This window comes from uncultured Gilvimarinus sp. (assembly GCF_963972205.1).
Taxonomy (GTDB): domain Bacteria; phylum Pseudomonadota; class Gammaproteobacteria; order Pseudomonadales; family Cellvibrionaceae; genus Gilvimarinus; species Gilvimarinus japonicus.
In genome coordinates this window covers 114,364-202,441 of sequence record NZ_CAXAUC010000006.1, presented here as the reverse complement: position 1 = coordinate 202,441, position 88,078 = coordinate 114,364, and the positions used below count along the sequence as shown (strand labels likewise).

Annotated in this window: 71 protein-coding genes; 43 read left to right on the top strand and 28 right to left on the bottom strand. The window is 50.8% G+C overall.

What is annotated here, in order from left to right:
• Positions 1–160 precede the first annotated feature (160 nt).
• The 6 genes from AACY82_RS11515 to dnaA form a co-directional block, all read right to left on the bottom strand.
• Complete coding sequence (locus AACY82_RS11515) at positions 161–946, bottom strand: DUF4824 family protein (RefSeq protein ID WP_339616961.1); 786 nt, start codon at positions 944–946, stop codon at positions 161–163.
• 29 nt (positions 947–975) lie between these two features.
• Positions 976–2,046, bottom strand: coding sequence for a DUF2157 domain-containing protein (locus tag AACY82_RS11510; RefSeq protein ID WP_339616960.1), 1,071 nt, complete (start codon positions 2,044–2,046; stop codon positions 976–978).
• 152 nt (positions 2,047–2,198) lie between these two features.
• Positions 2,199–4,619 (bottom strand): DNA topoisomerase (ATP-hydrolyzing) subunit B, encoded by a 2,421-nt coding sequence (gene gyrB, locus AACY82_RS11505; RefSeq protein ID WP_339616959.1) that lies wholly within the window; start codon positions 4,617–4,619, stop codon positions 2,199–2,201.
• A 62-nt stretch (positions 4,620–4,681) separates the two neighbouring features.
• Positions 4,682–5,770: a DNA replication/repair protein RecF gene (recF, locus tag AACY82_RS11500; protein ID WP_339616958.1), complete on the bottom strand. Its 1,089-nt coding sequence runs from the start codon at positions 5,768–5,770 to the stop codon at positions 4,682–4,684.
• A 36-nt stretch (positions 5,771–5,806) separates the two neighbouring features.
• Positions 5,807–6,913 carry a DNA polymerase III subunit beta gene (gene dnaN / locus AACY82_RS11495; RefSeq protein WP_339616957.1) on the bottom strand — a complete coding sequence of 369 codons (1,107 nt, stop codon included), beginning with the start codon at positions 6,911–6,913 and terminating at the stop codon, positions 5,807–5,809.
• A 102-nt stretch (positions 6,914–7,015) separates the two neighbouring features.
• A complete protein-coding gene (gene dnaA / locus AACY82_RS11490) occupies positions 7,016–8,446 on the bottom strand; it encodes a chromosomal replication initiator protein DnaA (protein ID WP_339616956.1) in 1,431 nt (476 codons plus the stop codon).
• 387 nt (positions 8,447–8,833) lie between these two features.
• Between dnaA and rpmH the strand changes: the two genes are divergently transcribed.
• From rpmH to AACY82_RS11460, 6 genes are all read left to right on the top strand, one after another.
• The gene (gene rpmH / locus AACY82_RS11485) at positions 8,834–8,968 is read left to right on the top strand and encodes a 50S ribosomal protein L34 (protein ID WP_339616955.1); all 135 of its coding nucleotides are present in this window, start codon (positions 8,834–8,836) and stop codon (positions 8,966–8,968) included.
• A 136-nt stretch (positions 8,969–9,104) separates the two neighbouring features.
• Entirely contained in the window at positions 9,105–9,494 is a 390-nt protein-coding gene (gene rnpA, locus AACY82_RS11480; RefSeq protein WP_339616954.1) for a ribonuclease P protein component, read from the top strand.
• Positions 9,491–9,742, top strand: coding sequence for a membrane protein insertion efficiency factor YidD (yidD, locus tag AACY82_RS11475; RefSeq protein ID WP_339616953.1), 252 nt, complete (start codon positions 9,491–9,493; stop codon positions 9,740–9,742). Before rnpA ends, yidD begins: the two co-directional genes overlap by 4 nt.
• A gap of 1 nt (position 9,743) precedes the next feature.
• Complete coding sequence (yidC, locus tag AACY82_RS11470; protein WP_339616967.1) at positions 9,744–11,408, top strand: membrane protein insertase YidC; 1,665 nt, start codon at positions 9,744–9,746, stop codon at positions 11,406–11,408.
• 2 nt (positions 11,409–11,410) lie between these two features.
• Positions 11,411–12,769, top strand: coding sequence for a tRNA uridine-5-carboxymethylaminomethyl(34) synthesis GTPase MnmE (gene mnmE, locus AACY82_RS11465; RefSeq protein WP_339616952.1), 1,359 nt, complete (start codon positions 11,411–11,413; stop codon positions 12,767–12,769).
• A gap of 65 nt (positions 12,770–12,834) precedes the next feature.
• Entirely contained in the window at positions 12,835–13,287 is a 453-nt protein-coding gene (locus AACY82_RS11460; protein WP_339616951.1) for a hypothetical protein, read from the top strand.
• 66 nt (positions 13,288–13,353) lie between these two features.
• Here the strand turns inward: AACY82_RS11460 and lepB are convergent, their stop codons facing one another.
• Together lepB and AACY82_RS11450 are read right to left on the bottom strand one after the other, a co-directional pair.
• Positions 13,354–13,983: a signal peptidase I gene (lepB, locus tag AACY82_RS11455; protein WP_339616950.1), complete on the bottom strand. Its 630-nt coding sequence runs from the start codon at positions 13,981–13,983 to the stop codon at positions 13,354–13,356.
• A gap of 153 nt (positions 13,984–14,136) precedes the next feature.
• A complete protein-coding gene (locus AACY82_RS11450; protein WP_339616949.1) occupies positions 14,137–14,991 on the bottom strand; it encodes a fructosamine kinase family protein in 855 nt (284 codons plus the stop codon).
• Between the two features lie 615 nt (positions 14,992–15,606).
• Here AACY82_RS11450 and mnmG point away from each other — a divergent pair.
• The 25 genes from mnmG to AACY82_RS11325 all read left to right on the top strand — a co-directional run bounded on the left by mnmG (position 15,607) and on the right by AACY82_RS11325 (position 49,807).
• Positions 15,607–17,502: a tRNA uridine-5-carboxymethylaminomethyl(34) synthesis enzyme MnmG gene (gene mnmG, locus AACY82_RS11445; protein ID WP_339616948.1), complete on the top strand. Its 1,896-nt coding sequence runs from the start codon at positions 15,607–15,609 to the stop codon at positions 17,500–17,502.
• The gene (rsmG, locus tag AACY82_RS11440) at positions 17,502–18,140 is read left to right on the top strand and encodes a 16S rRNA (guanine(527)-N(7))-methyltransferase RsmG (protein ID WP_339616947.1); all 639 of its coding nucleotides are present in this window, start codon (positions 17,502–17,504) and stop codon (positions 18,138–18,140) included. The genes mnmG and rsmG overlap by 1 nt, the downstream gene beginning before the upstream one ends.
• Before the next feature lie 87 nt (positions 18,141–18,227).
• Positions 18,228–19,040, top strand: coding sequence for a ParA family protein (locus tag AACY82_RS11435; protein WP_339616946.1), 813 nt, complete (start codon positions 18,228–18,230; stop codon positions 19,038–19,040).
• A 31-nt stretch (positions 19,041–19,071) separates the two neighbouring features.
• Positions 19,072–19,971 (top strand): ParB/RepB/Spo0J family partition protein, encoded by a 900-nt coding sequence (locus tag AACY82_RS11430; RefSeq protein ID WP_339616945.1) that lies wholly within the window; start codon positions 19,072–19,074, stop codon positions 19,969–19,971.
• Between the two features lie 831 nt (positions 19,972–20,802).
• On the top strand, positions 20,803–21,747 hold the full coding sequence (gene atpB / locus AACY82_RS11425) for a F0F1 ATP synthase subunit A (protein WP_339616944.1): 945 nt from the start codon (positions 20,803–20,805) through the stop codon (positions 21,745–21,747).
• 46 nt (positions 21,748–21,793) lie between these two features.
• Entirely contained in the window at positions 21,794–22,030 is a 237-nt protein-coding gene (gene atpE, locus AACY82_RS11420) for a F0F1 ATP synthase subunit C (RefSeq protein WP_020208604.1), read from the top strand.
• Between the two features lie 50 nt (positions 22,031–22,080).
• The gene (locus AACY82_RS11415) at positions 22,081–22,551 is read left to right on the top strand and encodes a F0F1 ATP synthase subunit B (RefSeq protein WP_339616943.1); all 471 of its coding nucleotides are present in this window, start codon (positions 22,081–22,083) and stop codon (positions 22,549–22,551) included.
• A 12-nt stretch (positions 22,552–22,563) separates the two neighbouring features.
• Entirely contained in the window at positions 22,564–23,100 is a 537-nt protein-coding gene (locus AACY82_RS11410) for a F0F1 ATP synthase subunit delta (protein ID WP_339616942.1), read from the top strand.
• Positions 23,101–23,116: 16 nt separating this feature from the next.
• A complete protein-coding gene (atpA, locus tag AACY82_RS11405) occupies positions 23,117–24,661 on the top strand; it encodes a F0F1 ATP synthase subunit alpha (protein WP_339616941.1) in 1,545 nt (514 codons plus the stop codon).
• 52 nt (positions 24,662–24,713) lie between these two features.
• The gene (atpG, locus tag AACY82_RS11400; RefSeq protein ID WP_339616940.1) at positions 24,714–25,577 is read left to right on the top strand and encodes a F0F1 ATP synthase subunit gamma; all 864 of its coding nucleotides are present in this window, start codon (positions 24,714–24,716) and stop codon (positions 25,575–25,577) included.
• 75 nt (positions 25,578–25,652) lie between these two features.
• Positions 25,653–27,032: a F0F1 ATP synthase subunit beta gene (atpD, locus tag AACY82_RS11395; RefSeq protein ID WP_339616939.1), complete on the top strand. Its 1,380-nt coding sequence runs from the start codon at positions 25,653–25,655 to the stop codon at positions 27,030–27,032.
• A gap of 45 nt (positions 27,033–27,077) precedes the next feature.
• Positions 27,078–27,503, top strand: a complete 426-nt coding sequence (locus AACY82_RS11390; protein ID WP_339616938.1) for a F0F1 ATP synthase subunit epsilon — start codon at positions 27,078–27,080, stop codon at positions 27,501–27,503.
• Positions 27,504–27,616: 113 nt separating this feature from the next.
• A complete protein-coding gene (gene glmU, locus AACY82_RS11385) occupies positions 27,617–28,987 on the top strand; it encodes a bifunctional UDP-N-acetylglucosamine diphosphorylase/glucosamine-1-phosphate N-acetyltransferase GlmU (RefSeq protein WP_339616937.1) in 1,371 nt (456 codons plus the stop codon).
• Positions 28,988–29,012: 25 nt separating this feature from the next.
• A complete protein-coding gene (locus AACY82_RS11380; RefSeq protein ID WP_339616936.1) occupies positions 29,013–29,837 on the top strand; it encodes an undecaprenyl-diphosphate phosphatase in 825 nt (274 codons plus the stop codon).
• A gap of 17 nt (positions 29,838–29,854) precedes the next feature.
• Complete coding sequence (locus AACY82_RS11375; RefSeq protein WP_339616935.1) at positions 29,855–32,671, top strand: insulinase family protein; 2,817 nt, start codon at positions 29,855–29,857, stop codon at positions 32,669–32,671.
• 149 nt (positions 32,672–32,820) lie between these two features.
• Positions 32,821–33,594: a DeoR family transcriptional regulator gene (locus AACY82_RS11370; protein ID WP_339616934.1), complete on the top strand. Its 774-nt coding sequence runs from the start codon at positions 32,821–32,823 to the stop codon at positions 33,592–33,594.
• Positions 33,595–33,609: 15 nt separating this feature from the next.
• Positions 33,610–35,439: a glutamine--fructose-6-phosphate transaminase (isomerizing) gene (gene glmS / locus AACY82_RS11365; protein WP_339616933.1), complete on the top strand. Its 1,830-nt coding sequence runs from the start codon at positions 33,610–33,612 to the stop codon at positions 35,437–35,439.
• 33 nt (positions 35,440–35,472) lie between these two features.
• Positions 35,473–36,768: a hypothetical protein gene (locus tag AACY82_RS11360; RefSeq protein ID WP_339616932.1), complete on the top strand. Its 1,296-nt coding sequence runs from the start codon at positions 35,473–35,475 to the stop codon at positions 36,766–36,768.
• Between the two features lie 17 nt (positions 36,769–36,785).
• The gene (locus AACY82_RS11355; protein WP_339616931.1) at positions 36,786–37,544 is read left to right on the top strand and encodes a TlyA family RNA methyltransferase; all 759 of its coding nucleotides are present in this window, start codon (positions 36,786–36,788) and stop codon (positions 37,542–37,544) included.
• Positions 37,545–37,568: 24 nt separating this feature from the next.
• Positions 37,569–38,159, top strand: coding sequence for a DUF4136 domain-containing protein (locus AACY82_RS11350; protein WP_339616930.1), 591 nt, complete (start codon positions 37,569–37,571; stop codon positions 38,157–38,159).
• A 102-nt stretch (positions 38,160–38,261) separates the two neighbouring features.
• Positions 38,262–44,114 (top strand): MBG domain-containing protein, encoded by a 5,853-nt coding sequence (locus AACY82_RS11345; RefSeq protein ID WP_339616929.1) that lies wholly within the window; start codon positions 38,262–38,264, stop codon positions 44,112–44,114.
• 99 nt (positions 44,115–44,213) lie between these two features.
• Complete coding sequence (locus tag AACY82_RS11340; protein WP_339616928.1) at positions 44,214–45,884, top strand: ShlB/FhaC/HecB family hemolysin secretion/activation protein; 1,671 nt, start codon at positions 44,214–44,216, stop codon at positions 45,882–45,884.
• Between the two features lie 355 nt (positions 45,885–46,239).
• The gene (locus tag AACY82_RS11335) at positions 46,240–47,775 is read left to right on the top strand and encodes a methyl-accepting chemotaxis protein (protein WP_339616927.1); all 1,536 of its coding nucleotides are present in this window, start codon (positions 46,240–46,242) and stop codon (positions 47,773–47,775) included.
• Between the two features lie 66 nt (positions 47,776–47,841).
• A complete protein-coding gene (locus tag AACY82_RS11330) occupies positions 47,842–48,132 on the top strand; it encodes a hypothetical protein (RefSeq protein ID WP_339616926.1) in 291 nt (96 codons plus the stop codon).
• 217 nt (positions 48,133–48,349) lie between these two features.
• Positions 48,350–49,807, top strand: coding sequence for a catalase (locus AACY82_RS11325; protein ID WP_339616925.1), 1,458 nt, complete (start codon positions 48,350–48,352; stop codon positions 49,805–49,807).
• A gap of 75 nt (positions 49,808–49,882) precedes the next feature.
• Here the strand turns inward: AACY82_RS11325 and AACY82_RS11320 are convergent, their stop codons facing one another.
• The 7 genes from AACY82_RS11320 to AACY82_RS11290 form a co-directional block, all read right to left on the bottom strand.
• Complete coding sequence (locus AACY82_RS11320) at positions 49,883–50,299, bottom strand: hypothetical protein (protein ID WP_339616924.1); 417 nt, start codon at positions 50,297–50,299, stop codon at positions 49,883–49,885.
• Between the two features lie 50 nt (positions 50,300–50,349).
• Positions 50,350–50,814, bottom strand: coding sequence for a hypothetical protein (locus AACY82_RS11315; protein ID WP_339616923.1), 465 nt, complete (start codon positions 50,812–50,814; stop codon positions 50,350–50,352).
• 177 nt (positions 50,815–50,991) lie between these two features.
• Positions 50,992–51,768 (bottom strand): polysaccharide deacetylase family protein, encoded by a 777-nt coding sequence (locus AACY82_RS11310; RefSeq protein WP_339616922.1) that lies wholly within the window; start codon positions 51,766–51,768, stop codon positions 50,992–50,994.
• Between the two features lie 54 nt (positions 51,769–51,822).
• Positions 51,823–52,128, bottom strand: coding sequence for a YkgJ family cysteine cluster protein (locus tag AACY82_RS11305; protein WP_339616921.1), 306 nt, complete (start codon positions 52,126–52,128; stop codon positions 51,823–51,825).
• Positions 52,129–52,229: 101 nt separating this feature from the next.
• Positions 52,230–52,649 carry a DUF4168 domain-containing protein gene (locus AACY82_RS11300; protein ID WP_339616920.1) on the bottom strand — a complete coding sequence of 140 codons (420 nt, stop codon included), beginning with the start codon at positions 52,647–52,649 and terminating at the stop codon, positions 52,230–52,232.
• Between the two features lie 469 nt (positions 52,650–53,118).
• Positions 53,119–54,645, bottom strand: a complete 1,527-nt coding sequence (locus AACY82_RS11295) for a DHA2 family efflux MFS transporter permease subunit (protein WP_339616919.1) — start codon at positions 54,643–54,645, stop codon at positions 53,119–53,121.
• Positions 54,646–54,730: 85 nt separating this feature from the next.
• Positions 54,731–55,816, bottom strand: a complete 1,086-nt coding sequence (locus AACY82_RS11290; RefSeq protein WP_339616918.1) for an HlyD family secretion protein — start codon at positions 55,814–55,816, stop codon at positions 54,731–54,733.
• A 116-nt stretch (positions 55,817–55,932) separates the two neighbouring features.
• Here AACY82_RS11290 and AACY82_RS11285 point away from each other — a divergent pair, with 116 nt between their 5' ends.
• The 3 genes from AACY82_RS11285 (at position 55,933) to AACY82_RS11275 (ending at position 59,605) form a co-directional block, all read left to right on the top strand.
• Positions 55,933–56,598 carry a TetR/AcrR family transcriptional regulator gene (locus AACY82_RS11285; protein ID WP_339616917.1) on the top strand — a complete coding sequence of 222 codons (666 nt, stop codon included), beginning with the start codon at positions 55,933–55,935 and terminating at the stop codon, positions 56,596–56,598.
• 477 nt (positions 56,599–57,075) lie between these two features.
• Complete coding sequence (locus AACY82_RS11280) at positions 57,076–58,380, top strand: DUF945 family protein (protein WP_339616916.1); 1,305 nt, start codon at positions 57,076–57,078, stop codon at positions 58,378–58,380.
• Positions 58,381–58,480: 100 nt separating this feature from the next.
• A complete protein-coding gene (locus tag AACY82_RS11275; protein WP_339616915.1) occupies positions 58,481–59,605 on the top strand; it encodes a hypothetical protein in 1,125 nt (374 codons plus the stop codon).
• 141 nt (positions 59,606–59,746) lie between these two features.
• Here AACY82_RS11275 and AACY82_RS11270 read toward each other — a convergent pair whose 3' ends face one another.
• From AACY82_RS11270 to AACY82_RS11240, 7 genes are all read right to left on the bottom strand, one after another.
• Entirely contained in the window at positions 59,747–59,959 is a 213-nt protein-coding gene (locus tag AACY82_RS11270; protein WP_339616914.1) for a hypothetical protein, read from the bottom strand.
• A 423-nt stretch (positions 59,960–60,382) separates the two neighbouring features.
• On the bottom strand, positions 60,383–61,531 hold the full coding sequence (locus AACY82_RS11265; protein WP_339616913.1) for a PepSY domain-containing protein: 1,149 nt from the start codon (positions 61,529–61,531) through the stop codon (positions 60,383–60,385).
• A gap of 15 nt (positions 61,532–61,546) precedes the next feature.
• Complete coding sequence (locus tag AACY82_RS11260; RefSeq protein WP_339616912.1) at positions 61,547–63,724, bottom strand: TonB-dependent receptor; 2,178 nt, start codon at positions 63,722–63,724, stop codon at positions 61,547–61,549.
• Positions 63,725–64,442: 718 nt separating this feature from the next.
• Positions 64,443–65,426: a Gfo/Idh/MocA family oxidoreductase gene (locus tag AACY82_RS11255; RefSeq protein ID WP_339616911.1), complete on the bottom strand. Its 984-nt coding sequence runs from the start codon at positions 65,424–65,426 to the stop codon at positions 64,443–64,445.
• Positions 65,427–65,629: 203 nt separating this feature from the next.
• The gene (locus AACY82_RS11250) at positions 65,630–68,410 is read right to left on the bottom strand and encodes a pitrilysin family protein (RefSeq protein WP_339616910.1); all 2,781 of its coding nucleotides are present in this window, start codon (positions 68,408–68,410) and stop codon (positions 65,630–65,632) included.
• 484 nt (positions 68,411–68,894) lie between these two features.
• Positions 68,895–69,938: a hypothetical protein gene (locus tag AACY82_RS11245; RefSeq protein ID WP_339616909.1), complete on the bottom strand. Its 1,044-nt coding sequence runs from the start codon at positions 69,936–69,938 to the stop codon at positions 68,895–68,897.
• A gap of 186 nt (positions 69,939–70,124) precedes the next feature.
• Complete coding sequence (locus AACY82_RS11240; protein ID WP_339616908.1) at positions 70,125–70,574, bottom strand: hypothetical protein; 450 nt, start codon at positions 70,572–70,574, stop codon at positions 70,125–70,127.
• Between the two features lie 479 nt (positions 70,575–71,053).
• Between AACY82_RS11240 and AACY82_RS11235 the strand changes: the two genes are divergently transcribed.
• From AACY82_RS11235 to AACY82_RS11225, 3 genes are read left to right on the top strand one after another with little or no spacing between them, the layout of a single operon-like run.
• On the top strand, positions 71,054–72,031 hold the full coding sequence (locus tag AACY82_RS11235; RefSeq protein WP_339616907.1) for a thymidylate synthase: 978 nt from the start codon (positions 71,054–71,056) through the stop codon (positions 72,029–72,031).
• A complete protein-coding gene (locus tag AACY82_RS11230; protein ID WP_339616906.1) occupies positions 72,021–72,827 on the top strand; it encodes a hypothetical protein in 807 nt (268 codons plus the stop codon). The genes AACY82_RS11235 and AACY82_RS11230 overlap by 11 nt, the downstream gene beginning before the upstream one ends.
• A complete protein-coding gene (locus AACY82_RS11225) occupies positions 72,827–73,762 on the top strand; it encodes a hypothetical protein (protein WP_339616905.1) in 936 nt (311 codons plus the stop codon). Before AACY82_RS11230 ends, AACY82_RS11225 begins: the two co-directional genes overlap by 1 nt.
• Before the next feature lie 14 nt (positions 73,763–73,776).
• Here AACY82_RS11225 and AACY82_RS11220 read toward each other — a convergent pair whose 3' ends face one another.
• The 6 genes from AACY82_RS11220 to AACY82_RS11195 all read right to left on the bottom strand — a co-directional run bounded on the left by AACY82_RS11220 (position 73,777) and on the right by AACY82_RS11195 (position 81,703).
• Positions 73,777–74,859: an ImmA/IrrE family metallo-endopeptidase gene (locus AACY82_RS11220; RefSeq protein WP_339616904.1), complete on the bottom strand. Its 1,083-nt coding sequence runs from the start codon at positions 74,857–74,859 to the stop codon at positions 73,777–73,779.
• A complete protein-coding gene (locus AACY82_RS11215; protein ID WP_339616903.1) occupies positions 74,846–75,115 on the bottom strand; it encodes a hypothetical protein in 270 nt (89 codons plus the stop codon). The genes AACY82_RS11220 and AACY82_RS11215 overlap by 14 nt, the downstream gene beginning before the upstream one ends.
• A 393-nt stretch (positions 75,116–75,508) precedes the next feature.
• Complete coding sequence (locus AACY82_RS11210) at positions 75,509–75,856, bottom strand: hypothetical protein (protein WP_339616902.1); 348 nt, start codon at positions 75,854–75,856, stop codon at positions 75,509–75,511.
• 535 nt (positions 75,857–76,391) lie between these two features.
• Complete coding sequence (locus AACY82_RS11205) at positions 76,392–77,975, bottom strand: hypothetical protein (RefSeq protein ID WP_339616901.1); 1,584 nt, start codon at positions 77,973–77,975, stop codon at positions 76,392–76,394.
• A gap of 16 nt (positions 77,976–77,991) precedes the next feature.
• Positions 77,992–80,484 (bottom strand): LamG domain-containing protein, encoded by a 2,493-nt coding sequence (locus AACY82_RS11200; protein ID WP_339616900.1) that lies wholly within the window; start codon positions 80,482–80,484, stop codon positions 77,992–77,994.
• A 1-nt stretch (position 80,485) separates the two neighbouring features.
• Positions 80,486–81,703, bottom strand: a complete 1,218-nt coding sequence (locus tag AACY82_RS11195) for a hypothetical protein (protein ID WP_339616899.1) — start codon at positions 81,701–81,703, stop codon at positions 80,486–80,488.
• Between the two features lie 277 nt (positions 81,704–81,980).
• Between AACY82_RS11195 and AACY82_RS11190 the strand changes: the two genes are divergently transcribed.
• The 6 genes from AACY82_RS11190 to AACY82_RS11165 are packed head-to-tail and all read left to right on the top strand — an operon-like array spanning position 81,981 to position 87,957.
• Positions 81,981–84,665, top strand: coding sequence for a hypothetical protein (locus AACY82_RS11190; protein ID WP_339616898.1), 2,685 nt, complete (start codon positions 81,981–81,983; stop codon positions 84,663–84,665).
• Complete coding sequence (locus AACY82_RS11185) at positions 84,665–85,447, top strand: SH3 domain-containing protein (RefSeq protein ID WP_339616897.1); 783 nt, start codon at positions 84,665–84,667, stop codon at positions 85,445–85,447. The genes AACY82_RS11190 and AACY82_RS11185 overlap by 1 nt, the downstream gene beginning before the upstream one ends.
• Before the next feature lie 11 nt (positions 85,448–85,458).
• Positions 85,459–86,070: an outer membrane beta-barrel domain-containing protein gene (locus AACY82_RS11180; protein ID WP_339616896.1), complete on the top strand. Its 612-nt coding sequence runs from the start codon at positions 85,459–85,461 to the stop codon at positions 86,068–86,070.
• A 57-nt stretch (positions 86,071–86,127) separates the two neighbouring features.
• Positions 86,128–86,601, top strand: a complete 474-nt coding sequence (locus tag AACY82_RS11175) for a TlpA disulfide reductase family protein (protein WP_339616966.1) — start codon at positions 86,128–86,130, stop codon at positions 86,599–86,601.
• Positions 86,598–86,822 carry a DUF4266 domain-containing protein gene (locus tag AACY82_RS11170; protein ID WP_339616895.1) on the top strand — a complete coding sequence of 75 codons (225 nt, stop codon included), beginning with the start codon at positions 86,598–86,600 and terminating at the stop codon, positions 86,820–86,822. The genes AACY82_RS11175 and AACY82_RS11170 overlap by 4 nt, the downstream gene beginning before the upstream one ends.
• Positions 86,809–87,957 carry a DUF3570 domain-containing protein gene (locus AACY82_RS11165; RefSeq protein ID WP_339616894.1) on the top strand — a complete coding sequence of 383 codons (1,149 nt, stop codon included), beginning with the start codon at positions 86,809–86,811 and terminating at the stop codon, positions 87,955–87,957. Before AACY82_RS11170 ends, AACY82_RS11165 begins: the two co-directional genes overlap by 14 nt.
• Positions 87,958–88,078 lie beyond the last annotated feature (121 nt).

Here is an 88,078-nt window from a genome sequence, read left to right as displayed (position 1 = left end):
TACGATAAATTATACTCGCTTAACGATGTGTCCAGTATTAGTGGTAGGGATCATAAGTCTAGCAAAAAGCTTTAAAATAACGCCGACAAAAAGTTCACCCGAACGCCTGGCGAAACATTAAGCCAAGTCGAGTCACCCGCAATGCGGGTGACTCACAAACCTAGTTACATTGATCGGTGCAGCGCCCCATTTTGGTAATCCACCGGTTGCCATTGCCACCAACTTTTACTTCCGCCCAAAAGCGCGGCTTTTGTACTTTATCGTTATATTGACGCACAGCTCTCAAACCGTCAGTAACAGCACGCTCTGAAGCCGGCACATAAAGCTTTGTTATATTTCTCGGCCTCACCTGTACAGTCGCTTTACGGCAAGATCGAGTGGGCCTAATACTCACGGGAAGTATTAGTGTCGGTGATTCAAAGTTTTTAGCACTTTGCTGTAATAGCGCTTTATCAAAGGAAGCATCTACCGCAATTAACCTTGAGCCACTGTGTACAACCCATTGATAGTTTTTCTCTGCCACGCCAAGTCTTTTGACATTCTCTTCTGAATTATTCTCATCTACCATTTGTTCGTGCTTAACGACATTGGCTTTATACTGCTGTTTAAGCGTCTGGTAAGCTGGACCATTAAGCTCCAACAACACCCAACCTGCTTTTTCTTCTCCGCTAATAAACACTGGTTTGTCATCTTTACAGGTAGCCGGGGAGAATCCAGTTCGTGTGTAAGACGCCTGAGGCAGCTTCACCTCGTAGCTGTATGAGTGGTAGTTGTTGCTATCGACAAGATTCCCCTGCCAGCGTAAAGATAGCTCAACCACACTCTCCGAACGGCTCGCCCTATTGGGTAAACGCAATTCTTGCTCTTGCAAAACAAGGGTAGTGGGCTGGAGCCAAAACCGGTTGTAAACCACGCCCAACAAAACAAAAGCGTTTACCAACACCACTAAAGTACCGGCGATTATGACTAAACGCTTCATAGGGCTACCTCCTGCTGCGCGGTACGACGCAAACGAGAAAACACTACTAACGCTAACACTGCCGTTAGACCAATCAGTAAAAAGAATATCGATTTAGGCAGCCAATCCCACCACCAATCGAAAAACTTGGTGAATAAAAATAACGCAAAGAATACATTGCCCGTTGCCATAACCGCCTGCCAGCCATTGCGGATAGCCAGCCAAATTACTGCGCCGCTTACACCAAAACCAACCACCTGGTATAAGCCCTCAACCATAGCGGATGATGCCGATAAATAGCTTGACTGCCCCCAATTAGATAACACTAGCACGGCGACAAAAAATCCAACTAAAGATAAAACACGGTAAATATTGGCAAAACCACTGTACCGCACTTGGGAGATAACACTGGGCAGCCAAAACATTACACAAGTGGGCAACAAGAAGTTCTCGGGATGATCCCCAAGACTCAACCAATAGCCGCCACTCCAGGTTGCTGTTTGCGCCCCAATAAATGCAAACACACACAGTAGCGCAACAGCTAATAACAATTTAATATTCAGCGCATAAGCCAGTAACGCGGCATACGCGGAAAATAAAGCTAGGGCAAGCGACGAGGCCGGTAAGTTAAAGAGAGTGCCCAACAGGGAAACATCAATCACAAAACAGGCAAAGCTAATTAACGCGGTAAGCTTGGCAAAATAAAGCGCTGTATCAATCCGTGCAATCCAGTAGGTGATGAGCAAGGTTAGCAAAGGCGCAGCTACTAAAACCGACACTTGAGCGAGCGTGGGTAGATAACCCCAATACTGATAAAAGAAAAAGAACACGCTGGCCGCCAGCGCCCAAGCCCCTAAAAATGACACCACTTGCATCCCCAGGGATAACTGCCGCGCACTGTGTGACAGATCCACGTCGTGCTGCTCACTAAGGGATTTAAGCGTTAGATTGTGAAAGCTCGCCACTGACTGAGCTTGCTCGGTATCAAGTTGTAGAACGCCTTGTTGTTCTAACTGTTGTAACTCTCGCCGAAAGGCTAAGATCTGCTCCTTGCGCCCTTCAGCCACCGCGCGGTTGTCGCTGTGCATACACCCTTCCCTGTTATTAACGGCGATCGCTGGATTCGGCCGATTTATACACCATGGATTATGTTAAATAGAGTTTTGGCTCTTTATCGTAAACCTTAAAATAATACAAAAAAGGCCCTAACGGGCCTTTTACTTAACAACAGCACGCTCGGTTACACATCCAGGTTAGCAACCGCTAATGCGTTAGACTCGATGAACTCCCGGCGTGGTTCAACATGATCCCCCATTAGCGTGGTAAATATCTGATCGGCACCGATGGCATCGGCGATATTTACTTTGAGCATACGACGAGTCTCGGGGTTCATGGTGGTGTCCCACAGTTGCTCTGGGTTCATCTCGCCCAAACCTTTATAGCGCTGGATAGAGTAACCACGGGTGGCCTCTTTCATAAGCCACTCTAGCGCCTCTTGGAAGGTTTCTACTTCATAGGTTTTCTCGCCACGTTGTACGTAAGCACCCTCTTCAATCAGACTTTCGAGCTTTTCACCTAAGGCGACAATTGAGCGGTATTCACCGGAGGCAAAAAACTCATGATTAAAGGGGTACTCGGCGGCCACACCATGTTCGATGATCTCGATATGAGGCAGAAATAGGTGGCGCTCATCGTCTTCACGCACGCTGATTTCATAACGATCGCTGCCGGCACGGTGGGAGTTAACAAAGTGACTCGCTAGCTGAGCACACCAATCTTCCATATGCGCCTGATCACCTAGCTGGTCGCTATTCAGTGAAGGCATGTAGATCATCTGCTCTAAAACGTCATTGGGGTATAAACGCGATAGACGCTCGATGGTATCCATAACCATGCGAAACTCGCTTACCAGCGCTTCTAATGCCTCGCCACTTACACCAGGGGCGTTGGCGTTTACGTGTAAACTAGCGTTTTCCAGCGCCGCCTGGGTCAAAAACGCCGTGCGGGCGGCCTCGTCTTTAAGGTATTGCTCTTGCTTACCCTTAGCGATTTTATACAGCGGTGGCTGCGCAATATAAACGTGCCCACGCTCAATCAGCTCGCGCATTTGGCGAAAGAAAAAGGTCAGCAGCAAGGTGCGGATGTGCGAGCCATCCACATCCGCATCCGTCATGATAATAATACTGTGATAACGCAGCTTTTCGGGGTCAAACTCGCTTTTGCCAATGCCGCAGCCCAGCGCGGTAATCAATGTACCAACCTCTGCCGATGACAACATTTTGTCAAACCGAGCTTTTTCGACGTTTAGAATCTTACCCTTGAGGGGCAAAATTGCCTGTGTTTTACGGGCGCGCCCCTGTTTTGCCGAGCCACCCGCCGAGTCACCCTCCACTAGGTACAGTTCAGATAATGCCGGGTCTTTCTCTTGGCAGTCCGCCAACTTACCCGGCAAGCCTGCGATATCCAGCGCGCCTTTGCGGCGAGTCATCTCTCGGGCCTTACGGGCGGCCTCACGGGCGCGGGCGGCATCAATCATCTTGCCCACAATAGCCTTCGCCTCTTGAGGGCTCTCCAGCAAGAAGTCGGTAAAGTTCTGCGTCATCTCTTGCTCTACAGCGGTTTTTACCTCGGAGGAAACCAGCTTATCTTTGGTCTGAGACGAGAACTTTGGATCGGGTACTTTTACCGAGATGATCGCGGTTAGACCTTCGCGGGCGTCGTCGCCGGTGGTGCTAACCTTAGCCTTTTGAGCCAGGCCTTCACGCTCAATATAGGTATTCATGCTGCGCGTTAAGGCAGCACGAAAGCCCGCCAAGTGGGTGCCACCGTCCCTTTGCGGGATATTGTTTGTGTAGCAAAACAGATTCTCTTGAAACGAGTCGTTCCACTGCAGTGCCACCTCTACCGCAATACCATCATCGCGAGTGGTATTAAAGTGTACAACTTTATTGATAGGGGTTTTATTAACGTTTAGATGCTCCACAAACGCCCGTAAACCACCTTCATATTCATAGGTTTCTTCTTTGCCACTGCGCTCATCTTTTAAAACAATGCGTACGCCAGAGTTCAAAAACGATAACTCGCGCAAGCGCTTAGCCAGCAGTTCAAAGTGAAACTCGATATTGGTAAAGGTTTCAGCCGAGGGTTTAAAATGGATCTCAGTGCCCGTGCTACTGGTATCCCCCACGACTTCTAACGGCTCTTGAGGCACACCGTGACTGTAGGTTTGCTCGTGAACCTTGCCGCCGCGGCGAATAGTAAGCTTTAACTCGGCCGATAACGCGTTTACTACCGATACACCCACCCCATGTAGACCACCGGACACTTTATAGGTGTTGTCATCAAATTTACCACCGGCGTGCAATACCGTAAGGATAACCTCCGCAGCGGATACCCCCTCTTCGTGCATTTCCGTAGGAATGCCGCGGCCATTATCTGAGACCGAGATAGATTCATCCGGGTGAATCACAACGTTGATTTCGGAGCAATGCCCTGCCAGCGCCTCATCGATCGAGTTATCCACCACTTCAAATACCATGTGATGCAGGCCGGTGCCGTCATCGGTATCACCAATGTACATGCCTGGGCGCTTGCGAACGGCATCCAGCCCCTTAAGGACTTTAATACTGGACGAATCGTAATTAGGGATATCGTCTGACATAGGTCTTACACTCCGAATTTATTCGTTTAGCCAGCGCTATACCTGCGCAAGCTGCATTATACCTACTCTACAATCTTACCTTGTTCCACGTGGAACAGCTTAATCTCACGATCTGGCTTTTGATGCCACGGTTGAAGCAATGCTTCTTGCTCCACGCCGGTAATAAATACCTGAGTCTCTAGCTTGTGCAGCCAATCAACCAGCAGCTGTCGGTGCTCTTCGTCTAGCTCTGCCGGCAGATCATCCACTAAATAAATACAGCGGCGGTCAGTTAACTTAGCGAACACCACACCCTGGGTAATCTTCATCGCACAAACAAGCAGCTTTTGCTGCCCGCGTGACAGGACATCGGCGGCAGCATGGCCCTTGATTCGAATTCGAATGTCGCAACGGTGAACCCCCGAACCGGTAAAGCCCAAACGGGAATCCCGCTCTAAAGCCTCAGACAACACCTCAGCATAGCCTTTGTCTTTTTCCCAGCCGCGATATAAGCTCAGGGTCAAACCTTCCGCCATAACGAACTCATCAATTAGCTGGTGAAACACCTCGCTAAATGCTTCAAAGGCTCGCAAACGCATACTTGCCATCCGCTCACTAACGGCAACAAGCTCTCGCTCCCAGACCTGCAGTTCTGAACCCTCTATTCTATCACGCCGTAGGATACTATTCCGTTGTTTTAGACAGCGCTGTGCGGCTTTCCAGGTGCTAAAGAAGCCTGGTTCCACGTGGAACACCAACCAATCCAAAAACTGCCGCCTAACGCTAGGACTACCCTCCAACAACAGAAACGCATCCGCATTGATTACCTGTAATGGCAGTAAGCCGGCGAGTTCCGCTAGCGAGCCTACTGCCTGGCCGTGAGCTTTGAAGGTCGCATCACCACTGCGCGAGCGAGAAACACCAATAGGAACATCGCCACCACTATCGTCAACGCGACCAAATACCGTCATCGCTGGGTGGTGCTCATTAATCAGAGCTTTAAATTTGTGGCCGCGAAACGAACGACCTAAAGACAATACGTGGATGGCCTCAAGAATGGAGGTTTTACCTGAGCCATTTTTACCAAAGATAAGATTAACATCTGGCGAGGGCTCAATATCGACCGACAGTAAATTACGGAGGTTTTGAACAATCAGCCGACTAAGGGACATAAAAAGAGAGGGGTGTTTTTAAACTACAATGCGCCCTTACAGGCGCATTGGCATAACCACGTAGAGTGAATCACCATCATCAACAGGTTCTTCAAGAAGCGCACTACTGTTGGCATCAGACAAGGTAATCTTAATGGTGTCACTATCAATCACGTTGGCTACATCCGTCAGATAACTGACATTAAAACCTACCTCTAGCGAGCTACCGCTGTAATCCACCGTGAGCTGCTCTTCCGCTTCTTCTTGCTCTGGGTTATTGGCAACAATCGTCAGCTGACCGTCCTCTAGCAATAACCGTACACCGCGGTACTTCTCATTGGAAAGGATCGCTGTGCGAGAAAATGCTTGTTTTAGCTCATTGCGTGAACCAAATACAATTTTATCACCGCCTCGAGGCAATACTCGCTCGTAATCTGGAAATTTACCATCCACCAATTTCGAGGTAAAAGTGTAGTCTTCTGAGGTAACACGAACGTGGTTGGCACTTAGGGTGATATCCACTAAATCATCCACTTCGCCCATTAAGCGCGACAATTCCAACACCCCTTTACGGGGTAAGATCGACTGTATGGTATCCGCAGTATTAACTCCAAGCGTGCGGGTACACATTGCCATGCGGTGACCATCGGTCGCCACAACCCGCAACTGATCTTGTTTTACCTCCCACAACATACCGTTTAGGTAATAGCGTACGTCTTGCTGCGCCATGGCAAAGGCGGTGCGCTCAATCAAGCGTTTTAACTCCCGCTGCTGGCAACTAAACTGCAAATCGCTGGGGCCATCTTCAACATTGGGAAAGTCGGTGGCGGGCAGGGTCGACAAAGTAAACCGGCTGCGGCCACTTTTTAAAAGTACCCGCCCTTCTTCTTCGTGCAGCTCGATATTCGCGTCATCTGGCAACGAGCGGACAATATCCACAAACTTACGCGCCGGCACTGTAATCTCTCCATCGACACCGGGGCTTTCAAGCTCGACACGGCCGACAATTTCTACCTCAAGGTCGGTACCTGTCAGCGACAAACGGCTTCCTTCTAGTACCAGCAATACATTTGACAGTACCGGCAGCGTCTGGCGACGCTCTACCACACCAGATACCAATTGCAGGGGTTTTAGTAAGGCCTCGCGGGATACGACAAGTTTCATGTGCAGGTCTCTTCGTCTGGTCCATTTTACTGAATGTCTGGCGACGCGGTTGTTAATTTAACCGGGCCACTCCTTGGGTTCGCTCGTTTTTGCTCCAACGTTTTAGGTCGTTAATGAGCGCAACAGATTTTTTAAATCTTCGCGAATATCCGCGTCTTCTTCTTCTAGTTCTTTAATTTTGCGACAAGCGTGCAACACCGTGGTGTGATCGCGACCGCCAAACGCATCGCCAATTTCTGGCAAACTATGATTGGTCAATTGCTTCGCCAAAGCCATTGCCACCTGGCGCGGCCGCGCTACCGAGCGCGAGCGACGCTTAGAGAGCATATCGCCAATTTTAATTTTGTAGTACTCACCCACCACGCGCTGGATATTCTCGATACTGACTTGTTTATCCTGCAGCGCAAGCAGATCTTTTAGTGCTTCTCGCACCAACTCAACATCGATCGACCGCCCAGTGAAGTGAGCACTCGCTATCACGCGCTTAAGCGCACCCTCTAGCTCTCTTACGTTCGAGCGAATTCTTTGCGCAATAAAAAAGGCCGCATCATGGGGTAAATCTACCGCCACCTGTGCCGCTTTTTTCATTAAGATTGCCACCCGCATTTCAAGCTCTGGTGGCTCGACCGCTACCGTTAAACCCCAACCAAAGCGAGACTTTAAACGCTCCTCAAGACCATTAATCTCTTTAGGGTAACGGTCACAAGTCAGAATAATCTGTTGCCCACCTTCTAACAAGGAGTTAAAGGTATGAAAGAACTCCTCTTGTGAGCGCTCCTTGCCGGCAAAGAATTGAATATCATCAATAAGCAAAGCATCAACCGAACGGTAGTACCGTTTAAAATCGTTGATGGCATTAAGCTGTAATGCCTTTACCATATCAGCGACAAAGCGCTCAGAGTGCAAATAGATAACCTTGGCGTTAGGATTTTTGTTAATCAGCGCGTTACCCACCGCTTGCATCAAGTGGGTTTTACCAAGCCCAACCCCGCCATATATAAACAGAGGGTTGTAGGCCCCGCCCGGGTTCTCTGATACCTGCCTGGCCGCAGCCAACCCCAACTGATTCGACTTACCTTCGACAAAGCTATTAAAAGAGAAGCCCCGATTAAGGTTGTCTTTATGCTTTAACCCTCCCTCTACATTGGCCGCAGGTTCTGGCGCTGCCTTAGGCGGAGGTGGCGGTGGTTCCGAGCGAGAAACCGAAGGGCGCGCCGGTGGCTCTGGCCGCTCGCGCGCAGAAAAGCTGCTATTGCTTGATGAACTCGCGGGACGCATCGCGGCGCGCGCGCCGACGCTGACCTCAATCGCAAACTCGGGGCCATCCTGATAATGTTTGGCAAGCTCGGTAATACGCGCTAAAAATTTCTCACACACCCAATCGCAAACAAAACGATTGGGCGCCAATAAGCGCAGTCGGTCAGCATCCGCCTCTTCGTCTATCTTAAGTGGGCGTATCCAGGTATTAAACTGCTGCGAGGGAAGCTCCTCACGCAAACTGGACACACAATAATTCCACACCGAATGCGGCAAAACACAACCCCCAACAACTGAATTTATTCTAAATAAGCGAAAGCCGAGTAGTGTACCGCCCACACCCAAAGTTATCCACACCCCTTATGGATTATTTTTACCAGTAACAGAAAATGTTTTTTTATCCCCAGTAGATGATTGATAAAAAAAGCAAAAAAACCTTTGACCCCTTTAGCGAGAACACCCTCGTAGCCCCCACCAACCTGTGGATAAACCTGTTAACAAACTATTTGTAAGCTGCCCACAAGCTCTGCAAACTTACAAATGAACATAAAACAGGCGATTTGACCGAATAACAATTGATTTAACCGGTGGTTTTATATAAAATCGCGCCTCTTTTCGCACCCAGTGTGAGTATTTGAACAAGGTAATCGGTAGGTTAGCCCCATGAAAAGAACATTTCAGCCCAGCGTATTAAAGCGCGCGCGCACCCACGGTTTCCGCGCTCGTATGGCCACCAAAAACGGTCGTGCCGTATTGGCCCGCCGTCGTGCCAAAGGCCGCAACAGCTTAGCTGTTTAAGCTTTTAGCAACGCGTGTGACCGCAAAGGGCACCGCTATAAGTCTTTGTAAGAGTTCTATTTATCTTGCAAAAACTTATAGCGGTGCCCTTTGCTGTTTGTGCCTATCTACTTATTACCGCTTGAGGCAATAACCTGTGAGCAGCTACGCTTTCCCCAAAGCCCTGCGACTTCTGAAGTCCACCGACTTTCAGGTGGTGTTTGCCAATGCCCCTTTTCGCGCCTCGCAGCAACACCTATTAATACTATCCCGAGCAAATGGCCTAGATCACGCACGCCTTGGTTTAATTATCGCTAAAAAGAACATTCGTCTAGCCGTAAACCGCAACTACGTTAAACGCCGGATTCGCGAAAGTTTTCGTATGCACCAGCAACAATTGCAGGGCTTAGATGTTATTGTACTGGCTCGCCGAGGGCTGGATGAATGCGACGGCAGCAGCATCGAGAAAATGCTGAGCAAACAGTGGCAACGAATCGCCCGCAAACGAGATCAAGCGGCGGCACAACCGCAGGACGATACCCCGTGAGCTGGTTAGCGATTAAGCTAATTCACGCTTACCGCTACCTATTAAGCCCTTGGGTAGGCAATCAGTGCCGCTTTTATCCCACCTGCTCGCATTACAGCGAAGAGGCTATTAATCGGTTTGGGTTTATTAAAGGGGTTTATCTAACCCTACTCCGCCTTTTAAAATGCCACCCTTGGCACCCCGGTGGTTTTGATCCAATACCAGACAACAACCTAACTCAATCGCAGACTACAAATGGCAAAGATTAAGATGGATTGGCAAAAGAACTTGTTACTGGCGGCTATGGCCGCCGTCGTCATTATGCTGATAATGCGTTGGGACGACTATCAACAATCACTCGTTCCCACCGAGCCCGTAGCTGCGACCAGCGCCAATGCTGACAGCTCTATTCCTACAGGCGTCAGCGATAACACAGGTGATGTTCCAAGCCTAACGCCACCTAAAGGTGACGCTGTTAGCGAGCAACCGGTGGCTAGCCAACAAGCCATCAGTGTTGTCACCGACTCCCTAGAGGTGAGTATCGACACCCGTGGCGGTGATATCACCCGAGTGGCACTGCCCCGCCACTACGCCCACATCGACACACCTAACCAGCCTTTTGTGTTAATCCACAGCACCGCTGGCCACACTTATACAGTGCAGAGCGGTTTGGTCGGTAAAAACGGTACCGATAGCGCCAAAGGACGCCCCACATTTACCACCGCCGCCACTCAATATGAGCTACAAGAAGGTCAAGACAGTTTAGAAGTCGACCTAACGCTCACGCAAAACGATGTCACTATCACTAAGCGCTTTACCTTTCACCGGGGTGAATACCGTGTCGATGTCGATTACTTAATAGACAACAACAGTGCTGCCCCTTGGCAGGCAAGTTTATACGGCCAAATTAAACGCGATAGCCACGAACCCAACTCTGATACCGGGATCGGGATGAAGCCATTTGTGGGGGCCGCGCTGACCACCAACGATGAGCGTTATAAAAAGTTTGATTTTGATGACCTGCAAGATAAAACTTTTACCACACAAATCCAGGGTGGTTGGGTATCGATGGTACAGCACTACTTTATTAGCGCCTGGATACCTAACGCCGAGTCGCAAAACAACTTCTTTTTGCGTCAGCAAGGGAACAACGATTTATACCTAATGGGCTTTACCAGCGAAGCGGTAACCGTAGCGGCACAAAGCCAAGGTGAAATCCACTCGGAGTTTTATGCGGGCCCTAAAAACACCACCAAGCTTGAAGAGATTTCCACCTACTTAGACCTAACTGTCGATTACGGTTGGCTCTGGTGGTTAGCCAAGCCCCTGTTCGCGGTTTTGGACTATATACACGGAATAATCGGTAATTGGGGTTTAGCAATTATTGCCGTGACAATTATAATTAAAGCATTCTTCTTTAAGCTAAGCGCCACCAGTTACCGGTCTATGGCTCGGATGCGCAAGCTTGCCCCTAAAATGAAGGAGCTAAAAGAGCGTTACGGTGACGACCGACAAAAAATGTCGCAAGAGACCATGAAGCTCTACAAAACCGAAAAAGTGAACCCTTTGGGTGGCTGCTTACCCATGCTGGTACAGATGCCGGTATTCCTTTCACTTTACTGGGTACTGATGGAGTCGGTCGAGTTACGTCACACGCCGTTTTTGTGGATACCGGACCTTTCGGTTAAAGATCCCATCTTTGTATTGCCCTTATTAATGGGCTTTACCATGTGGCTCACCATGCGCTTGAGCCCGACACCGCCCGATCCAATGCAAGCCAAGATCATGCAGTTTATGCCTGTGGTATTTACCGCTATGTTCCTCTGGTTCCCCGCAGGCTTGGTACTTTACTGGGTAACCAACAACACTCTGTCGTTCTTGCAACAAATGTACATCACCAAACAGATCGAAAAAGAGGACACGGTTAAAAGCTAACCATGCACACCAGTAACGACACTATTGCCGCCATCGCCACTGCCCCGGGGCGCGGCGGTGTCGGTATTGTCCGGGTCTCCGGGCCGGGTGCAGCAAAAATAGCCAGCGCCCTAACCGGCCATACCCTGTCCCCTCGACACGCGCATTACCTGCCCTTTATCGACGCCCAAAAACGCGAGATAGACCAAGGCATTGCCCTCTACTTCCCAGGGCCCCATTCCTTTACCGGTGAAGACGTTTTAGAGCTGCAAGGCCACGGTGGGCCAGTGGTTATGGGCTTGCTGCTGGAGGCTGTAAAACACCACGGCGCGCGGATGGCCAGGCCCGGAGAATTTTCTGAGCGCGCTTTTTTAAACGACAAGCTCGATCTTGCCCAGGCCGAAGCCATCGCCGACCTAATTGAAGCAAGCTCTGAGCAAGCCGCACGCAACGCCCTAAGCTCGCTGCAAGGCGTCTTCTCAGATCAGGTTCACGCCCTGGTTGAATCGCTCATCGCGCTGCGTATCTACGTTGAGGCCGCGATCGACTTCCCCGAAGAAGAGATCGATTTTCTCAGCGACGGCAAAGTCCACGCCGACCTAAACACTATTGTCGCCGAGCTTGATGCGCTGATTATCAGGGCGCGCCAAGGGCAACTGGTGCGTGACGGTATGCGCGTGGTGATCGCCGGTAAGCCCAATGCCGGTAAGTCGAGCTTGCTAAACGCTTTAGTCGAGCGCGAGAGCGCCATCGTCACCGAGATTGCCGGCACCACCCGCGACGTCCTCAAAGAGCATATTCATATCGACGGTATGCCGTTGCATATTATCGACACCGCAGGCCTGCGCGACGCCTCCGATGCGGTAGAAAAAATCGGTATCGAGCGGGCCTGGGCCGAGATTAATCAAGCCGATCGCATTATTTTGTTAATCGATGCGCAAGAAGCGTTGGATCACCCCGACTGGCAACCCGAGAACGTCTGGCCAGAGTTTACCGACCGGCTGCAACACTCCAATAAAGTCAGTGTGGTGTACAACAAAGTCGATTTAATAGATGAAGCACAACTGCCACAAAACTCAGTGCGTATCAGTGCCAAAACCGGCATAGGGATCGATCACCTAAAAGCCCACTTAAAGTCCTGTATGGGCTACCAAAGCACCACCGAAGGCACCTTTACGGCCAGACAGCGCCACTTAGACGCACTGGCCGCCGCCGCTAGCTGCCTAACCCAAGGCGCTGAGCAGCTCACCTTACACGCCGCCGGCGAGTTACTGGCCGAGGATTTACGCGAGGCGCAAAATCAACTGTCTGAAATCACCGGTGAGTTCACACCGGATGACCTACTAGGTAGAATTTTCTCTAGCTTTTGCATCGGCAAGTAACGCTTCTAATTCGCGTACTATTCACCACAACTTAATAAAACCTCTAACCACTCAAGGATGACTTTATGAAACACCACTCCCTGTTAACTTCGACCCTTTTATGCGCCGGCCTACTGGTTGGCTGTGGCGGCACAACGCCGGTAAAACCCGACATCGACGACCCGAGAGAGTGCGCACAAAACTTTTCATACACAGGAAGCTTTTTATCTGGCCGTACCTATAAAACCTACGCTCATATTAAGGGGGTAGAACAAAAAGCCGCGATGAGCCGTGTGGCCCAATTTACGGCTAATGACGGCTGGAACATTAACTCTGTCGATAAAGAATTGGGGATTATCAGCGCTTCGCAGACCGTGAGCTACGGTGACGGAAAAACAGCCCCGCTGAATATAAGCTTTTTACAAAACACTGATGATTTAAAGCTTTCATTAAGCTACTCCACCTCTGGCGGTGTTAGCTCGCCACTCGACGCAATTGTGGATCACTTTTGCAAAACGGTAGAAGCCGCATCGAACTAGTGTAAACAGGGTTAACGGGCAAGTGACCGCTAAAAGTGTGGTCACTTCACCGTGAGACTCACAAAGTTAATCCACTGCCAAGGCTAACCGCTCGGCAAACTGCGGTGAAAACGACAAACCGATCCTGACGACCTTTCCCACCACCTGAGATTGATCCACAAAGCCCCAATAACGAGAGTCGTAGCTGTTGTTGCGATGATCCCCCATCACAAAATACTGCCCCTCAGGCACTCGTATTTCGCCTTCAATAGTCGGCAAACCACGAGAGCCGCTGATCTTGATTTTATGGGGCTTAATCCCGCTCGACTCTTGTAACAGATTGTCTGACAGCGCCGTTTGCTGGAGCTTTTTGCCATTTATCCACAGGTCTCGTCCCTGAATGCGCAGTCGATCCCCTGGCACACCGACAACGCGTTTTACCAGGCACTGATCGGTATGAGACGGATAAAAGGTAATAATATCCCCGCGTTGTGGCTCGCCGATACTGAACAGCCGGCTAGAGGTAAAAGGTACCGAGGGACCATAACTCAACTTACTCACCACCAGCACATCACCGGGGGTTATGGTGGGCTCCATCGAGCCCGAAGGTACGTAGTTCCAATCGGCCACGGCGGTACGAAATACCGTCATAGCCAGTAACATTAACAACAGCGAGGCGTAGTTTTTAATGGTTTTACGAAGACGGTTGCAGCGCATAGTAAGGTCCTTGTCAGTGTGAACAACAAGCTTTTAGGCGCCTATGCACATGGTTGGTTCAATCTTAATACAGCCTTAACGTTTGCCCCTAACGTGCTCAATCGCTTACTGCTCTTATTGGAAGCGCATAAAAAGCAAACCGTTACGCAACCTTTACCCCTGTAAACTTTTTATCGCCGAGTGCACCGAGCCCAGATAGCTACTGCCGAATAAATTTAGATGATTTAACAAGTGATACAAATTATAGAGCGATTCACGCGCTTGCCACCGCGCAGGCAGTGGCCACACCTCTTTATAACTGCGATAAAACTCGTGACCAAACCCGCCAAACACCAACGTAAATGCCAAGTCTGCTTCGCGATCACCGTAGTAACTGGCGGGGTCAAATAACACCGGTCGACCGTCCGTTAGGTAACCCTTGTTGCCCCCCCACAAATCACCGTGTAATAAAGAGGCAGGCGGGTTGTGCTCGAGCAATAAATTGTCACTCAGCACCTTGAGTCGCGGAGCGTCTATCCCCAAATTAAAACCGGCACGCTCGGCCATTAGCACTTGAGGGGCCAACCGGCAATCCCACCAAAACTGGGCCCAGTTAGAGTGCCAACCATTGCGCTGCAGGGTCCGTCCTATATAGTTGTTGTATCCCAAACCGTACTGATCGCTCGTTGACTGGTGCAAATGGGCTAGCTGGCGCCCCAGCGCTTGCTCGTCCCCGCTAGCACTTAACGCTACGTGCTGTAAGACCAAAACCCCCACGTTATTCAGCCTGGCAAACCCCACAACCTTCGGGGTTATAGCACTCGCACTCGTCATTAAATTTAGGTTGCTTGCCTCACACGCAAGCAACTCAGACTCTTTATTAAGCTTAATAAAATAGCGGGTTCCATCGCTACTTTTAACCTCTACACACTCATTAATGTCACCACCGGCAACGCTTATCGGCGCATCCGCCGATAACGACAAGCCAAAATGCTCGCTAATCGCGGTAAATAACGCAGTATTTATCACCCCTAACACCTTTTTTTAAAAAAATTGTGAGTAAGACATTACCATTTACACACGCCATTAAAGGCAATTTTAACGTCAACCAGTGAGTTATCCATCACGATTGGATAAAGTTACCCACAGTTGCGAGGCCGGCAAAAAGCTAACTTACGAGTGTTATCCACATTTGTTCACAGGTTTATCCCATAACTGATTGTTTTTACGATGCTTTTGATTGTTTTTTCATCATTAACTGGGAAAACCCTGTGTAGCAATCAGGAAAAAGCTGGAGAGCGATTTGGGGATAACTCGAAGAATCCTATTTCGGTGGATAAGTCGCTGTTTCATACCCAGCTTAATAACGCTGTTTTGTCAGTTTATCAGCAGTGGTTAACGGTGGTTGTTATTGCTTTAGCCCTTTGATTTATATAGAGAATTTTAGGTTTTCCACTGATTTCTCTGTGCCTAATTATTACTATAACTTTAATCCTTTATACATATATCTATATATAAATAACTATTTAATTAATTTAATAACTTAAATATCTTTCGCTTAAAGATTGAACATGTTTTGTACAACCGAGCTAAGCACTCTATAATGCTCGCCCTTTTTCACATACGGCAGCCAAGAGGCCTTTGATGAACTTTCCTGAGCGTTTTGACGTTATTGTTGTCGGCGGTGGTCACGCTGGCACTGAAGCTTGTCTTGCTTCAGCGCGAATGGGATGTCGCACCCTGTTGTTGACGCACAACATCGAAACTCTGGGGCAGATGTCGTGCAATCCGGCTATTGGTGGGATTGGCAAAAGTCACCTAGTGAAAGAAATTGATGCGTTGGGTGGGGCAATGGCCCTAGCTACAGATGCCGGTGGTATTCAGTTTCGGGTACTCAATGCTCGCAAAGGCCCCGCTGTCCGCGCGACTCGCGCGCAAGCCGACCGCGTGTTGTACAAAGCCGCGATTCGGCAAACCCTGGAAAACCAACCTAATTTATGGATTTTTCAGCAAGGCGTCGATGACCTGATTGTAGAGCAAGACCAAGTTCGTGGCGCTGTGACCCAGATGGGCCTGAAGTTTTTTGCCGATCAGGTAGTACTAACCACTGGGACGTTTTTGGGCGGATTAATCCACATTGGAATGCAAAACCACAGTGGTGGGCGCGCTGGCGATCCGCCGGCGCAAGCGTTATCGCAACGTTTGCGCGAGTATCCACTTCGTGTCGACCGGCTAAAGACCGGTACGCCGCCGCGCATCGACGCTAAAACGGTCGATTTTAGCGAGTTGCAAGAACAGTGGGGAGATGAGCCGCGGCCGGTAATGTCGGTGCGCGGCAATCGCGACATGCAGCCCAAGCAGGTATGCTGTTGGATTACCCACACCAATGAGAAAACCCACGAGATTATTCGCGGCGGCTTAGATCGCTCGCCGATGTATTCCGGGGTGATCGAAGGTATCGGGCCCCGCTACTGCCCGTCGATTGAAGATAAAATTCATCGCTTTGCCGACAAGCCCAGTCATCAGATATTTATCGAACCCGAGGGGCTGACAACTCACGAGCTCTACCCCAACGGGATCTCCACCAGCTTGCCATTTGATGTGCAAATGAATCTGGTGCGCTCAATTAAGGGCTTTGAAAACGCCCATATCATGCGCCCCGGTTACGCCATCGAATACGACTATTTTAATCCACAGGACTTAAAATACTCGCTGGAGACCAAAGTGATTGGCGGTTTGTATTTTGCCGGCCAAATTAACGGCACGACCGGCTACGAAGAAGCCGGGGCCCAAGGGCTATTGGCCGGGTTAAACGCCGCGCGCCGCGCCCGCGAGCAAGAGGCTTGGTGCCCGCGCCGCGATGAGGCTTACGTCGGGGTGTTGGTGGATGACTTAATTACCATGGGCACCCGCGAGCCCTATCGCATGTTTACCAGCCGCGCCGAATACCGTCTGCTGCTGCGCGAAGATAACGCCGATATGCGTTTAACCGAGACCGGCCGAGAGCTGGGCTTGATCGATGACGACCACTGGAAAGCATTTTGCGATAAGCGCGAAGCGGTAACGCTTGAGCGCCAGCGTCTGAAAGATACCTGGGTGCAAGCGGGCTCCGATGCGGCGCAACAGCTAGAGGGCAAAGTGCGCTCTAACCTCACCCGCGAGTACAGCTTGTTTGATTTGCTCAAGCGCCCCGAACTGAACTATGGCGATATTGCCGGGCTCGCGGGGAACGTCGAGGTGGCCGAGGCGGTGGCTGAGCAGATCGAAATTGACGCTAAATACTCGGGTTACATCAGCCGCCAGCAAGAAGAAATCGACCGTTTGCGCGCCCACGAGAATACCCGGTTTCCGGACGAGTTTGATTTTACTGCGGTGGAGGGGTTGTCCAACGAGGTTAAGCAAAAGCTCAGCGATGCGCGACCTGAAACTCTGGCCCGGGCCCAACGCATTCCCGGGGTGACGCCAGCGGCGGTGTCACTGCTGTTGGTTTATCTAAAAAAACGCGGCTTACTCAAGCGCGAGCAAGCTAAGGCGAGTTAATGGCAAGTCGTGAGCAACACCGGCGCCAGTTGTGTGCCGGTATTAAGACCTTGGGGTTGGCACTGGAAGATTCAAAGGTCGAGCAATTGCTGGATTATATTACCGAGTTTGCCAAGTGGAATCGCGCCTATAATTTATCGGCGGTGCGCAATATTGACGATATGATTGTGCGGCATTTGCTGGACTCTTTGGCCGTTGTGCCGCATGTTGCCGGTCAGCGGATTATTGATGTGGGAACCGGCGGTGGCTTACCAGGCATCCCTTTGGCAATTTGTTACCCTGAGCGGCAATTCACCTTGCTCGACAGCAATGGCAAAAAAACCCGGTTTATTTTTCACGTTAAAACCTTGCTTGGGTTGCATAACGTGACGGTGGAGAATGGCCGGGTTGAGGCCTTGGAGCCTACTCAGTTGTTTGATGGCGTGATTAGTCGTGCGTTTGCCAGCTTGGCGGATATGACTGGCTGGTGCCAACACTTGCTAGCGGCCGGTGGAAAGTTTTACGCCATGAAGGGCCAGTTTCCCAAGGGGGAGTTGGCCGAGATTGCCGATCGCTACCAGCTTGTTGAGCGTATCGACTTGCGGGTACCGGGCGAAGCGGGCGAGCGCCACTTGCTGATACTCGATCGCGCGGTTTAAATCGCGCACTCGGCTTGCCCGCACGCGGCAACTGCCACACAATAAGCGCCTCGCCAAATCAAAAGGCTAAATCAAAAGGATAACGACTTGACTAAGATCTACGCTGTTGCCAATCAAAAAGGTGGAGTGGGTAAAACCACCACCTGCGTGAATCTGGCCGCCTCGCTGGTCGCTACCAAAAAACGCGTGTTGTTGGTAGATCTCGACCCGCAGGGCAATGCCACTATGGGCAGCGGTGTGGATAAGTCGGCGCTAGAGCTAACCATTTACGACGTCTTGACCGATCGCGCGGCTATCGCCGAGTGCTTGGTGTTGTCGGACTCAGGCAATTTTCAGGTGCTGCCAGCCAACGGCGATTTAACGGCCGCCGAAGTCGAAATGCTGTCCCTGCCCAACAAAGAGCGTCGGCTCGATAAAGCGCTCTCCGGTGTGATGGGCCAGTTTGATTATATCTTAATCGACTGTCCGCCATCGTTGAACATGCTGACACTTAACGCGTTAGCCGCTTGTCATGGCGTGATTATCCCTATGCAGTGTGAGTACTACGCGCTAGAGGGGCTGTCGGCGTTGGTGGGTACCATCAACCAAATACACGACGTGCTGAACCCTGCGTTAAAAATCGAAGGAATTTTGCGCACCATGTACGACCCGCGCAATAGTTTAACCAACGATGTCTCGGCGCAATTACATCAACACTTTGGCGACCGAGTGTATCGCACCTGCATTCCGCGTAATGTGCGCTTGGCAGAGGCGCCCAGCTATGGGCAGCCGGTGATGGTGTACGATCGACAATCCAAAGGCGCTATTTCTTACCTCGCGCTGGCAGGTGAAATTATTCGACGCAATGAGCTCTCTGCAGCGGCAAGCGACGATTCTCTTAACTCTTCGGTGACGCAATAAGCATCGCTCAGTGGTAATACGGGTTTGACCTATGGCAGGAAAACGAAAAGGTTTGGGCAAGGGACTGGATGCTCTGTTGGGCGCAGGCGTGACAATTCCACCCGCTGACGCTGATGAGATAACCACCGATGAGGTTCGCGAGGCACTTGATGGCAAGTTAATGCGTTTGCCAGTCGAGCTAATTTCCCGGGGCAAGTATCAGCCACGCCGCGATATGCACCCAGAAGCGCTCGAAGAGTTAGCCGATTCTATCCGCGCTCAGGGTGTTATGCAGCCCATCGTGGTGCGGCTAATTGGCGAAGACAAATACGAAATTATTGCCGGCGAGCGCCGTTGGCGCGCTACCCAGTTGGCCGGGCTAGATAAAATACCGGCGGTGGTACGCGATGTACCCGACGAAGCCGCCATCGCCATGGCGCTGATTGAAAATATCCAGCGCGAAGATCTTAACCCTATCGAAGAGGCCATGGCCCTCAAGCGTTTGCAGGATGAGTTTGAGTTAACCCATCAAGAGGTGGCGCAAGCGGTGGGTAAGTCTCGCACTACTGTGACCAATCTACTGCGGCTGATTGCGCTCGATGATGACGTTAAAAAACTCTTGGAGCATGGCGATTTAGAAATGGGCCACGCTCGCGCCATACTCTCGCTTGAACCCGAGCAGCAGCGCGAAGTGGCTCGGCAGATTGTCGGCAAAGGTTTAACTGTGCGTCAGGCCGAAGCGCTGGTGCGCAAAATCCAAGAGCAAAAAAATCAAGATTCTGGCGTGGCTCCTGTGGTGGTGTCGGCCGATATCACCCGGCTGCAAAACCAGTTATCCGAAACTTTAGGTGCGGGAGTGGCCATTCAGCACGGCGCTAAGGGCAAGGGTAAGCTGGTGATTAGTTATAACAACCTCGATGAGCTCGATGGTATTTTGGCTCATATCAAATAGCCAGTAACGGTTCGTGGCGTTTTTTTAAGTTATCTAGGTTATTTGTACACCTTAACTTTTTGTTAATACCCTGCTAGGCTTTGCCCTCGATTTTGTGGGTTATCCACAGGTATTGGTCTGACCAGTTAAGTAGTGTTAACGCTTGTTTGCCGCTATTCGCCCAAATTCAGGGCATAACAGTGTTAAATGGGCGAGAATGGTTCAGTTACTGTTGAAAGGCTTGTAACAAACCCCCTATAATGCGGCGGCTTTGCGGCTGATCTGTAAGTTGCCGTAAAGCTACTAACGGCGAAAATCGACCAATGCCTGTTACTTATTCACTAAGCAAAGCAGTAACAAGGCACTAAAAGAGAGAATCGATGCCTAGGGCACGCCGTCAAATATCGGCTGTTATTGCCACACTCCCAGTGTTTAAAAGGCTGGTGGTGTTATGGCTGATACTGATGGCTATAAGCGGAGCCGTATTTAGCTGGCATTCGCTGTGGGGGATTTCTTTACTTTGGGGATTTTCCGTGTGTCTGCTGCCGGCAATCGTATTTGCCAGGTTTGCTGGGCAGGTTCGTGGCGCACGGGACATAAGCCAGAGTGTCCATCGGTTTTACAGCGCAGAGTCAGCCAAACTAATACTAACCGCCGCATTATTTGCGGTGGTGTTTACCCGGGATGTGCCAATTAGCATGCCGGTTTTTTTATGCGCGTTTGTGACAGCACAAATAGCGCAGCTGATAGTGATTGCGGCGAGTGTTCGCCAGCGCAATACCCAGTCAAAGACTGGTTAGTACATACGATTTACGACAAATACGCTTTACTACAAAAGTTGAGAGATAGCAGATGGCAGCGGACGGTAACGCACCTACGACCACCGAATATATCCAGCACCACTTGACCAACTGGACCTACGGTAAATTACCTGCCGGTACCTATTGCGACGGCAAAAGTGTGCAAGAGACAACCGGCTGGGCGGTGGCTCACTGCCCCGAAGAAATGTCGGCCATGGGTTTTAACGCCATTCACCTGGACTCTATGCTGTGGTCGATTGGACTTGGGGTTATCTTTTTAGCGCTGTTTCGCTGGTGCGCTAAAAAAGCTCACTCTGGTGTACCTACAGGTATGCTCAACTTTGTTGAAGCTATCATTGAGTTCATTGATAAAAGCGTAAAAGACGCTTTTCAGTATCGCAGCCGTTTTGTCGCGCCCCTGGCTCTGACGATATTTGTCTGGATATTTATGATGAACCTCATGGATTTGGTGCCGGTAGACTGGATACCTCAGCTGGCGGCGTGGATCGCAGGTGACTCACACTTTTACTTCAAGATTGTACCTACCACCGATCCAAACGTGACGTTGGGTATGGGCTTTACCGTGTTTTTCTTAATGATTGCGTTCAGCATCAGGGAAAAAGGCCTTATCGGCTTTGTTAAAGAGCTGACCTTTCACCCATTTCACCCCCCTACTAAAGGCTTGGGTTTGATTATTGCCCCGGTGATTATTCTTATTAACTTTGCGCTTGAGACGGTAACTTTGCTGGCTCGCCCCATTTCACTGGGCTTGCGGTTGTTCGGTAACCTCTATGCCGGTGAAATGATCTTTATTCTGATCGCCACCATGTTTGGTGCTGGTTTGATTCTTGGCCTATTTGCCGGCGTGCTGCAATTGGGCTGGGCACTGTTCCATATTATTGTGATTACCCTTCAGGCGTTTGTGTTTATGGTGCTAACCATTGTCTATATGGCAATGGCGTTTCATAACGACGATGAAGACCAGTTTACGCATTAATTTTTTTCACTTTACTTTTTATATTTAAAAATCGAGGAGATATACCATGGGTTTAGCACTGATTGCTGTTGCGCTGTTGATTGGCTTGGGCGCACTGGGTACTGCTATCGGCTTTGCTATTTTGGGCGGTAAGTTGTTGGAAGGTTCTGCCCGTCAGCCAGAGTTGGCTCCAATGTTACAAGGCAAAATGTTCTTGATTGCTGGTCTGCTTGATGCGGTACCAATGATTGGTGTGGGTATTGCCATGTACATTCTGTTCGTTACCGTACCGGGCTTGGCGTAAGTCAACGCTGTTATTAACGCACAGAAACTTCCCATAACAGAGGTGTCGGCGTGAACCTTAATTTAACCATCATTGGACAGTCCATAACGTTCATTGTCTTCGTGCTTATTTGCATGAAGTATATATGGCCTTTTATTACTGCGGCCATGGCTGAGCGTCAAAAGAAAATTGCCGATGGTCTGGCCGCGGCAGATCGTGCAACAAAAGATCTAGAGCTGGCTCAGGACAAAGCAAAGCAGGCACTGCGTGACGCTAAGACTGAAGCTGCCAGCATTCTGGAATCTGCCAACAAGCGCGCGACTCAGATTGTGGAAGAAGCCAAAGAGCAGGCCCGCGACGAAGGTAGTCGTATCAAAGCCGCTGCCCAAGCTGAAGTGGAGCAAGAAGTGAATCGCGCGAAAGAGCAGCTGCGTTCACAAGTAGCAACACTGGCTTTTGCAGGTGCTGAGAAAGTGCTTGAGTCTTCCGTTGACCAGTCTGCGCACAAAGACATGATCGATAAACTGGCTGCCAGTTTGTAAGCGAGGTGAATTGTGGCTGAACTAATTACCCTCGCAAGACCCTATGCTAAGGCGGCGTTCGCGTTTGCCCGTGATCATGGTGAGCTTGCGAGTTGGGCAACACAACTAAAGACCCTGGCTATTGTTAGCGGTTACGACAAAGTAAAAAACGTCGTCTCCTCCCCTGCCCTGACACCAGAGCAGCAGGCAAATACTCTCATAGAGATTTGTGGTGAAGAGCTCGATGCCAAAGTTAAAAACTTTGTTGAGCTGTTGGCAGAAAACAAACGCTTGGCATTGTTGCCCGAGGTGTTCACCCTTTTTGATGCGCTGAAAACCGCTCAAGAGCAAGCTGTCAATGTAGAACTGACAACTGCCTTTGAATTGGATGATACCAGCCAGCAAAAACTAGCGGATGCTCTCAGTGCCAAACTGGCGCGCAAAGTTAAAGTCAGCACAGCGGTTGATTCCCAACTGCTCGCTGGCGTGGTTATCAAGGCGGGTGATTTAGTTATCGACGGCTCCATGCGCGGTCGGTTAGAGAAACTCGCCAAAGCAATCAATTCGTAGGATTGAGGAAAAAAGCATGCAGCAGCTGAATCCATCCGAGATTAGCGAGATTATTAAGCAGCGCATCGAGAAGCTCGATGTGTCTTCCGAGTCCAGCAACCAGGGCACGGTAGTATCTGTATCTGACGGTATTGTTCGTATTAACGGCCTAATGGACGTGATGTACGGTGAAATGATCGAGTTTGAAGGCGGCGTCTACGGTATGGCGCTTAACCTCGAGCAAGACTCGGTAGGCGCGGTTATTTTGGGCGACTACTTCACCATTGCCGAAGGCCAAACTTGTAAATGTACCGGCCGTATTTTGGAAGTACCGGTAGGCCCCGAGTTAGAAGGTCGAGTAGTCGATGCTTTGGGTAACCCTATCGATGGCAAAGGTCCTATCGATGCGAAAGAAACCGACGCAATTGAAAAAGTTGCCCCCGGTGTTATTTGGCGTCAATCGGTAGATCAGCCCGTACAAATCGGTCTGAAAGCCGTCGATGCCATGGTACCGATCGGTCGCGGTCAGCGTGAGCTGATTATTGGTGATCGTCAGATTGGTAAATCTGCTATCGCCGTCGATGCCATTATTAACCAGAAAGACTCTGGTATTAAATGTATCTATGTTGCCATTGGTCAAAAAGCGTCTTCTATTGCCGCCGTTGTGCGCAAATTAGAAGAGCACGGCGCAATGGAGCACACCGTTGTAGTTGCCGCAACAGCGTCTGATCCCGCCTCTATGCAGTTTTTGGCACCGTTTGCCGGCTGTACTATTGGTGAGTACTACCGTGATCGCGGTGAAGATGCTCTGATTATTTACGATGACCTGACCAAGCAAGCTTGGGCTTATCGTCAAATCTCATTGTTGCTACGTCGTCCCCCAGGTCGTGAAGCTTACCCTGGTGACGTTTTCTACTTGCACTCGCGTCTGCTAGAGCGCGCAGCTCGGGTAAACCCAGAGTACGTAGAAAAACAAACCAACGGTGCCGTAAAAGGCAAAACCGGTTCTTTGACCGCCCTGCCTATTATTGAAACCCAAGGTGGTGACGTATCGGCGTTTGTACCAACCAACGTTATCTCGATTACCGACGGTCAGATCTTCTTGGAAGCTGACATGTTCAACTCGGGCATTCGCCCGGCAATGAACGCCGGTGTTTCGGTATCTCGTGTGGGTGGCTCGGCTCAGTCTAAAATCATCAAAAAGCTCTCCGGTGGTATTCGTACCGCGCTGGCTCAGTATCGCGAACTGGCGGCATTTGCCCAGTTTGCCTCTGACTTGGATGAAGCCACTAAAGCTCAGCTAGAGCACGGTGAGCGCGTCACCGAGCTGATGAAGCAGAAGCAATACTCACCCATGAGCATTTCGCAAATGGGCTTGGTTCTGTACTGTGCAAACGAAGGTTACTTAAAAGACGTCGAAACCAAGAAAGTGTTGGATTTTGAATCGGCCTTACTTGCCTACGCGGCATCTGAGCACGGTGAGTTGATGGATGGCATCAACAAGTCGGGCGACTGGAACGGCGATTTGGAAGCACAATTTAAAGCCTTGGTTGAGAAATTTAAGTCTAGCCAAACCTGGTAAGTTGGAGGTGCGCATAGCGCACCTTCTTTGAAGATATCTTGAGGGCCGAGTAATGGCAGGCGCAAAAGAAATTCGTACACAGATTTCGAGCATCAAGAGTACGCAAAAAATTACTAGCGCGATGGAAATGGTCGCCGCCAGTAAAATGCGTAAAGCTCAAGAGCGCATGCAGGTAGGTAAGCCTTATACCTCACGGATGCGTTCGGTGATCGGGCACTTGGCTAATGCCAACCCTGAGTACAAGCACACCTTTATGGAACAGCGCGAGATTAAACGCGTTGGTTTTATTGTGGTGTCTACTGATCGCGGTTTGTGTGGTGGTTTGAACACTAATATGTTCAAAGCCGCTTTACAGTCTATGCGTGGTTACAGTGAACAAGGCTGCAGCGTTGACCTCTGTTTAATTGGCGCTAAAGCGAGTGCTTTTTTTAACCGTTTTGGTGGCAATATTCTCGCCAGCACGCGAGATATTGGCGAGTCTCCTGCGGTTGCTGACTTAATCGGCAGCGTTAAGGTGATGTTAGATTCATACGCTGACAACCAACTCGATAAACTTTACTTGGTAAGCAATGAGTTTGTTAATGCGATGACTCAAAGCCCCACAGTGACACAGTTGTTGCCACTGCAGCCAAATGAAGACGAAGCGTTTCAACACCACTGGGATTACTTGTACGAGCCGGATGCTGAAGAGCTACTGGAAGGCTTATTGACTCGTTACATTGAGTCGCAAGTGTATCAAGCAGTGGTAGAAAATAGCGCGTGTGAGCAAGCGGCCCGTATGATTGCTATGAAGAGCGCCACCGATAACGCTGGCGATATGATCGACGATCTGCAACTTGTGTATAACAAGGCGCGTCAAGCGGCGATTACTCAAGAGCTTTCAGAAATTGTGGGTGGAGCTGCCGCTGTTTCTTGATAACAGACGGCCTTACACAAAAAGAATTTTAGCTTAAATCTTCAGGCGTTAGCCTGGAATAAAGAGGAACCGGAAATGAGTAGCGGACGTATCGTACAGATTATCGGCGCTGTAATTGACGTGGAATTCCCACGCGATGAAGTGCCACAAATATATGATGCACTGACCATCACCGAAAAAAACCTGACCTTGGAAGTACAGCAGCAATTAGGTGACGGTGTGGTACGCACCATTGCACTGGGCTCCTCTGAAGGTTTACGTCGTGGCTTAAGTGTCGATAACACCAAAGACGCGATTAGAGTCCCGGTAGGTAAAGAAACCCTGGGTCGTATTATGAATGTGTTGGGTGAGCCTATCGATGAGGTTGGCCCAATCGGCGAGCAAGAGCGGATGAAAATTCACCGCGAAGCGCCGGCCTATGCTGATCTGGCTGCCTCTAACGAGTTGTTAGAAACCGGTATTAAAGTTATCGACTTGGTTTGTCCTTTCGCCAAGGGTGGTAAAGTTGGTTTGTTTGGTGGTGCCGGTGTTGGTAAAACCGTAAACATGATGGAGCTGATCAACAACATCGCAAAAGAGCACAGTGGTTTGTCTGTGTTTGCCGGTGTGGGTGAGCGTACTCGTGAAGGTAACGACTTTTACTACGAGATGAAAGAGTCCAATGTTTTGGACAAAGTTGCCATGGTTTACGGCCAGATGAACGAGCCACCGGGTAACCGTTTGCGCGTTGCACTGACCGGTCTGACAATGGCCGAGAAATTCCGTGACGAAGGCAAAGACGTACTCTTTTTCGTCGATAACATTTACCGTTATACCCTTGCGGGTACCGAAGTATCAGCCCTGTTGGGTCGTATGCCATCGGCGGTGGGTTATCAGCCAACACTGGCGGAAGAGATGGGTGTACTGCAAGAGCGTATTACCTCGACTAAGACAGGTTCTATTACCTCTATTCAGGCCGTTTACGTACCTGCGGATGACTTGACTGACCCGTCGCCAGCAACCACCTTTGCTCACTTGGACTCAACCGTAACCCTGAGCCGTGACATTGCCTCTAAAGGTATTTACCCAGCGGTTGATCCACTGGATTCTACCTCGCGTCAGCTCGACCCATTAATTATTGGTCAAGAGCACTATGACGTAGCCCGTGGCGTACAGATGGTACTGCAGCGTTACAAAGAGCTGAAAGACATCATCGCTATTTTGGGGATGGACGAGCTCTCGGAAGAAGATAAGCAATCGGTCGCCCGTGCTCGTAAGATCGAGCGTTTCTTGTCGCAGCCTTTCCATGTTGCCGAAGTATTTACCGGTTCGCCCGGTACTTACGTATCACTGAAAGAAACCATCCGTGGTTTCCAAGGTATCTTGAGCGGCGATTACGATCACCTGCCCGAGCAGGCGTTCTACATGGTCGGCACGATCGACGAAGCGATCGAAAAAGCCGAAAAAATGAAGTAAATGGGCCGCGGCTTCGGCCGCCCCTTCAAGCTTAAGAGGCAGATTATGGCAATGACTATACATTGCGATATTGTCAGTGCAGAGAGTGAGATTTTCTCCGGTCTGGTTGAACTGGTTGTTTTAACAGGTTCACTGGGGGATCTCGGCATTACGTATGGTCACGCTCCATTACTGACAGGTCTTGCACCAGGTCCGGTTCGCCTGAAAAAGCAAGGCGGCGAAGAAGAAGTGTATTACGTTTCCGGTGGTTTTTTAGAGGTTCAACCAAACCTTGTCACTGTATTGGCAGACACCGCACTGCGTGCTACCGATATGGATGAAGCGGCCGCTGAAAACGCCAAAAAAGAAGCAGCTGCTAAGCTGTTGAGTCAATCGAGCGAGATAGATTACTCAAAAGCGGCGATCCAACTGGCTGAAGCCTCGGCGCAATTGCGGGCACTTCAAGCGATTCGTCGCAACACACGCAAATAGCCTGAACTTTTTCAGTGTTAGATTGTTAAAAGGGTAGCTTTGGCTACCCTTTTTTGTTTGTATTGCGCTTTTAGGCGTCGCTACCGATAGGCGAATACAACGGAGACTCAAAGATGCTGGATGTCGTTATTCTTGCCGCGGGAAAAGGCACCCGCATGAACTCAAACCGTCCTAAGGTTCTGCATTCGATAGCGGGCAAACCGATGCTGCATCACGTTATTGACAGCGTGGATGCCTTGAACGCCAACGCCATACAAAAGTTGGTTGTGGTGGGGCACGGTGCCGAGCAAGTGATAACGTCTGTGGCGGACCGAGACTGTCAATGTGTTACCCAAACGGAGCAGCTAGGTACCGGTCATGCGGTTATGCAAGCGTTGCCGGCGCTACGGCCCGATGCGCTAGTACTTATTCTTTACGCGGATGTTCCCCTCATCAGCGCTGACTCTTTGCAAGCGCTAATGGCGTCAGCGGTCGATGGCGCGATGGGGTTGATGACGGTTGAGTTGCCTAACCCAAGTGGTTACGGGCGAATATTACGCAACGATGGCGGAGATGTCCTGGCCATTGTCGAAGAGAAAGACGCTACACCCGAGCAAAAAACCATCACTGAAGTAAACACCGGTATTATGGCTGTCCCCGCTGCCAAGCTAACCGAGTGGTTGCCAGAACTATCTAACGACAACGCTCAAGGCGAGTACTATTTAACCGATATTATTGCTAAAGCTCGTGCCGATGGTACGGCGATTAACGTTTATCAATCGCCCTCTGTAGAAGAGGTAGAAGGTGTCAATAACCGCCGCCAACAGGCCAAGCTTGAACGACTGTATCAACAGCGTCAGGCAGAAGCTTTATTGGATCGCGGTGTGTATCTGGCTGACCCCGGCCGCTTTGATTGTCGCGGTACATTAGTTGCCGGTCGCGATGTCGAAATTGATATAAACGTTATTATTGAAGGTTCGGTTGAACTGGGTGATAACGTTAAGATTGGCGCCAATTGTCACATCAAAGATTCCGCTATTGCCAGTAATACTGAGATTAAAGCGAATAGTGTGCTGGAAAGCGCGGTGGTTGCCGATGCTTGTGTTATTGGACCGTTTGCGCGCTTGCGACCTGGTACGATATTGCACAGCGGCGCTAAAGTAGGAAATTTTGTCGAGGTTAAAAAAGCTGTTATTGGTGAAGGCAGCAAGGTAAATCACTTAAGTTATATTGGCGATTGTGAAATGGGCGCCCGGGTCAACGTTGGCGCTGGCACCATTACCTGTAATTACGATGGAATCAACAAATTTAAAACCGCCATCGGTGATGACGTATTCGTGGGCTCCAACAGCGCTTTAGTGGCGCCTGTAACCTTGGGCAATAGCGCAACAGTTGGAGCTGGCAGTGTCGTTACTCACGATGTAAAAGCCAATGAACTTACAGTCGCCCGTGCGCGTCAGCGCGCCATTGCTGGGTGGCAGCGCCCGGTAAAACTGCCTAAATAGGCGCAACCTATGTGCGAGATACTCTGTGCAATGGATTGAAGTTGTTGTACTGGCGTTAATACAGGGGCTAACCGAGTTTCTGCCGGTTTCGAGCAGCGCCCACCTGTTGTTAGTGCCACTTTTTACCGACTGGCCAGATCAGGGGTTAGTGTTTGATATCGCGGTACACTTTGGCAGTTTGCTCGCGGTTATTTTCTATTTTCGCCGTGACCTAGCGGCACTCATTCGCGGTTGGCTTGGTTCATTGTTGGGGCGGGGGATCAATCCAGAGGCACGGCTAGCGTGGGCAATTATTTGGGCGACTATCCCTGTAGGCATCGTTGGTTTATTAATCAAAGACGTTGTCGAAACCTCCATGCGTAGCGGTTATTTTATGGGCTACAGCTTGATAGGTTTTGGTTTGCTCTTAGGGTACGCCGACTGGCGTTACACTCGTAAGTACTCAAACGATACCGCGGCTAATAACACAGATGAGTATCATCTTAGTAAAACTCAGATTATTGTCATTGGTTTATCTCAGGCATTGGCTTTAATACCTGGTACGTCACGCTCAGGTATAACCATAACAGCGGCATTGTTAATGGGGGTTAATCGAGAAGCCAGCGCACGGTTTTCATTTTTATTAAGTATCCCAGTCATCGTATTGGCCGCCGGGCTGCAAACGGTTGATGTGATGATGCAACCCATGCCTATTCCTTGGTTTCAGCTTTTAGTGGCAACGGCTCTCAGTGCGCTTAGTGCGTATATTTGCATACGGCTATTTCTGGCTGTGATACGTCGTATTGGTATGCAGCCATTTGTGTTCTATCGCATCGTTTTAGGTGCGTACCTTCTGTACAGTTTTTATTGATCGAGAGGATGCGATATATGAACGGATTGCGAGTGATTCAATACTTAACCACGTTGGTTTTTCTCATGGCTGCAACAGCCTGTACTACCTCGGTAGAGGCGCCAGCGGGCTCTGAACTTGAAACCTTGGCCAAGAGTCCGAACGACCAACGAGAATACAGCACCTTTACTCTGGCCAACGATTTACAGGTAGTGCTTATTTCCGACCCAACGTTAGAGGTATCAGGTGCTTCGTTAAGCGTGGGCGTGGGCAGTTATGAAAACCCAGAGGAGTTTCCGGGTTTAGCGCACTACCTCGAGCATATGCTATTTTTAGGCACAGAGAAGTACCCCGAGGCCAATAGTTTTCAAACTTACGTACAAGAAAATGGAGGCTTCTCTAACGCCTATACCGCGACGGATCACACCAACTTCTTTTTTCAAATTGGTGAAGGTGCTTTCGATCAAGCGCTCGATCGCTACAGCGACTATTTTAAATCCCCTACTTTCGATAAAACCTACAGCGACAAAGAGCGCAATGCAGTCAACAGTGAATGGTCTATGGGTAAGTCTGATGACGCTCGTATAATAAATCGTTTGCGTGGTGTTACCGCCAATCCGGAGCACCCGGCACAACGTATGTCGGTGGGTAACTTAACGACTTTGGTCGATCAAGGAGATACCTCGCTTTATAGTGCCATGAAAGATTTCTACCAGCGTTATTATTCGTCAAATAATATGAAGTTGGTGTTATTTGGTAAACAAAAATCCGCAACATTGCAAGCTTTAGCCGAGCAGCACTTCTCGGCTATTGCTAATAAAAATATCCAGCCGCCAGTCGTTTCTGTCACAGGGCTAACCGACTTGCAATCGGGCGAACATATCTACTATCAGCCGCAAAAACCCACCCGGCAAATGGTGATCGAGTTTCCCTTAAAAAATAACTCTAGCCAGTGGCGAGTTAAACCTAATCGGTATGTTGCTAATTTACTTAGCTCAGAAGAGCCTGGAACGGCTGCAGAAGTGTTACGAAAAAAGGGTTGGATTGATAACTTCACCGTCTCCGATAGACCTGACTATTACGGTAAAGATGGCATTTTTAGCATTAATATTGGTTTGACTGAAAAAGGCATTGCTCACCAAGATGAAATTATTGCGACGGTCTTTAAGTACCTTGATTTAATTCGAACCTCTGGTGTTGATTCTGTTTATTATCAAGAATACAAGGCGATGCTAGCGAAACAATATGAGGACTTACAGGTTCCCAACCCTTTGAATCAAGCTGTGCATTTTTCACAGGTGTTATTTACCTTGCCAGCGCAACACCTAAACGATGCTTTTTATACATACCAGCAGTTTGATGCAAAAGCCGTTAAAGCGGTATTAGCTCAGCTGACTCCGCAACGGGCACGAGTTTGGCATATTAGCCCAGAGGCAGAAGTCGATACCAAAATCCCCTACTACGAGGGACAGTACCGAGTACAAAAATTTGATCCAGCCGAGTTAGACCGTTGGCAGACGCTTGGCCAAACCACAGAGTTACAGCTGCCGGCCGAAAATGACTTGTTTAGCACCGATAAAGCGCAAGTAGTTGACGCCAGTATTATGCAGCCGCGACAAGTGGTTGATCAGCCAGGTATTGAGGCGTGGTTGGTGCACAGTGAGTACCATCAGTCAGAGCACGGTTATCTGCAAGTTATGTTTAATACCGATCTACCGCTAAAAAGCGCAAAAAATAATGTGATGAGCGATTTGGTGAATCGAATTTTTGCGCTGCAAACAACTGCATTGCGCGATAAAGCAGGTCGTGCCGGTATTGGTATGGGTATCGAACGCCCGAAAAATAATCACGCTTTAACGTTATCTGGATACAGTGAGAAACATCCGCTGCTCTATCAGCGTTTGTTACAACGTTGGGTAAATATGGCGTTTAATGAGCAAGAGTTTACGATTGCCAAACAGGGATTTAGTGATTGGCTTGATGGCCGTGCGAAAGAAGAGCCCAGCCGCCAGTTATTTACCGAGTTAAACCGCTTGATGGTTGACCCTAGTTGGACGGACCAAGCATTAGCTAATGCGTTAGAAGAGATTACCTTAGAGGATATTAAGCAGTATCAGAACGATTTAGTGAGCGACAATCGTGTGCGAATTTTTGCTTTTGGCAATTACAATAAAGCCAACGTTAAAGAGTTTGCCAGTATTACTCAAGCAACCATGCCAAATACTTGGCAACAGCAAGGTCGTTATTTTGCCCCTGTAACAAAACCAGTGATCGGTGAGCATACCAACTACCGGGGTGATATTGCCAAAACCGACAATGGTTTACTGCAAGCTTATTACTCGGATGACACCAGCCTAGATGTTGCCGCTCAGTTGTTTTTACTAAACTCGATTTTTCAGCAGGCCTTTTACAACCAGTTGCGCACGGAAGAGCAAGTGGGTTATGTGGTGGGTAGCAGTATTGACCGGATTGGCGATTACTGGGGTTTTATTCTCTATGCACAAACCACCAATACCGAGTTGGCCGATTTGAGTGATCGTTTTAACCAGTTTGTGGCAGATTACTGGCCCGAGCTGCAAGCGTTAGATAATGCGGTACTAGAGCAGTTGCGTGCCACTGTGATTGCCCAAATTAATCAGCCCCCCGGTAACTTTTACGAAGAGTACCCTAAGTACCTAAATGACTTTTATCGCGGTAACGACAAATTTGACACCCGTGCCCGCTTGATCAAAGCCATCAAAAACACCACCAAAGCGGGGGTAGTCGCGCGTTACAAAGCGTTAATGCTAGAGCAAAATGCCTATCGGGTGGATGTTGAGCTGCAGGGAACACAAGCTGCGCAACCCGCCGACTGATAAGCAATCAATCTAGACGGACACCTAGCAGCTGTACAAAAGCCGCTAGGTGTTAATTGGTTGGTACGCACCCAAACCGGGTTTACATTGCCGAAAAACTTTCGACCTGATACAATTTCTTTCGTTTCGAAACTTAAAGTATTGTATTTATGGCCAAACGCAACACCCAGTGGCGTCGGCGAACGATTCTTGACCTGTTGGCTGATGTCGGTGAGGTGACGGTCGATGCCTTAGCTGAGCAGTTCCAGACCTCAGAAGTGACCATCCGCAAAGACCTGACGGCGCTCGAGAGCAACGGATTGTTGTTGCGCCGTTACGGGGGCGCGGTACCCCTGCCGCAAGATTTGCTGCGCGATGCCGCCGTTAATGTCTCCTCTCCTTTAAAACACCAAATAGCGCGGGCCGCAGCGGCTAAAATTCGCGACCATAATCGCATTATTATCGATAGTGGCCACACCACGGCGGCGCTCTTGCCAGAACTATCGGCGCGCCGTGGTTTGGTGGTGATGACCAACTCCCTCTCTATTGCCAACGCCCTGTTGGAGCTGGAAAACGAACCAACGCTACTGATGACCGGCGGTACTTGGGATGCCCGCTCGGAGTCCTTTCAGGGGCAGCTCGCCGAGCAGGTATTGGGCGCCTACGATTTTGATCAATTGTTTATTGGCGCCGATGGTTTGGATGTTGAACGAGGTTCGACCACCTTTAACGAGCTATACAGTTTAAGCCGGGTTATGGCCAAGCTGGCGCGCGAGGTGATCGTTATGGCCGAGTCAGAGAAGCTGGGGCGGCGCATTCATAATTTAGAGTTACCGTGGCAGGCAATTACAAGCCTGGTAACGGATTCCAATATTTCCGCTGCCCAGCGCAGTGCGATAGAGGCGCATGGTGTCGAGGTTATCGTCGCCGCTGCCGTTCAATAACACTTAGGAGTTTGTATGTGTGGAATAGTGGGCGCTGTTGCCCAGCGCGATGTTGCCGATATTTTGCTTGAAGGATTGCGCCGCTTAGAGTATCGCGGCTACGACTCGGCGGGTTTGGCGGTAATACGCGAGGCGAACAACCTAGTGCGTTTGCGCCGTGTCGGCAAAGTGCAGGCGCTGAGCGATGCAATGATTGACCCGCTACCCGGCGGCACCGGCATCGCCCATACCCGCTGGGCCACTCATGGCGAACCCAACGAGCGCAATGCTCACCCGCATATTAGCCACGATGAAATCGCCGTAGTGCACAATGGCATTATCGAAAATCACGAGCAGCTGCGCGTTCAGCTACAACAGGCCGGCTACGTTTTTGAGTCGGAAACCGATACCGAAGTGATCGTGCATTTAATTCACGCCAGCTTAAAAGAAACAGATTCTCTGGTAACCGCGGTCAAAACGGCTGTTAGTCAACTGCGTGGTGCCTATGGCGCCGTTGTGGTCGATAGCCGTCAGCCGGACCGCATGGTGGTGGCTCGCTCTGGTAGCCCGCTGGTGATCGGTTTGGGCATTGGCGAAAATTTTGTTGCTTCTGACTCATTGGCGTTGCTGCCGGTTACCCGCCAGTTTATTTACTTAGAAGAAGGCGATGTGGCCGAGATCACCCGTACCGAAGTGGTCATTGAAGATGCCAGCGGTAAAGTGGTTGATCGACCGGCACAAGAATCTAGCGCCAGCTACGATGCCGGCAACAAGGGTGAATATCGCCACTTTATGTTAAAGGAAATATACGATCAGCCCCAGGCCGTAAGAAACGCGCTTGAGTCGCGTTTGGCCGATGACCACGTGCTGGAGCAATCGTTTGGCGCCCAAGCGTCGGAGATTTTTGCCAACGTAAAGCACGTACAAATTGTCGCCTGCGGTACTAGCTATCACTCGGCTATGGTGGCGCGTTATTGGATGGAGTCTTTAGCAAATATTGCCTGCTCGGTGGAGATCGCCTCGGAGTATCGCTACCGCAAACCTATCGTGCCCGAGGGCAGCTTGTTGGTGACTATCTCGCAATCGGGTGAAACCGCCGATACCTTGGCAGCTCTGCGTATGGCTCGCCACAGTGGTTATTTGGCAACGCTAGCTATTTGCAATGTGGGGGCATCGTCGCTGGTGCGCGAATCTGACTTGGCCTTCATGACCCGCGCTGGGGTCGAGATAGGTGTGGCCTCGACCAAAGCTTTTACCACTCAGTTAGTTGGTTTGGCGCTGTTGGTATTGGTTATTGGCCAACACCAAAACCTTAATGCACTTTTGTTAGAAGAAATGATCGCAGCGTTAAAATCATTGCCCGAGCAGCTTGAGCAAACACTGCTGTTAGCCGGCGAGATTGAAAAACTCGCCGAGGAGTTTGCCGATAAGCAGCACACTTTGTTCTTGGGCCGGGGCGATCAGTATCCTATCGCGATGGAGGGCGCGTTAAAGCTTAAAGAGATCTCTTATATTCACGCCGAGGCCTACGCCGCTGGTGAGCTAAAACACGGGCCGCTGGCGCTGATTGATGAAGATATGCCGATTGTGGTAGTGGCCCCCAATAATGAGCTGCTAGAAAAACTAAAATCTAATGTCGAAGAGGTGCGTGCCCGGGGCGGCTTGTTGTATGTATTTGCCGATCGGGATGCACGGTTTATCTCCGACGATACGATGCGGGTAATTAATCTTCCGCATACCCACCCGTGGATGGCACCGATTGTCTACACCCTACCCTTACAGTTACTATCGTATTATGTTGCTATTATCAAAGGCACAGATGTCGATCAACCGCGAAACTTAGCAAAATCGGTAACGGTTGAATAACCCAGATTAACAGCCTCGTTTTCAGGAGCAGGGATGAAGAAAATTCTAATAGGGATACCCGCCGCACTGGTGGTGTTTGTGGTGGCGAGCAAGTTGTACTACACCCACCAGCTGGATAAAGGTGTGCAAGAAGCCGCCACATCGTTAAAGATGGTAGGGGTAGAGCTTGATTATAAAAATGCCGAAGTGACTTTGGGCGGCGATATCAAGGTTGAGGGCATCTTTCTTCAACACCCTGCCAGCTACCTATCGGTCAGTATTGATAAGGTTGCAATCACCACTGGTAGTATATTCTCGGTACACGAGGTGCTTAATGATTTACAGCATCAGTTTGTTCCCGATGAGCTAGGGTTGGAGTTTGAAGGTGTTCGTTTACCCATTACGTTAATCAGTGACAACGCTAAAGATCCACTAGACTTACCGCGCATTGGTATTCCCAGTTGCGGTGGTGGTAGCGCCATTGCCAGCAACGAGTGGATTGATGTTGGCTACAGCAATATTGACCTAAAAGTCGCCAGTTTTAGCTATGACATTATTGGTGGGGGGCAACAGATTAACATTCGGTTTACCAACGAGGTGACGGATATGTATCGCGCAGAGTTAAACACCGAAGTTTCTTTGGGGGCAAGCTCGCGCTCAATGTCGGCGATAGCGTCCTCTCTAAGTAACGCGACATTTTTGAATTTTACCCTTGATTACCATGATCGAGGCTTGAATCAGAAAATATCATCCTATTGCCAAACTCAGTCAGAGCTGCAACAAGATCAGCTGCTTAGCCTGCAAACTCAAGATTGGCAAGATGCCTGGCGGTTACAAGGTCTAGAGGCCGGCCCTAAAATGCTGGAGCTATATCAAACCTTTTTGCAAAGCGCGGACTCTGTGACTATTAAAGCGGATGCCATTGGCTCTGTCAGTGCCACAGATTTTGCGATAGACAGCCCTTTTGCTATATTCAATCACTTTGCCTTGAGTGCTCAGGTAAATAATCGGGCGTCGGTTGATTTAGATATTAAAAAACTGCCTCTAGATCAAGCCCAGAGCTGGAAGGCCGAGTATATAGCGGCAAAAACACCGGTTGCAGACAAAGAGATTGAAATCAATCTGCACCGCGATAAAAAGATTTATATCGACCTCGATAATTTATCCCGCCATGTTAACCAAGATCTATTTGTAGAAACCAAAAGTGGTAAAACCATCAATGGGCAACTACTCGCGCTGGGCGAAGATGACATACAGTTTCAGGTTACTATTGGCGGTGGATACATCGTCAGGCCTATAGAGTATCGAGAAATTAGTCGTGTTTATCGTATCACCAAGAGCAAGCAATAACAGGAATATAACGCCCTATGGCTAGGCTTGACCAAGAGCTGGTAAATCAAAATCTCGTCGCAACCCGTTCGTTGGCGCAACAGCTAATTAAAGCCGGCAGTGTTGAGGTGTATTTGAGTGGTCATTGGGTACTGCAAACAAAACCAAGTTTTCAGTGCAGTGGCAAGCAAACGATTCGGCTGCTAGATACCGACGCGACTCAGTATGTATCGCGCGGTGGGCTTAAGTTAGCAGGTGCACTGCATCACTGTAAGTTAGATATCAGTGGCCTTGTCGCCCTCGATGTTGGACAATCCACCGGGGGCTTTAGTGATTGTTTGCTACAGTCGGGTGTAGCCAAAGTTGTTGGTGTAGATGTTGGCCGCGACCAACTGGTTGAAAAAATAAAAAATGATGCTCGGGTGGCCTATTATGAAGGCATCAACGCACGCGAGTTACCGGCTGATATGTTATTGCACCACACCGACGCTGGATTTGACTTGGCCGTTATGGATGTGTCATTTATCTCGCAAACGCTTATCGCGCCTGAGTTAGTGCCTTTGCTTAAACCCGGCGGCCACTTATTGTGTTTGGTTAAACCTCAGTTTGAAGTGGGCAAAAGTGGTATTGGCAAAAAAGGTATTGTGCGCGATGAGTCGCTTTACCCCGATGTGCAGCAGCGGATAACCGCTTTGTACGAATCTCTCGGCTGTCGGGTCCACGACTATTTTAACAGCGCGATTACCGGTGGTGATGGTAACCGTGAGTTCTTTATCTGGGCGCAAAAAATGCACTAGCCCGCTAATAAAAGGATGTAAAGGATGACCCTCTATACCTTACCCGCACTCAAACTCAATGCCTGCCGCCGGTTTACCGTTTTAGGTTTAAGCGCGGTATTTGTATCACTTATCGCCTGCACCACCACTACCACAGAGTCACTTACACCTCGTTACACCAGCTCGTTGGTCAGTGTGCGCGAGCCCGGCTTTGTTTTTGCTCAGGGCGATAGCTACAACTGGTTGGGTGAGGTTGAAGTGGTGGCAAATGCCGAGCACAAGATTAAAGAATCAACCATAGCGCATATCCACGAAACGCTGGAGCGCGACTTGGCCGCTAGAGGCTACCGCAAGGTGCCGACGGGAGCCGACCACCTTATCGCCGCAACGATTATTGCCGGCGATGCCGTTAGCGAGTTGGATTTGATCAAACGCTACGATATCTCTCCGTCGTTAGCTCAGCAAACCGATTACGAGGCCGGTACTTTAGTGTTGCGGGTAATTAGCCCGGTAACGCTGCGCACACACTGGCGCGCGGCTATGGAGCTGTTTACTGACCCTACTGAGAGCGATGCTGAACGCATAATAAAGGTGGATAAAGCCGTCGATGCGTTTGTGCGTCAGCTTGCGGAATAAACTACATTGTCTTTAGGTTAGACAACTCATTACAATGGTAGTCAGTGTGAACTACGTCACAGGCGAGCTTGCACTGCCACCTAATTATGCCCGAGGAAAATCATGAACCACATATTACCGCTGATATGGAACCCAGCCACCCAGAGCTATTGCCCCGCCCCCACGGCGGCGCGCAATACACGCAAAGGATCTGGCCGTAGGCTAGCGCTAGCGCTGGCCGTAGCTACCGCTACCAGTGGTGCCTACGCCGGGCCTACGGGCGGGGTGGTGATTGATGGCGACGCCAATATCGATATTCGTGGCAAGCTCACCGATATTTTGCAAAACACCCAGAACACCACCATCGTCTGGGACAACTTTGACATTAACGCCGATGAAATCGTTAATTTTATTCAGCCCAATGACACGTCCATCGCGTTAAACCGCGTATTCAGCGCCGACGGCACCCAGATCAACGGCCAGCTTAACGCCAACGGCCGGGTGTTTGTGTTGGACGCCAACGGTGTCCTGTTTGGCCAGGATGCCAGTGTTAATGTCGGCTCGTTGGTCGCCTCGACCCTCGATGTCTCGCATAACGATTACACCAACTTTAGTTTTAGCGGCAACGGTAACCCCGCTGCCGTTACCAACCTCGGCCATATTAGTGTGGCGGACTCGGGCGCCGTCGCGCTGCTGGGCGGTCAAGTCAGCAACCGCGGCGTGATTCAGGCCAAGCTTGGCAGCGTAGCGCTGGCGGCGGGCAACAAAATCACCCTCGATTTTGCCGGTGATGGCTTGCTGAATGTGCAAGTTGACGAGGCCGCGCTAGACGCGCTGGCCGAAAACCACGGCTTAATTCAAGCGAACGGCGGCCGAGTACTTATGACGGCCCACGCCAGCGATGCCCTGCTGCAAACCGTGGTTAACAACACCGGCGTGATTGAAGCGCAAACACTGCAAGAGCAAGATGGCAAAATTATGCTGCTGGGCGGCTTTAATGGTGGCACGGTCAGCGTCTCTGGCAAGCTCGATGCCTCGGCCCCCGACGGCGGCGACGGCGGCTTTATCGAAACTTCCGGTAACATCGTTAAAGTAGCGGCTAGCGCAACGCTTGATGCCTCAAGCGCCAATGGCGAGGCCGGTACCTGGTTGCTCGATCCCACCGATTTAGAAATCAGCTACAACCCAATGGGCGCTAACGATGACGTTAGCCATGTGCACACCCAAGCCCTGCAAAACTCGCTAGAGGGCGGTAGCGATGTCACCTTGCAAACCGTCAATACCGGTAGCGGCAATGGCGACATCAGCATCCTCGATCCTATTATTTGGTCGACGGCCAATACCCTAAACTTGGATGCCGACGGCGGCATTACCTTTAGCGACTATGTCCAAGCGCCGGGCGGCGGCCTAAACCTTACGGCACTGGGCGACATCACCACCGGCCTCGAGGGCCATATCAATGTTGCGGCCTTTACCCTAGAGTCTGGCGACTTTAGTCAAATAAGCGCCAATTTGCCGGTGTTTAGCGCCGACGATTTCACCCTTAACGGTGGCACCTTTACCCGCGCGGCCGGCGGTAACGGCAGCGGTTCACCTTTGCTATTGCAAGACGCTTATGGCTTGCAAGGCCTAGCGACGACACCGGGTTTTAATGCGACGCTGGTCAACGATATCGATTTATCGGGCATCAGTAACTTCACCCCGATTGGCACCGATGCGGCCCCCTACGAGGGCAGCTTTGATGGTGCTGGGCATTTTGTCGATAACCTCAGCATTAATAGCGGTGATTATAATGTCGGCTTGTTTGGTTTTGTGGGCACTAGTGGCTCGATTACTGCTGTTGGTCTACACGAGGCTAACGTCGTCGGAGGCGCCGATACCGGCGTGTTGGTGGGGCAAAATCAAGGCAGTGTCAGTGCCAGCTTTACCACAGGCAGCGTAACAGCGGATGACAGTGTTGGTGGGTTGGTGGGTTGGAACACCAACGGTGGGAGCGTCTCCAGCTCTTATTCAACGGCGACAGTGTCTGGCACCGGTGGTGCTGCCCGTGCGGGCGGCCTTGTGGGTTACAACGGCGACACCACCGGTGACGCTTCCTTTATTAGCGATAGTTGGGCCTCGGGTGCCGTGACAGGCGGTGTCGGTAATGTAGGTGGTTTACTGGGGCTAAACAATACCACAGGCGATATCAGTAATAGTTACTTTGACGCCGACACTACCAGCCAAATTGTCGCGATTGGCGCGGACACGGGTGCATCATCGGGCAATGCGGCGGTTTCTGGTAATGGTGGCCTCAACCCCTCAGCATTTGCCGAAGGCTCGTACGCCGCGCTCGATTTTAGCAACGACTGGTTTATCGCCGAGGGCTCCTCACGCCCTATGCTGCGCGCCTTTTTAGACGGCGGCAATATCTCTAACTTGTATCAGTTGCAAGGCATGGCCGCCGATTTAGCCGGTAGCTATACCTTGCTAAACGATATCGACGCTTCGGCCTCGGCCGACAGTGTGGCCGCTGGTAATGGCGGCAACTTTAGCGATGTTTGGGGCGGTCACGGCTTTGCACCGGTGGGCACGGCGAGTGACAAGTTTACCGGCACACTAGATGGTGCAGGGTTTGTGGTAAACGGGCTCACCATCAACCGGCCTAACCAAAACTATGTTGGCCTGCTGGGTTGGACAGACTCATCTAGGGTACAAGATCTAGGCCTAACTGGCGTAGATATTATTGGGCAACACTATGTTGGCGGTTTGGTTGGCTATAATGGTGGCAGCGGCAACGACAGCATTAGCACCAGCTACGCCACTGGCGCTGTGGAAGGGGGTTTCGATGTCGGCGGTTTGGTGGGCTATAGCGACGATAACATCGACAGCAGCTACGCCACCGTCACGGTAAGTGGTACTGATTATGTCGGCGGTTTGGTGGGCTGTAATAACGGCAGTATTGCCACAAGCTACGCCACCGGCACGGTAAATGGCTCTAATGATGTCGGTGGTTTGGTGGGTTACAACTACACTAATATTACCACCAGCTATGCCACGGGTGCGGTGTCGGGTAGCTCTTCTGTCGGTGGTTTGGTGGGTAATAATGTCGGTAGCGTTACCTCCAGCTACTGGGACACGTTTACCACCGGTCAACCAAGTTCTGACGGTGGAACCTCCGTGAGCGGCGATTGGAACAATAGTCCCGATGCTTACAACTCGGGCACTTACACTGGCTTTGACTTTACCTCGTCAGGTGATTGGTTTATAGCCGAAGGCTCCTCCCGCCCAATGCTGCGCGCCTTTTTAAGTGGCGGCGGCGAGATCCACAACCTCTACGACCTACAAGGCATGGCCGCCAACATGGGGGGCAGCTATACCCTGATGGACGATATCGATGCTTCGGCCACAGCAGATAGTGTCGCAGCTGGTAATAGTGGTGATTACTCCGATGTATGGGGCGGGCGCGGTTTTGCGCCGGTGGCTAATGCTTCCAATGCTTTTCAGGGGAGTCTCGATGGTCAAAATCACGTCATTAATCAGTTGAACTCTAATCGACCTGATCAGTTTAGCGTTGGTTTAATTAGTATTCTCGATAGCACTGGGCAAATAGAAAATATTGGCCTTGTTGACGCTACTATTACGGGCGATAACGTAGTCGGTGGATTGGTGGGCTGGAGCTATGGCGGCAGTATTGAACGCAGCTATGTGACTGGGACCGTTACTGGAGATAACCGAGTGGGGGGCCTGGTGGGTGATAATAACGCCGATATCAGCGACAGTTATTCCACCGCAGGTGTGAGTGGTACGAGTGACAATATTGGCGGGCTGGTAGGGCTTCATAATTCAGGCACAATTAGCACCAGCTATACCACTGGTATAGTAACCGGAGCCAGTAATTCTGGCGGCTTAGTGGGTTGGAACGCCGGCGGCGGAAACATTACCACGAGCTTCTGGAACAGCACTAACGCCGACGGTATTGGCCTTAATGATGGCAACATAGATGCCGCCAGTACGGGCCTAACGTTAACCGAATTTACCCAGCTAACTAGTTTTGCCAGTTGGGGCGCGGATATAGACGCCGAGGGTGGCACAGGTAGCACCTGGCGCATCTACGAGGGCAACAGTGCGCCGCTGCTGCGCTCGTTCTTAACCGAGATCGAAGTCACTGCCTACGATGACCACCAAGTCTACGATGGTGGCGAATACGACGGCCTACACGATATTAACGGCACCACCGGCGCGGGCGTGCGTTACGGTGATAACTACGCCGAGTTTATCGCCGCCTTTGGCGAAGATGGCACACCCTATAGTTCGGATGACGTGAACAGTGCCGACTTAGAGTACACCGGCGACTCGCAGGGCGCGGTTGATGCTGGCACCTACGACTTAACCCCGTCCGAGCTGTGGTCGAATCAAGCCGGCTACGACATCGTGATGACCGACGGCACCCTCACCATCGAACAACTCGCCGTGAGAGTCACGGTTACCATTGACGATGCCAGCAAAATTTATGGCGAAGCCGACCCTAGCTTTAGTTGGGATGTAACCAATGGCAGCTTGGCCAGCGGCGATACCTTAACCGGCAGCTTGTCCCGTGAGGCAGGCGAAGATGTTGGTAACTACGCTATTACCGGCAATATTACCGGTGATTTAACCAGCGGTAACTACGACGTCACGTTAGTGGATGGTGTATTTACCATTACTCCGCGCGCCATTACCGTCGATATTGCCGATTTGGCCAAGGTTTATGGTAACGACGACCCGAACTTTACCTGGGCTATTACCGGTGGCAGTTTGGCTGAAGGCGATGAGCTATCGGGCACCCTGAGCCGCGTTGCCGGTGAAGATGTGGGCGGTTACGCTATTACCGGTACGTTGGAGGGCGACCTTGCGTCTAACAATTACACGGTAACTGTCGATGATGGCATGCTAACCATTACCCCTCGGCCGCTGGTTATCAGTGCCGACGACCTGGCAAAAATATACGGTGAAGAAGACCCCGAGCTAACCTGGAGTCAGGGTGGCACCGTGGTCGATGGCGACACCTTAATGGTCAGCCTGAGCCGCACCGAGGGTCAGGATGTGGGTTACTACACCATCACTCCAGAGGTAACCGGTGACGTAACGGGCGATAATTACAATCTGAGCGTTAATAGCGGCGCGCTGCAAGTAACGCCCGCCGCACTAACCGTAACCGCCGATGATATTGAGGCCTACTGGAACCTGCTGCCACCGTTTACCGCTAGCTTAGACGGCCTAACCAACGGCGATACCGAGCAAGATGTATTTGGTAACTCGCTGGTGGTAACGTCCGATTTAGAGCTGCCGATTCCGGGTGAATACACCCTAACACCCGTGGCGACACTGGCCAGCAATAACTACAACGTCACCTTTACCGACGGCGTTCTCACCCTGCTGAGCTCTAACCCCGGCAATGGCTACGGCGATGGTTTAACCAGTACTCAGCTGCCGGCCCGCGAAGCACTGGGTCGCGACGACCGCGCCAACATTTTTGAAGGCCGTGCCCTGCTTGATGGCAAGTTGGATGAGATCTCTTTAGGCGTGTACCAAGACGGTGTGCGCTTGCCGGATGAGCTACTGACCAATATCGGACTGCTGATGCCGCGCGCTGTGCTGTTTGGTATTAACAGCGACAAGGTCGACGACATCTACGTTGAGATGTTGCAAAACTTTGTGGCCAAGCTGGATCGCTACCCCGAGTTTAATTTGCTGATTGAAGGGCACACCTCGAATACCGGCCCGCGCTTGTTAAACGAAAAGCTTGCCCGCAAGCGCGCCATGGCAGTGTATAACTTGCTGGTTGAGTTGGGTGTTGATCCGGCGCGGTTGGGCACCAAAGGCTTTAGCTGGTTGCGACCTGTCGCCGACAACAGCACGCTGGCAGGCCGCGCGCTTAACCGTCGTACAGAAATTACGCCCGATCAGCCCAGTGCCGATCAGGACGCTAAAACTGACAGCGACGCAGATCAGTAACGACACACTATGACGGCGGCGTTTTAATGCTTTAGCTAGGGCGCCGCTGCAAACCCGAATTCAACCGCGTACAAAACGCGATGGAGAGGAACGCGTAACATGAAGTTACCCCCTGTTTTTAAACTGACGCCCCTAGCGGCTTTGCTTCCGGCCTTACTTTCAGGCGTGGCCTTTGCCCAAGTGGTGCCCGATGCCGGCACTTTTATTCGCGAGCTGGAAACCGAGCCCACGATGGAGCCCGAGCGCGATAATCTAGACGTACAATTGCCCGAGCAAACCCAGCCCGCTCCGGCCGAAGGCGGCCAAGCCGTACTGGTCGATGAGTTTGAAGTCACGGGTGCGGTGACTTTTACCGCCGCCGAGCTTAAAGCGTTAGTGGATGATTTGGCCGGACAAACCCTAACCCTGGCTGAGCTGCAAGAGGCCAGCAATCGTATTACCCGTTACTACCGAGAGCGCGGCTTCTTTTTAACCCGCGCCTATTTACCACAGCAGGATGTTAGCGATGGCGTGGTCACCATCGACGTGCTCGAAGGCCGCTTGGGCAAAGTGGATTTAAGCAACGGCTCCCACACCCGTGATTTTGTTCTCAAGCGTCCTTTCCGTTCGCTTGAACCCAACCAAATGCTCACCGCCGATGACTTAGAAACCCCGCTACTGCGTTTGTCTGACTTACCCGGTATCGATGTGGCTACTACCTTAGTACCCGGTGAAGAGGTCGGCACCAGCGACTTAAAAGTCGATGTCACCCAGGGGCCTTGGGTTAATGGCACCGTCGAGCTGGACAACTACGGCAATGAATCCATTGGTGAGTATCGCCTGGGTGCCAGCTTGCAGGTTAATAGCCCGTTGGGGTTGGGCGACCGGTTTGATATCCGCGCGCTGGGCTCCGATGAAGAGCAAGTATTTTTTCGGGCGCAATACCAAATGCCCGTGGGCCCTTGGGCCACCGAGCTAGGCGTCGCATACTCGGATATGGATTACACCTTGGGCGGTAACTTTGAAGAGTTAGACGCGACCGGTAATGCGCAAATTACCACCGCCTTTGCTCGCCAGTCGCTGATTCGTACCCGCAACGCCAACCTCAATGTGCAATTGCAGTACGACAGCAAAGAGCTCGAAGACAAAATTGGTGCTTTTGCCAGCAACAGCGATAAAGAGTCCGAACTGTACACCTTAACCGTCAGTGGCGACTGGCGCGACCAACTGCTGGGCGGAGGCGTCACTCAGGCGGCGTTGTCTTACAGCCGTGGCGAGCTGACCATCAACAGCTACTTAGACCAAGTGATCGACTCTGTCACCGCGCAAACCGCTGGCGATTTTGAGCGCTGGACACCGTCGCTTATGCGCTTGCAAAACCTTGGCGGTAACTGGAGTTTGCACGCGCAAATTCACGGCCAGTTTGCCGACAAAAACCTCGACTCGTCCGAGAAGTTTAGCTTGGGCGGTGCCTATGGTGTGCGCGCCTACGCTCAGGGCGAAGCCTCGGGTGATGAGGGTTATATTGCCAACCTCGAGGTGCGCTACGATCTCAACAGTCAGTGGCAAGTTTTTGCGCTGGCCGATCACGGTGAGGTGGATATCAATAAAAACACCTGGGAGGCCGTCACCGATAACGAGCGCAGCCTATCGGGTGCCGGTATTGGTGCGCGCTTTAACACTCCGCACTGGAGCGCCAGCGCCACTGCCTCCGCCCCCATTGGCAGCGAAGACATCAACGGCGATGACGACGATGTGCGCCTGTTTGCCCGGGTCGTGTGGAAGTTTTAAAGGCGTAACATCCGGTTGCGGGCAACGGAGTTGTCCGCAACCTTAATTATTGAGTCTTTATTCTTAACCCGCCAGCCTCTGCGCTTTAATAAAGCATATTTAATATAAAGATTCGCTCACTTTGGCCGATGACCTTTTACGGCCAAGGAGAATTGGCGTGATCTGTCAGGGTGTCCCGCTGGGATATAGACAAAACCAAGAAAAGGCAAAATTTTTATAGCAAATTACTTGATCGATTCCTTTATTCGTTCTCGGAATTTCGGGGTTGGCGCATTATACTACATGTAATGCTAGTGCCTTAGAGGCGCGTCACCCATAAAAATGAGCCAATAACGCTTAGCCAGTCGAGGGCATCGTGAAAAATTTATCGCTTAAATGGAAGATCCTGCTCAGTGTCACACTGACCTGTATCGCCGCCGTCTTAGTGACGACCTTCGTCACTGTACGCTCCGGTATCAGCACCGTTGAAGAAACCATCGTTAACGACACCCGCACCCTTGCCCAGGTATTGGGGGAAGCCAGCGTCGGGGCTATTACCTTTGATGACGATATGACCGTAAGTGCGTCACTTAATGCACTAAACGTTAGCCAGCGGGTATTAGGCGCTGTGGTTTACACCAAAGGCGAGCCCTTTGCCTGGTACTCCCGTGCCAGCGAGGGAAAAATGCCGGCGGGCTTGCCGTCACGGCCCAACGCGGCCGGGGTAATCGAGATTGAAAACGGCCTTATTATTACCGAAACCATCAAATCCGACGGTGGCAAAGTCGGTATGATCTCTTTTCAGGTGGATCTGGCTGAGCTAAACACGGTAGTAAGTTCGGCGATTAAAAGCGCGGTATGGGTTGTGATTGTCATCAGCGCCATCGCGGCCGCTTTAGCCTATTTAGTTCAAGCCAGCGTGGTTAAACCGGTTAATAATGTGGTGCGCGCACTGCGCGATATCTCCGAGGGTGAAGGCGACTTAACCCGCCGACTGCCGGTTGAAGGCACTGATGAAATCAGCGAGCTGGCAGCGTGCTTTAACCGCTTTGTCGAGCGCCTGCAGAGTATTATTGGCAATGTGGCTGAGACCGCGGCCGAAGTCGATGAGAGCGCCAATATCCTGTCGCAGCTGTCGCAAGAGAACGAGCGCTCGATTACCTCGCAGCAATCAGATATCCAACAAATTGTTACCGCGATCAAAGAAATGTCGAGCGTAGTGGCCGATGTGACCCAACGTGTTGCCGAAACCGCTGACAACTCGTTGCAAGCCGACAAAGTTGCCATGGGTGGTAAAGAGATCGTGCACGACACCATGAGCCAAATTCAGAGCTTGTCGACCGATATTAAAACCGCCTCTGAGGTGATTGATCGTCTGCGCCAAGAAACGGTTGCCATTGGCACCGTACTGGATGTGATTCGCGGCATCGCCGAGCAAACTAACTTGCTGGCCCTAAACGCCGCCATCGAGGCCGCTCGTGCCGGTGAGCAAGGCCGCGGCTTTGCGGTGGTCGCCGATGAGGTGCGCACCCTCGCCTCGCGCACGCAAAGCTCTACCACCGAAATTCAAGAGATGATCGAACGTCTGCAAACCGGCTCAGCCAAAGCGGTAGAGATGATGACAGCCGGTACCAGCCAAGCCGACGCCTCAGTGAGCCGCGCCAACGAGGCTACCGACTCACTGGAGGACATTACTAAGTACGTGGGTGAGATTCGTGACCGCACCAATCAGATAGCCGCCGCCTCTGAAGAGCAAAGTGCGGCGACGCAACAGATCGAAGTGAACATCGACAGCGTTTCGGGTGTAGCCATTAGCACCGCCGAAAGCTCCAGTCGTATTACCGCTAACAGCGCTAACTTGGCGCAGATGGCTAAGCAGATGTCTGAGTTGGTTGGCCGTTTTAAAATCTGACGTTAACGCCCGCTGAGCCGGGCGAAAATGTGTAAAGTACAAGAACCTGTAAAAGAGATCTGAACCATGAAAAAACTTTTACTTATTAGTTCACTGCTTGCAAGTTTAACTGTATCGGGCTTCAGCGCGGCGTGTAGCGAACCCGCCAAACCGAGCGCTTTTCCAGACCCGGCAACCGCTGTTACCGCACAAATGGTAAAATCTAATAACGAGGTAAAAGCCTACGTTAAAGCCATGGAGGAATACCTCAGTTGCTCGGGGATGTCGCGCGGTGATCAAAAGAAAGCCGTTAAAGACCTAGAGGACTACGCCGAGAGCTTTAACAAACTGATTCGCGAGTTCAAAGCGCGCGGGTAATTAATTTTTATCTTTTAACGCAGCAAAGGATCTGCTGCGTTTGCACCTGAATAATCGGCTGTTTATTGGTTCACCATGAGATTTACTTGGGTTTAATGCCTCGCCTCTACTATCTGCTGTAAAGTTCTTTTACTTGCCCCTCGCTCATAAAACTATACCTTGGAACAAAATATGCTCTATTTGTACGACTTAAACCGTGCAAGCAAGGAGCAAAACCATGAGCGACCCAAACAAGCCAAAACCTACCACGACTGATGCGGGCATTCCCGTCTCTAGTGATGAGCACTCACTTACCGTTGGGCCCAATGGCCCCATAGCGTTGCACGATCACTACTTGGTCGAGCAAATGGCAAATTTTAACCGCGAGCGCATCCCCGAGCGCCAGCCCCACGCCAAAGGCGGTGGTGCTTTTGGTCACTTCGAAGTTACAAACGATGTAAGCAAGTTTACAAAAGCTGCGCTGTTTCAGCCCGGTGTTAAAACCGACACCTTAGCTCGGTTTTCGACCGTCGCCGGTGAGCGCGGCAGTCCGGATACGTGGCGTGACCCTCGCGGCTTTGCCTTAAAGTTTTACACCAGTGAGGGCAACTACGACTTGGTGGGTAACAATACCCCGGTGTTTTTTATCCGCGACCCCATGAAATTTCAGCATTTTATTCGCTCGCAAAAACGCCGTGCCGATACCAACCTACGCGACCACGATATGCAGTGGGATTTCTGGACGTTATCGCCCGAATCCGCTCACCAAGTGACGTGGCTGATGGGGGATCGCGGTATTCCCAAAACCTGGCGTCATATGAACGGTTACTCGAGCCACACATACTTATGGGTTAACGCCCAGGGTGAGAAGTTTTGGGTTAAGTATCACTTTAAAACCGATCAAGGCATCGATTTTTTAACCCAAGACAACGCCGATGAGTTAGCCGGTAGTGATGGTGATTTTCACACCCGCGATTTATTTGAAGCGATTAGTCGGGGCGACCACCCCAGTTGGACCATGCACGTGCAGGTTATGCCCTTTGCCGAAGCAGAGACCTATCGCATTAACCCGTTTGATTTAACCAAAGTGTGGCCGCACAAAGATTACCCGTTAATTGAGGTGGGTAAATTTACCCTAAACCGCAATCCCACGGACTATCACACCGAGATCGAGCAAGCGGCGTTCGAGCCAAACAATTTAGTATCGGGTATTGGAATTAGCCCCGATAAAATGCTGTTGGGTCGTATGTTTGCCTACGCCGATGCGCACCGCCACCGCTTGGGTGTTAACTACAAACAAATACCGGTTAACACGCCGCGATCGCCCGTGCACAGCTACAGCAAAGACGGTCCGATGCGCGTACAAAACGTGAGTGATCCGGTATACGCCCCTAACAGCAAAGGCGGTCCCAGTGCTCAACCCGAGCAGTATCCGGCCGAACAAGCGTGGGGCGCTGAAGGTGACTTAGTGCGCAACGCTTATACCCTGCGCAAAGACGACGATGATTTTAGCCAGCCACGCGCCCTGATTAATGACGTTATGGATGACGCCGCGCGCGAGCGTTTAGTCAATAATGTTGTTGGGCATTTATTGGATGGCGTATCTGAGCCAGTACTTGAGCGAGCTTTTGAGTACTGGAAAAATATCGATAGCGATATTGGCCAGCGCATTGAGGCGGGGGTTAAAAAGGCGTAGTTTACAAGTAAGGTTGTCAGTCTAACCCAGTGATCACTGGGTTAGACTTGTAGCGCAATAAATTTATAATCTGTATTAATTCGGCACGGTAGCAGGTTTTTTAGCCTTATGTGCACGCCAAAAGCTAAGCCATAAAAAGACTAAGCTACCCAAAAACAAGCCAAAAAAAGTGGTGATAATTGCCGTCATCTCGAGCGAGGTGGGCGCTGTTGCAATAATTTTTTGTGCGCCGGGCCCTAATGTTTTTAAGGAACTAAGCTCCGTTAAAAATCCATTGCCCACTATTCCGTTTACTCTAAGAATATTCATTACAAACAGAGTAAAAGCAATGTAAAGCGCACTGACAATTACAGTGGCCAGAGCATTCAAATATCGCGCGCCCAAGTGTGATAACGCAATTAGGCCAAACGATACACTGGCCCAAAATTGCATGACCTCCCAAGTGCGGTTTAAATATTCACTAAAAAGGTAAATGATTTCGTATTCCGTCATGTGGGTGGGCTTCCTGTATTTTTATTGATTATAGTGAGAGTAAAGGTGGTTTACGCAAATAGCGATAACCCAAGCGCCGGCGTGCCGCCAGATTGTACGTTTATATAACTGGCAATACTGGTGGGTAGGTCTGCTGTAGTAGTTCGCTGGGGCTCGCTTTGTTGCCATGCTTCGGCGGCCGCCCGAATACTTGCCATGGTCTGGGGGCTAGAGGCAGCCGGGTAAGTTTGACCTTGCTCGGCTCCTGTTGGATGGCTGCGATAGCTTTGACCCTGTGAAGAACGGCCATCTTGCAAAAATCCAGGCTCAAAAGGGGCATCAGTAACGGGTAAAAATTCGCCGTTGGTTAGAATTGTATCAATAAAGTCCTGAACTTTATGTGACTGTTCGCCGTTGCCTTCATGCCGTGCATCAAGGTTATCGCGCTTTACTTGAGGTTCTCGGGCGATCCGCTCCAGCAGTGGCTGAGTTGTCCCCGTGGGCCTAAATTTAGCGCGCGCGTCGCTCAGCGACATTGAGTCGCTAGCGTATGCCTTCACGGGCGTTATTGAGCTAAAAAATGAGGCCGGTTGGATCATCGAGGTTCTAACGGGTTTGTATAGGGCTGTTGATTATAAAACAACCAATAGCTGGTGTCAGCTATTGGTTGTGTGGCTGTGCTTAGGTTGATCCACAAGCCCTCGGCCGGGCCGTTATCGCTCTAGCTGCGCTTTTGCATGCGTCATAATCGTCAAGTAAGTATCAGTCCAGTAGGTGTCTTTATTATCGCTTAGGTACTTTACCAGCGCCTCGTGGGCCTCGCTCGAAACCGCTAAGTGATCGCCATCAATGCCATGAAAAATGATGTTAATCAGCTGGTGCTGCTGCGCTGCTTGCTGCACATAGGCGATTAGCTCATCACCGGTTTGGCCGTTGGGTAATGCCAACGTAGCAAAGTTGTCTGGTAATTGCTCATTGTCGCCTTTAATGGCAACAAACAAGTCGCGCACCGCTGGAATATAGTTACCGTTACTGGTTTCTACATCGCCACAGGGTGGGGTAAAGGTGCGCTCGGTTTTGCCGTCAATCGCGTGTAACACGCCGTTGGCGACAACTATCTCATCGCGAACCTGCTCGACAACGCGTTTGTCCATATCGTTATAGGGCTTTACCCAGTCGTTGCCCTTGCTGCGTGAGCACGAGTGATAAATGGTGTGGTTGCCCAACTCGTGGCCGGCTTTAGCCGCTTCGCGCCACTCATCGACTCGCTCGGCCATCACCGGCGAGGCCACCATCATATAAAACGAGGCGCGCACTCCGTGACGATTGAGCGCCGGTATCGCATTGTCGAGCTGACTGTTTAGGGTGTCATCGTAGGATAGGCTTACCGCCGCTTCTTGTCCCTGTGGCCAGTGAAAGTCCTTAGCCAGTGCTGTATTAGTGGCAAACAAACTGAATGTTAGCGCTATGATGCGAGATGCTGTTGTCATTGGCGGCGTCCCTGTGACTTATTATGATATAAAATCGCGTAGCGTGATTTTATATCACATACCTTCGTCTCGCTCTACTAAGCATTCGTAAGAGCCCATCTCAAACTCGCGGCAAATCCAGGGGCGCTTGTCATAAATGGTGCACATCATGGTCTCTCGGTCGAGCGCTGAGCACCAACCGTCGTCTAAGCGACGCATTGTTTCGCCGCCCCACTCATCGACCGCGATATGTTTTTCGGGAACGCCAGTGTCTGTAATTAACATAACTTCTAGGCGGCAACAGCATGCCTTACAACTGGTGCAAGATACGTCGCTTTGGGGGAGGTGTGTAGCGCTAATAGTCACAGCATCATTATTCATGGCTGTGATTTTACGCGTTAAAACGATAATTAGCTTGCGAGTTGCTATTTAATGGCAGGTATCTGGTGGGAAACCGCGGGCAGCGCCCGCGGTGGCAGCATTTAACTATCGGCTGGTGCGCTAGTGCTGGCGTTGATCGCTGAAGAAATACGCTGGCGCAGTTGCTCGCTATCGTTAGCGGCCAGTGCGATTTGTTTGTATTCTTCAAGGGTCAAGCCAGTATCGGTAATGGCAGATTTCATCTCGGTTTGCGCTTCTTTTTGCAGCTTCTGAGATTTTTCCGGGCTGTCGGTCATAGCTTGCAGCTTGGTTGCGTACTCTTGGTTGAGAGTTTGTACCGCTACATAGGCCTCGACAAAATCACCCACTTGCTCATCGCTTACATCCATCTGTGGCGCCGTTTTTTCTGGCATGGCCGGAGTGGTCGGTGCCTGAGCACTTTGATCAGCGGCATAAGCACCAGTAGAAGCAATGCCGGCAGCAATAACAACACTTAATAGCGACTGTTTCACGAATTTCATAGTAAACTCCTAGTTACATAAAGTAATGATTAAAAACATACTGCGGTGACGAGGCATGAATCATGCCGATCTGCCAAACGATTGATTCTGTGGCACTACAGGCGTGTTTTGTTTGCTAGCTTGTAATATTTACCAAGCTGTAATTCGCTTTCGTAAAATATTCTTACGGTTTTAACGCTCAGTTAATAGTTGTGAGCAAACAAAAAAATAAGAAGTTTGAATTGAGTCACACTTAGCGGCTGAGTAGTTTGTCAAAACCAACAATGTATAAAACGACGCTTAGTGGACAAATGCGCTGGCGAGAAGTGCCAAGAAAATAAGTTTGTTATACCTGCCGCTGTTGTCAGCAAAGGTCAGCCTGCACTTTTGAATAAAGACTTATCAGGGGATTATAAATTTTATCACCAGCGGTTACATCGGTGCGCAACTCGCCGGTGCGGGGGATTAGCGTTTGCGGTGTGATGCGTTTTTAGTGATCGGGTTTGCGCATAAACAGCATAAGTGGCACGGCGCACAAATACAAAATACCTAACCACAAAAAGATATCGTTATAGGCCAGCACCTGGGCCTGGGTGCCGACTCGCTGGGCAATTTGTCCGATAGCGGCGGCGTGCGGGTCACTGGCGGCGCCGGTGACTTGTTGTTCAATCTGAAAAATCTGTTGCGTCACCACATCGCGGGTAGGGCTTATGGCGGGAATTATTTGGTTCCAGTGGTAGTCATTGCGAAAATCTAAAATAGTATCGATAGCGGCAAGCCCTACCGCGCCGCCTAAGTTTCGCATAACGTTAAATAGCCCTGCGCCATTGTTTACTTGCGAGACAGGCATCGTCCCCATGGCTATTCGGGCAGCGGTAATAATACACATCAGCAAGCCCATGCCGCGCACAATTTGTGGCCAAAAAAACTGATCGTAGCCCGCCTCGGCGCTCAGGCAGGCATTCATAATAGAGCCCGATCCTACGAGCAATAAGCCCACCGTTAAAATGTATCGGCCGTCTAGTTTATCCGATAAGCGGCCGGCAATAGGCGCCGTGCAGAACATGGCGGCGCCGGTAACAAACATAACCTCGCCAATTTGCAGGCTATTAAACTGCCGCACTATCCCTAAAAATAGTGGCATTAAGTAAACCAGTCCGTATAGAGCAAGGCCAATAATAAAACCAAAACCGGTACCAATGGCAAAGTTTCGGTCTTTAAAAACCCGTAAATCGACGATGGGAAAGTCGATAGTCAGTGTGCGCCGAAAAAATAAAACAGCACTGCAAAATGACAGTAGTGCCATGCTGGTAATAGCGTTGCTATTAAACCAATCGTCCCCGGGCCCCTCTTCTAAAACATATTCCAGCGGGCCCAAAAACAGCGCTAAATAGAGCAGACCGCGAAAATCAATTTTGCGAAATAAACTAAAATCGGGCTCATCAATACGCATAAAAAACCAGACGCCCGCGCTGGCGATAATACCCGGAATAATATTCATTAAAAACAGCCAGTGCCAACTAAGGTGCTGGGTAATGTAGCCCCCCAACGTGGGGCCGATAGACGGCGCAGTGGTGGCGATCATACCGATAACGGCCTGCACAGCTCCCATGACTCGCGTGGGAAACAATCTAAAGCCCAACGCGTAGGCAATCGGGATCATCGCACCGCCGACAAACCCTTGTATTGCGCGTAAAACAATCAGTTGGTCGATGGTTTGCGCCATGGCGCAGCCAATACTGGCCAGGGTAAATGACAGACATGAAATCACAAACGTTAGCCGAGTGGAGAGCCAGCGAGTCAGCATACCCGATAGCGGAATCATAATAAGTTCGGCGATCAGGTAAGCGGTTTGTATCCAGGATATTTCGTCGGGCGTGGCGGACACACCCGCTTGAATTTCATTGAGCGAACTGGCGACAATTTGGATATCCAAAATGGCCATAAACATGCCTAAAATGGCAGCCACAAAACCAATGCGCTGGCTTATGGGCGGCATTTCCCGAGTATCTGCCATAGTGTTTAATGCCTATTGCTGCGTTGATCAAAATAATAGGTTCGCTATAAAAAGGCAGCCCTATAAAGCGAAGCGTCGGTCTGCTTTATAGGGTGGTTGCCGTCTTTTCGCTGACTAAATATGAGTCTTGCTGTTGGAACGATTGGGTGTCCACGGCGGGAACAACCGATAAGCCTGGCCGCAGTAGCGCCATTTGATCGGCCGGCCCGGTGACTCGAATTCGCACCGGTACGCGCTGAACAATTTTATTAAAATTGCCAGTGGCATTGTCCCGGGGCAACAGGCTGAACTCACTGCCTGCGGCTGGTGCAATAGAGTCCACCACCCCGTTAAATGTTTGCTCGGGTAAGGCATCAACGGTAAAGGTGGCGGCTTGGCCGATACTCATATGGCCAATTTGGGTCTCTTTATAGTTGGCCAGTACATACACGTCAGGCAGCGGTATTAGATACAAAAGCACCTGTTGCGGCTGTGCGGTATTGCCTACCCGAGCGCCCAAGTTACCGATAATTCCATCGCGGGGGGCGACAATCGTTGTTTTTTGCAGTTGATGCTTTGCGAATCTAACCGCCGATTGGGCCGAGGTAATTTGCGCGTTAGCGCTCTGGCGCTTGGCTGCCAGTACCGCCAGCATTTGCTGGCCGGCCGCGTGCGCCGCCTGAGCTTGCGAGAGGCGGGCTTTGGCAACAGTTTCCGCCGCCTGATTGTTTTGCAGCTGTTGCTTAGAACCATACTCTTGTTTCGCCAGTGTCTCGGAGCGTTCAAGGTCTAGCCGAGTGCGCTCTAGCTCCGCCTCGGCGGCTTCGATATTGGCCGTTGTTTCATCGATGGTTTTGTGTTGTAACGTGGTTTGCTCGCGTACATCTGCCAGTGCTGCCTGCGCTACCGCAAGCTGCGCTTGGGCCTCGCTGAGCCGCGCCTGGTAATCATCGGGGTCAATTTGCAGTAGCAGTTGGCCGCGGCTAACCCGCTGATTTTCGTGCACGGCAACTGCGCTGATGCGCCCCGCAAGCTCCGGGCGCAGGGCTACCGAATCGGCTTTAATATAAGCGTTATCGGTGGTCTCGATAAACCGGTCATGCTGATACCAGTGATAGCCTTTAGTAGCGGCGATAATAGCCACAACAATGACCGCTGCCAGCAGCGTCATTTTTTTGGGGGAGGGTTTCATTTGTGAGCCTTTGAGCAAGATTACAAAGTGTAATGAATGTTACACTACAATCTAAGCCTGTCAAGATGGGTGATACTTAGTGGTACCATAAGCCTTCTAAATAAAGAGAGTGCTGAATGAGCGATAAAGTGAGCCCAGATACGCCTAAAGACGCCAGCTATGCCCCGCGCGAGCGCGGGTTACGGCGCCGAGACCGTATTCTCGATGCCGCCACCGAGGTGTTTTTGCAAAGTGGCTACGAGGCCGCAAGTTTACAGGAGATAGTCTCGCGGGCGGGAGGTTCGCTCGCCACCTTGTACCGGCTGTTTGGCAATAAAGAGGGCTTATTTCAGGCGATGGTAGAGCGCAAAAGCGCGCACTTACTGCAGCAGCTAGAGCAACCACGTATCACCGGCAAAGACGCGGCCGACGTGTTGTACGGTGTGGGGGTAAGCTTTTTGGAGTTGGCACTATCGGCCGACGCCCTGGCGCTACAGCGCCTGCTAATTGCCGAAGCCGGTCGCAACCCACGCTTGCGGGAGATCTACATGGCGATCGCCCCCGAGCGTAACCTGCGAGCCATCGCCGATTATCTAGAAGGTGAAGTCAGCGCGGGTAAATTGCAGTTGGACGATTGTTATCTCGCTGCGACACAGTTTATCGGCATGATTAAGGGCAACTACCATATGCGCCGGTTAATGGCCGAGGAGTTTACCCTGAGCTCGCAAGAGCGCGATACCGTGGTGCATCATGCAGTTGGGTTGTTTCTTAACGGATGTAGCTCGATGGCACCCAGTGTTTAAATCCAGAGGCTGTCACCCATAAGGCCTTTAACCTCATCGACACCCCAATGATTATTCAGGCCGCGTTACCCCAACACAAAAGAGCTTAACGGGCGGCGAGACTGAGCACCCATTTTACTCCTCGTCAGAGCTATGGCTGGTTTTAGGCGCCTGCCCTGCCCGTGCCACATGGTTGTTGCGGCTAACGTTCACCAGAGTCTACTGGCAAAGCGCAAATGTGATCCAGTTGGCAAAAATGCCAGCGTTTACACTGACAGATGTTCAGTGTGTCTCCCATGAAGTACTGGGCTTGCTATAATCCGCGCCAATGGACATGAACCACTGCAAGGAAGGCTAGGGAGCGCTGCGCTCAACCTACACGGTATTTTCTAAGACCCCTCGCTGTATCTACCCCCTGCAAACGGCTTCTTGGTTATTCACCAAAAGCGCCGGCATTGTCCGTTAGTCTCAGTAATCAATTATTTAAAAGGACATGTCATGAAAAAAATAGTGCTTGTATTGTTGGGGGCTTTTGCCTACGTGGGCCTGACCTACTATAGCGGCATCGTTGGAGAGCGCCATATCAAAAAGCAAGTAGCAATGGCGCAAAAACAGCATCCAATGCAAGGTGAGTTATCAGTCACTGATTATCACCGCGGTATTTTTAAAAGCACGTTTAAAATAAATTTTGATAATAACGGTGAACAGCTCCAAATCGATAGCCTAAGTCTGAACTCCGATGTAGAGGTGTTCCACGGACCGGTTATCTTTGCCGATGGCGTAAAGTTTGGTTGGTTTTATGCGCTCTCCGAGAACAATAAAATTCAATCCAGCAATAGCGATATTACACAAATGTTAACCAAGCTATTTCCGCAGGGCGTTGGCCATTTAAATATGCTGGGAACCTACGGCGGAAGTCTTGATTCAAGCTGGCACTCTGGGGCGCTTACCTATCAAGAAGACGACGTGTTCTTTGAAGTAGATGGAATTACTATAAATGGCAAAGGAACGTTTGGCTCTCAAGACGCTAAAGGCGATTTATATTTTGGCAAGACGCAGTTTACAAGCGATATGGCAGAGATAACAGCAACACCACTTGAAGGACAGTGGAAGTACACCATGACAGCTGAAGGTGTACCGATCAGTTCATCGTCCGCCACGCTAAAAAAGGTGACTTTCTCTCCCGGCAGCCCGAAAGAAGCTAGTTTAAACAATGTAGAGATGATGCAGCATCAAGAGATTGATAAAACATACCTTAACTCCAGCATGAAAATGACAGTGAAGAATTTTACCGGTCCTTTTGCTGCGCAAGATCTGTACTATGAATTGGCGCTGGATAAAATGCCTATGGATGCCATGGTGGCCTGGAGCCAGCTTTCTAAGGAGATGAGCGCAGCACAGGAAAACCTTGATTTTGCACAATTTGAGCCAAAAATGCTTGAGGTGTTGGCCAAGATGGCGCACAAAGATATAAGCCTTACAAGCAAATTTGGCGGAAAAGCTTTAGATGGATACGCTAACGCCAACATGCAATTAGGTTTCGACTCCAAGATCGAAGGCAGCATGGGATCTATTAAAGAGTATGTCGCCTTTCTTAAAGGTAATATGAAACTGATTGTTTCTGAAGAAATTGTGGCAGGAACGCCCCTGCAGTTTTTAATTACACCGTATGTTGGTACCTATATTATTCAAAAAGATAACGAATACATTGTAGATGCAAAAATTTCTGAAGGTCAGTTGTGGATTGCGGATACCTCCTTTAGTTTAAAGCAGTATTTAGGTTTAGGTGATGCCTACTTGTAGGATTACTTTTTGGTATAAAAGAAATTATTTCTTATAAATAATTTCTTTAGTGTAGTTTTTCACTACAGAGTGTTGTTAGAACGTTTGTGACGGAATACTTATGAATAATGTTAGAAAATATCTGTTAGTGATCCCTCTTGCTTTTGTTTTATGCCTTGGCTTCTGTACACAAGTACTGGCTGAATCCTTTGATGATCTTTTTTCATCGAAAATGGGACAAGCGCAACATTACATCTCTAACAAGCAATACCAAGAAGCCTTAGAGGTCGTGAATCACCTGCGGGAGGCTATGGACGATGATGTAGGTGCAGTAGAAATGGCCTATGTGTACAATTTTCAGCGCTACAGCTTGTACGAGTTAGACCGTATCGATGAGGCTGAGAACGTATGTAAAAAATCCATAAAAGATTTAGAAGAATACGCTTTTGAGTGGCAATATTCTGCCGAATATAATGTTGTCCGGTCAACGTTGCGGGCTTGTTACAATATGGTTGCTTGGCAAGACATGGAGCGGGCGCAAAGTGTTGGTGAGCTTACTGATGCGATTTATAATATCGAGTCTGGATTTTATACGGTCGGCGCAACAGAGGATGACACCGTTGTTGACGAGCTGCGTGAAACTGATGCATTGATTTACTTGAAAGCGTATGGTTTTGACAAAAGCTACATTAATAAAGCGTACAGTAAACTTTTGTTTTTTTCTGAGAATAAAAGCTTTTTAGATTCAGCCGATCAAAAAATAAAAGATGCCTTGGTGAGCGATTGGTTTAAAAATTACACGTTGCCAGACGCCCCAGAGCAAGGAAGTTTAAAATCGGTACCAAAAGCGACACCTGTGCCGCGAGAGGTAATGGATGAACTAGTCCAGCTTGCCTCGCAATGCAAAGCTGCCAACATGGCCGACTGCGATACCTTGTACCATATTTCTTTAGCAGATAGTGAGCAAGAAGCCTATGCCGCAAGCTGTGGTGGTCGCGTTCGTGATAAAACGGAGTTCTGCGTAGATTACGCCAAAAAGCATTGGCAAGATAAAACCCCTTCGGGTAAAAAGGTTCCTCGAAAACTATCGGTTAATGCTGCCACTAAATGTTTTGATGGTGATTTAAGTGCGTGTGATACTTTGTATTACGCGGCAGCAGGCTCGCAAGCAAACCGTTACGCCCGCACCTGCGGCGGACGGTTTGAGTGGGTAGACTCGCCCTGCTCGTATTTACTGAAAGATTAATCATCTTTGCCATAATCAGGGTGTAAAACATACTGATTATGTAACAACCATTTCAATTGCTTTAAGTTTTCCCTGTCAGCCATTTTAGGGTGGGCGGATCAAAGCTTGGAGCGATTGGTTTGGTTGTTTTTTAGCGGCTTATCATTGCTCTATTGCACGATACTGCAATATGAGGCTTAAAATTTCATGATCACTGGTCGTTGATGCTAGGGACTCATCAAACGAAGTTCGTTGCGGTAAAAAAATATTAAATTTAGCGCGTAAGATAGCCTCTACTTGTTCGTTATTCATTGGGTCGAAGTCTTTCCCAGAATAAATACGAATACGCTGATAAATAAAGTCTTTATTGTTCATGAGAGTAATGTCAGTTTGTTTACTATTAATGTCTCACAAGCGGATACAAGCTAAGCTCTAATCTGTGTGCAAGGTGGGATAATACGGGCCATACTTAAAATCTAAAAAAGAGTCTTTTCCGGCGATCCGGAAAACTGTCAGGTAAATTTCGAAACAACTAACTGAGCAAAGGTCGGTTGGTATATTAGTCTTTTTGGAAACGTATGACCTTGTATCTTGTCCATGCCGCCGCTTTTTAAGTGTGTGGCCTGGGGTTAATAAAAATCCAAATAATGATCAGTAGCGATGACGCCGTTGCTATCACCCCAATAATATCCACCCAGCCCTCTGTTATCAGTGTAGCAATTAATCCAAACAGTGTTAGGGTAAAAATGACGAGAGGGGCCTGGTATATCTCGAACAAGTTGCGTACTTTTCGCGGCTTCACCGGGGTTGCTCCGTGGCTAAACGAGTTTTCGTTGTTTCAGTTGTAATGTCAGAAGCATTGGTGCGGCGTTTCTTCCACCATAGGTAAAGTCCAGACAGCAATACAATCAGCAACAATACATCCAATATTGCCCAGATAATCTTTAGTGTTAGGCCGCCGTAATCGCCAAAATGTAATGGCCGAGACAAAGACAGCGCCTTATTATACCAAGGCATCTCTTTCAGGCCCGCCACCTGCCCGGTATTGGCATCCACTAAAACCGGTGCAATTAGATGCTCAGTCAATGGCGTGTTGCCATGTAAGAAAATTGCATAGTGTGCAGAGGTCGAATATTTACTACCCGGAAACGCTACAAATTGCAGTGTCATATCGGGGGCGACTAAAACGGTTTCTTTTACCGCCGCATCCAGGCTGGCCCGTTGTTCGGTGAGTGCGGCATTGTTGTTTTGTGCAATGAGCTGCCCTAACTCACGATCGCGCCAGGTATCAACTAATGGTGTTTCTAAGGTGTTGATCACCCCTGTGGCGGTAACCACTAATACCCAGGCAACAGTGACTACACCAAAAAAGTTATGGTAATCCAGCCACTTTACTCGTTTAGATTTTTGACGCCGGATTACACCAAAATCCTGTTTGCGCATAAAAGGCGCGTACAACACGACGCCCGATACGACCGCCACTAAGCCAATAAAGCCCATCAAACCCAAAAACAACATGCCGGGCAACGCCAAAAACATATCCGTATGCAGCTGTAGAATAAACTCCATTACGGTCTCGCCCACGTCCGCCGGTGGCACCACATTGCCACTGGTTAAATCGAAAGAGGCGAAATGCATTTGTGAGCTGGGCGCATCGACGCTTGGTGCCGTGGTGACATTAACCACAGGCCGCTCTATATCAAAGCTCATATAGAGCGGCACTTCGCCGGGGCGGTTATCCAGCGCTAGGGCCAGCACTTGATCCAGATCTAGGTGCTCGGCATCAGGGTTAGCCGGCTCCCAGGCATCGGGGTTAAGCGCTGTATCAATTTCATCATGAAATATCAACGGCAAGCCGGTCACGCAGAGCATGATTAGAAACAGCGTGGATATCAGGCTGGACCATGTGTGGATCCAGCTCCAGGTGAGAATGCCCTTGGTTTTCATGGCGTAAAGACCGTATTAAAAATCGATAGAAGCAGACACTGACACGGTACGCGGATTGCCCAATATTAAATAATTGGCACCAGGGAAGCCCCCTGTCGACGCCCAATAGTCTTCATCAAAGACATTGTCCAAGCGCGCGCGAAGCGTGATCGGCTGGCTTTTAATCGCCGTTGTGTAACGCGCACCAAGATCAAAACGCTGCCAGCTATCTAACGCTACCGTGTTCTCCGCGTTAGCGTATTGGCTGTCGGTGTAGACCAGCCGTGCTTCGAGTGTTAAGCCGGTGGCCGCTACTACATCCCACTCAAGGTTAACGTTTGCTTGCAGCTCTGGCACCCCAATGGGTGAGTTACCCTGATTAATTCCATCTTGGGTACGGGTGAGTTCCGATTGCAGGTAGGTTGCACCACCAATTAAACGGATGCCGTCGGCAGGTTCGCCAAATACACTGACTTCAATGCCTTTATTTTCTTGCCGACCCGAAGGAGTCACGCGTTGATCTACCACGATGGTGTTAGCACGCTCCAACGTAAACGCACTTAGGGTCGTTGCAAATGCGCCGGCATCGTATTTAACGCCTAGCTCGACTTGCTCGCCGGTCAAGGGATCAATTACCTCACCCGCATTGCTGATTACTACACCGCCGCTCATAGCAGGTACAACGGAACCCGGCTGCAGGCTCTCGGCATAGTTACCATAAAAAGAGAGATTCTCGGACGCTTTCCATACCAAGCCAAGGGCCGGTGTTACCTCCGAGGCATCGTAACCGGAAAGCTCTGAGCCATCATTGTAATCAAAGGTATTGGTAGTGATGCTCTGATGGCGTAGACCTAATGTGGCTAACAAACGCTCGTCTAACAGTGCCGCCGTGTAGGCCAGTGCAAGGCTTTCGTTTTTGGTCTTTTCGGTTAACAATGGATCGCTTAAATCGCCACCTGGAAAAATGTTGTCTTGTGGTGGTGTCACCACAGCCGGGTCATACAGGTTGGAGGTAAAGGGGGTTAGGTAAAAAGCAAAAGCGTTTTTGGACTCTAACTCTACCGAGGATGCCGAGAAAACTAAAGTGTGATTCACCGAGCCCGTGTTAAATGTCAGTTCCATGCCACCATCAAGGGAGATCACATCGTCCTCCCGGGTGTTGTCAAAACGACTCGAGGATAGGTTGCCGTCGATATCGGATTTAGGGTTGGCCAGTAGGTTTATCTCTTCACCGCTGCGCGCACCGCCAGCCAACCACACCTTAACGGCATCATTGACGTCTAGCTCACCGCGAACCACGCCAAAGGTTTGCTTCTCATCACTATACGTCCAGGGCTGACCAAAATTACGGCCCGCCTCGGGCACTTGTGGAATATCGCCCAACGGTGTGACCTGTGGCAGTGGTGCATCGACGTGATTGTCTTGATAACCAAAGTCAGCCGTAAAACGAAAGCGCTCACCAGCATAATCAGTGCCTAGCGAGAAAACATTAAGCTCACGCTCTTGATCTTCAATGGCGGTTTCTCCATCACGGCGCACGGCATTAACGCGAACACCCCAAGTCTCATCCTCACCAAATCGATGCCCCAAATCCAGGGCGGTTTGGTATTGGCTGTCAGATTCATACCCCGCCGTTAGCCGCTTCACGCCACCGCTGGGCGCGCGCTTGGGTACCAAATTAACCGTGCCGCCGATGCCGCTGCCGCCGGGTGCTGCGCCATTTAAAAAGGCGTTGGCGCCGCGAAACACTTCTACCCGCTCGACCAGTTCGGCGGCGACAAATTGCCGGGGCAAAATACCGTACACACCGTTCAGGGTAATATCATCGGAATAAACCGGAAAACCCCGCAAGATATACACTTCCTGAAAGTTGCCAAATCCTTTGGCAACTCGCACTACGGGGTCATTCTGTAAAACATCACCCACACTCTCTGCCTGCTGCGCCGCCGCCAGAGAGGCGGTATACGCCGTGCCAGAGAAAGGCGCGTCAAGAAAATCCAGGTTCCCCAGCAACCCCGCGCGGCCGCCGCGGGCAACCTGCCCGCCCGAGTACTCCTGCAACAACTCCACCTGCGAGCGCTGACCGGTTACCAACATCTCCTCTACAGCAGGCTCAGTGGTTGATGCCGTAGCATCCGCGTCAGACTCTTGGGCAATAGCAAAAGGAGCGCCGCTGACCAGCAAGGCGGCGAGCAGTTTGTGGTTAATCTTCATGATTTATCTCGAAAGGCTAGTGATAAAACCGCTAGTATAAACGACAATCGTTATCATTTATATTGCTTGGCGAGAAAAAATAAACGGAATATAGGCCTTTTACAGCGCTTGCTGGCATTACTGACAACGCTAAAGTGTTTAGTCACGAGCGGCAGTTGGCGCGATCTGACAAGCTCAGGCGTCGCGTAAGTGAATCTTTACTGCCTGCCAGCCGGGCTAAACACCGGATGGCTTTATTACCAACCGGCGCCACATAAGGTTACGGGCAGGTCGAGCTTAGGGTTAATAGGCCATAGAGTTAATTTAAAATCTCATAATATAAATACTCCCATGCTAGCTGTACGCTATACATGGGCGGGTACGAGTAGTCCTTAACCTCTGCGATCATATACTTGGGCGTGGTAAAACCCGGATGGTTAAATAATGCTAGCCAGTCAATTTCGCCGCCTGCACCTAGCTTTTTATAGTTTTTGATATGCCGGCTTAAAGTAATCGGACTCAATTAATTTATTTTAAATTAATTCGAAATCTATAATTACTAGAGGGTGTTGAAATGTAGGCGAAGGTTAACTGATCACCGCGTTCAACACCCGATTTACCTAATATTGCCTACGATTTAGGGTATGACGCGTGCGGGCTAAGCAGGTAAGCGACGAGCAAACCAGAATTATTTTGAGTGTTGAGCCTAATGATTAAGCGCTGTAAATAATACGTCAGGTTATATTGGTTTTTGACTGTTATAGATTTTCAGAATCAACTCTGTTGTCAGTTTGGCAGAGTCAGCCCCTGCAAGCGGTTCTCGGTTATCTTCAACGGCCTGTTCGAAATCTTTAATAATCGCTTCATGAGCTGTGGTGTCTGTTACCGCTGCGCTGGTGGCGCCGTCGTGGTGGTAAGCCTTGCCGGGCTGTGCCGGGTTATCAAGGTTGTCGACGTGCCATTGGGTAATAACATCATCGGTTAGGGTAAAACTGCCTTTCTCGGTGTGCACCTCCAAACGCGCGGCAAAACCGGGTTTGGCAGCGGTAGAGGCCACCACAGTGCCGATCATACCGTTGGCGTGACGCAGCAAGGCCGCGCCGTGATCTTCCGATTCAATATCGTGGGCGAAGGTGCCCAACATGCTTACCACCTGTTGGGGCAAGCCAAACAGCCAAGTGTAAATATCCAAGTTGTGACAAGCCTGCTGCATAAACGGGCCGCCGCCGTCCAGCGAATAGCCACCTCGGTAATCGCCACTGTCGTAATAGGCTTGATCGCGGTAAAACTTTGCCGACAAATCAGCTGCATAGATTTGGCCCAAAGTGCCCTCGTCGATCAACCGTTTAATGGCAATATTATCCGGCCTAGTGCGCCGCTGATAACACACAGCCAAGGTTACGCCCGCTTTCTTACACGCCGCCGTCATTGTGGCCATCGCATCGGCGGCGATATCCAGCGGCTTCTCGGTAAGCACGTGCTTGCCAAGCTCGGCCGCGGCAATAGCGCCCTGGTGATGTAAACCATTCGGGGTGGCCAAAATCACGGCATCAAACGCCCGGTCCACCGCTGCGAGCGAAGGCCAGATGGGAAGATCCGGCGCGGCAGCAAGCGCTCGCCCCGATCGGGAGACGGCCCCCACCAACTCGCAACCGGCAAGCTTACCCAGTGCAGACACATAGGTATTACTGATATTACCGGTACCGACAATGACATAACGCATAAAACTTCGTCCCTCCAGCCAATAAGCGCTTACTTATATACTGCTGGCAACGGGGTAAAAAGGTCAATCGCCAGTGGCAGCGAAAAATAGGTTGAAGGCGGCCAGTGTTGAGATGATGGTGTGACACCACAAGTTTTATCTGACCCACCCCTTTAAATTTACCTTTGGGTGCCCGCGCCGGCGATGCGCGGGCACCTCTCACATTACTGAGCGTTTGCGGCAGAAGGTTGCTCAGCGGCTTTATTCATATCGCCCGCTTTAATGTAAAGCATGTTGTCGGGCGAGAAGTACTTCTTCATTACACGCACTACATCGTCACCACTACTGTTGGCTAGCTCGGCGTCGAATTGCTTATGTTGCTCTAGCGTTTCGTTATAGAACATTAGCTGTTGTAGCATTTGCGCAAGCTGTTCGTCATCAGCGCGCTGCACTTTGCCACTTTGCAAAATACCCGAGATGCCGTTTTGCACTTCTTCATCGGTAAAGCCTTTATCCAGCACTTTTTGCAGCTCTTCTTTAAAGCCTTGCTCGATGTTATTCAGGTTTTCCGGGCCGCCAATCGCCCAGCCCCAAAACACGGTGCGCGGGGCCATACGGTTGGGCTCGAACGATGAGCCGGCGCCGTAGCTCCAACCCTCTTGCTGACGCAGACGAGTGGCCAAACGGCTGTTGATAAAGCCACCGCCAAAAAGATAATTACCCAGCACCAACTCGGGGGTATCCTCGTCGTAGGCATCTAGGTTATAGAGATTAACAGCAAAGAAAGCGCCGTTCTCTTTATCGGGGGTATCAATGGTTTTGGCCGTTGTATCAATGGGCTGGTAGTCCAGTAAAATAGGCTCAAAGTCTTTGCCGGTGTTCCAATCGCCAAAGTGCTTCTCTATAGCGGCCACTACTTGCTCGCGGTCGTAATCCCCCACAATGGTTACCAGCATCTGGTCGGCACCAAAAAACTCCCGGTGATAATCTACCAGCTGCTGACGCTCGACGTTTTTTAATAGCGCGAGCTGTTCCTCAAAGGTGTGCACGTAGTTTGGGTGGTTTTCGTCTACCGGCGATATCCGCCGGTGGGCCACATTGCTGGCCAGAGCCTGGGGCTGACTTAGGGCCGATTCAATATTAGCCTGATGTGCTTGCACCAGTTGATCTAGCTCGTTTTGCGGGAAGGTAGGGTTTTTCATGCCCTCGGCAAGAATATCCAGCCCCGCCACCAGGTTGTCGTGGTTGCTGGCCAGCCAAGCCCAGCTGCCGCCCGAATTAGCGCCGTAACCGCCGTAGGTTTTGATGCGGTCAAAGGCATTTTTCATCTGCTCTCGGCTGTATTGCTTAGAGCCGCGACCCAGCATATCACCGACAATACCGGCGTACTGCGCTTTACCGGTCAGGCTTTCTAGGTTGCCGTAGTTAATTTGAATATTAAGTCGCACACTTTCGCCACGGGTTTTCTTGCGCAGCGCGGCGACGCGAATATTGTCGCCGATGGTAAAAAACTCAGTGCGTGCGGCGATGTTATCGTACGAGGGGTCAAAGGCCTCGCCCATTACGATATCCTCGCGTCCGGTGTAGCCCTCGAGCATAGCGTTAATATTGTCGACTTGCGGCAACTCTACGCGCTGCGGTTCGTCGGTGGGAATAAAACGCCCCAAAGTGCGGTTGTTACGCTGAATATAGGCGCTGGCTACGCGCTGTAAATCCGCAAGGCTAACCGCTACAATCTGGTCGCGATGCAAAAAACGCAGGCGCCAGTCGCCATTGGTCAGCCAGTCGCTCAGCTGGATGGCAATCGTCTGGGTATCTTCCATGCTTTTATCAAAGCCATTAAGGATGCTGAGCTTGGCGCGATCCAGCTCCTGCTGAGTGACTGGGTTTTGCGTCATACCCTCAAGCTGTGCCAGCAAGGTTTTTTCGGCTGTGGCCAGCGTCTGATCGGCATTTAATACCGCGAACGCCATAAACATACTTGAGTCGGCTTTAATCTCATTCCAAGCGCCTGCATTTGCGGCAATGCCGGGTTCTATTAACGCTTTGTGCAGGCGTCCGCGGGGCTGGTCGGCGAGAATATTGGATAGCACCGTCAAGGCCGCCGAGTCCGGGTGTGCCGCCATCGGCGTGTGGTAGCCCAGCATCGCAATCTGGGTGTCTCCTACCCGGCGCACGGTGACGCTGCGCTCGCCGTCAGAGGCGGGTTCGCGGGTGTACATCTTGGGCAGCGTGCGCTCGGGTTTGGCAATGCGGCCAAAGTGTTGCGCAATTTTTTCCAGAGTTTTATTGCTATCGATTTTTCCCGCGACAATTAAGGTGGCATTGTCGGGCTGGTAATACATCTCATAAAAAGCGCGCAGTTTTTCGATGGAAACGTTCTCCAGATCGCTGGGTGCCCCTATCGTGCTGTTGCCGTAGTTGTGCCACAAAAACGCTGCCGAGCGCAGCTTTTGCATCGTGACATTAAAAGGGTTGTTCTCGCCGCGCTGCAGCTCGTTGTAAACCACCGTCATTTCCGATTGCAAATCATCGGCGCTAATAAACGAGTTGACCATGCGATCGGCTTCCATCGCCAGCGCCCAGTCCAGGTTGTCCCCGGTGGCACTGAAGGTCTCAAAATAATTAGTGCGATCCAGCCAGGTGGTGCCGTTTGACTGCGCGCCGCGCTGGCTCAGCTCGTCGGGAATATTCGGGTGGTTGGTCGAACCCTTAAACAGCAAATGCTCAAGCAGATGCGCCATGCCGGTTTCGCCATAGTTCTCGTGCTTAGAGCCCACATGGTAGGTCACATTAACGGTGATATTTTCCTTCGTGGGGTCCGGAAACAGCAGCACTTGCAGGCCATTATCCAGCCGATATTCGGTAATGCCTTCTACGCTGGTCACCTTTTGTATGGGTGCCTGCGCCGCCGCAGCGCTATAACTGGTCAGTAATAGCGTGCTTATTAGGGTGAACAAAAAGATAAACACCGGTCGGATGCCGGCACTACGGGAGGGTCCCATGGTTTCTCTCCTTAGATATCATTATTAGAGTTCCAAACGTGCGGGGTTAGTATAGGGGGTTGTGGTGCTTGTGACCACCAGAGGTAAATTGTGTGAGCAACCGACGCAGCACCGAGGCGAACGGCGCGGGAGTGTTGCGGATGTAAGTATTAGCAACGGTGATACAGCAGTGGGGAGGTGCGTGATCGGGAGCTCGGTCGGAGATCAATGGAGTCAGAGTCGTTAAATTTGCAAAAAACGGTGACACGAAGTCACTGGAAAGACAAAAATCATCCACTCCGGCCCCATTGATTCATCGGTGTAATGGTTTTTGTGTCACAAGTTTAGATGAAGCTTATCCTTTAGCGCCGGGCAATAGTCGATTTAAAAGTGAGCTGGCTCGCCTAACGGGTAGACGAGTTCTGGCTTCTTGAATGGAAGACCAAGCAAGTGTGGGTGACAATGCACCACATGCTTCACTTAGCCCCACTTATTTTAAAGCTGGTTAACACGGATAACTGGGAATTGCGGAAGGGTTGATATGGCCTGGCCCAGAAAAGGGAAAGCGCCCTTGATAGGATGGATAATCGCGCGCGATTTCAGATAACGTGCCTTGTGCGTATAAATTGTAATAGGGCCAAGTGTTGCTAACCGGCTTGTAGCTGTCGGTATTAAAAGGGTTCACTGTGGCGTAATACTGATTCAAATGGGTCATCGTGTTTTGCAAATTACCGCCAGGCACCACCCGCAAGTCGATAATCTCAAACGCCCAGCCGTTATTCATATTAGCCTGCGTTGTCAGTTGTACAGTATCGTAACCGGCTTTGTTTGCCAGGTTAAAATTATCCTCATCCACCTGCCAACCGGTGTCATTGACGCGGCCGTAAAGGTAATTGGTCTCATCAATCGCCGCATCAATAATAACGCTTTGTGCCGTTTCGGTAGTTACACCATTTTGTGCTACGTATTCTGAGACTAATTGGCTGAACAACTTTTGACTACCCGGCGGTGGTAGCTGACCACCGGTGTAGTAAGGCCAGTATGCTGTATCAGGGGTATTCAGTGCAGCCGCGATTTGCGCGTTGTTATAACCTAGTTTGCGCAGTGCATCTAACTTGTTTCGGGCCACTAAGGTTTTGCCAAGGTCAACCGCAATGCCAGAGCCCGGAGCCAAATAGTAGTAAATTCCCAGGTTGCCATCGTAAACATTCGAGTGGCACACCTCTACCCGACTGCCGGATGCAAACCCGTTTACGAACTTGTTGTTAAGGGGGTTGGTAGGGTCATAGGGATTGCGGCACCAAAAACCCTGTGGATTGATCACGGAGGGCCAGTAAAGCTCGCCAAGCTGTGGTAGCTCGGCCTGATTACGCGGGGAAATTTTTCCAGGCGGAATAACATCCGTAGGTTGCGGGCCAAGTTGAAAGTAAAAGCTCATTGAATTGAAAAACTCGCTTACCTCAGCATCACTCATGGTAGCTAAATTAGACTGAGCGAGTGGGTATACCTGCTTAAGGTAGTCGCGAATGGACATAATAGAACCGGTCATATTGACACTCCTTGTACAAATTGACTCTTGGAAAGTTCATCATAGTAGTTGGGGCGCGGTTAACAAGTTAAAACCAATACATAAACTACCAAGCCAAAACCTGCTGGCCACCCATCAATGACACGACAAACCACCTCGTACGTAGAGGTAGGCCACCATAAGCATCACCTGACCCCACCTATATATCTAGTAGCGGTAATAACTCGCGGGAACGACAACCCCTTGACGGCCATAAGTCAAAGGGTAGCCCCCGTGCTGGGATGCAAACACCCTAGCCTCTTGCAGCGATGAAAACCAATGGTTGGGGTACCCCGCATAGCGCAACGCCAGGTTGTAATGCTCCGCCCTCTCAGGGGGTAACGCTTCAAGCGCCCTACGGCACTCAGCCCAACTTATATAGCCCGCCTCAAGCGCAAGCAACTGCAGCGTATGTTTGCGCTGCACTAAATCTTGCCGCCGGCGCAGCTGGGGCAACGTCACACCGGTAAATACCCGCTGGGCAAGCAAACGCCGCAAAACCGGCAAACAATCAGCAAGATCGCCAGAGCATGCCGCGCGCTGCAGCCTTTTGGCCTCGCGCAAAAACGACTCGACAACCGCGGGGGAAGAACCAGAAGAATGGGATGGTGTATGCATATCGCCTCCAATACAGTGACCTACTCGCTATCGGCCAGAGATGATATACAAGCAAAGCTTGCCAGATTATAGATACGATTGGTGAATCACTTTTGCGAGGCGGGCGCTCAATAAGCCCGGCGCTAATTATCCTGTCGTCTGTAAAATCTGTCAACGTAGGTAAGAGGCCGCAACCACCCAGCCCACAAGCTTGCCAACACCGCTTAACGGTGGCACGATAAGCCACATAGCGCGTAAGGTTTATCGCCGGTAAAGGCCGCACGCCAAGTTGGCAAGCCACGGTAAACCAAGATTTAGCCAGTTTGGACGGTGAGATAATAAGGGCGAAGCCCGCGATTTAGCGCAGAAATTCTCTCCCCCCTCTTCGTCCGGCTAGTTAGATAGCTCGTGAACTAACTGCCTAGTTAATAAACTAGTTATTGTGAAACGAAAGACTTGCTTACGATGTGTGACTTTTTGGTAAAAGAAGGAAACTTGACTTGTATATTCGAGAAGATTCACTGGATGATTTATTGAAAAGCACCTTTGAAAAGTTTGCTGATGGAAAGCTTCCGTTGGTTAAGGCTACAAAGGGTAATTCATATGAGTTACTTGGCGTCTTGTTGGAGTTAACCAATCCAAGATCACGATTGAGTCGTTCTGAGATAAAAGGCACTCCCTATAGTTGTATTGGAGAGCTAGCTTGGTATCTTTCCAGATCGAATACGTCATCTGATATAGAGTACTACCTGCATAGATATCGAGATTCGTCTGAAGATGATGGAAAGATTCATGGAGCGTACGGCCCGAGATTTTTTTCTATGCATGGAAGGTTCAATCAGATAGAAAATATAGTTTCTCTATTACGCCGTAAACCTACTTCTCGTCGTGCCGTAATACAACTTTTCGATGCATCGGATATTACTCAAGATTTCAAGGACATACCTTGCACGGCGAACATTCAGTTTTTTCTGAGAGACTCAAAGTTGAATATGATGGTTAATATGAGATCTAACGATGTTTACTTTGGTCTACCGCATGATGTTTTTTGTTTTACTATGTTGCAAGAAATTATTGCTTGTCGATTAGGAGTAAAATTAGGCGTATATAAACATTCGGTAGGTAGTTTACATTTATATGAAGATAAAATTACTAACATCAATAGTTATATTCAGGAAGGGTGGCAAAGACAAGTTCCAATGCCACATATGCGTTGCGAAAATATTGAAAAACAAATTGAACACTTTATCGATGTTGAAAAACGCATAAGATCTGGCGGAGAGTATGACTCAGCGGAAGATAGTATTTCTGATTCATACTGGAAAGACCTTCTTATACTTCTTAAAGTATTTAGTAAAAGAAAGACCAATGACTTGGATTTATTTTTAGTATTAAAGGGATCTCTTTATACTGAAATGTACAAATCTTACGTAGATAAATATATTGACAGTTTAGGTAAGGAGTCCTGTGTCAGATAGACTAGAAATATTAGAAACTCTTTATAAAATGGCGAAGCGGCTTAATTGTGAAGATATAAAGTCGTGTGATGTAATTACAGAGGGGGCGCCAGTAATTGCATTTGGAGACTTTAGCCGGGCAAAAGTAGCTACGTTAGGGTTGAATCCCAGTGACCAAGAATTTTTTGATTCTCATGGTGAAGAATTAACCGGTCGTAGTAGGCGGTTCCACACATTAAAATCTCTCGGTATAGAGAACTGGAAAGATCTTGATAATGACCAGTTGAAAAAAATTATGTTTACGTGTGAGAACTATTTCCAGATAAATCCATATGATCGATGGTTTAAACCTCTAAATAATATAATTTCTGGAACTGGTTTTTCCTATTACGACTCTTTTGATTGTGCATGCCACCTGGATTTGGTTCCCTACGCTACTAGGTCTAAATGGGGCGGATTGCCACTAGAAAAGAGGAAAAAGTTGCTACAATTAGGCGGAAAATTTCTTTTAGAGATAATAAACTCTGGAGATATCGAGCTAATAATTTTAAATGGTGAGTCAGTTGTTAAGGCTCTAAAGAATATTTCAAATATAAAACTTCAAGAACATGAGGTTCCTTGTTGGAATCTTCCCAGAAAGAAGTCTGATGTTGTTGGTCGGTCTTATACTTCAACTATATATGAAATATTAGGACATAAAGTAAACCAACCTATAAAGTTATTAGGGTTCAACCACAACATACAAAGCAGCTTTGGCGTTACCAATAAAGTAAAAGAATCTATCAAAGACTGGATTACAAGGAAATATAATATCTAATGAATAATGAAGATAGGATGACTTATTCAATATTAGCTGAGGAATTATCTAATATAAATTTAGATATAACGATTTTAAACGATCTAAGCGTTAAAGAAGCCTTAGTCATGCAGATTATAGATAGTATTCGGCGTGTAAAGTATGCAATAAAGATAAAAAACAAAGGCACTATATCGACAGCTACTGCAACACCAAATTCAGGCTGTTTCGACCCGATAAGGGCTGCAGTAGTGCACGATCGTAATGGTAATGTGGACGAAGCTGTTTGGCTAATATTTTTGTCGATACATTTTGGTTACTCATCAAAATGCAAGTGGAAGTTGGTAGAGGATTTCTATAGTGGCATTGGTGGAAGTAATCATTGGAGCTGGAGTTCGATAATAAGTAAGCGCGGGGAGTTTGAAGAGTGGTTAAAAGGATTCCATGGACAAATAGCTAATTTGTCACCTAGAAGAAAATTTGGTAATCATAGAAAATACGAATCTCTAAAAGAAACATCAAGCAGACCTTTGACAAAAATTATTGGTAGTTATAGAGATTTAATAATTGCTCACGGAGATCATGAAGGCGTTTTTAATAATGCAAGGTCTTTCGGTCAAGGCGACAAGTATATAACGTTTGATTATTTGTATAATTATTTTCGGGGGGTACTTTCTTTTGGTCGAACGGCAACGTTCGATTTTCTTTGTATGATCGGAAAGTTAGGTTTAGTAGATGTCGAACCTCCGCGAGCGTATATTCAAGAATCTACAGGCCCGAAAGCCGGCGCTAGACTCCTTTTTGGAAACGCAAAGGAAAATGCTTCAAGCTTAGAAAAAAAGCTAATGATAATGAATAAAAGCTTATCAATTGGTCCTTATGGCATGCAAATCTTGGAGGATGCGATTTGCAATTGGCAAAAAAACCCTAATAAATATATACAATTCAGAGGTTGAGAGAAGTCAATTTTTTACCAAGAGTATCTAACTTTTAGCTTATTAAGGTAATTTTTTTTGAGGATTCCCCTGTGTTGAAGTTGCCCAACAACGATTCCTTTTGAGATGCCAAGCTTCTTGGAGAATTTAACTATTTTTCTAAGATCATTTGCCCTAAGTGTTTTGAGTTCATCTTGATGTTCTTTAGGTATTAAAACGTTTTCAGAGTAGTTGTCCGCCTCTTTTTCGATATCTAAGTATTTCGTTTCATTTGTTTCTAAGATTAAACGATGGTCAGAGTGCAGTACTAGATGACCAATTTCGTGGAATAAGGTAAACCAAAAATGATCATCAGATAAATAACGAAAACTCATTATTAAAATAGGTTTGTTATCTTGAGGCCAAAAAGTAGCGCCGCTCGCTCGGCATCCTTGGGGAGCTCTCGCAGTGGCTAGCGCTACGCCGCAAAAAGATAGTATTCTCTTTAGTTCTGGTAAAAAATCATTGGGGTTTTCAATAGTTGTGAGTGATCGAATCTCCGGAATCGAGTTTACTAGCTTACTCTTACACCATTCTTGGCATGGAATCTTTGAGGCTTCGATTTCACCTTGTCGAAGCCATGATGAGATTGCCTCATAAGTGGAGTCGTACGCTTGAGAAGTACGAAAGGCTGTTTCTATTAATAAGCTATTATATTTTGATTGCCATTCATCGACAGAAGATACATCAAAGTACCTCAAGCAAGCTGTTAATTTTTCACTTAAGTTACGACTCGTTTTTATCCATCCAAACTTGGCCATGTCCGCAGTAGGAAGAGCCGAAAGCCAATTTTTTTCTAGAGTTTTTTTAGATTCCATTTTTTTAATTGAGTTACGGTAATTTTTTTCGCGCTCGAGCCAAAATTTAGCTGAAGTTCCTGTATGTTCTTCTAGCTTAGAGGCTAAGTCTAAGTCAATTGAGACCTTTCCTTTAATGATTTTGTTTAGCTCGTAAAAGCCTAGTTGCATGCTATTTGCAAATTGGGATAACGATTTTCCTTCAAGCTCAATTAAATCATTAAGAGTTGATCCGGGAGGAGAGACCCAGTCTGGACTAAATGAAAGATTACTGGTTGTCATATACATTGCCTCCAATTGAAACAATTTTAACCCTTCTTACTTTACTCCAATCAATGTTGCCTTTAGAGTCCTTAGGGTTGTTTAGATGATTTGCATTGAGCAAGATATAGCCGTCGCTGGAAAAAGAAATTTCATAGGCTGAGTCGCCAGTAATGTTTCCTGGAATTGGGAGTTCGCTCACATGTTCGGCAGCTAGTATATCGTCAATCCGATTCTTAATTTTTTGACTAGTTAGCAAGCCAAACTCGTCACGCATTAGCTCTTGTCGTTCACATATTCTCCTAAGTCCTTTAGTTAGAAATGCAAGTTCCAAAAGAGTTGTCTCACTAAGAATGAATTTAAAAATTTTAGTCCAATGTGCACTTGTCAGCCACCTATGGTAAACATTGGAATTCTGGTTTATTTTTTTGGGTACAATCGATTGCAGATTATACCCTTATAAGTTGTCCAAAGAAAATGGTTAAATTATGTACTTTTTCGGGGGGCTTGGGCTCACGCATTAGGTTGTTTGTCAATCGAAGCTGAAAAAACTCTCCCGAATGAACGAGATACTCGGATGTCGGGGTCAGGCCTTACAGTTCACATGGAAGTGTGAAACGTAAGGCCACCCTTCACTTTCTCAGTCGGTCAATGCCAGTCTGTCTATTTCTTAGTGATTTTTCAATTTTGGGGAGTCAGTGAAGTAGCCCTGCATCCAATCAAACAGCACATCAACACCAACCTCAGATAACCTCTTACGCTGAAACTCGTCACCAGCTTCTTCATCCAAGCTTGCAAACTGATAGAGCAGTGTATCTGGCTCTCCATCATGCAGTATCAACATAATGCGTCGACGGGTGCGTAAACAGTCAACCGTCATAACGTCGGCGGGAATACCGGTATCGCGCAAGCCACGGCGTACCTCAACCACTGGGTTGATGTGTTGATGGGCCTGTTGAATCTTAGTGTGAGCCTCGGTTATTTGGTCGGACAAGGTTTTTAAAGGGTCTTCAGACATCGAACGCTCCAGAATAATAGTGACGATAGATTACCAGAGTCGACGATTTTTTTGTAAAGCAGCGGTCAATCAGGTTCGAGTCGTTTCATTTTTATTTTGCTTGGAATAAAGCCTAAATCTGGCACGTTGCACATTTCCCCTGCAACCAGCCGAGCGGAGGCCTATTTTAAGGGGTAAGCAAATAGGACATTTGCGCAAGCCATCGTCACGCCAGGGACGGCGTGTCGATGCGGCCCTCTAAAATCGGCTGGAGCGAGGGAACCCGAATCGCTACAGGGATGTAGCTGAATAGAGCAACGCAGGGGCAGTTGCCGAGGGCTGAGATGCCGGGGTGTCCTCTTTTGATTACTTTTCTTGACAAGCAGAAGAGTGCTTCGCCCGTGCGGTGACAGAGCGCACCCAGCTAAAAATTAATGATCATTCAATCGTTAAGTTCCAGCTCTACACTTAGCAGCTTCGTTCACTGGATCCCGGATCGGGGTCCGGGATGACGCTGTAGAGGGTCTGGGATGACGGCGGTGTATCCAACCGCGCACTAAACCAAATTCCCAATCGTCCCATCACAAATCGGATTCATCGCCGTCATCCGATCCAACGCCGTGGCATTCCCCAACCCGTGTTGCGGAAACAGCGTAGAAAACAAATTCTGCTCACCATGCAACGCCATATAATTAAGCACCAACGTCTCGACCAACAAATTCACATTATTGGCCGCTGGGCTTGAGGCGGTTTCAACATCGCCGCTGGAGCGCATAAACCCGAGCTGTTGGTGCGCCGCTTGCGCAGACTCTGTGCCGCCCATTATCGAAGGCCGGCCATTGGGGTTGTACACCAAAAAGTAGCTGGCGGCGGTTTGTTGGTTATCGCCGGTCCAGACGCCTTTGCCACGCCCTTCGACAGAGTCGTCAATCATGCCGTTGGAAAATACCGAGCCGTCGGAGAATACGTAGATCATAACCGGTACGCCCATGCGGGCGGCGTATTCTAAACAGGCGCCGATGCAGCGGCCGGCGCGTAAGTCGCGAATCTCGCCGGTGGACCGATCGCCGGTGTGGTAGTCGTAGCCGCCCATGGTAATGGTGCCGGCACCGGCGTAGCCGCTCATGACCAGCTTCATCACCGAGGCGGTTTTGCGAAACTCGCTGTCGTTATCAAACTCGTCAAAGCTAAAAATACCGCCGGGGCCGACGATATCCGCATCGGCAATCGGGTCGATGGCCGCGGGGTTGCCAAAGCGGTCGGCTAAATCGGCGCTTTTTACGTAGCCGCAGCGCATTAACTCTTTAAGCGCGGCATCGCGGTTGCTGCCGGTATCTACCGCGCCCAGTTTGGCGTTGCTTAAACGCACCATAGATTCCATTACCGCGACGGTGTCAGATTGGCTGAGCAAGCTCACCAAGTCGCCCACATCCACTAAGCCGGTGACGTCGCTGGGGCGGTCGACTTTGGTCGGGCGCGCCTCGGAGTTAATCAGCATCGAGGGCGCCATCGAGTTGCCGCCCGAGTCGCTGGCGCGCGAGCCAATCAAAGAGAGCAGCGAGCCGTTGGCGCCGGCGCGGTTAATGCCGTACATGGGGTTGTGGGGGTTGTTGCCGGTGTCGTTCTCGGAGCGGGCGGGAATTACCGCACCGTTAACGGCCGCCGCCGTACCTGGGGCGACACGCTCTAAAATGCCGCGCAGCATGCCGCTGTCGGTGTGAAACGCCAGGCCTAAATCGCGATTCACAAAATCGCCGGTGCTGCTGTCGGGCGTCATATCGCCGGGCAGGCCCTGCTTTGTGTAGCCGCTGGCCGATAGCGTATCGAGCTGGCCGCCGGCGCCGCCGACTAATACATTAGAGCCGGCAATATTGGCGCCACCGGCTAAATCGAAGCAGATAAACGGGATTTTACCCGCGCCCTGGCTGGCAATGCCGCAGGCCTGGCGCATGGCGTTAATATCGGGCGATAACGCGGCATTGGCGTTGCCCGCCAGCAGCGTTAGCAGTGAGGCGCCGGTTAAGGTAGCGCCGCCGGTGCGAAAGCCCTGGGCGATTAGATCGCGCCGGCTAATGGGCCGGTGGTGGCTGTTAAGTTTAAGCGGTGCATCCGGATGCAGAGGGGCGCGGTATTTACTCATAAGGCAGTCTGCTCCGTTAGTGAACTAGCATCACCGCGCTGCCAAGGGCGGCGGCGCAGGTGGCTTTGACGGTGGTGGCGGTACGGTCGGCGCTGCAGCTGCCGCCGCAGGCGCCCATGGTGTCGATCAAGCCATTTAGCTCGGCGCGCAGGGTGGCCGGGTTGGCTTGGGTATTGAGTGCGCCGCCGGTGTCGCCCGCCACCAGTGCGTTAAGCAGTGGGCTAATAACTTGGCTGCGGCCTGTTGCGTTAAAGGCGACGGCGGGGGCGGCACCAAAATTAAAGCCGGGGAAGAATGCGGCGCGCTCGTTTGTGTCATTCACCAGTGCGTTACAATAAGCCACAGCCAGCTGGGTAATGCCCATTTGCTGCGCGGCGACAAAGGTATCTAACCCGCTGGTGGTGGGCAGCTGCTGCTCGACTTTGGCGTAGGTGGTTTGCACGGCGGCGTTGGTGTGGCTGATGCCGGTCATGGCGGCCAGTGAGGCGTTAATACTGGCGAAGCTTTTTAGGCCCAGGGTGGGTTGGTCGGCAATATCCGCTGGCGGTTGCGGCACCGGTGGCTCGGCCTCCACCCGGGCAAAGCTGTGCTCGCCCAGTTGATCGAAGGTGATAAAAAAGGTGTCCAGTTCACTGCCCTGCTCTAGCGCGACTACCGCGCCTTGGCGCGACAGTGGCTGCATACCATTGGCGTACTCAGCGGCGTTAATATCCGTTTCGAGCGCGGCAAACACTTGGCCGACGATGGCCTCGCGGCCGTTAACGCCGATGCGAATGCCCTCAAGCGGTACGGTGGGGATGGGGTCGTCGCTTAAGCGGGTAAAAAACGGCTCGCTAAACAGGTAGCTGTAGTCGTCAAACTGTTGCACCTGAAACACCACGTAGGCATCGGTGACGTTAATTAAATCGCTAATGCTAAACAGCAAGTAATAGGTCTCGCCCACGCCCGCGTCAAAGTTGCTGGCGATGGCCTCGGCCGACAGCGCGCGGTTGTGCACCGCCAAAAAGCGCACGGCGCCGTTCCATACCCGGTCGGATGACACCTCGTTGCCCACGACTAACGCAAAGCTGGAATCCCACTCGTTAAGGTTGCCTGCGGCCACCGGATCGGTGCCGCCGGTGAGCTCGCCATCGACGTAAATGCGTCGGCCGTTGACTGGATCGAAGGTGACCACCACATGCTGCAAGCTGGCCTGCGCGCGCTCTTCGGCATCAAGCGTGGCAAGCGCCGGCATGCCGTTGCCATCGGTGCTAGAGCTGCGCAGGTAGTGGGTGTAGTTATACAGGTTTTGATCCAGCGCAAGGTTGCGCACTTGGGTGCTGCCCGAGTAACTGACGATGCGGGCGTCCTCTTGGCTGACGTTGGACGGGATCACCCAGGCCTCGATGGAGTACTCGCCGGTGCTGGTGATTTGATCAAACAATTTGCGGCTGGTTTGGGTCGAGGCTTGCGCCTTGCCATTGTTAAAGCGCAGGCCCCAGCTGGACATCCAATCGACGTCGCCGTACAGGGTTAAGTCGACGGCGGGGTTAACGCCGCTGGTGTCGTAGGCGATGGCGCCGCTGCCGGTTTTAAATTCGTAGCGGGCGATGATGTAGTTATCCGCGCGGCCATTGGCGCTGGCCACGGTACCGTCGCCCAGTTGCAGGGCTTTACTGGTGACTAGGGCTGGGTCGATCTCGGTGACGGGCACTAAGTCGGCAAACGCAGCAATGGCATCGGCCATGGCGCTGGCATCGCTGGCGCAAGAGTTGCTCCAGCAGTTGTGGGACTCGGCCGCAAGTCGCTCGACCAGCCGCGAGCGGGCTGGGTCGTCCAACCGCATACGGCTGCGGGCGGCCTCGTACGACACTTGCACATCGGCGCTGCCAATATAGGGTTGCTGCATTAAGGGCGCGCCCTCAGCGTGGCAGCCGCTGCAAAACTGGCTAACTAGCGGGTACACGGTGCTGGCGTAATCGCCGCTATCGGCGGGGAAGTTTTTGCTGCCGCCGACTTCTTTAATCTCGGGCGCGGTGAGCACAACCTCGTTGCTGATGCTACCGGCGGCCGAGGCCCACTCGGTAATATAGCCGGTAATAATATCGGCGCAGGCGGTGTCGCTATCGAGCCAGCAATTGTGGCCGCCGGCGACTTTGCTCACCATGGTTGATAGCTGCGGCGTGTGTAAATCCACCAGCGGCACGGCGGCTTGGTAGGCTTGGTTGATGTCGTCGGTGCGCACAAACATGGGGCTGTTGCCGCCCACTACATGACAAGAGCCGCAGCGCTCTGCAAAGGCTAAGTTATCCCACAGGTACAGCTTAAAGTTTTGCACGTCTTCGGTCAGTGGTGCCGGGCCATCGTAGGCGACGCCCGGGCGGTCGACTTCGTCGCCATTGTCGGGCTTAACGTTGCTGGTGGTTGCCTCGCCGCTGCCCGAGCCGCAGCCGGCCAATAACGCTAGACTTAACAGCCCCGCTAACCACAGGGGTGATTTGCCAATGCAGTTGCTTATCGTGCCCGCCATGTTATTCACCTTTGCAGTAGTCGGCGGTGTCGATAAACACCTGTTTTAAGTTGTAGCCACTGGCGGCAAAGGCCGAGGTGGCATTGCTTAGCAGTGCGCGATCGGCGGCGTTGCCGGGCTTGCGCAGGCAGACTTGGGTAAACACCTTCTCGACCTGGCAGCTGGCAAAGGCGCCGGAGTTGGCCAGCTCGCGGCCCAAGCTTTTGGCGCCGCTGCCGCTGCCCGCGAGCGTTGGGTCCCACGCAAGAATGGCGTTGGGGCCTTCGCGCCAGTAATTTAGCCAGTTGTCGTTGGGGGTAATGTAGCCCGGTGCAAAGGTGCTGGCGTTAATATGGTATTTAGCCTCGGTGCGGTCGCCGCTGGCGGGGTCGGTTTCGCCCTCTGCGTTATAGTGGATTGCGCCGCGCTCGGCGTCTGGGTCGGATTCTGCGTTGTACTCGTAATCGTAGTAGGCAAACGCTTGCGCCAGTGGGTCCATCCCGGCGTGGCAGCCGACGCAGTTATTTAAAAATACCCGGCTATCGCCGCCGGGGCTGCGGCTTACGTCCTGGCGGATGCGGTCGGGCGTGCGGGTGACATCGTGCACTTGCTCTAAATCGCGGCATAAATGGTTGAGCAAGGTAAAGCGCAGCATCGCCCGGTTAGTACCGGCGACAAAAAACGCCTTGGCGGCGGCGCGGCTGGTCATCACCCCGGCGGTGGCCTCGGCGGGCACTCCGGTTAATTGCGATTGGGTGCGTCGCACCAGCGAGCTGCCCAGTTCGGCATCGCTGTCTTGCAGCGCTTGGTAGTGGGTGTTGTCGTTGCTGCTGTATGTGGGCAGGCCTAAATCGTCGGCGCCGGTGTACAGCACATCGGCGGTTAACAGCTCGCGAAAGTCCGCTTCATCGCGCACCAGCCCCATCACGGTGGCGGTGTAATCGTTAAGCGGGGCAAAGGCGGTCATGTCGCGGTTGGTCCAGGGGGTTACCCAGGTTTTTAAGGTGGCGCGGTAAAAGCCATCGTTATCCATGGCAATGCGCACGGCTTGGGCGGTATCACCGCTGCTAATAAGCTCGCTCATTTGCGTAAGCACGGCGGTGCTGGGCGGCACCCCGGCGATGCGCGAGTGAATGGTCAACGCCTGTTCGCGTGGGCCAGCGGCCGCCGTAGCGGCAAGTAAACTTAAACCCAGTGCGATAACACTAAGGCGTAAGTTGGAGGGCGAACAGAGCGACATGCAGGGCTCCAAATGATCTGATGCTGTGGCGGTTGCCGGGTTTGTGTTTTAATCTAGGCCTTACAGGCTTGGGCTTATTATAGGCGGATTAGCGGCTGGGCCTGTGCTATTGCGTGGTGCGCAGGTGTCTACCCAATCACAGATTGGCAAGATCATAACAAAAGTTTGTTTCAATAGGGACGCCCAGCGCCCGTGCCGGCACACAGCGTGACTGGCGACAAAGATTTATTGTCGCGGTTGTCGGACAATTAATCTTTGTACACAGCTAGGATCGTTAATGACAACACACGCTGTAATGCCGCAGCCTATTTTGCCTTCGGATACTGGGTGGCGGGTTTTTGCTCGTCGCTTATTGTCGGGCGCCCTATTCGCATCCGTTTTGGTCGGCTGTGGTGGAGGCGGTGGCGGCGGTATCAGTGGCTCCGGTCAGCCTCCCGATCCGGTGGTTAAAGACATCCCCATTGCTTACATCGAGCGCCCGTTGCCACGGGATGACGACGGCGAGCTATTGCCGTTAACGCCAGCGGGGCGCGATGACTTTAATCCGGGGGCGCGTTTGTTTATTAAAGCTCGCGCCACCGACGATGCCCTGGCGATTAACGTCACCGACCAAGCCTTTGCCGAGGGCGCCGACTATGACGTTAAAGATCTAACCTCGCACCCCGATGGCAGCCGCTTACTGTTTGCCATGCGCGCCCCCGAGATTGAAGACGCCCCGGACGAAGATCAGCCCACCTGGAATATCTGGGAATACGATTTATCCAATCGTCAGCTGCATCGGGTCATTAGCTCGGACATTGTCGCCGAGGTGGCCGATGATATCTCACCGCGCTACATACCCGGTGGCCGCATTGTGTTTGCATCCAGCCGCCAAGTGCGCAGCCGCGCCCTGTTGCTCGACGCTAACAAACCCCAGTATGCCGCCCAGAGCGAGTCGGGCGATGGCCCGGCATTTGTGTTGCACTCGATGACCGTCGCCGGCGACGATATTCGCCAGCTATCATTTAATCAGGGGCACGACTGGGCCCCATTGCTGCGCAACGATGGCCGGCTGCTGTACACCCGCGCCGATAGCTACCGCAATAACCGCGTGAGCTATTACACCAGCAACCCCAACGGCACCGATGTGCGGCCTCACTACGGCTACCATACTCGCCTGGCCGAAGACACGCCCTGGCTGTTTAACCCAGAGCTAATGCCCGATGGCCGGTTGGTGGGTATTTACAAACCGCGCGATGAACTGCCGGGCGGTGATATGGTGGCTATTGATACCAGCGAGTACGTCGAGGATGACCAAACCGTGCTGGGCACCGAGGGCGACGCGCTGGATAAACTAACCGTGCTGCCGGTGACGCTTGATGGCAGTATCTCGCGTCACGGTTATTTCTCGGCGCTGGCGCCGCTGTTTGACGACACCAACCGCCTGCTGGTGAGCTGGAGCCAATGCCGCCTAGAGGCGCTAAACCAAGACACCGGCGACTCGCGCTACGTGCCCTGCACCGAGGCCAATTTAGCCGCCGAGTACGAGGCGGCGCCACCAGTGTACGGCTTGTTTCTTTACAACGTAGATGACAATTCGCAACAGCCTGTGGTTGTGCCCGCTGAAGATGTTATTTACACCGACTTAGTGGTGATGGGCCCACGCCCGGCCGCCGCCCCGGTCGACGGCGCCATCAATGAGTCGCTGGCGAGCGAGGGGCTGGGCATTCTGGATATTCGCAGTGTCTACGATTTAGATGGCGTAGACACCAGCGGCGCGGGCATCGAGACGCTGCGCGACCCGGCGCAAACCATCGCGGCTGAGCGCCCGGCGCGTTTTTTACGTTTGCTGGGCGCCGTTTCGCAACCGCCGCGTGATATTAAGCAAGTGCCCGGCAGCGCCTTTGGGGTTAGCCGGGCTCAGGGTATGAAAGAGATTATCGGCTATGTGCCAGTCGCGCCCGACGGCTCGGTGCGCGCCGCTGTGCCCGCCGACACCGCTTTTACGATTGCAGTACTCGATGCCAACGGCATGCGCATTAGCCCGCGTCATCAAAATTGGCTGCAAGTGCGCCCCGGCGAAACCTTTCAGTGCAATGGCTGCCACCAGCGCGACTCGCAAGTGCCCCACGGCCGGCTCGACGCTGGCCCAATGGCGCTTAATACGGGTGCAGAGACCAGCGGCTTGCCCTTTGCCAATACCGAGCCGCGCTATGTGGCCGAGATGGGCGAAACCATGGCCGAGGTTTACGCCCGCATTGCCGGCGCGCCCCGGCCGCAGGTAGATTTAGTCTATAACGATGTTTGGACGGACCCCAGCGTGCGCGCCAAAGACCCAAGCTTTGACTTCCTTTATAGTGAGTTAGCCGAAGGCCCCGATCCGGCGCGGGTGCCTACCAGCGCCGCCTGCCAGCAACAGTGGAGCGCGGCCTGCCGCGTGACTATTAACTACCCCGCGCACATTCAGCCTTTGTGGCAGCTGCCCCGGGTTGAGCGCGATGCCGATAATAATGTGATTGCCGATAACACCTGTACGAGTTGTCACAGCCCGGCCGATGCCGATGGCCTTGTGCAAATTCCCGCCGGCCAGTTAGACTTAAGCGCGACCGAGACCGACGCGGATCAGATGTTGTCTTACCAGCAACTATTGCGCACGCGCTTTGAGTTAGAGTTGGTAGACGGTGTATTGCAAGAGCGTTTAATCGCCACCGGTGAATTTGAGGCCGACGAAGATGGCGAGCTGATTCTGGATGCCGAGGGCAACCCGATTCCCATTTTTGAGCGTGTGCCCATTGGTCGAATTATGTCGCCCGGTGGCGCGTTTGCCAGCGGCCGTTTTTTTAGCCGATTTACCGAGTTTGACCCCATGGAAGACACCTTTGATCATCGCGGCCTGATGAACGATGCCGAGCGCAAGCTGTTGGCCGAGTGGCTGGATATCGGCGCGCAATATTATAACAATCCATTTGATGTGCCCGAGTAATGCGTAAACGCGTAACCCTATTGCCCCGCGTGGCACTGACAGCAACCCTATTGTGGGCGCTGACCGCGGTTTGCTCGGCGCCGGCGGCGGCCGGTTGGTTTGACGACGAGCCACCACTGGTGGTGACGGTGAACGATGCCTACATCGATGTCTACTCTGGCCCCGGTCGCGGTTACCCGATTTTTCACGCGCTGGAGTACGGCGAACCCATTACCCTTATAAAAAGCCGTGCCGGTTGGATCAAAATCGCCACCGAGCGCGGCCTGGAGGGTTGGGTGGATCGCAGCGCCATGCAATATACCTTGGGCCCCGACGGCCAAGTGCCAGACTTTACCGACGAGTACCGCTCCGACGCGGTGGTGGGCCACTTTGAGTTGGGCGCCGCGCTGGGTGACTTTGGCGGCGCCGACTCGGTCGCTTTAAGCGTGGGCTACCGCTTTACCCGCAACCTGACCCTAGAGGCCAGTTATTCACAAAATTCTGGGCAATTCTCCGACAGCGAGCTGATCAGCGCCGGGTTATTGCACCAGCCGTTTCCCGAGTGGCGGGTATCACCGTTTTTGCGCCTGGGCGCCGGGGTGATTAAAGTTAACCCCAGTGCGACCTTGGTGGATACCCAAGACCGAGAGGACTCTGTACTGCAGGCGAGCCTCGGCGCTTATGTGTATTTGTCGCGCCGCTTTTTTTTGCGGGCCGAATACGTCAACCACCATCTGCTCACCACCCGCAGTACAAATGAAGAGGTTTCCGAATGGCGAGTTGGCTTCAACGCGTTTTTTTAACGGCGTCGGTTTTGACCGTACTGGTATGGCCGTCGGCCGCGGCGCTGGCGCAAGAGGATGATCCGCTTGAGCCTATCGTCGGTGCCGATATCGAGCGCCGTCATATAAAAGAGGATATGCTCGATAGCGAAAACTTTGAAGTTGGCGCCTACGCCGGGGTGTTAGGTATTGAAGATTTTGGCAGCAATGCGGTGTTGGGCGTAAGCCTCGCCTACCACATTAACGAAGACTTTTTTGTCGAGGCGATTTACGGCAGTAGCGAGGCGCAAAAAACCAGCTATGAGCTGTTAAGTGGCGCGGTAGAGTTGTTAACCGACGACGAGCGCGAATTTACCTACTACAGCTTAGCCGTGGGTTATAAAGTGTTTCCGGGGCAGGTGTATATGAGTCGCGACCTCGCGTTTAACACCCACTTTTATTTAACCGCCGGCGCGGGCAACACCGAGTTTGCCGCCAACCGCTACGCCACTTACTCACTGGGGGCGGGCTACAAAATTTATCTGACCGATATGTTTGCGGTGGATATTGGCATGCGCGATCACCTGTTTAGTCACGAGCTGTTTGGCGAGAGCCGGCAAACCAATAATTTTGAAGGCCGCATTGGCCTCTCGGTATTTTTTTAGGAGCATTGCATGATAGCGGCGGTAAAAACCTTTGTTAAATCTTTGAGTATTGGCCTGATGTTGTTGCTGCCGTTGTCTTTGTCGGCGCAGGCCGCCAACAGCGAAGCGGTAGGTACTAAGGCGCCAGACTTTACCTTAAAAAGTAATCAGGGCGATAACGTGCGCTTAGCCGAGCAGCGCGGCCAAGTGGTCATGTTAAATTTTTGGGCCAGCTGGTGTGCGCCTTGCCGTAAAGAAATGCCACTGCTGGACGAGCTACATCAGCGCTACGAGAGCGCGGGTTTTGTCTTGTACGGCGTTAATGTTGAATCCGACCCGAGCGCGGGCGATAAACTGATTAAAGATCTGGGGGTGAGCTTCCCGATTTTATACGACACCGACAGCATCGCCAGTCAAGCGTATAGCGTCGACGCCATGCCCACCACCGTAGTGATTGACCGCGACGGTGTGATTCGCTACGTCAACCGTGGTTATCGCGGCGGCGATGAAGAAAAATATCGCACGCAAGTGAAAGAGTTAATTCGCGAATGAATACCGCCCCACTCGCTCGCGTGGGCTTAGCCCTGTTGGCACTGAGTGTTTGTGCCTGTACCCCGTGGGTAAAACCCTACGAGCGCGAGCACTTGGCCGACCAGGTAATGAGCTTTGATCGCGACCCTATCGCCACCGGTTATTTAAATCATGTGTACGAGGCGCGCGAGGCATCGCGCGGCGCAGAGGGTGGCAGTGGAGGCGGTTGTGGTTGTAATTAATAACACGCTGGCACGAGGCATTGTCGCCTTATGCTTGCTGCTACCACTGGCGGCTGCGGCCGAAGTATTGCAGCCCGATCGCTTGGATGTGATGTACCACAGTTATGACGGCGGCGGGGCAACCATTGATGGGCCCTCGGTATTGGTGCGCAAAAACGTCGCCGATACTGTTTCCGTGTCGGGGGGATATTACGTCGATATGGTGTCCAGCGCCTCCATTGACGTATTGGCGACCGCCAGTGAATACTCTGAAAAACGTACCGAGTACTCCGTGGGGTTGGATTATCTGCACGACAAAACCTTGATGAGCCTTGGCTACACCGAGAGCACCGAGAGTGACTACGAGGCCGAGACGATTAGCGCCGGTATTAGCCAGACATTTTTTGGCGATTTAACCACCCTGAGTATGGGCCTGAGTTTTGGTGATAACGCTGTGGGGGTTAACGGCAACGATGACTTTGCGGCCAGTGCTAAAAATTACCGCTACAAGTTAAGTTTATCGCAGGTGTTAAGCAAATCGTTAATCGCCGTGTTCAGTGCCGAGTCGATTGTCGACGAGGGCTTTTTAAATAACCCCTACCGCCAGGTGCGCTATAAAGATACCAGCGTACCACGGGGTTATAGTTACCAAAGTGAAGTGTACCCATTAACCCGCAACTCAGATGCCTTTAGTGTGCGCGGTATTTACTACCTACCGTGGCGCGCCTCAGTACGGGCCGATGCCCGCTACCACGACGACAGCTGGGGCATCTCGGCCAGCAACATAGAGCTGCGCTATTTACACACCATAGGCGAAGAGTGGTTGCTTGAAGCCAAATACCGCGCTTATACCCAGAGCGAAGCCGATTTTTATTCTGACTTGTTCCCCTACCGCGATGCACAAAACTTTTTAGCCCGAGATAAAGAGCTAAGTGAATTCAGCTCAGATAGCTTTGGCTTGGGCGCCACTTACACCCTACCTGAGCGCTGGTTATCGGTGTTTGAAAAAGGCACCGTCAATTTGTACTGGGATCACTTTCAGTTTGATTACGACAACTTTCGCAACGTACTGGATACCGAAGCGCCAGTGGGGGAAGAAGAGTTGTATGCGTTTGATGCCAATGTGATTCGGCTGTATTTTTCGTTTTGGTACTAAAGGACACTGCCGTGTCCTTTAAACTCGTTCCCGCTTCGGCGGGAATCGGATGACGCCTTTTAGGCTGCCACACAGATGACAATAGCGCAGTCTTCTGTTTGCGTGCGCTATAGCCTCGATA

Excerpts from the sequence above, each read along its gene's own strand:
- AACY82_RS11200 (WP_339616900.1), bottom strand. The coding sequence starts at position 80,484 with ATGGCGGGCACGATAAGCAACTGCATTGGCAAATCACCCCTGTGGTTA.
- AACY82_RS11270 (WP_339616914.1), bottom strand. The coding sequence starts at position 59,959 with ATGAACAATAAAGACTTTATTTATCAGCGTATTCGTATTTATTCTGGG.
- recF (WP_339616958.1), bottom strand. The coding sequence starts at position 5,770 with ATGTCCCTTAGTCGGCTGATTGTTCAAAACCTCCGTAATTTACTGTCG.
- AACY82_RS11330 (WP_339616926.1), top strand. The coding sequence starts at position 47,842 with ATGAAAAAACTTTTACTTATTAGTTCACTGCTTGCAAGTTTAACTGTA.
- dnaN (WP_339616957.1), bottom strand. The coding sequence starts at position 6,913 with ATGAAACTTGTCGTATCCCGCGAGGCCTTACTAAAACCCCTGCAATTG.
- AACY82_RS11280 (WP_339616916.1), top strand. The coding sequence starts at position 57,076 with ATGAAAAAAATAGTGCTTGTATTGTTGGGGGCTTTTGCCTACGTGGGC.
- AACY82_RS11170 (WP_339616895.1), top strand. The coding sequence starts at position 86,598 with ATGAATACCGCCCCACTCGCTCGCGTGGGCTTAGCCCTGTTGGCACTG.
- AACY82_RS11355 (WP_339616931.1), top strand. The coding sequence starts at position 36,786 with ATGGCTAGGCTTGACCAAGAGCTGGTAAATCAAAATCTCGTCGCAACC.
- lepB (WP_339616950.1), bottom strand. The coding sequence starts at position 13,983 with ATGCGCTGCAACCGTCTTCGTAAAACCATTAAAAACTACGCCTCGCTG.
- AACY82_RS11390 (WP_339616938.1), top strand. The coding sequence starts at position 27,078 with ATGGCAATGACTATACATTGCGATATTGTCAGTGCAGAGAGTGAGATT.
- AACY82_RS11370 (WP_339616934.1), top strand. The coding sequence starts at position 32,821 with ATGGCCAAACGCAACACCCAGTGGCGTCGGCGAACGATTCTTGACCTG.
- AACY82_RS11285 (WP_339616917.1), top strand. The coding sequence starts at position 55,933 with ATGAGCGATAAAGTGAGCCCAGATACGCCTAAAGACGCCAGCTATGCC.
- yidC (WP_339616967.1), top strand. The coding sequence starts at position 9,744 with ATGGATTGGCAAAAGAACTTGTTACTGGCGGCTATGGCCGCCGTCGTC.
- AACY82_RS11305 (WP_339616921.1), bottom strand. The coding sequence starts at position 52,128 with ATGAATAATGATGCTGTGACTATTAGCGCTACACACCTCCCCCAAAGC.
- AACY82_RS11175 (WP_339616966.1), top strand. The coding sequence starts at position 86,128 with ATGTTGTTGCTGCCGTTGTCTTTGTCGGCGCAGGCCGCCAACAGCGAA.
- atpE (WP_020208604.1), top strand. The coding sequence starts at position 21,794 with ATGGGTTTAGCACTGATTGCTGTTGCGCTGTTGATTGGCTTGGGCGCA.
- AACY82_RS11245 (WP_339616909.1), bottom strand. The coding sequence starts at position 69,938 with ATGACCGGTTCTATTATGTCCATTCGCGACTACCTTAAGCAGGTATAC.
- AACY82_RS11300 (WP_339616920.1), bottom strand. The coding sequence starts at position 52,649 with ATGAAATTCGTGAAACAGTCGCTATTAAGTGTTGTTATTGCTGCCGGC.
- AACY82_RS11240 (WP_339616908.1), bottom strand. The coding sequence starts at position 70,574 with ATGCATACACCATCCCATTCTTCTGGTTCTTCCCCCGCGGTTGTCGAG.
- AACY82_RS11260 (WP_339616912.1), bottom strand. The coding sequence starts at position 63,724 with ATGAAGATTAACCACAAACTGCTCGCCGCCTTGCTGGTCAGCGGCGCT.
- AACY82_RS11205 (WP_339616901.1), bottom strand. The coding sequence starts at position 77,975 with ATGAGTAAATACCGCGCCCCTCTGCATCCGGATGCACCGCTTAAACTT.
- AACY82_RS11315 (WP_339616923.1), bottom strand. The coding sequence starts at position 50,814 with ATGTCGCTGAGCGACGCGCGCGCTAAATTTAGGCCCACGGGGACAACT.
- AACY82_RS11360 (WP_339616932.1), top strand. The coding sequence starts at position 35,473 with ATGAAGAAAATTCTAATAGGGATACCCGCCGCACTGGTGGTGTTTGTG.
- AACY82_RS11265 (WP_339616913.1), bottom strand. The coding sequence starts at position 61,531 with ATGAAAACCAAGGGCATTCTCACCTGGAGCTGGATCCACACATGGTCC.
- atpB (WP_339616944.1), top strand. The coding sequence starts at position 20,803 with ATGGCAGCGGACGGTAACGCACCTACGACCACCGAATATATCCAGCAC.
- AACY82_RS11345 (WP_339616929.1), top strand. The coding sequence starts at position 38,262 with ATGAACCACATATTACCGCTGATATGGAACCCAGCCACCCAGAGCTAT.
- AACY82_RS11310 (WP_339616922.1), bottom strand. The coding sequence starts at position 51,768 with ATGACAACAGCATCTCGCATCATAGCGCTAACATTCAGTTTGTTTGCC.
- AACY82_RS11295 (WP_339616919.1), bottom strand. The coding sequence starts at position 54,645 with ATGGCAGATACTCGGGAAATGCCGCCCATAAGCCAGCGCATTGGTTTT.
- AACY82_RS11215 (WP_339616903.1), bottom strand. The coding sequence starts at position 75,115 with ATGCGTGACGAGTTTGGCTTGCTAACTAGTCAAAAAATTAAGAATCGG.
- mnmG (WP_339616948.1), top strand. The coding sequence starts at position 15,607 with ATGAACTTTCCTGAGCGTTTTGACGTTATTGTTGTCGGCGGTGGTCAC.
- AACY82_RS11195 (WP_339616899.1), bottom strand. The coding sequence starts at position 81,703 with ATGTCGCTCTGTTCGCCCTCCAACTTACGCCTTAGTGTTATCGCACTG.
- AACY82_RS11210 (WP_339616902.1), bottom strand. The coding sequence starts at position 75,856 with ATGTCTGAAGACCCTTTAAAAACCTTGTCCGACCAAATAACCGAGGCT.
- AACY82_RS11320 (WP_339616924.1), bottom strand. The coding sequence starts at position 50,299 with ATGACGGAATACGAAATCATTTACCTTTTTAGTGAATATTTAAACCGC.
- AACY82_RS11325 (WP_339616925.1), top strand. The coding sequence starts at position 48,350 with ATGAGCGACCCAAACAAGCCAAAACCTACCACGACTGATGCGGGCATT.
- AACY82_RS11275 (WP_339616915.1), top strand. The coding sequence starts at position 58,481 with ATGAATAATGTTAGAAAATATCTGTTAGTGATCCCTCTTGCTTTTGTT.
- AACY82_RS11290 (WP_339616918.1), bottom strand. The coding sequence starts at position 55,816 with ATGAAACCCTCCCCCAAAAAAATGACGCTGCTGGCAGCGGTCATTGTT.
- AACY82_RS11430 (WP_339616945.1), top strand. The coding sequence starts at position 19,072 with ATGGCAGGAAAACGAAAAGGTTTGGGCAAGGGACTGGATGCTCTGTTG.
- AACY82_RS11255 (WP_339616911.1), bottom strand. The coding sequence starts at position 65,426 with ATGCGTTATGTCATTGTCGGTACCGGTAATATCAGTAATACCTATGTG.
- gyrB (WP_339616959.1), bottom strand. The coding sequence starts at position 4,619 with ATGTCAGACGATATCCCTAATTACGATTCGTCCAGTATTAAAGTCCTT.
- AACY82_RS11220 (WP_339616904.1), bottom strand. The coding sequence starts at position 74,859 with ATGACAACCAGTAATCTTTCATTTAGTCCAGACTGGGTCTCTCCTCCC.
- AACY82_RS11350 (WP_339616930.1), top strand. The coding sequence starts at position 37,569 with ATGACCCTCTATACCTTACCCGCACTCAAACTCAATGCCTGCCGCCGG.
- atpD (WP_339616939.1), top strand. The coding sequence starts at position 25,653 with ATGAGTAGCGGACGTATCGTACAGATTATCGGCGCTGTAATTGACGTG.
- rsmG (WP_339616947.1), top strand. The coding sequence starts at position 17,502 with ATGGCAAGTCGTGAGCAACACCGGCGCCAGTTGTGTGCCGGTATTAAG.
- glmS (WP_339616933.1), top strand. The coding sequence starts at position 33,610 with ATGTGTGGAATAGTGGGCGCTGTTGCCCAGCGCGATGTTGCCGATATT.
- AACY82_RS11185 (WP_339616897.1), top strand. The coding sequence starts at position 84,665 with ATGCGTAAACGCGTAACCCTATTGCCCCGCGTGGCACTGACAGCAACC.
- AACY82_RS11340 (WP_339616928.1), top strand. The coding sequence starts at position 44,214 with ATGAAGTTACCCCCTGTTTTTAAACTGACGCCCCTAGCGGCTTTGCTT.
- AACY82_RS11510 (WP_339616960.1), bottom strand. The coding sequence starts at position 2,046 with ATGCACAGCGACAACCGCGCGGTGGCTGAAGGGCGCAAGGAGCAGATC.
- atpA (WP_339616941.1), top strand. The coding sequence starts at position 23,117 with ATGCAGCAGCTGAATCCATCCGAGATTAGCGAGATTATTAAGCAGCGC.
- AACY82_RS11225 (WP_339616905.1), top strand. The coding sequence starts at position 72,827 with ATGAATAATGAAGATAGGATGACTTATTCAATATTAGCTGAGGAATTA.
- AACY82_RS11460 (WP_339616951.1), top strand. The coding sequence starts at position 12,835 with ATGAAACACCACTCCCTGTTAACTTCGACCCTTTTATGCGCCGGCCTA.
- atpG (WP_339616940.1), top strand. The coding sequence starts at position 24,714 with ATGGCAGGCGCAAAAGAAATTCGTACACAGATTTCGAGCATCAAGAGT.
- AACY82_RS11190 (WP_339616898.1), top strand. The coding sequence starts at position 81,981 with ATGACAACACACGCTGTAATGCCGCAGCCTATTTTGCCTTCGGATACT.
- glmU (WP_339616937.1), top strand. The coding sequence starts at position 27,617 with ATGCTGGATGTCGTTATTCTTGCCGCGGGAAAAGGCACCCGCATGAAC.
- AACY82_RS11375 (WP_339616935.1), top strand. The coding sequence starts at position 29,855 with ATGAACGGATTGCGAGTGATTCAATACTTAACCACGTTGGTTTTTCTC.
- mnmE (WP_339616952.1), top strand. The coding sequence starts at position 11,411 with ATGCACACCAGTAACGACACTATTGCCGCCATCGCCACTGCCCCGGGG.
- AACY82_RS11250 (WP_339616910.1), bottom strand. The coding sequence starts at position 68,410 with ATGGGACCCTCCCGTAGTGCCGGCATCCGACCGGTGTTTATCTTTTTG.
- rpmH (WP_339616955.1), top strand. The coding sequence starts at position 8,834 with ATGAAAAGAACATTTCAGCCCAGCGTATTAAAGCGCGCGCGCACCCAC.